The sequence below is a fragment of the Amycolatopsis sp. NPDC004625 genome, assembly GCF_040609695.1.
Taxonomy (GTDB): Bacteria; Actinomycetota; Actinomycetes; order Mycobacteriales; family Pseudonocardiaceae; genus Amycolatopsis.
The window spans coordinates 1-109,262 of record NZ_JBEXKX010000034.1; the positions used below are offsets into that span (position 1 = coordinate 1).

At 72.7% G+C, this 109,262-nt stretch carries 68 protein-coding genes and 2 pseudogenes; 30 read left to right on the plus strand and 40 right to left on the minus strand.

The genetic code is table 11. The annotated features are described in order from the left end of the window. Nucleotides 1-113: 113 nt before the first annotated feature. The 6 genes from ABZW17_RS31865 to ABZW17_RS31890 all read right to left on the minus strand — a co-directional run bounded on the left by ABZW17_RS31865 (nucleotide 114) and on the right by ABZW17_RS31890 (nucleotide 10,464). Nucleotides 114-1,157: a chitinase gene (locus tag ABZW17_RS31865; protein WP_354822511.1), complete on the minus strand. Its 1,044-nt coding sequence runs from the start codon at nucleotides 1,155-1,157 to the stop codon at nucleotides 114-116. 138 nt (nucleotides 1,158-1,295) lie between these two features. Then, nucleotides 1,296-2,900 carry a M28 family metallopeptidase gene (locus tag ABZW17_RS31870; protein ID WP_354822513.1) on the minus strand — a complete coding sequence of 535 codons (1,605 nt, stop codon included), beginning with the start codon at nucleotides 2,898-2,900 and terminating at the stop codon, nucleotides 1,296-1,298. An 85-nt stretch (nucleotides 2,901-2,985) separates the two neighbouring features. After that, nucleotides 2,986-5,250, minus strand: coding sequence for a M4 family metallopeptidase (locus ABZW17_RS31875; protein WP_354822515.1), 2,265 nt, complete (start codon nucleotides 5,248-5,250; stop codon nucleotides 2,986-2,988). Nucleotides 5,251-5,562: 312 nt separating this feature from the next. Continuing rightward, nucleotides 5,563-6,828: a helix-turn-helix transcriptional regulator gene (locus tag ABZW17_RS31880; RefSeq protein WP_354822517.1), complete on the minus strand. Its 1,266-nt coding sequence runs from the start codon at nucleotides 6,826-6,828 to the stop codon at nucleotides 5,563-5,565. 69 nt (nucleotides 6,829-6,897) lie between these two features. Then, nucleotides 6,898-8,928, minus strand: coding sequence for a M4 family metallopeptidase (locus tag ABZW17_RS31885; protein ID WP_354822519.1), 2,031 nt, complete (start codon nucleotides 8,926-8,928; stop codon nucleotides 6,898-6,900). 252 nt (nucleotides 8,929-9,180) lie between these two features. Further along, nucleotides 9,181-10,464, minus strand: coding sequence for a helix-turn-helix domain-containing protein (locus ABZW17_RS31890; protein ID WP_354822521.1), 1,284 nt, complete (start codon nucleotides 10,462-10,464; stop codon nucleotides 9,181-9,183). Between the two features lie 120 nt (nucleotides 10,465-10,584). Between ABZW17_RS31890 and ABZW17_RS31895 the strand changes: the two genes are divergently transcribed. The 5 genes from ABZW17_RS31895 to ABZW17_RS31915 all read left to right on the plus strand — a co-directional run bounded on the left by ABZW17_RS31895 (nucleotide 10,585) and on the right by ABZW17_RS31915 (nucleotide 15,470). Next, entirely contained in the window at nucleotides 10,585-12,417 is a 1,833-nt protein-coding gene (locus ABZW17_RS31895) for a glycoside hydrolase family 9 protein (protein WP_354822523.1), read from the plus strand. Between the two features lie 9 nt (nucleotides 12,418-12,426). Then, nucleotides 12,427-13,212, plus strand: a complete 786-nt coding sequence (locus ABZW17_RS31900) for a TIGR00730 family Rossman fold protein (protein WP_354822525.1) — start codon at nucleotides 12,427-12,429, stop codon at nucleotides 13,210-13,212. Beyond that, a complete protein-coding gene (locus ABZW17_RS31905; protein ID WP_354822527.1) occupies nucleotides 13,212-13,796 on the plus strand; it encodes a TIGR00730 family Rossman fold protein in 585 nt (194 codons plus the stop codon). Before ABZW17_RS31900 ends, ABZW17_RS31905 begins: the two co-directional genes overlap by 1 nt. A gap of 227 nt (nucleotides 13,797-14,023) precedes the next feature. After that, nucleotides 14,024-14,248 (plus strand): hypothetical protein, encoded by a 225-nt coding sequence (locus tag ABZW17_RS31910; protein ID WP_354822529.1) that lies wholly within the window; start codon nucleotides 14,024-14,026, stop codon nucleotides 14,246-14,248. 136 nt (nucleotides 14,249-14,384) lie between these two features. Further along, nucleotides 14,385-15,470, plus strand: coding sequence for a response regulator (locus ABZW17_RS31915; RefSeq protein WP_354822531.1), 1,086 nt, complete (start codon nucleotides 14,385-14,387; stop codon nucleotides 15,468-15,470). Here the strand turns inward: ABZW17_RS31915 and ABZW17_RS31920 are convergent. Beyond that, nucleotides 15,467-16,141: a lysophospholipid acyltransferase family protein gene (locus ABZW17_RS31920; protein ID WP_354822533.1), complete on the minus strand. Its 675-nt coding sequence runs from the start codon at nucleotides 16,139-16,141 to the stop codon at nucleotides 15,467-15,469. The genes ABZW17_RS31915 and ABZW17_RS31920 overlap by 4 nt on opposite strands. 51 nt (nucleotides 16,142-16,192) lie before the next feature. On the opposite strand from ABZW17_RS31920, the gene ABZW17_RS31925 reads away from it, so the two are divergent. Beyond that, nucleotides 16,193-17,095, plus strand: a complete 903-nt coding sequence (locus tag ABZW17_RS31925) for a glucosyl-3-phosphoglycerate synthase (RefSeq protein WP_354822535.1) — start codon at nucleotides 16,193-16,195, stop codon at nucleotides 17,093-17,095. Here the strand turns inward: ABZW17_RS31925 and cydC are convergent. The 4 genes from cydC to ABZW17_RS31945 all read right to left on the minus strand — a co-directional run bounded on the left by cydC (nucleotide 17,031) and on the right by ABZW17_RS31945 (nucleotide 22,480). Further along, nucleotides 17,031-18,659, minus strand: a complete 1,629-nt coding sequence (cydC, locus tag ABZW17_RS31930) for a thiol reductant ABC exporter subunit CydC (RefSeq protein ID WP_354822537.1) — start codon at nucleotides 18,657-18,659, stop codon at nucleotides 17,031-17,033. The genes ABZW17_RS31925 and cydC overlap by 65 nt on opposite strands. A gap of 122 nt (nucleotides 18,660-18,781) precedes the next feature. Beyond that, nucleotides 18,782-20,338: a thiol reductant ABC exporter subunit CydD gene (gene cydD / locus ABZW17_RS31935; RefSeq protein ID WP_354822539.1), complete on the minus strand. Its 1,557-nt coding sequence runs from the start codon at nucleotides 20,336-20,338 to the stop codon at nucleotides 18,782-18,784. Between the two features lie 9 nt (nucleotides 20,339-20,347). Continuing rightward, nucleotides 20,348-21,316, minus strand: coding sequence for a cytochrome d ubiquinol oxidase subunit II (locus ABZW17_RS31940; RefSeq protein ID WP_354822541.1), 969 nt, complete (start codon nucleotides 21,314-21,316; stop codon nucleotides 20,348-20,350). Between the two features lie 3 nt (nucleotides 21,317-21,319). Next, nucleotides 21,320-22,480 (minus strand): cytochrome ubiquinol oxidase subunit I, encoded by a 1,161-nt coding sequence (locus ABZW17_RS31945; protein ID WP_354822543.1) that lies wholly within the window; start codon nucleotides 22,478-22,480, stop codon nucleotides 21,320-21,322. A gap of 60 nt (nucleotides 22,481-22,540) precedes the next feature. Between ABZW17_RS31945 and ABZW17_RS31950 the strand changes: the two genes are divergently transcribed. From ABZW17_RS31950 to ABZW17_RS31970, 5 genes are read left to right on the plus strand one after another with little or no spacing between them, the layout of a single operon-like run. Then, nucleotides 22,541-22,858: a helix-turn-helix transcriptional regulator gene (locus tag ABZW17_RS31950; RefSeq protein WP_354822545.1), complete on the plus strand. Its 318-nt coding sequence runs from the start codon at nucleotides 22,541-22,543 to the stop codon at nucleotides 22,856-22,858. Beyond that, on the plus strand, nucleotides 22,855-23,523 hold the full coding sequence (locus ABZW17_RS31955) for a permease prefix domain 1-containing protein (protein WP_354822547.1): 669 nt from the start codon (nucleotides 22,855-22,857) through the stop codon (nucleotides 23,521-23,523). The genes ABZW17_RS31950 and ABZW17_RS31955 overlap by 4 nt, the downstream gene beginning before the upstream one ends. Further along, nucleotides 23,520-23,843 (plus strand): DivIVA domain-containing protein, encoded by a 324-nt coding sequence (locus ABZW17_RS31960; protein WP_354822549.1) that lies wholly within the window; start codon nucleotides 23,520-23,522, stop codon nucleotides 23,841-23,843. The genes ABZW17_RS31955 and ABZW17_RS31960 overlap by 4 nt, the downstream gene beginning before the upstream one ends. Next, a complete protein-coding gene (locus ABZW17_RS31965) occupies nucleotides 23,840-24,298 on the plus strand; it encodes an SRPBCC family protein (protein WP_354822551.1) in 459 nt (152 codons plus the stop codon). The genes ABZW17_RS31960 and ABZW17_RS31965 overlap by 4 nt, the downstream gene beginning before the upstream one ends. After that, on the plus strand, nucleotides 24,291-24,854 hold the full coding sequence (locus tag ABZW17_RS31970) for a DNA-3-methyladenine glycosylase I (protein ID WP_354822553.1): 564 nt from the start codon (nucleotides 24,291-24,293) through the stop codon (nucleotides 24,852-24,854). The genes ABZW17_RS31965 and ABZW17_RS31970 overlap by 8 nt, the downstream gene beginning before the upstream one ends. Before the next feature lie 56 nt (nucleotides 24,855-24,910). Here the strand turns inward: ABZW17_RS31970 and ABZW17_RS31975 are convergent, their stop codons facing one another. Further along, nucleotides 24,911-25,705, minus strand: a complete 795-nt coding sequence (locus ABZW17_RS31975) for an enoyl-CoA hydratase-related protein (RefSeq protein ID WP_354822555.1) — start codon at nucleotides 25,703-25,705, stop codon at nucleotides 24,911-24,913. Between the two features lie 199 nt (nucleotides 25,706-25,904). Here ABZW17_RS31975 and ABZW17_RS31980 point away from each other — a divergent pair, with 199 nt between their 5' ends. The 3 genes and pseudogenes from ABZW17_RS31980 to ABZW17_RS31990 all read left to right on the plus strand — a co-directional run bounded on the left by ABZW17_RS31980 (nucleotide 25,905) and on the right by ABZW17_RS31990 (nucleotide 29,127). After that, a complete protein-coding gene (locus ABZW17_RS31980; protein ID WP_013222969.1) occupies nucleotides 25,905-26,072 on the plus strand; it encodes a DUF3117 domain-containing protein in 168 nt (55 codons plus the stop codon). Between the two features lie 90 nt (nucleotides 26,073-26,162). Next, the gene (locus ABZW17_RS31985) at nucleotides 26,163-27,614 is read left to right on the plus strand and encodes a M17 family metallopeptidase (protein WP_354822557.1); all 1,452 of its coding nucleotides are present in this window, start codon (nucleotides 26,163-26,165) and stop codon (nucleotides 27,612-27,614) included. Between the two features lie 338 nt (nucleotides 27,615-27,952). Then, nucleotides 27,953-29,127: pseudogene (locus tag ABZW17_RS31990) on the plus strand (IS110 family transposase). A 155-nt stretch (nucleotides 29,128-29,282) separates the two neighbouring features. Here the strand turns inward: ABZW17_RS31990 and ABZW17_RS31995 are convergent. Beyond that, nucleotides 29,283-30,176 carry a LysR family transcriptional regulator gene (locus ABZW17_RS31995; RefSeq protein WP_354822559.1) on the minus strand — a complete coding sequence of 298 codons (894 nt, stop codon included), beginning with the start codon at nucleotides 30,174-30,176 and terminating at the stop codon, nucleotides 29,283-29,285. A gap of 62 nt (nucleotides 30,177-30,238) precedes the next feature. On the opposite strand from ABZW17_RS31995, the gene ABZW17_RS32000 reads away from it, so the two are divergent. Further along, nucleotides 30,239-31,417, plus strand: a complete 1,179-nt coding sequence (locus ABZW17_RS32000; protein ID WP_354822561.1) for an MFS transporter — start codon at nucleotides 30,239-30,241, stop codon at nucleotides 31,415-31,417. Between the two features lie 541 nt (nucleotides 31,418-31,958). On the opposite strand, the gene ABZW17_RS32005 is transcribed toward ABZW17_RS32000, so the two are convergent. Further along, entirely contained in the window at nucleotides 31,959-32,603 is a 645-nt protein-coding gene (locus ABZW17_RS32005) for an O-methyltransferase (RefSeq protein ID WP_354822563.1), read from the minus strand. Between the two features lie 190 nt (nucleotides 32,604-32,793). On the opposite strand from ABZW17_RS32005, the gene sigE reads away from it, so the two are divergent. Both sigE and ABZW17_RS32015 read left to right on the plus strand, forming a co-directional pair. Continuing rightward, nucleotides 32,794-33,399 (plus strand): RNA polymerase sigma factor SigE, encoded by a 606-nt coding sequence (gene sigE / locus ABZW17_RS32010; RefSeq protein WP_354822565.1) that lies wholly within the window; start codon nucleotides 32,794-32,796, stop codon nucleotides 33,397-33,399. Then, nucleotides 33,396-34,046 (plus strand): hypothetical protein, encoded by a 651-nt coding sequence (locus tag ABZW17_RS32015; RefSeq protein ID WP_354822567.1) that lies wholly within the window; start codon nucleotides 33,396-33,398, stop codon nucleotides 34,044-34,046. The genes sigE and ABZW17_RS32015 overlap by 4 nt, the downstream gene beginning before the upstream one ends. A gap of 18 nt (nucleotides 34,047-34,064) precedes the next feature. On the opposite strand, the pseudogene ABZW17_RS32020 reads toward ABZW17_RS32015, so the two are convergent. Next, nucleotides 34,065-34,294, minus strand: a pseudogene (locus tag ABZW17_RS32020) (integrase core domain-containing protein); the annotation flags it as partial. A 213-nt stretch (nucleotides 34,295-34,507) separates the two neighbouring features. Here ABZW17_RS32020 and ABZW17_RS32025 point away from each other — a divergent pair. Both ABZW17_RS32025 and tatB read left to right on the plus strand, forming a co-directional pair. After that, nucleotides 34,508-36,025, plus strand: a complete 1,518-nt coding sequence (locus ABZW17_RS32025) for a trypsin-like peptidase domain-containing protein (RefSeq protein WP_354822569.1) — start codon at nucleotides 34,508-34,510, stop codon at nucleotides 36,023-36,025. 77 nt (nucleotides 36,026-36,102) lie between these two features. Further along, nucleotides 36,103-36,534 carry a Sec-independent protein translocase protein TatB gene (tatB, locus tag ABZW17_RS32030; RefSeq protein WP_354822571.1) on the plus strand — a complete coding sequence of 144 codons (432 nt, stop codon included), beginning with the start codon at nucleotides 36,103-36,105 and terminating at the stop codon, nucleotides 36,532-36,534. Nucleotides 36,535-36,583: 49 nt separating this feature from the next. On the opposite strand, the gene ABZW17_RS32035 is transcribed toward tatB, so the two are convergent. The 4 genes from ABZW17_RS32035 to ABZW17_RS32050 are packed head-to-tail and all read right to left on the minus strand — an operon-like array spanning nucleotide 36,584 to nucleotide 40,432. Continuing rightward, on the minus strand, nucleotides 36,584-37,729 hold the full coding sequence (locus ABZW17_RS32035; RefSeq protein WP_354822573.1) for a P-loop NTPase: 1,146 nt from the start codon (nucleotides 37,727-37,729) through the stop codon (nucleotides 36,584-36,586). Between the two features lie 10 nt (nucleotides 37,730-37,739). Beyond that, nucleotides 37,740-38,240 (minus strand): DUF1003 domain-containing protein, encoded by a 501-nt coding sequence (locus ABZW17_RS32040; RefSeq protein WP_354822575.1) that lies wholly within the window; start codon nucleotides 38,238-38,240, stop codon nucleotides 37,740-37,742. Then, nucleotides 38,233-39,510, minus strand: coding sequence for a CBS domain-containing protein (locus ABZW17_RS32045; RefSeq protein ID WP_354822577.1), 1,278 nt, complete (start codon nucleotides 39,508-39,510; stop codon nucleotides 38,233-38,235). Before ABZW17_RS32045 ends, ABZW17_RS32040 begins: the two co-directional genes overlap by 8 nt. 10 nt (nucleotides 39,511-39,520) lie before the next feature. Next, entirely contained in the window at nucleotides 39,521-40,432 is a 912-nt protein-coding gene (locus tag ABZW17_RS32050) for an aminoglycoside phosphotransferase family protein (RefSeq protein ID WP_354822579.1), read from the minus strand. 95 nt (nucleotides 40,433-40,527) lie between these two features. On the opposite strand from ABZW17_RS32050, the gene ABZW17_RS32055 reads away from it, so the two are divergent. Beyond that, entirely contained in the window at nucleotides 40,528-41,388 is an 861-nt protein-coding gene (locus ABZW17_RS32055; RefSeq protein ID WP_354822581.1) for a slipin family protein, read from the plus strand. Here the strand turns inward: ABZW17_RS32055 and ABZW17_RS32060 are convergent. After that, on the minus strand, nucleotides 41,385-42,080 hold the full coding sequence (locus ABZW17_RS32060) for a DUF4190 domain-containing protein (protein ID WP_354822583.1): 696 nt from the start codon (nucleotides 42,078-42,080) through the stop codon (nucleotides 41,385-41,387). The two genes, ABZW17_RS32055 and ABZW17_RS32060, sit on opposite strands and share 4 nt — an antisense overlap. A 175-nt stretch (nucleotides 42,081-42,255) precedes the next feature. Between ABZW17_RS32060 and ABZW17_RS32065 the strand changes: the two genes are divergently transcribed. The 6 genes from ABZW17_RS32065 (at nucleotide 42,256) to ugpC (ending at nucleotide 48,644) form a co-directional block, all read left to right on the plus strand. After that, nucleotides 42,256-43,452, plus strand: coding sequence for an acyl-CoA dehydrogenase family protein (locus ABZW17_RS32065; protein WP_354822585.1), 1,197 nt, complete (start codon nucleotides 42,256-42,258; stop codon nucleotides 43,450-43,452). Between the two features lie 112 nt (nucleotides 43,453-43,564). Beyond that, nucleotides 43,565-44,092, plus strand: a complete 528-nt coding sequence (locus ABZW17_RS32070; RefSeq protein WP_354822643.1) for a general stress protein — start codon at nucleotides 43,565-43,567, stop codon at nucleotides 44,090-44,092. 244 nt (nucleotides 44,093-44,336) lie between these two features. Then, on the plus strand, nucleotides 44,337-45,659 hold the full coding sequence (locus ABZW17_RS32075; protein WP_354822587.1) for an ABC transporter substrate-binding protein: 1,323 nt from the start codon (nucleotides 44,337-44,339) through the stop codon (nucleotides 45,657-45,659). After that, a complete protein-coding gene (locus ABZW17_RS32080; protein ID WP_354822589.1) occupies nucleotides 45,656-46,627 on the plus strand; it encodes a sugar ABC transporter permease in 972 nt (323 codons plus the stop codon). The genes ABZW17_RS32075 and ABZW17_RS32080 overlap by 4 nt, the downstream gene beginning before the upstream one ends. After that, a complete protein-coding gene (locus ABZW17_RS32085; protein ID WP_354822591.1) occupies nucleotides 46,627-47,466 on the plus strand; it encodes a carbohydrate ABC transporter permease in 840 nt (279 codons plus the stop codon). Before ABZW17_RS32080 ends, ABZW17_RS32085 begins: the two co-directional genes overlap by 1 nt. Nucleotides 47,467-47,468: 2 nt before the next feature. Beyond that, nucleotides 47,469-48,644, plus strand: coding sequence for a sn-glycerol-3-phosphate ABC transporter ATP-binding protein UgpC (ugpC, locus tag ABZW17_RS32090; protein WP_354822593.1), 1,176 nt, complete (start codon nucleotides 47,469-47,471; stop codon nucleotides 48,642-48,644). A gap of 66 nt (nucleotides 48,645-48,710) precedes the next feature. On the opposite strand, the gene ABZW17_RS32095 is transcribed toward ugpC, so the two are convergent. Next, nucleotides 48,711-49,877 carry a cytochrome P450 gene (locus ABZW17_RS32095; RefSeq protein WP_354822595.1) on the minus strand — a complete coding sequence of 389 codons (1,167 nt, stop codon included), beginning with the start codon at nucleotides 49,875-49,877 and terminating at the stop codon, nucleotides 48,711-48,713. A gap of 222 nt (nucleotides 49,878-50,099) precedes the next feature. Here ABZW17_RS32095 and ABZW17_RS32100 point away from each other — a divergent pair, with 222 nt between their 5' ends. The 3 genes from ABZW17_RS32100 to ABZW17_RS32110 are packed head-to-tail and all read left to right on the plus strand — an operon-like array spanning nucleotide 50,100 to nucleotide 53,725. Continuing rightward, nucleotides 50,100-51,524 (plus strand): NDP-hexose 2,3-dehydratase family protein, encoded by a 1,425-nt coding sequence (locus ABZW17_RS32100; protein WP_354822597.1) that lies wholly within the window; start codon nucleotides 50,100-50,102, stop codon nucleotides 51,522-51,524. 43 nt (nucleotides 51,525-51,567) lie between these two features. Continuing rightward, nucleotides 51,568-52,719 carry a glycosyltransferase gene (locus ABZW17_RS32105; RefSeq protein WP_354822599.1) on the plus strand — a complete coding sequence of 384 codons (1,152 nt, stop codon included), beginning with the start codon at nucleotides 51,568-51,570 and terminating at the stop codon, nucleotides 52,717-52,719. A gap of 25 nt (nucleotides 52,720-52,744) precedes the next feature. Next, entirely contained in the window at nucleotides 52,745-53,725 is a 981-nt protein-coding gene (locus tag ABZW17_RS32110; RefSeq protein WP_354822601.1) for a 5'/3'-nucleotidase SurE, read from the plus strand. 63 nt (nucleotides 53,726-53,788) lie between these two features. Here ABZW17_RS32110 and ABZW17_RS32115 read toward each other — a convergent pair whose 3' ends face one another. Genes ABZW17_RS32115 through ABZW17_RS32130 form a run of 4 tightly spaced genes read right to left on the minus strand, consistent with a single transcriptional unit; the run spans nucleotide 53,789 to nucleotide 59,639 of the window. Beyond that, nucleotides 53,789-54,556 carry a class I SAM-dependent methyltransferase gene (locus ABZW17_RS32115; RefSeq protein WP_354822603.1) on the minus strand — a complete coding sequence of 256 codons (768 nt, stop codon included), beginning with the start codon at nucleotides 54,554-54,556 and terminating at the stop codon, nucleotides 53,789-53,791. 18 nt (nucleotides 54,557-54,574) lie between these two features. After that, nucleotides 54,575-55,636 (minus strand): aldo/keto reductase, encoded by a 1,062-nt coding sequence (locus ABZW17_RS32120; RefSeq protein WP_354822605.1) that lies wholly within the window; start codon nucleotides 55,634-55,636, stop codon nucleotides 54,575-54,577. A 29-nt stretch (nucleotides 55,637-55,665) separates the two neighbouring features. Then, nucleotides 55,666-56,427, minus strand: coding sequence for an NAD-dependent epimerase/dehydratase family protein (locus tag ABZW17_RS32125; RefSeq protein WP_354822607.1), 762 nt, complete (start codon nucleotides 56,425-56,427; stop codon nucleotides 55,666-55,668). Next, on the minus strand, nucleotides 56,427-59,639 hold the full coding sequence (locus ABZW17_RS32130; protein ID WP_354822609.1) for a PDZ domain-containing protein: 3,213 nt from the start codon (nucleotides 59,637-59,639) through the stop codon (nucleotides 56,427-56,429). Before ABZW17_RS32130 ends, ABZW17_RS32125 begins: the two co-directional genes overlap by 1 nt. A gap of 156 nt (nucleotides 59,640-59,795) precedes the next feature. On the opposite strand from ABZW17_RS32130, the gene ABZW17_RS32135 reads away from it, so the two are divergent. Further along, nucleotides 59,796-60,992: a cytochrome P450 gene (locus tag ABZW17_RS32135; protein WP_354822611.1), complete on the plus strand. Its 1,197-nt coding sequence runs from the start codon at nucleotides 59,796-59,798 to the stop codon at nucleotides 60,990-60,992. Here ABZW17_RS32135 and ABZW17_RS32140 read toward each other — a convergent pair. The 15 genes from ABZW17_RS32140 to ABZW17_RS32210 all read right to left on the minus strand — a co-directional run bounded on the left by ABZW17_RS32140 (nucleotide 60,982) and on the right by ABZW17_RS32210 (nucleotide 109,126). Beyond that, nucleotides 60,982-61,872, minus strand: coding sequence for an ROK family protein (locus tag ABZW17_RS32140; RefSeq protein ID WP_354822613.1), 891 nt, complete (start codon nucleotides 61,870-61,872; stop codon nucleotides 60,982-60,984). The two genes, ABZW17_RS32135 and ABZW17_RS32140, sit on opposite strands and share 11 nt — an antisense overlap. 5 nt (nucleotides 61,873-61,877) lie before the next feature. Next, complete coding sequence (locus tag ABZW17_RS32145) at nucleotides 61,878-62,576, minus strand: HAD-IA family hydrolase (RefSeq protein ID WP_354822615.1); 699 nt, start codon at nucleotides 62,574-62,576, stop codon at nucleotides 61,878-61,880. Between the two features lie 12 nt (nucleotides 62,577-62,588). Then, nucleotides 62,589-63,662 (minus strand): Gfo/Idh/MocA family oxidoreductase, encoded by a 1,074-nt coding sequence (locus ABZW17_RS32150; protein WP_354822617.1) that lies wholly within the window; start codon nucleotides 63,660-63,662, stop codon nucleotides 62,589-62,591. Beyond that, on the minus strand, nucleotides 63,659-64,819 hold the full coding sequence (gene rifK / locus ABZW17_RS32155) for a 3-amino-5-hydroxybenzoate synthase (protein WP_354822619.1): 1,161 nt from the start codon (nucleotides 64,817-64,819) through the stop codon (nucleotides 63,659-63,661). The genes ABZW17_RS32150 and rifK overlap by 4 nt, the downstream gene beginning before the upstream one ends. Nucleotides 64,820-64,850: 31 nt before the next feature. Continuing rightward, nucleotides 64,851-65,051 carry a hypothetical protein gene (locus tag ABZW17_RS32160; RefSeq protein WP_354822621.1) on the minus strand — a complete coding sequence of 67 codons (201 nt, stop codon included), beginning with the start codon at nucleotides 65,049-65,051 and terminating at the stop codon, nucleotides 64,851-64,853. Nucleotides 65,052-65,135: 84 nt separating this feature from the next. Beyond that, the gene (locus tag ABZW17_RS32165; RefSeq protein ID WP_354822623.1) at nucleotides 65,136-65,924 is read right to left on the minus strand and encodes a shikimate dehydrogenase; all 789 of its coding nucleotides are present in this window, start codon (nucleotides 65,922-65,924) and stop codon (nucleotides 65,136-65,138) included. Next, nucleotides 65,921-67,177: a 3-deoxy-7-phosphoheptulonate synthase class II gene (locus ABZW17_RS32170; protein ID WP_354822625.1), complete on the minus strand. Its 1,257-nt coding sequence runs from the start codon at nucleotides 67,175-67,177 to the stop codon at nucleotides 65,921-65,923. Before ABZW17_RS32170 ends, ABZW17_RS32165 begins: the two co-directional genes overlap by 4 nt. After that, on the minus strand, nucleotides 67,174-68,229 hold the full coding sequence (locus ABZW17_RS32175) for a 3-dehydroquinate synthase family protein (protein ID WP_354822627.1): 1,056 nt from the start codon (nucleotides 68,227-68,229) through the stop codon (nucleotides 67,174-67,176). The genes ABZW17_RS32170 and ABZW17_RS32175 overlap by 4 nt, the downstream gene beginning before the upstream one ends. Then, nucleotides 68,226-68,414 carry a hypothetical protein gene (locus ABZW17_RS32180; protein ID WP_354822629.1) on the minus strand — a complete coding sequence of 63 codons (189 nt, stop codon included), beginning with the start codon at nucleotides 68,412-68,414 and terminating at the stop codon, nucleotides 68,226-68,228. Before ABZW17_RS32180 ends, ABZW17_RS32175 begins: the two co-directional genes overlap by 4 nt. An 18-nt stretch (nucleotides 68,415-68,432) precedes the next feature. Next, a complete protein-coding gene (locus ABZW17_RS32185; RefSeq protein ID WP_354822631.1) occupies nucleotides 68,433-69,209 on the minus strand; it encodes an arylamine N-acetyltransferase in 777 nt (258 codons plus the stop codon). Nucleotides 69,210-69,222: 13 nt separating this feature from the next. After that, nucleotides 69,223-79,581, minus strand: coding sequence for a type I polyketide synthase (locus ABZW17_RS32190; protein ID WP_354822633.1), 10,359 nt, complete (start codon nucleotides 79,579-79,581; stop codon nucleotides 69,223-69,225). A gap of 52 nt (nucleotides 79,582-79,633) precedes the next feature. Beyond that, nucleotides 79,634-85,102: a type I polyketide synthase gene (locus ABZW17_RS32195; protein WP_354822635.1), complete on the minus strand. Its 5,469-nt coding sequence runs from the start codon at nucleotides 85,100-85,102 to the stop codon at nucleotides 79,634-79,636. A 27-nt stretch (nucleotides 85,103-85,129) separates the two neighbouring features. After that, nucleotides 85,130-90,538 (minus strand): type I polyketide synthase, encoded by a 5,409-nt coding sequence (locus ABZW17_RS32200; RefSeq protein ID WP_354822637.1) that lies wholly within the window; start codon nucleotides 90,536-90,538, stop codon nucleotides 85,130-85,132. A gap of 9 nt (nucleotides 90,539-90,547) precedes the next feature. Beyond that, on the minus strand, nucleotides 90,548-105,736 hold the full coding sequence (locus ABZW17_RS32205; protein ID WP_354822639.1) for a type I polyketide synthase: 15,189 nt from the start codon (nucleotides 105,734-105,736) through the stop codon (nucleotides 90,548-90,550). A 33-nt stretch (nucleotides 105,737-105,769) separates the two neighbouring features. Then, a complete protein-coding gene (locus ABZW17_RS32210) occupies nucleotides 105,770-109,126 on the minus strand; it encodes an acyltransferase domain-containing protein (protein WP_354822641.1) in 3,357 nt (1,118 codons plus the stop codon). Nucleotides 109,127-109,262: the final 136 nt, after the last annotated feature.

Consider the following 109,262-nt stretch of genomic DNA (forward strand, 5'->3'; position numbering starts at 1 on the left):
CGCGGGCGGCGCCTGGGGGGGGGGCCCCCTCGGGCCCCGCGCCGCCCCCGCGCCCCCCGGGGTTTCGTTTTTTATAAATTTTTAAAAACCCTTCTAACCCACCCACGACCGGGTCAGCGGCCCTGGAGGGACTTGACGTTGTTGCCGAACGTCCAGCCCTTCGAGCCGTCCCAGTTGATCGACCAGTCCATCAGGCCCTTGAGGCCCGGGACCGACCGCCACGCCTGGGAAACCAGGCTCGGCGACATGTACCCGCCGCCCGCGCCCGGCTGGGCCGGCAGGCCGGGGACCTGCTTGTCGTAGGGCACGCGGATCGTGGTGCCCTGCACGACCAGGCCGTTGTTCAGGCACTGCGTCTGCACGGTGAAGCCCTGCACGGTCCCGGCCTGGTAGGAATCGCCGGAGCAGCCGTACATCGAGCCGTTGTAGTACTGCATGTTCAGCCACCACAGCCGGCCGTTGTCCGCGTACTTCTTGATGATCGGCAGGTACGCGCCCCAGATCGAGCCGTAGGTGATGCTGCCGCCGGTCACGTACGCGGTCTCGGGCGCCATCGTGAGCCCGAAGTTCGACGGCATCTGCCCGAGCACGCCGTCGATGATCCGGATCAGGTTCGACTGCGACGCCGAGAGCGTCTTGATGTTCCCGCTGTTCGTCAGCCCGGTCTCGATGTCGATGTCGATCCCGTCGAAGTTGTACTGCTTGAGGATCGGCACGACGGTGGCGACGAACCGGTCGGCGACCGCGGACGACGACAGGTCGATCCCGGCGGCCGCGCCGCCGATGGACAGCAGGATCGTCGCGCCCGCGGCCTTCGCCGCGCACATCTCGGCGGGCGTGGACACCTTGACCCCGGCGTCCATCCCGTTCTCCCACAACACGGTGCCGTCGGAGCGGATCACCGGGAAGGCGGCGTTGACGACGTTGTAGCCGTGCTGCGCCATCCGGCTGTCGGTGATCGGGATCCAGCCCAGCCCCGGGTGGACGCCGTTGGCGGCGCCGTCCCAGTTTTCCCAGTAGCCCTGGAGGACCTTGCCCGCGGGCCGGGACTTCACCGCGCACGTGTCGGCCTGCACCGCCCCCTGCGCGGGGGCCGGGACGAACAGCGGGAGGGCCAGCACCGTGGCCAGCAGGGTTGTCAGCAAGCGACCGGACATACCGGCTCCCATCGTCGTTGAGGGGCGAACGCGGCGTGTCCGCCCAACATAAGCGCCGCGGGGAACCGGTGACTACCTACGAACGGGTGGTCTAGACAACTCGGGGGCGTCCCGCGCGGGACGCCCCCGAGCGGTGCGTCAGACGGTCAGCGTCCAGGAGGACAGGTAACCGGTGTCGGCGGGGCCGGTGTCCCGGATCCGCAGCTGCCACGCGCCGTTCGCGGCCTCCGAGGAGGCGTTCACGGTGTAGGTGGTGTCCAGGTTCGGCGTCGAGTCGCTGCTGGAGTTCTTCACGCGGTACGCCGTGCCGTCCGGCGCGACGAGGTCGATGACCAGGTCACCGCGGTAGGTGTGGGTGATGTGCACCTCGACCTTCGTGCTGCCGGAGGCGTTGCGCGCGCAGCCCGCCACGTTCGCGGGGCTGTTCACCGCGGCACCCGGGTAGTCCGGGATGTCGAGGCGCGTCGAGTTGGTCACCGGCGCGCACGACGACGACCCGACACCCAGCGAGAACGACGCCGTGTGGTCGACGCTCGCGCCGTCCGCGGTCACCGTGATCGGGAAGGTGCCGGTCGGGGTGCTCGAAGACGTCGTGATGGTCAGGGTCGAGCTGCCGCCGGACTGCACGGTGGCCGGGCTGAAGGACGCCGTCGCGCCCGCGGGCAGGCCGGCCGCCGACAGCGAGATCGACTGCGCGCTGCCGGACGTCGTCGCGGTGCTCACGGCCACCTGCAGCGACTGTCCCGGTTGGACGGTGCCGGCCGTCGGGTTCAGCGAGACGGAGAAGTCGTTGCCCTGCGTCGGGGCGACGGCCAGCTTCCACAGCGCGTAGCCGATGGCGTCGGAGTTCTTCTCCAGCGGCGCGTCCGGGATGTTCGCCGTCGTGTCGCAGGCGCGGTGGTAGCAGTTGTCGAACGGCGAACCCGCGGTGCCGCCCCACTTCTGCGCCTGCGCCGAGCTCTTGATGTCGCCGGCGCCGGTGGCCAGGCCGCCGACCGGGATGCCCGCGCTCTTGAAGGACGCGTGGTCGGACCGGCCGTCGCCTTCGCTGTCGCCCTCGGTCTGGATGCCGATGGAGGCGAAGTACTCGTCGAAGATCGCCTTGACCGAAGCGACGTCGTCGTAGACGAAGTAGCCCCAGTTCTTCGAGCCGATCATGTCGAAGTTGAGGTAGGTCTTGATCTTCGTGCGCTCGCTGCTCGGCAGGTTGTTGACGTAGTACTTGGAACCGACCAGGCCGGACTCCTCGTCGGCCCACCAGCCGAACCGGACGCGCTTGGCCATTGCGGGGTTGGTGCGGGCGAGCGTCAGCGCGACTTCGAGGATCGACGCGCTGCCGGAGCCGTTGTCGTTGATACCGGGGCCGGCGCTGACCGAGTCGAGGTGCGCGCCGAGCATGATGACCTGACTGGCGTCGCCCTGCGGCCACTCCGCGATCAGGTTCTGCGACTGCCCGAGGCAGCTGGTGCAGGTCTGCCGGGTGGTCGTGTAGCCGGCGTTCTTGAGCAGGTTCTCCACATAGGACACCGACGCCGCGTACCCGCCGCCGCGCGCCGAGCGCGTGCCGCCGTTGTTGTTGGCGATGGTCTGCAGCTGGTTGAGGTGGCCCTTGATGTTGGCCAGCGAGATGTCCGGCGCGGCGAGCGCCGCGGCGGGCGCGGCGGTGGCCGCGGGCGCGCTGACGACGCCCAGCACGGCGGCGAGGGCGGTGACCCCGGCGCCGAGTCGTGTCTTCCACTTCATGGCGGTGAATTCCTTCGGTGGGGGTTGGGGACAACGACCGTGAAGGCCGCACCTGGCTGGTGCGGCCTTCACGGGGTGGGGAGTGCTACACGGTCAACGTCCAGGAGGACAGGTAACCGGTGTCGGCGGGGCCGACGTCTCGGATGCGGAGCTGCCACGCGCCGTTCGCGGCCTCGGACGAGGCGTTCACGGTGTAGGTGGTGTCGATGTTCGGGGTCGAGTCGCTGCTGGAGTTCTTCAGCCGGTAGGCGGTGCCGTCCGGTGCGACCAGGTCGATGACCAGGTCACCGCGGTAGGTGTGGGTGATGTGCACCTCGACCTTCGTGGTGCCGGACGCGTTGCGCGCGCAGCCGCTGACGGTGCTGGTGCTGCTGACCGCGCTCGCCGGGTAGTCCGGGATGTTCAGGCGGGTCGAGTTGGCCACCGGCGCGCACGACCCGGTGGTGCCGACGGACAGCGTGTACGTCGCGGTGTGGTCGGTGCTGGCCCCGTCGGCGGTGATGGTGACCGGGAAGCTGCCGGTCGGGGTGGACGACGACGTCGCGATGGTCAGCGTCGAGCTGCCGCCGGAGGAGATCGTGGCCGGGCTGAACGACGCGGTCGCGCCGGCGGGCAGGCCCGAGGCGGACAGCGTGATCGACTGGGCCGCGCCGGAGGTGATCGCGGTGCTGATCGTGGTGGTCGCCGAGGCGCCCGGCTGCACGGAACCCGAAGCCGGGTTCAGCGCGACCGAGAAGTCCGCTCCGCCGCCGCTGCACGAGGTCGGCTCACCGGTGGCGGCGGTGACCGAGACGGCGTCCCACGCGGCCTTGGTGGTGTTGTACTCGGTGCAGCTGCCGGGGAAGAGCGCGATCGCGGCTTCGAGGGTCGCCTTGCGGGCGGCCTTGTGGTTCCACGACGAGGTCTTCTTCAGCAGGCCGTTGTAGAAGATCTTGCCGGCCTTCTGGATGCCGAGGCCGGTGACCGACGAGCTGTTGCAGGTCGGGCTGGCCGGCTTGCCGCCACCCGGGTTCGAGCCCTCGGCCAGCAGGTAGAACCAGTGGTTCTGCGGGCCGGCGGCCGCGTGCACCTCGGTGCTCGGGATCGACGACGAGTAGCAGTTCGGGTCGCCGACCTTCGACGGCTGGTACATGTAGCGGATCGGGCCCTGGCCGACCAGGTTGACGCCCTCGCCGACCTCGTAGTCCGGGGTGTCCTTCGGGTTGTTGGCGTACGCCTCGGTCAGGGCACCGAAGATGTCACCGGTCGACTCGTTCATGCCGCCGTTCTCGTTGCCGGAACCGGCACCGCCCGGGGTGAACTGGAAGACGCCGTGCCCGAACTCGTGGCCGACGACGTCCATCGAGGTGGCCTGGCGCTGGTTGTCCTGCGAGTGGCCGAAGTGCGTCGACGAGCCGTTCCAGTAGGCGTTGACGTCGGCCAGGCCGACGGACGCCGGGTAGCCGGTGCCGCTGCCGTTGATGCCGTTGCGGCCGAGCCAGTCGGCGAGCATCTTCCACTCGGTCTGCACGCTGTACAGGACGTCGACGCAGCCCGTTTCGAGATCCGTGCCGGTGCCGTTGCCCCAGTTGTTGTCCGGTCCACTGTAGACGGATCCGCCTTCGCGGCCGCAGCTGATGCCGGTGCGGCCCGGGTCGCGCATCGTGTACGTGCTGCCGGACTGCGTCGTGTCGATGGAGACGTTCCCGACGTAGTAGCTGTTGCCCGTGCCGGCGACGTTCACCGTGGCGGGCCGGGCCTGCGTGCGGGCGCCGGAGGCGAACGTCTTCACGTCGTCGCGCTTGTCGAGCACCGCGCCGGTCGCCGCGTCGACGAACACGTGCAGGTTGCTCGGCGCCGTGGCGGTGCGCCCGGCGACGACGACCTCGTAGGCCAGCTTCGGGCTCGCCCCGGCCAGCACCACCTTCTCCGGCGTGCTCACACTGTCCACAGTGGCCAGTTGAGCCCGCGCGGTGGCGGCGGCCTTCGCCGCGTCGACCAGCGCCTGCGTCCCGACGGTGATCGGGGCGGTGGCCGCGGCCTCGGTGCCGCGGACGCGCCCGGCGCCGTCGGCGACGACCACCGCGTCGCCGCCCACGACCCGCAGGCCCTGGTAGGTCCGCTGGTAGGCGCCGTAGAAGAGGCCACCGCCGCCGGCGGTCAGGCCGACGCGCTGGAACGATTCGGCCGGTCCGCGACGCAGGGCGTCGAGACCGCTGGCGGCCGCCTGGTCGGCGGCGCGCGCGGCGGCCGCTTCGGGGGCGGCGGGCTGGGCTTGGGGTGCTGCGCTCGCCGGGGTCACCGGTAACGCGAGCGTCATGGCGAGCCCGGCGGCAGCCGCCAAGCCCGTGCTGAACCCACGATGGGTCATCGAGGTCGTCCTTCCATGAAGGCAGAATCGAGGTCCGGTAAGGGAAACGGGAGACGTGTCCGGCGGGCTAACAGCAGGTATGCGTCCGGACGCATCCGAGTAAAGGATCAGCACATCCGGGCGTCAATGCGCCGAACGGACCAACGGTGCGTTCCGGATTATCGAATCAATTCGTACAAACCCCGTCGCAGCAGGGCATTCACCCCGCGTTCCGTCCCGGAACGACTTTCGTAGGGATTGTCCGGGACACCATCCGAACGCCGGACGATCTCGATCACCGGGATTCGTTAGTACCGCGAAGAAAACGGTTGCTCAGTCCGCTTCCGCGCCGAGCGCGATCAGCCCGTTCCGCAGCACGTCCGCCGCCTCCGTCTGCTTGCCCGTCTCGCCGAGCAGCTCGCTCAACGGCCGCAGCGCGCGCACCAGCACCCCGCGCGCGCCCAGCCCGGTGGCGAGCTCGACGGCCGCCCGCAGGTCATCGGCTGCGCGCCGGGCGTCGCCCCGCGCCCTGGCCAGCGACCCCAGCTGCAGCCGCAGTTCGGCGGCCAGGGGCGTGCCCGAGACGACCGACGGGCGGACCTGGTCGAGCAACGCGGCCGCGGTCTCCAGCCGGCCCGCCGCCAGGTACTCCCCGGCGAGCTCGACGGTGATCGCCGGGACGTCGTCCGGCCACGCCGTCTCCCGCGCCGCGCCGAGGTCGGCCAGCGCGCCCTCGACGTCACCCGAGCGGCCGCGGACCCGGGCCCTGGCCAGCAGGCAGTACGCCATCGCCGGGTGCAGCGCCCGCTCCTGCATCAGGTCGTAGGCCGCGGCGACCGAAGCGGCCGCGTCGGCGAACCGGTCGGCCGCCAGGTGGCTGCGGCACACCTCGACGTGGCTGCGGGTCAGTTCCGCGAGCACCGCCGGGCCACCCCGGGTGAGCCGCAACGCCGAGCCGGCGTACTCCGCCGCCCGCTCCAGGTCGCCCTGGCGCAGGTGCCGTTCGGCCAGGCAGGCTCGCAGCGTCAGCAGGATGGACGGCTGCGGGTAGCCGTCGCGCAGCAGCTCGGCGTGGCAGGTTTCCAGCAGGTGCACCGAATACTGCACCTCGCCCCAGGCGGACAGCACCGCCGCGCGCAGCGGCACGACCATCGCCCGCACCGGCGGCGGCTCGTCCGAGAGGGCCGTTTCGGCGTCCGCGACGTACTTGGTGCGGACGTCGCCGGTCGAGTACCCGGCCAGCCACAGCAGCGCGATCCCGGCCTGGCGCGGCCGGTCCAGGCGCTCGGCGCGGCGCCGGATCCGCTGCATCCGCGGGGTCGCGCGGCGGGCGTCGCCGGCCAGGAACCGGTCCGCCGTCTCGATCAGCTCGAGGTCCAGCTCGATCAGCTCGCGCGGCGACCGGCCGCCGAGCAGCTCGCCCGGGTCGATGCCCAGCTGCTGGGCGAAGAACCGCAGCGCGTCGCCCGACGGCGTCCGGGCGCCGGTCTCGACCGACGAGACGTACGCCGCCGAGTACTGCGGCCCGGCGAGTTCGCGCTGCGTGAGCCCGCGTTCGGTGCGCAGCTCACGCAGGCGTTCGCCGACGCTCTCGCTCACCAAGGCCGCCTTTCCACCGGTTCAGGGTAGGCCGCGCGGTGGTGGGGCCCACCACCGCGCGGCCGGGGACTAGCAGGCGCCGCTGTCGCTCCAGACGGCCCAGGAGCCGGGCGCGCCGGGTTCGGCACCGGTCGAGTACCACAGCGACGTCCACTTGTGGCCGTTGTGGCCCACGACGTCGTTGGGCACGTACGCCTTGGCGGAATCCCACTCGGCGAGCCCGTCGCAGCCGGTCGGCGGCGGGCCGCCGGTGCCGACGGTGAGCGAGAACTGCGCGGTGTGGTCGGCGTCGGTGCCGTCACCGCTGACCGTCACCTGGCTGGTGCCTTGCGGCGTGGTCGCCGAGGTGGTGATGGTCAGCGTGGCGGTGCCGCCGGACTGGATGCTCGCCGGGCTGATCGTGGCCTTCGCGCCCTCGGGCAGGCCGCTCGCGACGAGCTGGACGGTCTGGGCGTTGCCCGAGGTGACCCGGGTGGTCACCGTGGTGGTCGCGGTCTGTCCGGGTTGGACGGACGCCGACGTCGGTGACAGCGTCAGCGAGTAGTCGTTGCCGGCGGGCGGCTGGCCGCTGCAGGTGGGCTCGCCGCTGACGGCCGTGACGCTCACCGCGTCCCACGCCGCCTTGGTGGCGGTGAACTCCGTGCAGCTGCCGGGGAAGAGCGCGATCGCGGCTTCGAGGGTGGCCTTGCGGGCCGCCTTGTGGTTCCACGCCGACGTCTTCTTCAGCAGGCCGTTGTAGAAGATCTTGCCGGCCTTCTGGATGCCGATGCCGGTGACGGTCGAGCCGTTGCACGTCGGGCTGGCCGGCGAGGCGTTGCTGCCCTGGGAGAGCAGGTAGAACCAGTGGTTCTGCGGGCCCGCGGCGGCGTGCACCTCGGTGCTGGGGATCGACGACGAGTAGCAGTTCGGGTCGCCGACCTGGCTCGGGTTGTACATGTAGCGGATCGGGCCGTTGCCGACCAGGTTGACGCCCTCGCCGACGGTGAAGTCCGGCCGGTCGACCGGGTTGTCGGCGTAGAACTCGGTGAGCGCGCCGAAGATGTCGCCGGTGGACTCGTTGAGGCCGCCGTTCTCGTTGCCCGAGCCCGCGCCGCCCGGCGTGGTCTGGAAGACCGCGTGGCCGAACTCGTGGCCGACGACGTCCATCGGCGTCGCCTGGCGGCGGTTGTCCTGGGAGTGGCCGAAGTGCGTCGAGGAGCCGTCCCAGTAGGCGTTGACGTCGTTGAGGCCGACGCTCGCGCGGAAGCCGCCGCCTGCCCCGTCGATGCCGTTGCGGCCGAGCCAGTCGCCGAGCATCTTCCACTCGGTCTGGACGCTGTAGAGCGCGTCGACGCAGGCGGTTTCGAGGTCGGTGCCGGAGCCGTTGCCCCAGGTGTTGGAGCTCTTGGTGAAGATCGAGCCGCCCTCGCGGCCGCAGGCGAGGCCGCGGTGGACGGGGTCGGTCATCGAGTAGGAGCTGCCGGAGCCGGACGTGTCGATCGAGACGGTGCCGGCGTAGTAGGAGTTGCCGGTGCCGGCCTCGCGGACGTCGTCACGGGTGTCGAGGACCTTGCCCGTGCCGCTGTCGACGAAGACGTGCAGGTGGGTGGGTTTGCCGTGGGTGCGGCCGCCGACGACGACCTCGTAGGCGAGCTTCGGGGCGGCCCCGGCCAGCACGACCAGCTTCGGCGCCTCGATCTTGTCTACTGTGGACACCTGGCTCTTCGCGGTCTTCACCGCCTGGTCGGCGTTGACGGTGGCCTGGGTGCCGACGCTGATCGGAGCGGTGGGCGCGGCTTCGGTACCGCGGACGCGCCCGGTGCCGTCGGCGACGACGACCGCGTCCCCGCCGACGACCGGCAGGCCGTGGTAGGTGCGCTGGTAGGAGGCGTAGTAGAGCCCGCCGCCACCCGGGGTGACCCCGGTGCGGACGAAGGTCTCCCCGGCGCCCTTGGCGAGCCGGTCGGCGCCGTCGAGGGCGGCCTGGTCGGCGGCTCGCGCGGCGAGCGCCTCGGGTGGGGTGGCGGCGGGAGGTGCGGGAGCGGCGGCGGCCGGGATCGCCGGCACCGCGAAGGTCAGGGCCAGGCCGGCGATCGCCGCCAGCCCTCGTGGGGATCTCATGGGGGAACCTTTCCGGGGACCGTGAGCAGTGTGCCCGGAGGAATAACTGGTGTTATTGCGCCGGACGCGTCCGAGTAAAGGGTTCCGCCCGCGGACGGGTCAATGGGCCGAACGGAGCAGTGCACCGCTGCTTTGATCACCTGCGCTCAGGTGAATCCGCAGGTCGGTGCGATCTGAGTGACTGGTCTGAACCAATTCACAGACTTTAGTAGGAAAGTTGCTTTGGTCCGGACCACCGAGCCCGCTGGTCCGTTACTCGGCGCCCGCGGCCGAGTCCAGGCCACGGCGGTAGGCCTCGATGGCCTCGTCGGAATGACCACGTTGTCGGAGGACGTCGCCGAGCCGCAGGGCCGTCGAAACCGCCGCCCCGTGCAGGGACGCTCCGGTCTGGATTTCCGCTGCCTCGCGCAGGAGCCGGGTGGCCGTCTCCAGGTCGCCGCGGGCCTGGGCGATGTGGCCGCGCAGGGCCGTCGCCTCGCCGAGGGCCTCGACGTCCCGGGCCAGCAGCGGCCAGACCTCCGAAACCAGCGCCGCCGCGTCCTCGGCCGCCCCCTGCCGCACGCGCACCTGGGCCAGTTCCAGGGTCGCCCCGGCGACCCCCTCGTCCGCGCCGATCGCCGCCAGCTGGTCGCGGGCCGCCGTCAGCTCCGCCCGGGCCTCGGCCAGCCGGCCGAGCCGGCGCAGGAAGTACCCGCGAGCCCAGCGGCAGCGGGCCGCGTCGCGGTCGAAGCCCACCGACGCGAACAGGCGGACCGCCTCGGTCAGGTCCTCGTCCGCCCGGTCCGCGCGGCCGATCGCCTGCCACACCTGCGACGCCTGCCGGTGGAACCGCGCGACGAAGTCCGGCCGCGTCGCCGCGCGGGCCAGCCGCCGCCCGTCGTCGGCCGCGCGGCGGGCGCGGTGCAGGCCGCCCATCTCCATCAGCGGGTGGATCAACGCCGTGAGCAGGCACAACTCGGCGTCCGGGTCGGCCGGCCGGGTGGTCAGCTCGGCCTCGACGCGGGCGATCGCCGCACCCGCGTCGCCGCTGAGGTAGCGGCAGCCGGACCAGCGGTGCACGATCATCGCCCGCAGCCACGGCGGCGCCGCGGCCGCCAGCTCCTCGGCGTGCTCCAGCGCCCGCTGGGCCGCCGAGACGTCGAAGAGCTGCCACTTCACCTCGGCCTGGCAGAACCGCGCGTAGCACTCGACGTCGTCGAGGTGGTAGCCCGCGGCCTGCTTCGCGACGTCGGCGAACCGCGCCTCCGCGTCGGCGACGCGGCCCTGCTCCAGATCGCGGTAGCCCTCGTCCAGTGCCGCGCGCAGCTCGTCGGCGACGCCCGGCGGCCGGCCGAACCGCAGCTCGTCCACGGTGAGGCCGAGCCGCTGCGCCAGGTAGGCCAGCATCTCCTCCGACGGCGGCCGGCTGCCGGTCTCCACCTTCGCCAGGAAGCCCCGGTCGTAGCCCGGCTCGGCCAGCTCGCGCTGGGTCCAGCCGCGGCCGGTGCGCAGCCGCCGGATCCGCGCGCCGAGCGGCTCGGCGGGTGCGCTGGTCATCTCCCCACGGTAGGTCATCGGCGCGGCCATCGCGGAAACGGACATATTGACGCCTCCGGGAGCGCCGGGATAGCGTTCTCCGCTAAATAGGAAACTTTCCTAACAAAGCGGAGGCCGATCATGCGCCTGCTTCCCCTCGCGACGGCGGCCGCGCTCGCCGTGCCCCTCGCGGCGACCCCGGCCGAGGCCGCCACCCCGGCGGAGGTGCGCGTCGACCAGGTCGGCTACGCGCTGGGCGAGGCGAAGCACGCGTACCTGCTCGGCGGCGCGCCCGGGAAGTTCGCCGTCGTCGACGAGCGCGGCCGCACCGTCCGTGAGGGGCGCACCGGCCCGAGCCTCGGCGCCTGGAACGCGCGCTACCCGGCGGTGTCCGACCTCGATCTGTCCACTCTGGACCGTCCGGGCACCTACCGGATCCGGGCCGCGGGGGCGACGTCGCCGCCGTTCCGGATCGACACCGCGCGCCGCCTGTTCCGCCCGCTCGTGCGGGCCACCACCGAGTTCTTCCAGGCGCAGCGCGACGGTCACGACGTCGTCCCCGGCCGGCTCGACCGCAGGCCGTCCCACCTCGCCGACCGGACGGCGACCGTGTACGCGGAGCCGAAGTTCGAAGGCGAGGGCGGCGACGAGATCGTCGAACCCCTGAAACCGCAGGGCGGCCCGGTCGACGTCGAAGGCGGCTGGGTCGACGCCGGCGACTTCGTGAAGTTCACGTCCAACACCGCGTATTCGCTCGCCGAGCTGGGTTTCGTGCTGCGCGACGACCCGGACCCGGTGCTGGCGAAGGAGGTCCGGTTCGGCCTCGACTGGCTCGACAAGGTCTGGGACGGCCGGACGAAGACCCTCTACGCCCAGGTCGGCATCGGCACCGGCAGCGAGGAGTTCGGCTTCCTCGGCGACCACGACGTCTGGCGCAACCCGCAGGACGACGACGCGCTCGACGTCAAGCCCGGCGACCCCGCCTACTTCGTCAAGCACCGCCCGGTGTTCCCCGCGGCCCCGGCGGGCGCGCCGCTGTCCCCGAACCTGGCCGGCCGGGTCGCGGCCGCGTTCGCGCTCGGCGCGCAGGTGCAGGCCCACCGCGACCCGCGGCTCGCCCGGCACTACCTCGCCGAGGCGGCGGCCGTCTTCGCGCAGGCCAAGACGACCGGCGTCGGCGAGCTCGTCACCGCGTTCCCGCACGCCTACTACCCGGAGTCCAGCTGGGAGGACGACCTCGAACTGGGCGCGACCCAGCTCGCCCTGGCCGCGCGGGCGCTCCACGACCCGCGCGCCGACGGCTGGGCCCGCGACGCGGCGAAGTGGGCGAAGGCGTACATCGGCAGCGGCGACACCAGCACGTTGAACCTCTACGACACGAGCGCGCTCGCCCACGCCGACCTCGCCGGTCTGCTGCGCACCGGCGTCCCGGGCGCGGCGCTCGGCGTCCGGGACCTGGCCGCCGACCTGCGCCGCCAGCTCGACTCCGGCGTCGAGGCGGCGAAGCGGAGTCCATTCGGGACGGCGGTGGACGTCACGGACTTCGACGCCGCCAGCAAGAGCTTCGGCTTCGCCGCGACCGCACGGCTCTACCAGCGCGTCACCGGCGACACCCGGTACGCCGCCTTCGGCGCGCGGCAACGGAACTTCACCCTCGGGGCCAACGCCTGGGGCGTGTCGCTCGTGGTCGGCGTCGGCACGACGTTCCCGCAGTGCCCGCACCACCAGGCCGCGAACCTCGCCGAACCTTCGAAAGTGCTGTACGGCGCGGTCGTGAACGGCCCGAACGGCGCGGGGAACTTCGCCGACCTGCCGTTCCCGGCGGGCGCCAAGGAATGCACCCGTCCGTATGAATCCTTCGACGGCCAGGGAAGCCGCTACGCCGACGACCTGAGTTCATGGCCCAGTAACGAGCCCGCCATCGACTTCACCTCCACCGCGCTTCTCGCATTCTCGCTGGCGGGCAGGCCGTAGCATGGCGTAGTGAGCGAACAGTCTGAATGGCCGGACGGCCAGTACCCCGAACGCCCGGTGGAGCGGCACAAGGGCCCGGTCGTGCTGCGCCGCGACCGCCGCGACCAGGGCAGCACCACCGACCAGCGGCTCCTGGACTCGCGCGGCCCGAGCGACTGGGTGCACACCGACCCGTGGCGCGTGCTGCGGATCCAGGCCGAGTTCGTCGAGGGTTTCGGCGCGCTCGCCGAGGTCCCGCGCGCGGTCACCGTGTTCGGCTCGGCGCGCACCAAGCGCGACAACCCGGAGTACGAGCTCGGCCGCAAGATCGGCGGCGCGCTGGCCAACGCCGGGTTCGCGGTGATGACCGGCGGCGGCCCGGGCGCGATGGAGGCGGTCAACCGCGGCGCGGCCGAGGCCGGCGGCTTCTCCGTGGGGCTCGGCATCGAGCTGCCGTTCGAGCAGGGCCTGAACCCGTGGGTCGACCTGGGCGTCAACTTCCGCTACTTCTTCGCCCGGAAGACGATGTTCATCAAGTATTCGCAGGCCTTCATCTGCCTGCCCGGCGGCTTCGGCACGCTCGACGAGCTGTTCGAGGCGCTGACCCTGGTGCAGACCAAGAAGGTCACGAAGTTCCCGGTGGTGCTGTTCGGCAGCGACTACTGGGGCGGCCTGTACGAGTGGATCAAGAACTCGGTCATGGCCGAGGGCAAGATCAGCCCGCACGACCTCGACCTGCTGCACGTCACCGACGACATCGACGACGCCGTCCGCGTGGTCCAGGAGTCCTACCAGGCGTGGGAGGACACGCACTGATGCGGCGCGTCTGTGTCTTCTGCGGCTCGTCGATGGGCTTCTCGCCGAGGTACGCCGAGCAGGCGGCGGCGCTGGGCAAGCTGCTGGCCCAGCGCGGCATCGGCCTGGTGTACGGCGGCGCGAGCGTCGGCACGATGGGCGTGGTCGCCGACGCCGCCCTGGCCGCGGGCGGCGAGGTGATCGGCGTGATCCCGGAGGCCCTGTCCTCGGTCGAGATCGCCCACGCGGGCCTGTCCGAGCTGCACGTGGTGGCGGACATGCACGAGCGCAAGGCCAAGATGGCGGCCCTGTCCGACGGCTTCCTCGCCCTGCCGGGCGGCGCGGGCACCCTGGAGGAGCTGTTCGAGGTCTGGACGTGGGCCCAGCTCGGCCTGCACGGCAAGCCGATCGGCCTGGTCGACGTCGACGGGTACTACGCGCCCCTGATGACGTTCGCCGACCACATGGTGACGGAGGGCTTCGTCAAGGACGACTACCGGCAGCTGCTGCTCACCGACCCCGACCCGGCCGCGTTGCTGGACCGGTTCGAGACGTACGAACCGCCGGCGCCACCGAAGTGGGCGAAGGACGCGCCGGGGATCTAGGTGCAGCGCCACGGACGTTGCCGACGGTCGTCCCGGTACGCCCGGCCCCGCCGCTCGTAATGTTGTTCGCCTGATCTTGTGCGCCCTGCTTCCGGCGCGGCACGGTGGCTTCACCACCCGGTCCCGAAGGAACTACCCGACGATCTCCTCCCGCAGCTTCCGTTGCCGCGGGGCTCGTCGCGACAGCCCGCGATGGTCGCGTCCGCTGTCGAGAGGAGGTCGCCGAAGTGGTCGTTCCCGCGGACCGGACGGCCCGGTCGAAGCCTCGCCGGGTCGCGAAGTGGTGCCGTCGCCGGGCCCGCCCGGCCTGGCGGGCGGTGCGCGTGGTCCTCGTGCTCGTGGAGGTCGTCGTGGCGCCGCTGAGAAATGACGAGGCCCTCGCCGGCACGGCGAGGGCGCTCATCGTGGTGGGTGACGCGATCGTCGACGCCGGCAAGCACGGGCGATCGTGACACCGGTCCGGCCGTCGCGAGGCGGCCGGACCTTCCCCACCAGGGAACAACACCGGCGGCCGTGGGCCAAGCGCCGATATCCTGGGAGTGACACGAAAGTGGTTTCGTTGCGGCGGATCGGGGAGGGGACGGCCCGATGACGACCTCGTGCACCGTCTGCGGCGAGCCACTGCCGGAGGCCACCGAGACCGGCCGCCCCCGCAAGTTCTGCTCGGACAGGTGCCGGTCGAAGGCCCACCGCGCCCGGGAACGCGAAGCTGAGCGTGACCGGGCCCGGCTGGCCCGCCGGTGCGAGATCGAGGTGGCCGGGAGCCGGTGCGCGCGGGGCGCGGTGTTCGTGCTGGCCGTGGACGGGCGCGAGCTGAAGGTCTGCCCGGCCTGCCGCGAGCTGGCGCTGTCGTTCCTGGTCGGCCAGGGCGCGGCCGCGACGGCGGTCGAGACACGGCGCATCGCCGCCCCGCACCGTGAACCGGCTCCGCGGCCCACCGAACGCGGGAAAGTACTGCTCGTCGAAGACGACGAATCGGTGGCCGAGGCCCTCGGCACCGTGCTGCGGGGCAGGGGTTACCAGGTCCGGACGGTGCGCGACGGCGTCAGCGGGCTGAGCGAAGCGCTGTCCCTGCGCCCCGACCTGGTGCTGCTCGACCTGGGACTGCCCGACGTCGACGGCCTGATGGTGCTGCGCAAGCTCCGGGCCGTCAGCGACGTCCCGGTGATCATCACGACCGCCCGCGGGGAGGACGACGACAAGATCCGCGGGCTCGACTGCGGCGCCGACGACTACCTCGTCAAGCCCTTCCACATCGAGGAGCTGTTCGCCCGCATGCGCAGCGTCCTGCGCCACCGCGCCCCGCGGCTGGACGCGGTGTACGACGACGGAGTTCTCCGGGTGGACTTCGTCCTGCGGCAGATCCAGGTCACCGGTACCGGCCTTCCGTTGGCGCCGCGGGAGTACCGGTTGCTGGAGTTCCTGGTCCGGGAGGCGGGCGTGCCCCAGCCCGCCGAGGCGATCGGGGCGCACGTGCGGGGCGCAGCCGGGCCGCTGCCGAAGGGGTCCCTGCCGGTCCTGGTGAACGCGCTGCGCTCGAAACTGCGCGGGCGCGGGCTCGGCAACGACGTGATCGTCACCGCCCACGGCATCGGCTACTACTACCGGCCGCCGGGCCGGTCGTCCACCGGCCTGACGATCGGCTACAGCCACGCGTCGAGGCTCGTGGACTAAGCCACGCCCTCGCTCGGCCGCTTGTGGTAGGTGTCCACGTACTCCTGCCCCGAGATCTCCAGGATCGCGTACATCACCTCGTCGGTCACCGACCGCCGGATCGCCGGGGCGTAGTCCTGGCCCTCGTACCGCGAAAAGTCCAGCGGCTTGCCGAACGTGATGCCGATCTTCGCCAGGCGGGGGATGCGGGCGCCGGCCGGCTGGAGCTTCTCGGTGCCGGTCAGCGCGACCGGGACCACCTTCGCCCCGGTCGCCAGGGCCAAGGCCGCGACGCCGGTGTGGCCGCGGTGCAGGCGGCCGTCGAGGGAGCGGGTGCCCTCCGGGTAGATCGCGAACACGCCGCCCGCGTCGAGCACCTTCCGCGCCGCCTCCAGGGCGGCCAGGCCGGCCTGGGCGTTGCCGCGTTCGACCGGGACGTACCCGAGGCCGCCGAGGAACCCGGCCAGTGCCTTGCCCTTCAGGCCCTTGCCGGCGAAGTACTCCGCCTTGCCGAGGAACTTGACCTGCCGCGGCGTCGCGAAGGTGATGACGCCGGTGTCGAGCGCCGCCCGGTGGTTGGCCGCCAGGAGCACCGGGCCCGTCGCGGGCACGTTCTCCACGCCGTGCACTTCGGGCCGGTACACCGCCCTGGCCAGCGGGCCCAGCACGAACCGGACAAGCAGCGCGATCAAGTGGTCCTCCTCCTCGGTGACGGTGCCACCAGCATGGCACGATCGTTACTCGTGAGTTGGTTCGAGCGGCGTACGTGGCAGGAGCCCGGGTGGACACCCGACGACATCCTGGCCGCGAAGGGTGACCGGACGGTTTCCGTGGTGCTACCGGCCCTGGACGAAGAGCGGACCGTGGGTGACGTCGTCGCGTCGGTGCGTCCCCTCCTCGGGAGTGTCGTCGACGAGCTGGTCGTCGTGGATTCGGGTTCCACCGACGCCACGGTGCAAACCGCCGAAGCCGCGGGCGCGCGCGTGGTGCGCCGCGAGGACGTCCTGCCGGACCTGCCGCCGGTGCCCGGCAAGGGTGAGGTGCTGTGGCGTTCGCTGGCCGCGACCAGGGGCGACTTCGTCGTCTTCCTCGACTCGGACCTGGTCGACCCGGACCCGGCGTTCGTGCCGTCGCTGCTCGGGCCGCTGGTCACCGAACCCGGCGTCCACCTGGTCAAGGGCTTCTACCGCCGTCCGCTGCGGCTGGAGAGCAGCGGCGGCGGCCGCGTCACCGAGCTGCTCGCGCGGCCGGTGCTCTCGGCGTTGCGCCCGGCGCTCGGCGGGCTGGTCCAGCCCCTCGGCGGCGAGTACGCGGGCACGCGCGAGTTCCTCGAGTCGGTGCCGTTCGCGGCCGGCTACGGCGTCGAGATCGGGCTGCTGCTCGACGCCGAGGCGCGGTACGGCCTGGCCGGCCTCGCGCAGGTGAACCTCGGCGTCCGCAAGCACCGGAACCGGTCGCTGCGCCAGCTGGGCGTGATGTCCCGCCAGATCCTCGGCACGGCGTTGGACCGCTGCGGCGTCCCGGCGGCGGACGCGCCGTTCACGCAGTTCGTGCAGGTCGACGAGGAGTGGCTGCCGGACATCACGGACGTCCCGGTCGCCGACCGGCCGCCGATGCGGGAAGTGCTCGCCCGTCCTCGAGGGTGAGCACCTCGTCGAAGCCGTCGACGTGCTCGGGCCGGTGGGTGACGAGGACCACGCTGCCCTTCGCCGCCGCGAGGACCCGCTTCAGGACGGCGTCGCCGTGGGCCGGGTCGAGGCCTTCGACGGGCTCGTCGAGCACGAGCACCGGCGGCGCGGCCAGCACGGCCCGGGCGAGGACCAGCCGCTGACGTTGCCCACCGGACAGCGCGTCGCCGTCCGGGCCGGTGTCGCGGTCGAGGTCCAGGTCGAAGCCGGCGGCTTCGCAGGCTGCTCGCAGCTCTTCGTCGGTCGCGTCGGCTTTCGCGAGCAGCAGGTTCTCGCGGACGGTCGTGTGGAAGACGTGGGCGTCGGCTTCGGCGCCCGAGATGACCTTCGACAGGTCGGCGTACTCGGCGAGCGGGTGGCCGTCGAGCGTCACCCGGCCTTCGGTGGGGGTTTCGCGGCCGAGCAGGAGGCGCAGGAGGGTCGTCTTCCCGGCGCCGCTGGGGCCGAGGATGCCGACGCGCTTGCCGGGCGGAAGGTCGAGGTCGAGGTTCTGCAGTGCGGGAGGCCGTCCGGGGTGCCGGACACCGGCGTTTTCGAGCCGGAAGTGCCCGTTTTCCGCGGCGCGGGTCCCCCCGGGGACGGCGGGTGCGCCCAGCACGGCCCGCACCCGCCCGGCGGACGCGCGCATTTCGGGTACGCGCCGGGCGGCGCCGATCAGCGGGAGAACGACCTCGAACGCCGTCATGGCGGCCAGGGTGAGGGCCGCGGTCGCCGGCACCGAGGCGGGGCAGAGCAGCCCGACGGCGACGGCGGTGCCGAGCTGGACGAGCACCCCGGCGGCGGTGCACACGGCGGGGGTCCGTTCGCCCGCGGTGATTTCGTCGACGACGCGCGTGGCCCGCTCGCGGTGTTCCCCGAGCGCGCCGGCGGCGACGAGCTCCCGGTGCCCGGTGACGAGCTCGACGGCCCGTTCGGCGAGTTCGGCCTTCTTCGGGGCGGTCGCCCGCGAGGCTTCGGCGGTGCGGCGGACGACGAGCCACGGGAGGAGAACCCCGGCAACGAGCAGCCCGGCGCCGAGCACGACAGCGCATTCGGCAGACGCGGCGGCGGTGACGCCGACGGCGACGACCCCCACAACGGCACCCACCCCGGCAGGCAGCAGCCACCGCAGGACGGCGTCCTGCAGAGCGTCCACATCGGACACGAGCCGGGTGACGAGGTCACCGCCGGAGTACGTGGTCCCGGGCACGAGGGCCTGGTAGACGCGGGAGCGGAGGTCACCGAGCCACCGCAGGACGACTTCGTGCCCGGCAAGCCGTTCGCCGTACCGCAGGCCACCACGGAGAAGCGCAAGGGTCCGGACGGCAACGATGGCGAGGGTGAGCGAAGCGAGCGGAGGCCGTTCGGCGGCCCGGAGAAGCAGCCAGGCGGCGGTGGCCATGAGGGCAAGGGCGGCGAGTTCGGCGGCGGCGCCGAGGAGGGCGGCGCGGAGGAGGCGGATGAGGTCCTTTGTGGAGACACCCCAGACCCCGAGAGTGGTCCTTGTCGTCCGGGGCAGGTCGCGAGAGGAGGTGTTTTTCATGTGGAGTTCCTGGTGCGGAGAAGGGGTGCGGCCACGTGTTGCGGCGCAGGCCGACGGCCGGCAAACAAGGGCCGCTCGGCGATCTGTGGACAACTGCTCCCCTGTGGACAGCGAACTTGACTTCACGCCGCCGCTCCCGTAAGCACCCGGCCGCCGCGTAGCTCCACCACGCGGTCCGCCAACGCCAGCATCGCCGGCCGATGGGCCACCAGGACCGCCGTCCGCTCCGGTAGCAACCGGCGGGTGGCCGACAGCACCGCCGACTCCGTCCGGGAATCCAACCGGGCCGTCGGCTCGTCCAGCAACACCAGCCCCGCCGAGGTTCGCGCCAGCGCCCGGGCCAGGCCCACCCGTTGCCGCTGGCCCGCCGACAGCACCTCGCCCAGCTCGCCCACCGGGGTCGCGTACCCCGACGGCAACCCCGCCGCCACCGCGTCGAGCGCTGCCGCCCGGGCGGCCGTCGGCACGTCGGCCGACGGAGAGCCCAGGGCGATGTTCGAAGCCAGCGTCCCCCGGAACAACGTCGGCCGCTGGGGGACCCACGCCACGTCGGCCAGCCAGTCCGGCGACGACAGCGACCGCAGGTCCACCCCGTCCACCAGGACCCGCCCCGACGTGGGCGTCACGAAACCCAGCAGCACGGACAGCACCGTGCTCTTCCCCGACCCGCTCGGCCCCACCAGGGCGATCCGCGAACCCGCGGGCACGACCAGGTCCACATCGGACAATGCCGGGACCCCGTCGTAAGACACCGAGACCCGTTCGAACACCAGCGAAGGCGCACCCCGCCGCCGGCAAAGCGCCCTCGAAGAAACAGAAACCACCGGCACCGCGAGCGCCTCCCGCAACGCCGTCAACCCCTCCGCCGCCGCGTGGAACTTCGCGCCCGCCGCTCGCAGCGGCAGGTACGCCTCCGGGGTGAGCAGCAGGATCACCAACGCCGGGCGCGCCTCCAGGCCGCCCGAAAGCAGCCGGAACCCGATCGGCACCGCCACCAACGCCACCGACAACGTCGCCACCAGCTCCAGCACCAGCGCCGACAGGAACGCCACCCGCAGCGTCTTCATGGTCGCGTCGGCGTGGGCGACCGCCATCGACCGCACCACCGAAGCCTGCGCCGCCGCCCGGCCGAACACCTTCGACGTCCCGAGGCCCCGGACGGCGTCCAGGAAGTGCCCGCCCAGCCGGGTCAGCAGCTGCCACTGGACCGACGCCCTGGTGTGCTTCCCGACCAGGATCGCGAACACCGGGATCAGCGGCAGCGTGGCCACCACGACCGGGGCCGACGTCAGATCCGCCGCGAACAGCCGCGCGACCACCGCCACCGGCACCACCACCGAAACCACCAGCGACGGCAGGTACCCGGTCAGGTAGCTGTCCGTGGCGTCGACACCGCGCGTGATCTGCGTGGCGACGACGCCCGCCCGGTCCGAAGTGGACGAAAGCAGCCGGCGGCGCAACGACCCCCGCACCGATGCCGCGAACCGTTCGCCCACCACACTGTGGCCCCACGAAAGCGCCACTCGCGCGGCGATGGCCACGACCAGGAAAACCGAAATCCCGCCACCGGTGAGCAGGGTGGCGAGCCCTTCGGCCTGGAGGAGCACCGCCGCCGCGGTGAGCACCCCGAGCAGGCCGAGAACGCACAGATACCGCCGGAGTCCGGGCAAAGCAGGCACGGCGTCCCCCTAGAAGTGCAGCAGCGAGTGCTGGTCGACGGGACGGCGGTGCGCGCGCCAGGTCAGCCACTGCACCACCAGCAGCACCACCAGCGACGGCGGTGCGAACCAGGCCAGCACCGCGAACGTCTCCGGCGCCGTCGCCGCCTGCTCGAGCGTCAGCGTGTCCCGCGCCGACACCAGCACGGCCGGGAACCGCAGGGTGCCCGCGAGCAGCGCCGGACACGCCGAAAGCACCATCGACCCGACGAGCGCGACCCGGTACCGCCGCACCGCCAGCCCGGTCCGCGTGACGGCGAAAGCCGCGAAGGCCAGGACGACCGCGCCCGCGCCGAGCGCCGAAACGCCCTTGAGCGCGAAGTAGCCCCACACCGAAGCGATCACCAGGAACGCGAACACCGGCGCCGAGAAGGCGCGAGCCAGCCGCACCGCGCGGCCTGCCAGCTCGGCCGGTGCCCGCACCGCCAGGAAAGCCGCCCCCTGCAGGCAGAACAACGCGACGAACCCGAGCCCCCACAGCACCGCGTACGGGGTGAACAGGGCGAGCACGTCACCGACCGGCGGCAGCCCGGCGACCACGTTGCCGAGGAACAGGCCCCACGACAACGCCGTCACCAGCGCGCCGCCCACGATGCCCGCCGTCCAGGCGCCGCGCCGGGCGTCGGGGCGGCGGCTGCGCAGCTGCATCGACGCCGTGAACGTCACCAGGCCGAGCAGCAGCGTCACGACCAGGACGTACGCCCCGGCGAACACCTTGCCCTCGAGGTGTGGGAACGCGCCGAACAGCAGGCCCACCGCGGCCACCAGCCACACTTCGTTGGCCAGGAAGAACGGCCCGAGCGCGCCGAGCAGCCGCCGTCGCCGCCGTTCGTCGGCTTCGAAGCCGGGCAGCAGCATCCCGACGCCGTAGTCGTACCCCGCCAGCGCGAAGTACCCGCAGGTCAGCAGGCCCAGCAGGCACCACCAGAAGGTCACCATCGGTCAGACTCCGCTCAGGACGGGCAGCTCGGCGGGCTCGCCGGCCGGCTCCGGGCCGCGCTTGGCGACCCGCGCCATGAGCACCCAGTCGGCCACTGCGAGCGCGGCGAACAGCAGTGTGAAAGCGATGAAGGAGAACAGGATCTGGCCGGCCGGGACGCCCGCGACGGCGTCGGCGGTGCGCAGCTTCCCCCAGACCAGCCAGGGCTGACGGCCGAGCTCACGCACCAGCCAGCCGAGGATCGCGGCCGCGAACGGCAGCGGGATCGCCGCGACCATCAGGTAGTGCAGGAACCGCGCCTTCGTGAGCCAGTTCCGGACCAGCAGCAGGGTCCCCAGCAGCGCGCACAGCAGCATGACGAACCCGAGCATGATCATCAGGCCCAGCGGCAGCCCGACGCCGCCGGTCTTCAGCTTGTCCGGCTGGTACTTCGCCAGCTCGCCGAACTGCGCGAACCCCTGGTTCACCACGAAGACCGAGCCGACGAGCGCCGCGACGACGCCGGCGCGCATCGACCGGCGGAAGAACTCGACCTCGGTGGTGCGCTTGAGGAAGTGCCACGCGCTGACGCCGACGACGAAGAACCCGCCGGTGACCAGCGCGGCGCCGAGCACGTGCGGCAGCGACGCGGCCAGCGCCGGGTTGGCGAACAGCGCGCCGAAGTCGTCGAGGCGCAGCACGCCGTGCTCGAGGTGGCTGCCGACCGGGTTCTGCAGGAACGAGTTCGCCAGCATGATGAACAGCGCCGATGCGTACGCGGTCAGCGTGACCAGCCAGATCAGCGCCAGGTGCAGCCCCTTGGGCAACCGGCCGAAGCCGAAGATCCACAGGCCGAGGAAGGTTGACTCCAGGAAGAACGCGACCAGCGTCTCGATGGCCAGGGGCGCGCCGAAGACGTCGCCGGCGAAGGCCGAAAGGCCGGTCCAGGTCAGCCCGAACTGGAACTCCATCACGATGCCGGTGACGATCCCCAGCGCGTAGTTGATCACGTACAGGCGGCCCCAGAAGCGCGTCATCCGCAGGAGCTCGGGCTTGCCGCCGAACGTCCAGCGCGTCTGCAGCACGGCCACCAGCGTGACCAACCCCAGGGTGAGCAGCACGAACAGGAAGTGGAACGAAGTCGTCGTCGCGAACTGGAGTCTCGCGATCGGAAGGGCGTTCATGTAGCCAGGCTACGCATAGCCTGGCTACATGTAGCAAGACGACGTGTAGACTGCGTACTCATGAAGGCGGACACCCTGCGCGGGCACCTCGACGCGTTGCTGCTGGCCGTGCTCGACGGCCGGAAACTGCACGGCTACGCGATCATCGAGGCGCTCCAGCTGCGCAGCGACGGCGCGCTCGACCTGCCGACCGGCACCGTGTACCCGGCGCTGCGCCGGCTCGAGCGGGCCGGCTGGCTGGCCAGCGAATGGGACGTCGTGTCCGGCCGCAAACGGCGGACCTATCGCCTGACCCACTCCGGCGAGCAGGCCCTGGCCGCCGAACGCGCGGACTGGCGGGACTTCACCGCGGTCATCGGGGGAGTGCTGGAAGCATGATCGACGCGTACCTGGGGGACCTGGACCGCCGGCTGCACGGCTGCGGCCGGTTCAAGGCCGACCTGCTCGAAGAGGCCCGTGACGGCTTGCACGACGCCGCCGACGCCTACCGCGCCGGCGGCTGGACCGACGAGGAGGCCGAGCGCCGGGCGGTCGCCGACTTCGGCCCCGCGGCCGTCGTCGCCCGCGACTACCAGGCCGAGCTCGGCATGCTCAGCGGCGTCCGCACGCTGTGGAAGCTCGTGCTGGGCGTCCCGGCGATGCAGATCGCGTGGGACTACGCGCGGATCCTCACCTTCGGTGAGTGGACGAAACTTTCGACGCCGACGCCGGAGTGGTACCGCGTGATCGCGCACGCCACGCACGGCGCCGTGTTCGTCGTGCCGGTAATCGGCGTGATCGCCCTGGTCGGCATCCGGTGGCTGTCACGCCGGCTCGACGCCGTCCGGCTCGCGCGGTTCTGCGGCGCGCTGATCGCGCTGGCCGTCGGCATCAACCTGGCCTCGGTGGGGCTGGTCATCGGCTCGACCGGCCTCGTCGACGTCTCGCGGCTGTTCCTGAGCGTTCCCTGCGTCCTGCTGATGGTCGCCTGGGTGCTCCTTTCCGTCCGGCTCGTCGTGCTCGCGAGACGGTCGTGGGGTGGGTATGCCACGATCGTCGCGTGACGACCGCGCTGATCTACCTCGTAGTCATGCTGCTGGTGGCGGCCGTGGTGTTCCTGCTCGCCGCGGTGGTGTTCGGCCGGGGTGAGGAGCTCGCCCCGCTGCCGCCGGGCAGCTCGCCCACGCGGCTGCCCGCCGAGGACATCACCGGCGAGGACCTGACCGACGTCCGGTTCCAGCTGGTCTTCCGCGGCTACAAGATGTCCGAAGTGGACTGGGTGGTGCGGCGGCTCGGCGTCGAAATCGACGAGCTGCGGGCCCGGGTCGCCGAACTGGAGCAGCGCGAGCCGGAGCGGGAGAGCTCGCCCGAGGCCGCCCCGTGACGGACCTGGTGCTTTCGGTCGACGTCCGCGCCCCGGCCGGGACGACCTGGCTCGCTCTGACCGACTGGACCCGCCAGGGCGAGTGGATGCTCGGCACCGAGGTCGAGGTCGTCGAGGGCAACGGCCGCAGCGTCGGGTCGCGGCTTTCGGCGTTCACCGGGGTCGCCGGCATCGGCTTCACCGACACCATGGAGATCACCAGCTGGGAGCCGCCGGTGCGGTGCGCGGTCCGGCACCTCGGCAGCTTCGTGCAGGGCACGGGCACGTTCCAGGTCGTCGCCAAGGGCGCGACGCGCTCGACGTTCGTCTGGGCCGAGCACCTGCGGCTGCCGTTCGGGCCGTTGGGCCGGCTCGGCTGGCCGGTGGTGCGGCCGGCGTTCGCGCTGGGGGTGCGCCAGTCGCTGCGGCGGTTCGCGCGGTTCGCGGAGGACTATTCGGTGGGTGGGAATGAGTGAACTGGCCGGCGCCGACGGCGTCGCGCGGTGCAGCTGGGGCAATTCGGCGCCGGACTACGTCGAGTACCACGACACGGAGTGGGGCGTGCCGCTCCACGGGCAGGACGAGCTGTACGAGCGGCTCTGCCTCGAGTCGTTCCAGTCGGGGCTGTCGTGGATCACGATCCTGCGCAAGCGGGAGGGCTTCCGGAAGGCGTTCAAGCAGTTCAAGCCGGCGAAGGTGGCGAAGTTCGGCGACGCCGACGTCGAGCGGCTGATGCAGGACGCATCGATCGTGCGGAACCGGGCGAAGATCCTGGCCGCGATCAACAACGCTCGGGCGATCGCTTCCCTGGACACCCCACTGGACGAGCTGCTGTGGTCGTTCGCGCCCGCTTCGCACGTCCGTCCTCGCACGATGGCCGACGTCCCGGCCATCACGGACGAGTCCAAGGCGATGGCCAAGGAGCTCAAGAAGCGCGGCTTCGTCTTCCTCGGCCCGACGACCTGCTACGCGCTGATGCAGGCCACCGGCATGGTCGACGACCACGTCTCCGGCTGCTTCCGCGCCTCGTGAGTGTTTAGGCGGGTTAGAACCCGCCTAAACACTCACGACCAGCCGCGGCAGACTGCTTACTTGCCCTGGAAGGTGGGCTTGCGCTTGCCGACGAAGGCTTCGACGGCCTCGGTGTGGTCGGCGGTCGCGCCGAGCGCGGCCTGGGCGGCGTCCTCGGCGTCGAGGGCTTCCTCGAACGTCGACTGCGCGGCCAGGTTGAGCACGCTCTTGATCTTCGCGTAGGCCACGGTCGGGCCGGCCGCGAGCTTCGCCGCCACCTGCTGGGCGCGGGCCGCGAGTTCCGCGTCCGGCACGACCTCGCCGACCAGGCCGAGCCGCAGCGCCTCGGCCGCGTCGACGGTCCGGGCCAGCAGCATCAGCTCGGCGGCCCGCCCGAGGCCGACCAGCCGCTGCAGCGTCCAGGACGCGCCCGAGTCCGGGCCCAGCCCGACGTTGGCGAAGGCCATCAGGAACGACGACGACTCGGCGGCGATCCGCAGGTCGCTGGCGTAGGCGAAGGCGGCACCGGCGCCGGCGGCGGTGCCGTTGACCGCCGCGATCACCGGCTTCTCCATCGACACGATCGCCTTGACGATCGGGTTGTAGTGCTCCTTCACGGTCTGTAGCGGGGCGGGGTCACCCGCTTGCAGCAGTCCCACGTGCTCCTTGAGGTCCTGCCCGGCGCAGAACGCCTTGCCGGAACCGGTCAGCACGACCGCGCGGACGGCTTCGTCGCCGGACGCCTCGCGCAGCGCCGAGAGCAGTGCTTCCTTCAGCTCCACGGTCAGCGAGTTGTACGCCTGCGGCCGGTTGAGGGTGAGGGTGCGCACCCCGTCGGCGTCGGCGGTCAACAGGACGTCGGATGTGGTCACGTCTTCTCCTTGCGCGGAAAACTTCGGTCGCCCGAGAGTCTTCCACCTCGCGCGGGCCGCATACCAGCACCGATACGGCGGCAAAAGATCCCCTCCGCTGATGCGCCCGGCCGCTGATGAGGGACAATGGACACCAGACCCGGCTGGCTTTCACGCGAGCGCGACCCGGGCGCGCCGGTTGAGACGGAGGGAGCACGCTATGGCGGCCATGAAGCCCCGGACCGGAGATGGTCCCCTCGAAGTGACTAAGGAGGGGCGGGGCCTCGTGATGCGCGTACCGCTCGAGGGTGGTGGGCGACTCGTCGTCGAACTCTCCGCGGAAGAAGCGAAGGACCTCGGCGCCGCACTGGCGGAGGTCACCGGCTGAGCCGGCTCCCTCGATCCGTCCTTCCGTCGCACCCCGGTCTCCCTTCGGAGGCCGGGGTCGCGGTTCCTCTGCGCCCGAAGGTTGCTCACTGTGCGTAATCCGCTACCGCCCGTTCCGGCTACCCTGCTCGACATCGAGGTCGCGGACCAACTCCGCCGCGGCCTCCCGACGGCCCGGCTGGTGGCCGCGCCCGACAACGATGACGTCGAGCCCCTGGAGCTCGAGGGCGTCCGGATCAGCGGCAAGGCGGGTGACGTCCAGACGCTCCCCGGCGCCGGCCCGCGCTGGGTGGCGGGGCTGGGCGACGGCGAGCCGAAGCAGTACCGCAAGACCGGCGCGGCCCTGGTCCGTGCCGTGCACGCTTCGCTGGCTGAAGACGTCGAAAGCGGTGGCAAGGCGTTCCGCGCGGTGCAGCTGGAGCTGCCCGAGGAGGCGTCCGGCGAGCACGTGACCGAGCTGGTGCTGGGCCTGCTGCTCGGCGGCTACCGGTTCAAGGTGACCGCCGAGGAACCCAAGCCGGTGGTGCGGACCATTCGGCTCGTGTCGGCAGACCCGGCGCTGCCCGCGCTGGTCGAGCGGGCTTCGGCGCTCGCGGCGGCGACGGCGCTGACCCGCGACCTCGCGAACACGCCGTCCAACGTGAAGACGCCGGCCTGGCTGGCCGACACCGCGGCCCGCGTGGCCGGTCCGCGCGTCGAAGTGACGGTCCGGGACGAGAAGTGGCTGGCGGCGGAGGGTTTCGGCGGCGTCCTGGCCGTCGGCGGCGGTTCGGCGCGGCCGCCCCGGCTGGTCGAGATGACGTACAAGCCGGCGGGCGCGACCCGGCACCTGCTGCTGGTCGGCAAGGGCATCACGTTCGACACGGGCGGCTTGTCGATCAAGCCGGCCGACGGCATGCACCTGATGCGCACGGACATGGCGGGCGGCGCGGCGGTGATCGCGGCGACCCGCGCGATCGCGGCGCTGGGGCTGCCGGTCCGGGTGACGGCGCTGGTCCCGTGCGCGGAGAACCACGTCTCGGGTTCGTCGTACCGCCCGGGCGACATCGTCCGCCACTACGGCGGCAAGACGACCGAGGTGGGCAACACGGACGCGGAGGGCCGGATGGTCCTGGCCGACGCGCTGGCGTACGGAATCCGCAAGTTCACCCCGGACTACGTGGTCGACGCGGCAACGCTGACGGGCGCGATGAAGGTGTCGCTGGGCCTGCGAACGGGCGGGTTGTTCGCCTCGGATTCATCCCTGGCGGCGGCGGTGGTCGCGGCGGGCGCCCGGGTGGGCGAGGCGTGGTGGCGAATGCCCCTGGTGGAGGACTACGCGGAGAACGTCCGCGGCGACTTCGGCGACGTCCGCCAGACACCGGGCGGCCCGGGCGGCATCACGGCGGCGTTGTTCCTGCGGGAGTTCACGGCGGGGCTGCCGTGGGCGCACTTGGACATCGCCGGCCCGGCGCGCTCGGAGAAGAACTACGACGAGGTGGTCCCGGGGGCGACGGGCTTCGCGGCGCGGACGCTGGTGGAGCTGGCGGCTTCGCTGGGCTGAGGTTTGCCCACAGTTCGGCCGGGCTGTGGACAACTGGCTGCTCGGGGCGGTTTTGTCGGTGGTCGCCGATAGAATGGACCTGGGGACGCCCCGTTACCGTTTTTCGTGGTTCCTGATCAAGGAGCTGTGGTCACCAGGCCCGGCATGACTGACGCCCCCAGTCGCAGGCATGATCCGGGGGGTGGTGTCACCGGGTCTGGTGGCATCGACCGACCGCTGATAGGGACACGGCCACCGCAAGGTAGGTCACGTCGTAACGTGGGTGCCGGCGCTCGATGCCCGATCGGCGACCACATCGCGGCGAACGAACGGCATGGTGGATGAGCAGCACTTAAAGCGTGTTCCTCGGCCTGGACGTCGGCAAGGAAGCCCACCACGCGGTCGGTCTCGACCCCGACGGGAAGCGACTGCACGACGGGCCGCTGCCCAACACCGAACCGAAGCTGAAAGCCCTGTTCGACACGCTCGCCGCGCATGAAACCCTGCTGGTCGTGGTCGACCAGCCCGCCACCATCGGGGCGCTGCCGGTCGCGGTCGCCCGCGCGGCCGGGCATCAGGTCGCCTACCTGTCCGGCCTGGCGATGCGCCGCATCCCCGACCTCTACCCCGGCCCGCGCCAAAACCGACGCCCGGGACGCGTTCGTCATCGCCGCCGCCCGCTCGCTGCCCCACACGCTGCGCCCGGTCGACGTCGGTGATGAGGCGATCGCGGAGCTGGAGGTGCTGGTCGGGTTCGACGACGACCTGGCCGGCGAAGCCACCCGGATCAGCAACCACATCCGCGGGCTGCTCACCGGCATCCACCCCGCTCTCGAGCACGCGATCGGCCCGCGGATCAGCCACCCGGCGGTGCTGGAAATCCTCTCCCGCTGCGGCGGCCCGGCCGGGATCGCCAAGGCCGGCCTCCGCAAATTCACCGCGATCGCCAAGATCCATGCGCCCCGTCTGGGCGACAAGCTGGTTGAGTCGATCATGGCTGCGCTGGGCGAGCAGACGGTCACCGTCCCGGGCATCGCCGCCGCGGACACCGTGCTCCCGCGGCGGGCCGACAGCTTGAAACCGTGCTCCTGCAGCGCAAACAGGTCGCCGAGCAGGTCGAGGGAATACTTGATGCCCACCCTCTTGCCGGGGTCCTGACGCCGATGCCCGGCATCGGCGTCAGGACCGCAGCCCGCATCCTGCTCGAGGTCGGCGACGCCTCCTACTTCGCCTCTTCCGGGCACCTCGCCGCCTACGCCGGCATCGCCCTGGTCACCCGCAGCTCCGGCACCAGCATCAAAGGCGAGCATCCCGCCCGAACCCGCAACCGCCAGCTCAAACGCGCGTTCTTCCTCGCCGCCTTCGCAGCCCTGGCTGATCCGACCAGCCGGACTTACTACGACCGCAAACGAGCCGAGGGCAAAAAAAACACAACGCCGCGTTGATCTGCCTGGCCCGCCGCCGCTGCGACGTCCTCTACGCCATGCTCTGCAACGGCACCCACTACCGCCAACCCGCTCCCGCTGCGGCTTGACAACCACATAGGGCCCCCAGGGAGCGGCGGGGGATTCTCCGGTGGGGGTGACATCGATGGGCCGGACGCTGCGCGAAGCCGCCGCACCCCTGCTTTGAGCGGAGCATCGCGCACCTCCCGGACATCGACGCGGCCCGCGCGGCGTACGACAGCCGTCAGGCCTGCGCCAGGACGTGGTCGCGGAACCCGCCGACCGCCGGCGTCATCGGCTCCTCGGCCCGCCACACCAGCCCGATCGTCCGGTACGGCGGCGGCGAAAGCGGCACTTCCGCCACCCCCGCCGGCGTGCCCGGCCCGAACCGCGGCAGCAGCGCCACCCCCAGGCCCGCCGCCACCAGGCCGCGCACGGTGTCCGACTCCTGGCCCTCGAACGCGATCCGCGGCATGAAACCCGCCGCCGCGCAGAGCTCGTCCGTCAGCGTCCGGACGCCGTATCCCTGCTCCAGCAGCACGAACTCCTCGTCCGCCAGCTCCGCCACGCGCACCGACTCGCGCCCGGCCAGCCGGTGGCCCGCCGGGACCGACAGCAGGATCTCCTCGTCGACCAGGCCCGCGCAGGCCAGCGCCGGGACGGTGGGCAGCGGCGCCACCAGGGCCAGGTCCAGTTCGCCGCCCGCCAGGCGGTCGACCATGTCCTGCCGCGAGCCCTGCACCAGCGTGAACCGCACCCCCGGGTACCGCGCGCGGTACCCGCGCAGCAGCGACGGCACCAGCGACCGCCCGAGGAGGTGCAAGAACCCCAGCACGACGTGCCCCGACTCCGGCGACACCTCCTCGCGTGCCAGCCGGACGCCGGTGTCGACCGCCGCCAGGCCGCGCTCGGCTGCTTCGGCGAGCAGTTCCGCCGCGCGCGTCAGGCGGATGCCGCGGCCGTCCGGGACCGTCAGGGGTGCGCCGAGCGCGTCGGCCAGTGCGGCGAGGCGGCGGCTGACGGTGGGCTGGGGCACGCCCAGCAGTTCGGCCGCGCGTGTGACGTTCCTCGTCTCCCGCAGGGCGGCGAGCAACGGCAGGTGCGGCGCCACCTGGGCGGACAGCGAGTCATACGTCATTGCATCGATCCTGCCAGCGTCGTGCATTGGACGTATTGGTTAGGGCTGCTTACTTTCGGGTGGTGACCTCCACCCGTCGAGTCAAGACCGCCGTCGCCGCGGCCGGGATTTCTTCGTTCGCCCTGCTCTACGCGCCGCAGCCGGTGTTGCCGCAGCTCGCCGCGCAGTACCACCTCGATCCCGGTGGTGCGGCGCTCGCGGTCAGCGTGGCGACCGGTGCGCTCGCGATCGCCGTCCTGCCGATCGCGGCGTTGTCGGAGGTGGTCGGGCGGCGGCCGGTGATCCTGACGTCGGTCATTGCGTCGGTGGTGATCGGGTTGCTGCTGCCGCTGATGCCGACGTATCCGGCGTTGCTGGTTCTGCGTGCGCTGCAGGGCGTGGCCATCGCCGGGTTTCCCGGGGTGGCGGCGGCCTACCTGGCCGAACGCCTGGGCCGGGCGGGTGTCGCGGCGGCGGTGGGCGCGATGATCGCCGGCAACACGATCGGCGGGATGCTCGGGCGGCTGGCCAGTGGGTTCACCGCGGGGCCGCTCGGGTGGCGTGGGGCGCTGTTCGTCGTTGCTGCGGTGGGCGCGGTGTGCTCGGCGGTCACTGTTGTCGCTTTGCCGCCGGGGCGTCGTGCTGTGCGGGCCGGCGGCGTGGGGCGGGGGCTTCTGACGGCCTTGAGCAAGCCGGTTTTGTTGGCTCAGTACGCGGTCGCGCTGCTGGCGATGGGGTCGTTCGTCGCGTTGTACAACGCTGCCGGGTTCCGGTTGACGGGGGAACCTCTCGGGTTGTCGCCGGCGGTCGCGTCGCTGGTGTTCCTGGCGTATGCGACGGGTTCAGTGTCCTCGGCGGCTGCGGGACGGCTGGTGGCTTTGGTGGGCCGGCGTCGGGCGTTGGTGGGTGCGTTGTTGTTGACCGCGGTGGGGGCGGTGTTGACGCTGCCGGACTCGTTGCCGCTGGTCATCGCGGGGTTCTTGGTGCTGACGTGCGCGTTCTTCGCGGCTCATGCGGTGGCTAACGGGTGGGCGGCGGCGGATGCGCCGGAGGGGGCGCGGGGACAGGTCGGTGGGATGTACACGGCGACGTATTACCTGGGTAGCAGCGTTGGTGGGGCGGCTGGGGCTTGGGTTTACGGGCATGCGGGGTGGGGGTGGCTGGTTGGGGTTGTGGTGGTGTGGCTGGGGGTTGCGGTGGCCGTGGTGGGGGTGGGGACGCGGGTGCGCTCGGGGCGGTTGGAGCTGGTGGGTGCGGGGTGAGGTTGGGGTCTCGCCGGGTTGAAGGGCGCCGGTTGGGCTTCGCTGCGTTGAAGGGGCCGATTTGGCGTCGCTGCGTTGAAGGGGCGGCTGGGCTCGCCACCTCAGAAGCCGCCGGTTTGGGGTCGCTGCGTTGAAGGCGGCGATTGGATGGTCTCGGCACCCCGAAGCTCGATTGTGACTACGGCCGGCGGCACCGCGTCAAGGCGGGAAAGATGCCTTGACCCGGCGCCGCCGGCCGTGTTCTGGCTTCGGATCGGGGTTGCGGGGGGTCTGGGTGCCGTCGTGGTCAGCTTCGGGTCTCGACCTCTGGCCGCCGCTTCTGGCGGTCTCCCTTTTCGCGCTCCGGCGCGGCTCGCGCGGCGGGGTCGGGCGTCGGGGTCGGGCGTCTGAGGTTGGGGGTTTGGGGTTTGGGTGCCGTCGTGGGCACCTCCGGCGCCCGCCCTCCCTTGGGGGCTCCCCCTTGGTCCATTCTATCGGGCCCCACCCACGAAAACCCCCGCGAGCAGCTCCTTGTCCACAGCCCTGCCGACCTGTGGACAACTCAGGTAGCCGCTCCCACCAGCAGCCCGCCGCCCACCGGCAGCAGGGCCGGGACCAGGCGTTCGTCCTCGCGGAACGCCCTGGCCACCTCGCGCAGGGCCAGCGTCTCCGGGTCTCGGTGCGACGGGTCGATCACCCGGCCGCCCGCCAGTACGTTGTGGAACGCGATGATCCCGCCGCGTCGCAGCAGCGATACTCCCAGCTCGTAACAGCCCGGGTACTCGATGTGCGCCGAATCCACGAACACCAGGTCGTAGCCGCCCGGGGTGAGGCGCTGCAACACGTCCAACGCGCGGCCGATGATCAAGCGGGTGCGGCCCGGTGCGAAGCCCGCCTCGCGGAACGTCGTGCGGGCCGCTCGCTGGTACTCCGGCTCCACGTCGATCGAGGTCAGGACGCCGTCCGGGGCCATTCCGCGCAGGAGGCTCAGGCCGCTCACCCCCGCGCCCGTGCCCACCTCGACCACCGCCTTCGCGCACAGCGTCGCGGCCAGGAAACGCAACGTCGCGCCCGCACCCGCGCTCAGCGGGGTGCAGCCCAGGTCCTCGGCCCTGGCTCGGGCCGCGGACAGCACCTCGTCGTCGGGCAGGTACCCGTCGACGAACCCGGAATCGGCCGGTGCGGCCGCAGGGGTGGGCGTGTTCACGCACGGAGGTTAGCGTTGGTTGTCGATAAATCCGCGCAGGCTCCCTGGTAAGCACCCGGGAAGAAGTTCTCAGCCTGCTCTCAGTCCAGTCTCACTAGAACCATAAGGAACCCGGACAGACTGAAATCCGACCACACGGGAACACCGTGCCGACGACCCGCGTTGGGTGGAGCAGACAGGAGAAACGCAGATGGAGGTGCCTGCTCCCGCTATGCAGAACGCCGTTGCCGAGGCCGAGCCGGTGACCCTGGACGAGGCGGCCTGGACGCCGCCGTCCTGGGACGAGGTCGTGCGCGAACACGGTGACCGCGTCTACCGGCTCGCCTACCGCCTCACCGGTAACACCCACGACGCCGAGGACCTGACGCAGGAGACCTTCATCCGGGTGTTCCGCTCGCTGGCCTCCTACAAGCCCGGCACGTTCGAGGGCTGGCTGCACCGGATCACCACCAACCTCTTCCTGGACATGGCCCGCCGCCGGTCGCGCGTGCGGATGGAAGGCCTGCCCGAAGACACCGACCGCATCGTGGGCGACGACCCGAGCCCCGAACAGGTCTACTCGGACACTCACCTGGACCCGGACCTGCAGGCGGCGCTCGACGAGCTGCCCCCGGAGTTCCGCGCCGCCGTCGTGCTGTGTGACGTCGAGGGGCTGTCCTACGAGGAGATCGGCGCCACCCTGGGCGTCAAGCTCGGCACCGTCCGCAGCCGCATCCACCGCGGCCGTCAGGCGCTGCGCGCTTCGCTGGAGCGCCGTCGCGCTTACGCGCCGCAGTCTGCGAAGGTGACGGTATGACCGCACCGCGAGGCTGGGGACTCCCCGAGTCGCACCTGCTGCCGGACGTCGTGGTGGCGTTCGTCGACGGCGAACTGACCCACGGCGCCCGCGACCGCGCGGCGTCGCACATCACCCGCTGCCCGGCGTGCGCCGCCGAGGTGCGCGCGCAGCGGCAGACCGGCGAGACCATCCGCCGCGCCGGGGCGCCGTCGATGTCGGCCGGGTTCCTGGCGAGCCTGCAGTCCATTCCCGAGCACACCGAGCTGCCGAGCAGCCCGGACAACCTGGCGATCACCGCCGACGGCCAGCTGGTCGCGGTCCAGCGCCCCGACCGGGTCGCCGGCCTGCGCGACTCGGGCGTGCTGGGTGGTGTGGCGCCGTTGGGATCATCGGCACCCCTGGGCCAGTCGCCGAACGTCCTCGGCGGCGGCCGTTTCAAGCGCCGCGCGGCGCAGGGCGCGGGCGTGGTGGTCTCGGGCCTGGTGCTGAGCGCGCTGGCCCTGGTGGGCACGTCGGCGGACGGTGACGGAGCACCTGAGACGGGCGGCGGATCGCCGCAGCCGGCGAACCTGCTGCCGGCCCAGATGGCCGTGCCGCAGCACCCGGCCCCGGTTTCGACGGCACCGAGCACGACCCCGGTGGCGGTCCCGGCGGGCATTCGCTGAGCGCAGCCCCCGCCCTCCCTAGGCGTAGTGCCCGGTGAGGTTGGGGACTCGGGTGGTTTGCCGCCGAGTGCGGTGTAACAGCGGTGGTGGTTGTAGGTGTGCAACCATTCCGGACAGGCATCTCGTCGCTCACGTTCTGAGCGGTAGGGGCGTGCGTAGGCCCACTCTTCGAGCAGGGTGCGATTGGACCGCTCGACCTGCCCGTTGGTCTGTGGCCGGTAAGGACGCGTGCGTTTGTGGACGACGCCCGCCTCGCGCAGCGTGACCGCGACCTGGAATCGCTCGGCGCCCCGCCTCCTGGTAGCCGGGGTTGACGACTCCGCGCCGGCGTTCTGTCCACATCACGGCGGGGCTGTGGGCAACCCGCCCAAGAAACAGCCACTTCACCCGCCGACCGGCAGACTCGGAGCACTGGGCTTGGGTATCGTCACGCCCAGCCACCTGATCTTCTGCACCGGGGAATGATGACCGAGCCGAACGTGAATCCCGAGCAGCCCGGCGCGCGCGAAGCCGACCGGCTGGGCCCGCGGCCGCTCGCGCGGCCGGCCGTCGATCCGGCGCAGGCCGCCGTGTTCGGCCGGCCGCGCGGCGTCGACGGGGCGTTCGACAAGCTCTACACCCCCCAGAAGGCCAACGGCGTCAACCTCGCCCCGCCCGCGCCCGAATCGCTCGCCGAGGCGTTCCGGCGGCCGCCCGGGGCCGAAGGTGTGCTGCTCGAACGTCCGCGGGAAGCCACCGGTGACGCGCCGGACGTCGAACCGCCACTGTGGACGGGCACCCGTGACCCGTGGCGCGATCCCGGGGCCGCCGCGGTGCTCTCCGGGCCCGCCATGCCCGCCGAGGACGACGAAAAGCCGGTCAAACGGCCGCCCGGGGCGCTGCTGAGCCTGCCCGAGGTGCTCTTCGGGCGGCGCGTGCAGCCGAAGGCGCTCGTCCTGCTCGGTGTCGTCGCGCTGCTCGTCGGCGCGGCCGGTGGCTTCGTCGGCTGGTGGGTCGGCAACACCGGCAACGAGCTCACCGGTTCCGCCACCATCTCCGAAGCCGAAGCGGGCAAGGAACGGCCGGCCGGCTCGGTCGCCGAGATCGCCCGGCGCGTCGCGCCCGCCGTCGTCTCGCTCGAGGTGTTCAAGCCCGGCGCCGAATCCGGCGAGCAGGGCTCCGGCGTGATGATCGACCCGCAGGGCTACATCCTCACCAACGAACACGTCATCGCCTCCGCCGCCGCGGACCCGGGCGTCAAGGTCACCGCCGTCTTCATCGACGGCACCCGCACCGAGGCCAAGCTCGTCGGCGCCGACCAGAAGACCGACCTCGCCGTCGTGAAGGTGAACGTCACCAACCCGACCGTGCTGCAGGTCGGCAAGTCCGCGGACCTGCAGGTCGGCGACACCGTGATGGCGATCGGCTCGCCGCTGGCGCTGCAGAACTCGGTGACCGCCGGCATCGTCAGCGCGCTGAACCGGCCGATCACCGCCGGCGGCGACAACGGCGCCCCGCCGGTCACCTACGAGGCCATCCAGACCGACGCCGCGATCAACCACGGCAACTCGGGCGGCGCGCTCGTCGACTCCACCGGCGCGCTGGTCGGGATCAACTCGTCGATCCGCTCGGCGGGCGCGGACGGCGGCAGCATCGGCATCGGCTTCGCCATCCCGAGCGACTACGCGATCAAAATCGCGAAGGCGCTGATCAAGGACGGCAAGGTCCAGCACGCCGACATCGGCATCAACGCGTCCTCGACGGTCGCGGGCTCGTCGACGATGGGCGCCCAGGTCAAGAACGTCGCCCCCGGCGGCCCGGCGGCGAACGCGGGCATCAAGGAGGGCGACGTGATCACGAAGATCGGCAACCGGCTCGTGCGCGACTCGGCCGAACTGACGGTCGCGGTCCGCGCGCACGACGTCGGCGAAGTGGTCCCGGTGTCCCTCGCGCGCGACGGCGCGAGCTTCGTCGTGGACGTAACCCTGGCTTCCGACTGAGTTCCCGCGTTCGGCCTGCCGCCGCGCGGGCCGGGACGGGTACCCTGGGCGGGTAGGTTCCGAGCGGAGGTAGACGGGTGTTCGACAGTGTCGGATGGGGGGAAATCCTCGTCCTCATCATCGCCGGTCTCTTCATCCTCGGCCCGGAACGCCTGCCGGAGGCGGCGTCCTGGCTCGCGAAGAGCGTGCGCAAGGTCCGCGAGTTCGCCACGGGCGCGAAGGAGCAGCTCCGCGAGGAGATGGGCCCGGAGTTCGACCAGCTGCGCAAGCCGCTGGAGGACCTGCGTGGCCTGCGCAACTTCGACCCGAAGCGAGTGGTGACGCAGCACCTCTTCGACGGCGACGCGGACCCGCTGGGGCTGAAGGGCATCACGAACGGCAGCCCGAACCTGGGCGGAACCACGAACGGGACCAACGGGTCGAACGGGCACCCGGTCGCCCAGACGCAGGCGGCGCCGGAGCCGTTGAAGCCGGGGGAGCGCCCGCCGATCGACCCGGACGCGACTTAGGAACACCGAAGGCCACCTCCCGCGGGAGGTGGCCTTCGGTCGTTAGGCGTCAGCGGCCCGCCGGGGTCACGTTCAGCATCATGCCCGCCAGCCCGCGGGCCTTCACCGTCAGCTTCTTCGCCGCTTCCTTCAGCACCAGCGACGCCGGGGCCTCCGGCTCGGTCAGGACCAGGGGCTCGCCCGCGTCGCCCTGGGCGACCATGCGGGGGTCCATCGGGACCTGGCCCAGGAGCGGGACCTCCGAGCCGATCGACTTCGTCAGCGAGTCGGCCACCGTCTGGCCGCCGCCGGAGCCGAACAGCTCCAGGCGGGATCCGTCGGCCTGCTCCAGCCACGACATGTTCTCGATGACCCCGGCCACCCGCTGGCGCGTCTGCAGCGCGATCGCGCCGGCGCGCTCGGCCACCTCCGCCGCCGCCTGCTGGGGGGTGGTCACCACCAGGATCTCCGCGTTCGGGATCAGCTGGGCCACCGAGATCGCGATGTCACCCGTGCCCGGGGGCAGGTCCAGCAGCAGGATGTCCAGGTCGCCCCAGAACACGTCGGCCAGGAACTGCTGCAGCGCGCGGTGCAGCATCGGGCCGCGCCAGACCACCGGGGTGTTGCCCGGGGTGAACATGCCGATCGAGATCACCTTCACGCCGTGGGACTGCGGCGGCATGATCATCGTGTCGACCTTCGTCGGCTTCTCGCGCGCGCCCAGCATGCGGGGGATCGAGTGACCGTAGATGTCCGCGTCCACGACACCCACCGACAGCCCGCGCGCGGCCATCGCCGCCGCCAGGTTCACCGTCACCGACGACTTGCCCACGCCGCCCTTGCCCGAGGCCACGCAGTACACCCGGGTCATCGAGCCCGGCTGCGCGAACGGGATCACCGGCTCCGCCGCGTCGCCGCGCAGGGACTTGCGCAGCTCGGAGCGCTGCTCGTCGCTCATCACGTCCAGCTCGACGCGCACGTCCACCACGCCCGGCAGCTTCGAAACCGCTTCGCGGGTGTCGTTGGTCAGCGTCGCCTTCAGCGGGCAGCCGGCCACGGTCAGGTAGATCCCGACCGTCACGACGCCGTCGTCGGCGACGACCACGTCCTTGACCATCCCCAGGTCCGTGATGGGTTTCCGGATCTCGGGGTCTTGCACGCTCTTCAGCGCGCTGCGGACGTCGTCGACGCTGGGGAGCTGCTGCGTACTGGTCACCCCGTCCATGTTACGAGCCGGTAGGCGTGCGGGGTTTCTTGGGCTTTACGTCCAGGTCCTCCCGCAGCCGGTCCAGCTCGCTGCGCAGGTAGTCGCGCGTCGCCACTTCGCCGATCGCCAGCCGCAGCGCGGCCAGCTCCCGGGCCAGGTACTCCGTGTCCGCCTTCGTCTGGGCCGCCCGGTTCCGGTCCTCCTCCAGGGAGACGCGGTCCCGGTCGTCCTGCCGGTTCTGGGCCAGCAGGATCAACGGCGCCGCGTACGCCGCCTGCGTCGAAAAGGCCAGGTTGAGCAGGATGAACGGGTACGGGTCCCACTGCAGCGACACCGCCGTGATGTTCAGCACGATCCACACGACGACGATCAGCGTCTGCCAGAACAGGTACTTCCCGGTGCCCAGGAACCGCGCGATCCGCTCGGTGAACCGGCCGAACGTGTCGGGGTCGATGTTGAGCCGGAACCGCGCCTGGCCGCGGGGCTGGTCGAGCCGCCGTCCCGAAGTCAGCTCAGGCACGGTCTTCCTCCAAGGTGTCGTGCAGCCCGGTCTCCCGCCAGTCCTCCGGCAGCAGGTGGTCGAGGACGTCGTCGACGGTGACCGCGCCGATCAGGTGGTCCTCGGTGTCGACGACCGGCCCGCAGGTCAGGTTGTAGGCCGCGAAGTACCGCGTGACCTCGGCCAGCGGCGCGCCCGGTTTCAGCGGCGGCAGGCCGGTGTCGACGGCGCTGGCGACCAGCTCCGCCGGCGGCTCCCGCAGCAGCCGCTGGAAGTGCACGACGCCGACGTACCGCCCGGTCGGCGTCGCGGTCGGCGGGCGGCAGACGAACACCATGCTGGCCAGGGCCGGCGGCAGCTCGGCGTTGCGGATGTGCGCGAGCGCCTCCGCGATCGTCGTGTCCGGGGTCAGCACCACCGGCTCCGGCGTCATCAGGCCGCCCGCGGTGTCGGACGAGTACTCCAGCAGCCGCCGGACCGGCGCCGACTCCTCCGGCTCCATCAGCTCCAGCAGCCGGCTCTGGTCGGCCGGGGCCAGCTCGGCCAGCAGGTCGGCGGCGTCGTCGGGGTTCATCGCCTCCAGGACGTCGGCCGCGCGCTCCTCGGCCAGGTAGGCCAGCAGCTCCTTCTGGTCGTCGTCCGGCAGTTCCTCGATGACGTCGGCGAGGCGCTCGTCGTCCATCGCGTCGGCGACCTCGTGCCGGCGCTTCAGCGGCAGGTCGCGCACGGTGGCGGCGATGTCTGCCGGGCGCATGGTGTCGAACAGCATGAGCAGCTGGCCGGCGCCCTGGGGCTGCACGGCGAGGTCGCTCAGCCCGAGCCCGGCCACCTCCGACCACGGCAGCACCTGCATCGCCGACCGGCGGCGGCCCAGCCCGACCCGCCGCTCGCGGATGGCCAGCTTCGCCAGCACCCAGTCACGGGTGCGGGTCGGCTCCATCCCGGCGTCGACGACGGTGATCCGGGTGCCGGAGCCGGCCAGCGACGCGTGCGCGTCGAGCAGCTGGCCGAGCACCAGCACCTCGTTGGGCCGCTGGTTGAACTGGCGCATGTTGACCGAGCCGGTCGCGAGCGTCACGGCCGTCGGCTCGATCGAGGTGACCCGCAGCATCGGGACGAAGACGCGCCGCCGGGTGGTCAGTTCGACGACCAGGCCGAGGATCCGCGGCGGCTGGGCGTCCAGCCGCAGCCCGGCGACCAGGTCGCGTACGCGGCCGATGGATTCGCCGTCGGGGCCGAAAACCGGCAACCCGGACAGCTGAGCTGCGAAAACCCTGTTGACCCCGGCCATGGCGCTGACACTATCGGCTGGCTGCCCATGGAGCGATTTCCGCCACTGTGACGAACGCCGGGTCGTCGCTGTCTTCGCCGGACTCCAGGTGCTCTTCGACCATCCAGATCCAGTTCTGCACGGCCCGCACGAGCGTCCACGCCCGCGCCTGCTCGGCGTCCAGCTCGTGCGAAGCGACGATCAGCGCGAACCGTTCGTCCAGTGTGGACTCGGTGAAGCGGTTCCAGAACAGCGGGATGACGCCCCACCCGAGGTCCCCGGCGAGCGGTTTGGGGTCGATCACCAGCCACGGCTCGCGCGTGCCGGCCAGCACGTTCTGGAAGTGCAGGTCTTCGTTCACCAGCACGTCACCCGCCGACGGCCCGAGTTCGCGGCAGATCGCGACGGCGTCGTCGACCAGCCGCTTCTCGAACGGCTCGCCGATTTCCGCCCAGCGGCGGGGGAGTTCTTCGGTCAACGCCGCCGCTTCGGAACGCAGGTGCCGCCGCATCGACGCGGGCGCGGGGACGGCGAGGCGCCGCGCCAGCCCGCCGATGAGCGGGATCGCCGAGCGCAGCGGGAGGTCGTCGAGGGTGCGGCCGGCGTCGAGCCGTTCGAGCAGCAGGACGCCGTCGTCCGGCGCGGAGTCCAGCAGCAGCACCGCACCCCGACCGGCCCATGTGGACAGTGCGAGCGGCTCGTCGGCGGACTCGGCGTCGCGCCAGCCCAGCTTCAGCACCACCGGCGTGCCGTCGGCCAGGCGCGCGGGCTGGACCACGCCGACGTAGCCGTGCATCGCCTCGCCCTCGAACGTCAGGCCCCACTTGCGGGCGTATCCGGCCGCCAGGTCCGGCAGCGCCGCCAGCCACGGGACGGCGCCGTCGCCGAGCACGCGCGGTGCCCGGGCGGCGAACAGCGGGGGGATGCGGAGGAACTCGGTCACCACCCCAGCCTGGCAGCCGCGTCGAGCGCGTTTCGTCGGCTGCCCGGTGGGCGTACGCTGGGCTTTCAGGGGGAAACGCAACCCCGGGAGCAGCTATGGTGGTGGAGATTCTCAGCGCCGTCGTCATCGCGGGCGGGGCCGGGCTCGTGTCCAGCCTGCGGGTGGTGAAGCAGTACGAACGCGGGCTCGTCTACCGGTTCGGCCGGGTGCGGGCGAAGGTGCGGGAACCGGGTCTGGCGGTGCTCGTCCCGTTCGCCGACCGGCTCCAGAAGGTCAACATGCAGATCGTGACCATGCCGATCCCGGCCCAGGACGGCATCACCAGGGACAACGTCACGGTCCGGGTCGACGCGGTCGTCTACTTCAAGGTCATCGACCCGATCGTCGCGGCGGTCAACGTCCAGGACTACCGGTCGGCGGTCGGGCAGGTCGCGCAGACGTCGCTGCGCTCGATCATCGGCAAGAGCGACCTCGACGACCTGCTGTCCAACCGCGAGCGCCTCAACGAGGGCCTGGAGCTGATGATCGACAGCCCGGCGCTGGACTGGGGCATCCACATCGACCGCGTCGAGATCAAGGACGTCGCGCTGCCGGAGGCGATGAAGCGCTCGATGTCGCGGCAGGCCGAGGCGGAGCGGGAACGGCGCGCGCGCGTCATCTCCGCCGACGGTGAGCTGCAGGCGTCGCACAAGCTCGCGCAGGCCGCGGCGCGGATGGCCGACACCCCCTCGGCGCTGCAGCTGCGGCTGCTGGAGACCGTCGTGCAGGTGTCGTCGGAGAAGAACTCGACACTGGTGCTGCCGTTCCCGGTGGAGCTGCTGCGGTTCCTCGACGCGCAGACGCCGAAGCCCGCGCCGCCGCCCGAACCGCCGGCGGCCGAGCCGAACCCGGAGGTGAACGGCCACGCGACGCCGTCGCCGCGCAGCCCCGGCGACGCGGTGCTGCCGGCGGACTAACCGTCGAGGTAGCCGCTGCTGCCCAGGATGATCAGGGTGGTGAAGAACCCGACCCAGAGCGCGACGACGACGTAGCCGACGATCACGGCGGCCGTGGCCAGGCCGCGGCCGCCCGCTTCGCCGCGGTTCGTCTTGCTCAGCGCGATGTGGCCCATGACGAGCCCGGCCAGTGCGGTGACGCCGGAGCAGAAGCCGAGGATCGAGCACACCAGGGCACCGACCGCCAGCGCGTTGTCCTGGGTGCGCGGGGGCGTGGCGTAGGGCGGCCCGTACGGCACGGGCTGCGGGTACGGCGACGCGTACGGCTGGCCGTACGCCGGCGGGTACGGCTGCTGCGGGTACGGCTGGCCGGGGGGCGCGTACGGCGTGCCGGGGATGTAGGCGGCGGGAGTCTCGTAGGCGCCGGGCGGCAGGTGCCCGGGTACCTCGGCGGTGGTGCCGTAGGCGCCGGGCGGTTCCGCGGCGATCGTTTCGTACCCGCCGGCCGGCTGGTCCGCGGCGACGGCCGGGCCGTCGGGTGCCGGGGTGTCCGCGGCCCTGTCCGCCGGCGCGGCCTCGGCGATGGTGGCGTCGCCCGCCGGCGGGTCGTACTTCTCCGGCTCGTAGGACGCCGGCTCCGCGGCCGGTGCCGGGTCGTAGGCCGCGGTCGGGTCGGCGGCCGGGCGGTCCTTGTCCCCGGACGGGTCGGTCATGGCGGGTCCCCTCGTGCGTGTGGGGACCACGTTAGCCGGGGCCGGGCGGGGACGTCCCGGCCCGGCGCGGTTCCCCGGAGCGTGAGCGCCCTCATAGCAGCGCCGGGCGTTTCGGGTCATACTCACCGGTAACCCAGCGCCGGGAGCGGCGTCGTACTCCGGAAAGGGAGCCGTGATGGCCCGTCTCGCCCAGACCGCCGGCCTGACCGACGTGCAGTCGGAGATCCTCGCGACCGTCCGCCAGTTCGTGGACAAGGAGGTCATCCCGCACGCGCAGGAGCTCGAGCACGCCGACACCTACCCCGCCGACATCGTCGAGGGCATGAAGGAAATGGGCCTGTTCGGGATCACCATCCCGGAGGAGTACGGCGGGCTCGGCGAGTCGCTGCTGACCTACGCGCTGGTCGTCGAAGAGATCGCGCGGGGCTGGATGAGCGTGTCCGGCGTGATCAACACGCACTTCATCGTGGCGCACATGATCACCCGCCACGGCACGGAGGCGCAGAAGCAGCACTTCCTGCCGCGGATGGCCACCGGCGAGGTCCGCGGCTCGTTCTCGATGTCCGAGCCGGACCTCGGTTCGGACGTCGCCGCGATCAAGACCAAGGCGAAGAAGACCGGCGACGGCTACGTCATCGACGGCTCGAAGATGTGGCTGACCAACGGCGGCTCGTCCAACCTGATCGCGCTGCTCGTCAAGACCGACGAGGGCGCCGAGAAGCCGCACCAGAACCTGACCACGTTCCTCGTCGAGAAGCCGGAGGGCTTCGGCGAGGTGGCGCCCGGGCTCACCATCCCCGGCAAGATCGACAAGATGGGCTACAAGGGCGTCGACACGACCGAAGCGGTCTTCGACGGCTACGGGATCGGCGCCGACATGGTCCTCGGCGAAGCGCCGGGCAAGGGCTTCGCGTACATGATGGACGGTGTCGAGGTCGGCCGCGTCAACGTCGCCGCGCGCGCCTGCGGCATCGCGATCCGGGCGTTCGAGCTCGCGGTCGAGTACGCGCAGCAGCGCAAGACGTTCGGCAAGGCGATCGCCGAACACCAGGCCGTCGCGTTCAAGCTGGCCGAGATGGCGACCAAGGTCGAGGCGGCGCACCTGATGATGGTGAACGCGGCCCGGCTCAAGGACTCCGGCGCGCGCAACGACGTCGAGGCCGGGATGGCGAAGCTGATCGCGTCGGAATACTGCGCGGAGGTCACGCAGGACGCCTTCCGGATCCACGGCGGCTACGGGTACTCGAAGGAGTACGAGATCGAGCGGCTGATGCGCGAGGCGCCGTTCCTGCTCATCGGCGAGGGCACGAGCGAAATCCAGAAGACGATCATCAGCCGCGGCCTGCTGCGGGAGTACAAGTCGCGGTCGTGACGGCGATTGTCGCTCTGTCGACAAAGGCTGCCCGGCCTTTCGGGGTAAGCGGCTCGCACGGTCCGGGTGTTCTTGACAAGATGGACACCCGAGACCCACGAGTGCGCAGGTGATGATGGTGAGTAGTCCCTTTGGCGGGGGCCGGGCGCCCGGTGGCCTGCCGCGGCTGCCGACCCCGCCGACCGGCTGGCCGATCGGGTCGTACGCGACCTACGGCGAAGCGCAGCAGGCTGTCGACTTCCTCGCCGAGAGCGAGTTCGCCGTCGGCGACGTCACGATCGTCGGCGTCGACCTGATGCTGGTGGAGCGCGTGATCGGGCGGCTCACCTGGGGTCGCGTGCTCGCCACCGGCGCGGTGTCCGGGGCCTGGTTCGGCCTCTTCGCCGGGCTGCTGCTCGGGTTGTTCGTCAACCAGGGCTTCGCGCTGCAGGTGCTGACCGGCGTGGTGCTCGGCGTGCTGTCCGGGCTGATGTTCGCCGCGATCGGGTACAGCATGTCGCGGGGCCGCCGCCGGGACTTCTCCTCGGCGAGCCAGCTCGTCGCCGGCCGCTACGACGTCCTGTGCCAGCCGCGCTCGGCCGAACAGGGCCGGGAACTGCTGGCCAAACTGGCACTGAAGCCGCCGTCCGCCAACCCCTAGAAAACCCCTCTGTTACCAGGGAAAAATCACGATTCGGCGCGCGGTGGGCTGAATCGTTACCGATACTGCTTGCGGGGTGTGATCGCCCGGCATAAGTTGTCCGACACCAGTCGGGCGGCCTCGCCCAACCAGCGTGGCGGCCCGAGCACTAGCACGTCGGGGTGCTGGCGCGGTTTCGCCTCATCGCGTCGCGGTGCCCACCGGGTACCGCGGTAACCGGCGTGCACGCGGGTGAGGAGGCCTTATGGGGAAGAGGATCGGCGCGGGCAAACGGGGACGCTCGCCCGGCCGCACCGCAGTCCTGCTGGGGGCAGGGGCATTGGTGACCGGCATGCTGGCCGGGTGTGGGACGAGTTCCGGCCTGAAGATCAACATCTACATGTCGCCGGAGGACAACTTCCAGAAAGTCGTCGACACCTGCAACGCGAAGGCGGCCGGGAAGTACGAGATCGTCTACAACAAGCTGCCGCGCGGGGCGGACGACCAGCGGCTGCAGATGGCGCGGCGGCTGGCCGCGGGTGACACGGCCATGGACATCCTGGGCCTCGACGTCACGTGGGTCTCGGAGTTCGCCGAGGCCGGCTGGGCCGAGGAGTGGACCGGCCAGAACAAGACCGAGGCGTCGCAGGGCGTCCTGCAGGGCCCGCTGGACACCGCGACCCACAACGGGAAGCTGTACGCGGCCACGAAGAACACCAACGTCCAGCTGCTCTGGTACGACGACCGGGTCACGCCGAAGCCGCCGGCGACCTGGGACGAGATGATGCAGGAGGCCCAGCAGCTCAAGGGCCAGGGCAAGCCGTACGAAATCGTGTTCACCGGTGCGCAGTACGAAGGCCTCGTCGTCTTCTACAACACGCTGGTCGCGTCGATGGGCGGGCACATCCTGTCCGACGACGGCAAGTCCGTGGTGATGGACGACGGCGCCGTGAAGGCGTTGGAACTGCTGAAGAAGGTCTCGACGTCGGGGCTCACGGACCCGTCGCTGAGCAACATGAAGGAAGACGACATCCGGCAGGCGTTCCAGCGCGGCCAGGCCGCCTTCCAGCTCAACTGGCCGTACGTCTACGCCGCCTACGCCAAGGACAAGAAGGCGGACCTCCCGCACTTCAAGTGGGCGGTCTACCCGGCGGCGGAGGCCGGGATGCCGGCCAAGACCACGATCGGCGGGTTCGACCTGGCGGTGAGCACCTACTCGCAGCACAAGCCGGAGGCGTTCGAAGCGGCGCTGTGCCTGCGCAGCCCGGAAAGCCAGAAGATCTCGGCGATCAACGACGGCGTGCCGCCGAGCATCGAATCGGTGTACCACAACGACGTCCCGCTCGACCCGGGCAAGCCGGCGTCGGACGACAACCCGAACATGGCGATCAAGTACCCGATGCGCGACGCGATCCTCGCCGCGCTCAAGACCGCCGCGGTCCGTCCGCTGACCCCGGCCTACCAGAACGCCTCGACGGTCATGTCGAAGGTCCTTTCGCCGCCGTCGGACATCGACCCGCAGGCCACCGCGGCCAAGCTGCGCGAGCAGCTCGGTGACGCGCTCCAGTCGAAGGGAGTGATCCCGTGACCGTCCAGGACTCGACCCCGGCCGAAACCACCGGGGCCACCGCCGCCAAGGAGGCGACGTCCCACAAGAAGGGCAAACCCGCCCTCTCCGAAGGGAAGCGGGCCGAGCGGCGGCTCGGGCTGTGGCTGTGCGCGCCCGCGTTCGTCGTGATGATCGCGGTCACCGGCTACCCGATCCTCTACTCGATCTGGCTGTCGCTGCAGCGGTACGACCTGCGCTTCCCGGCGCAGCAGCAGTTCGTCGGCTTCGACAACTACGGCGCCGTGCTGTCCAGTTCGTACTGGTGGACGGCGTTCGGCACCACGATGTTCCTGACCGTGGTGTCGGTGGCCATCGAGTTCGTGCTCGGCATGGCGCTGGCGCTGATCATGCACCGGACGCTCGTCGGCCGCGGCCTGGTCCGCACCGTCGCGCTGATCCCGTACGGCATCGTCACGGTCGTCGCGGCGTTCTCGTGGTACTACGCGTGGACGCCGAAGACCGGCTACCTGGCGAACATGCTCGCCTCGGACGCGGCCCCGCTCACCGAGCAGTGGCCGTCGCTGTTCATCATCATCGGTGCCGAGGTGTGGAAGACCACGCCGTTCATGGCGCTGCTGCTGATGGCCGGCCTGGCGCTGGTGCCGGACGACCTGCTCAAGGCCGCGGCGATGGACGGCGCGAGCGCGTGGCAGCGGTTCACCAAGGTGATGCTGCCGGTGATGAAGCCGGCGATCCTGGTGGCGCTGCTGTTCCGCACGCTCGACGCGTTCCGCATCTTCGACAACATCTACGTGCTCACCAACGGCGCGCAGGACACCGGTTCGGTGTCGATGCAGACCTACGACAACCTCGTCAAGGGCCTCAACCTCGGCATCGGGTCGACGATGGCGGTGCTGATCTTCATCACGGTGGCGATCATCGCGTTCATCTTCATCAAGGTGTTCGGCACGGCCGCACCGGGTTCGGACAACGGGGGTAAGCGCTGATGACGATGGGAACCGTCACGACGGGCCGCAAGGTCAGGTGGGGCCTCGTCGACATCCTCGTGCTGGTGTTCGCGCTGGTGCCGGTGCTCTGGGTCGTCTCGCTGTCGTTCAAGACCAAGGACACGATCACCGACGGGTCGTTCGTCCCGCAGTCGTGGACCTGGCAGAACTACGCGGACATCTTCCAGACGTCGGAGTTCCTGCTGGCGCTGGTGAACTCGATCGGCATCGCGATCATCTCGACCGTGATCGCGGTGGTGCTGGGCACGATGGCCGCGTACGCGGTCGCCCGGCTCGACTTCCCCGGCAAGCAGGTCCTCGTCGGGCTGTCGCTGCTGATCGCGATGTTCCCGCAGGTGTCGCTGGTGACGCCGCTGTTCAACATCGAGCGGAACATCGGGCTGTTCGACACGTGGCCGGGGCTGATCCTGCCCTACATCACGTTCGCGCTGCCGCTGTCGATCTACACGCTGTCGGCGTTCTTCCGGGAAATCCCGTGGGAGCTGGAAAAGGCGGCGAAGATGGACGGCGCCACCCCGGCGCAGGCGTTCCGGAAGGTGATCGCGCCGCTGGCCGCGCCGGGCGTGTTCACCACGGCGATCCTGGTGTTCATCTTCTGCTGGAACGACTTCCTGTTCGCCATCTCGCTGACGTCGACCACGGCGTCGCGCACGGTGCCGGCGGCGCTGTCGTTCTTCACCGGGTCCTCGCAGTTCGAGGACCCGACCGGGCAGGTGAGCGCGGCCGCGGTCGTGATCACCATCCCGATCATTGTGTTCGTGTTGTTCTTCCAGCGTCGCATCGTGGCGGGGCTGACCTCCGGTGCGGTGAAGGGGTAGTCATGGCAGAAATCGTCCTCGACAAGGTGTCGAAGAAGTACCCCGACGGCGCGCTCGCCGTGTCCGAAGTGGACATCACCATCGCCGACGGCGAGTTCATCATCCTGGTCGGCCCGTCCGGCTGCGGGAAGTCGACGACGCTGAACATGGTGGCCGGCCTGGAGGACATCTCCGCCGGCGAGCTGCGGATCGACGGCCAGCGCGTCAACGAGAAGGCGCCGAAGGACCGGGACATCGCGATGGTGTTCCAGTCCTACGCGCTCTACCCGCACATGAGCGTCCGCGAGAACATGGCCTTCCCGCTGCGGCTGGCCAAAGTGGACGACAAGACAGTGCGGGCGAAGGTGGAGGAGGCAGCGACGATCCTCGACCTGACCGCGCACCTGGACCGCAAGCCGGCCAACCTCTCCGGTGGCCAGCGCCAGCGCGTCGCGATGGGCCGGGCGATCGTCCGCAGCCCCAAGGCGTTCCTGATGGACGAGCCGCTGTCCAACCTGGACGCCAAGCTGCGCGGCCAGATGCGGACGTCGGTGTCGAAGATCCAGAAGCAGCTCGGCACGACGACGCTGTACGTGACGCACGACCAGACCGAGGCCATGACGCTGGGCGACCGGGTCGTGGTGCTGCGGGCCGGGTACGTGCAGCAGATCGGCTCGCCGCAGTTCCTCTACGACAACCCGGCGAACCTGTTCGTGGCCGGGTTCATCGGCTCGCCGTCGATGAACTTCGTCCCGGCGACGCTGGAGAACAACGAGCTGCGCAGCGCGCTGGGCGCGACGCCGCTGACCGACCGCGTCCGGCAGCTGGTGGAGAAGGCCGGCGCACCGCGTGAGGTCATCGTCGGCATCCGGCCGGAGAACTTCGAGGACGCCGCCCTGGTGGCCGACAAGAGCGGCGGGGGGACGTTCACCGCGCACATCGACGTGCTGGAGTCGATGGGCTCGGAGAAGTTCGCCCACTTCACGGTGGAGGGCGAGACGGCGACGTCCGAGGAACTGGCGGAGCTGGCCGCGGACAGCGGTTCGTCCGACGTGCCGGGCGCGGAGTCCCAGATCGTGGCGCGGCTGTCGGCGGAGTCGTCGGCGAAGGAGAACGCCGACCTCGAGGTCTGGTACGACGCGGACAAGATCAAGCTGTTCGACCCGTCCAACGGCAAGAACCTCACCTACGAGGACTGACCCTCCTTCCGCCGCGGTCGTGAGTGAGAAACAGTGTTAGAACACTGTTTCTCACTCACGACCGGGCTAGCGAAGGATGACCGGCAGGGACTGCAGGCCGGTGAAATCGGGCGACGGCTGGGAAACCGGGGGCCGCTCCGGGTCGGTGCGCAGTTCCGGGTAGCGGTCGAACAGGATGTTCTGCGCGATCCGGCCCTCCAGCCGGCTCAGCGGCGTGCCCAGGCAGAAGTGCACGCCGTGGCCCCACGACAGGTGCAGCTTGTAGTCGCGGGTCGGGTCGAACGCGTGGGGGTCGGCGAAAATGCGTTCCTCGCGGTTGGCCGCGCCGATCCACACCGAAACCAGGCGGTCCTTCGGGATCTTCTCCCCGCTGAGTTCGGTGTCCACCATGGTCGCGCGGATGATGCGCTGGAACGGCGGGTACATCCGCAGCGACTCCTCGATCGCGCCCGGCACCAGCTCGCGGTCCTCGCGGATCCGCTTGGCCTGCACCGGGTTGATGTCCAGCGCCAGCACCGTGTTGGCGAGCATCGACGCGGTCGTGACGTGCCCGGCGATCAGCAGCAGGTTGGCGAAGTTGACCACCTGGGCGTCGGTGAGCCGGTCGCCGTCCACCTCGGCCTGGACCAGCGCCGTGAGCAGGTCCTCGCGCGGGGTGCGACGGCGTTCGGCGGTGTGCTCGGCCAGGTAGGCGCGCAGCTGCTGGATGTCGGCGACCCGCTGCTCCATCGCGGCCGCCACGTCCTCCAGCGCGTCCTTGTCGCTGTTCAGGTGCTTGGTCATCAGCTGCTTGAACCAGACCCGGTCCGACCCCGGCACGCCGAGCATCTCGGCGATCACGATCACCGGCAGCGGGTACGCGAGCGCCTCCACCAGGTCCATCCGGTCGCCGTCTTCGGCTTCGTCCAGCAGCTCGTGGGTCAGCGACTCGATGCGGCCGTCCAGGTTGTCGATCATCCGCGGGGTGAAGCCGCGGTTGACGATGCTGCGCAGCTGGGTGTGCTCCGGCGGGTCGAGGCGCACCATGTTGCCGTCGGTCAGTTCGGTCGCGAACTTGAACTTCGTCGGCATCAGGCGCTGGGAATTGCTGGAGAAGGTCTCCGGATCCATCATGACCGTCAACGCGTCGTCGTACCCGTACACGTGGTGGATCCGCGTTTCCTCGTCGTACCGGACCTTCGCGGGCGGCACTTCCCCGCGCATCCAGACGTGCTGCTCGTGTGTCTCGAACACCGGTCTCCCTAGGTTCGCGCGGTCGTTGCTCGGCCAGACAGTTACTACTCCGGCGGCGGGTGCGCGGGAAATCCCTCAGGCTGGTCGTTCGCTCTGCGCAACCGTGCGCTGCTATCAGAACGGGGGATGTCCGGCCGGAGACGGCCGCCCTAGCCTACGGACGACTCATGCGGGCCGACAGCGGCTTGATCCCACGGTCGAAGGAAAAGAGGGCGCGCGCCGATGTCCACTGCCGGGCTGCTGACCACGACCGACGACGACCTGCTGCGCCGGTTCACCGAATCGGCCAACACGCACGACCGCGTGGTGGTCCCGACCCCGGTGTTCCACGAATGGTTCGCCGAACGCCAGGCGGCCAACAGCTACCAGGTCACCCAGGTCCCGTTCGGCGAGCTGGCCGGCTGGCGCTTCCAACCCGACAGCGGCAACCTCGTCCACGACAGCGGCCGGTTCTTCGCCGTCGAAGGCCTCGCGGTGCACACCGACCACAGCGAGCACGCGCACTGGACGCAGCCGATCATCCGGCAGCCGGAGACCGGCATCCTCGGCATCCTCGTCAAGGAGTTCAACGGCGTCCTGCACTGCCTGATGCAGGCCAAGATGGAGCCGGGCAACGTCAACCTGACCCAGCTCTCCCCCACCCTGCAGGCCACCCGCAGCAACTACACCCGGGTGCACAAGGGAAAGCCGATCCCGTACCTGGAGTACTTCACCGCCCCGTGGCGCGGCCGGGTGCTGGTCGACGTGCTGCAGTCCGAGCAGGGCGCGTGGTTCCTGCACAAGCGCAACCGCAACATGGTCATCGAGGTCACCGACGACATCCCGGTGCTCGAGGACTTCTGCTGGCTGACCCTGGCGCAGCTGCACGAGCTGCTGCACGTGGACAACCTGGTCAACATGGACTCGCGCACGGTGCTCTCGGGCATCCCGTTCGCCGCGCCCGTCGACCGGCCGTCGATCCTCGACGAGGACTCGTTCCGCGGTGCGCTCCTGCGGTCGCTGGCCGAGCGCAAGGGCGCGCTGCACGAGCTGCCGTCGGTGCTCAGCTGGTTCACCGAGGCGAAGACCAAGCACTCCCTGGAGCAGCAGCGGATCCCGCTCAACCAGGTGGAGGGCTGGCACTCCGCGGACAAGTACATCAGCCACGACGAAGGCAAGTACTTCTCGGTGATCGGCGTCGACGTCCAGGCGAGCAACCGCGAGGTGGCGCACTGGACGCAGCCGATGCTGGCGCCGGTCGGCCGCGGGCTGCTCGCCTTCCTGGCCAAGCGGATCGGGGGCGTGCTGCACGTGCTCGTCCAGGCGCGCACCCAGGCGGGCACGTTCGACGTCATCGAGATGGCCCCGACCGTGCACTGCACGCCGGAGAACTACGAAGGCGCGGAGCCGCCGCGGTACCTGCGGCACGTCCTGGACGCGGCGCCCGGCGCGATCAAGCACGACGTCGTGCACTCCGAGGAGGGCGGCCGCTTCCACCACGCGGAGAACCGGTACGTGGTCGTCGAGGTGGGCGACGACTTCCCGGTCGAGGTGCCGCCGGACTTCATCTGGATGACCGCGCGGCAGGCCACGAACCTGGTGCGGTACAGCAACTACTTCAACGTCGAGGCGCGCAGCCTGCTGACGGGCCTGCACACGCTGTGGTGAACCGCAACCGTCCACTGCGGACGGATCGTAGCCAGGAGGACACTTGAAGGTCATCGTGCTCGCCGGGATCACCCCGTCGACGTTCTTCGCCCACGTTTCGCTCGCCACGGCCCTGCGCAACGCCGGGCACCAGGTGATGGTGACCGCGGCCGCCGACGACGTCGTCCCGGCCATCGCCGCGGCCGGGCTGCCCGCGGTGCCGGTCATGCAGCCGAACCTGACCCGGGAGCAGATCCGCGCCGAGAACGGGCTGGCGGAGGTGCCGGCCGACGCCGTCGAGCGGGAACACTGGGCGGGCCGGCTGTTCGCGGTGATCGAAACCCTGCCGATGGACAGCCTCGTGGCGTTCGCGGAGGGCTGGCGCCCCGACGTCGTCATCGGCGGCATGCTGGCCTACGCCGCGCCGCTGCTGGCCGCCCGGCTCGGCGTCCCGTACGTGCGGCAGGCGTGGGACATCCACGACCCGAAGCTGTTCGACGCCGGCGCGACGGCCCAGCTGCAGAAGGAGCTGGCGGACCTGGGACTGACCGAGCTGCCCGAGCCGGACCTGCTGATCGAGGTCATGCCGCCGAGCCTGCGGGAGCCGGGGTCGAAGCACGGGCAGATGATGCGGTGGTTCGCGGGCAACACGCAGTGCCGGCTGGAACCGTGGATGTACACCAAGGGCGCGGAGAAGCGGGTCGGCATCACCGTCGGGACCGGCGTGGCGGACTACCACCAGTACGACTTCGTCCAGGGCATCGTGAAGAACGTCGCCACCCTCGACGTGGAAGCGGCGGTGGCGGTGCCCGAGGAGGCCGTCCCCACCCTGCGGGAGCGGCTGGACGACAAGAACGTCGAGGTGGGCTGGATCCCGCTCGACATCCTCGCCCCCACCTGCGACGTCCTGGTGCACCAGAGCGGCGGCAGCACGATGATGACGGCGCTGAGCTTCGGCGTGCCGCAGGTGCTGCTGCCCGACGCCGGGCAGTTCCGCCAGATGGACATGGCCCGCCGGCTCGTCGAGGCGGGCGCGGCGGTGATGCTCACGCACGAGCAGGCCACCACCGAGGCGATTGCGGAAAAGTGCCAGGAGATCCTCTCCGATCCCCGTTACGCTGCGGCCGCGGCCGGGCTGGCCCGGGAGATCGCCGCGCTGCCCCTGCCGTCCGAAGTGGTCCGGCGCATCGAATGGCTCGTCCACGCACACAACTGATCGGAAGAACCGGAAGAGGAGGACGATGCTGTCCAAAGTTCTGCGGGTCGCGGTCGCCGCGGCGGTGGTCACGGCGGTGGCGGTGCCGGCCCAGGCCAGTGCGCGCGAAGACGGGGTTTCGCTGGCCGGCAAGAAGGTCGTGCTGGTCAACGACGACGGCGTGCAGGCCGCGAAGGCCAACGGATCCGACGGGCGCGGGATCTACGTGCTCCGCCAGGCCCTGTGCCGGGCCGGAGCCGACGTCGCCGTCGTCGGGCCGTGGGGGCAGCAGAGCGGGAAGAGCCGGGCGGTGTCGGGCGCGCCCTTCGTCGCCGTCGCCCCGCCGCTGGCCGTACCGGCCGAGTTCGCCGCCGACTGCGCGAACGCCCCCGGCCACGGGCTGGTGCTGGGTGTCTGCCAGGGCACGGCCCCGTGCGCGGCGGACAGCCCGTCGGTGACGCCGGCGGATTCGGTCGACATCGCCCTGACCGGCGTGCTCCCGCAGCGCCTCGGCTGGGCGAACGGACCGGACCTGGTCGTGTCGGGCATCAACTCGGGGCCCAACACGGACATCGCGGTCAACGGCTCGGGCACGATCGGCGCGGCCACGGTCGCGGTCGAACGCGGGGTGCCGGCGGTGGCGGTCAGCGCCGGGACGCAGGTCTCGCCCCCGCCGTCGAACGACACGTACAAGGCCGCGGCCGACGTCGTCGTCCGGCTGCTGGCGTCGCCGCGGACGTGGACGTTCGTGAAGGACATGGCGCTGGTGAACGTCAACCAGCCGGACGTCCAGCCGGGCGCGGGCCCGTCCCCGGTGCGCTGGACGTCGGTGGGCCGCGTGGTTCAGGGCCGGATCGCGTACACGTCGACGGGCGACGGGACGTACCAGATCGGGTACAACGCGGTGACGCCGCCGCCGGTCCTCGAGCCGGGGAGCGACACGAAGGCGCTGCTGGACGGGTATGTGAGTGTGTCGGCGGTGGACGTGAACCGGACGTTCACCGGTTCGCTGACCCGGCACCGCTGAGTTTCCGACGCCGAAAGGGCGCGCCGCGATCGTTCGCGGCGCGCCCTTTCGGCGTTTCGGTGGCTATTCGCCCCACTTGGCGTAGATCACCGGCTGCTCGCGGTGCGGCAGCTGCCGCAGCTTCAGGTTCTCCAGCCCCAGCGTCTCCCGCAGCGCCTTCGTGACGCCGGGCCAGCGCGGGTGGCCGAGCTCGTCGAAGGCCAGGATGCTGCCGCGGGTCAGGTGCGGGCGGATCGCCTCGAACACGTCGCGGGTCGGCTCGTACAGGTCGAGGTCGAAGAACGCCATCCCGATCACCGTCTCGGGGTTCTCCGCCAGGTACTGCGGGACCGTCTCGCGGACGTCACCCTGCACCACGAACGTGCGCTGGACGTGCGAAACCGGGTCGCCGGCCTCGTGCGCCGCGAGGACCTCGCGCAGGTGGTCCACCTCGTCCTCGGGGACCGCGAACCGGCCGACCGCCGCGCTCGGGCTGACCTCGTCGATCTCGTTCAGGTCCGGGAACCCGGTGAACGTGTCGAAGCCGATGATGCGGCGGAAGGAGTTGTACGGCTCGTGGATGCCGCGCAGGGCCGCCAGCGTGGCCAGGTGACGGCCGTGCAGGACGCCGAACTCCATGATCACGCCCGGGAGGTCGACCAGCTCGCGGTAGAGCGCGTCCATCGTCAGCAGGTCCGCCAGCTGGTGGCGCCGCAGGTACACCGGGAGGTTGTCGATCAGGTACACCGGCGGCATCGGCGTCTCGGTCAGCAGCTTCGTGAGCCGCTCCCGGACCTCCTTCTCCACCGGCGACTCGTGCGGCAGGATTCCCGGGTTCTTGTGTTGCGACATCAGCTTTCCTCTCAGGTGTCAGGACGACATCCAGGCTTGCGGCGCGGGCCCGCCCCGCCCGGCCGGCGGGAACAGGGCGTCGAGCCGGGCGGTTTCCGCCTCGGACAGGGGGGCGCCCAACGCGTCGATCGCGCCGTCGACGTGGTCTTCGGTGCGGGGGCCGATGACCACCCCGGTCACCCCGGGGCGGCCCAGCACCCACGCGAGCCCCACGTCGGCCGGCTCGCGGCCGATCTCGCGGCAGAAGCGTTCGTATTCGGCGATCGTGTCGCGCCACTCCTCCAGCGCGGGCACCGCGCGGCCCTGCGCGGACTTCACGGCGGTCCCCTCGGCCAGTTTCCGGAGGACGCCGCTGAGCAGGCCGCCGTGCAGCGGGGACCAGGCGAACACCGCGATGCCGTACGCCTGCGCCGCGGGCAGCACCTCCAGCTCCGGGAACCGGGTCACCAGGTTGTACCCGCACTGCTCTGACACCACGCCGAGGAAGTTCCGGTGCCGGGCCGTTTCCTGGGCCGCGGCGAGGTTCCAGCCGGCGAAGTTGGACGAGCCCACGTACCGGACCTTGCCCTGGCCGACGAGCTGTTCCATCGCCTGCCAGACCTCGTCCCAGCTGCTCGCGTGGTCGGCCAGGTGCATCTGGTACAGGTCGATCCAGTCGGTGCCCAGCCGCCGCAGCGACGCCTCGCACGCGGCGACGATGTGCCGCGCCGACAGCCCGCGTTCGTTGGGGCCGGGGCCCATCTCGTTGCCGACCTTGGTGGCCAGGACGACGTCGTCGCGCCGCGACGAGCTCGCCGCCAGCCACCGCCCGATGACCTCTTCGGTATATCCTTTGTAGACACGCCAGCCGTACATGTTCGCCGTGTCGACGAAGTTGATGCCCTGCGCCAGCGCGTGGTCCATCAGGCGGTGGGACTCCAGCTCCTCGACCCGGCCGCCGAAGTTCACGGTGCCCAGTGCGAGCCGGCTGACGCGCAGGCCGGTCCGGCCCAGCTGCGTGTAGAACCGGTCGGGCTCGCCCGGCGTGCCGAGCCGGTCCAGGAGGGTTTCACGAGGCTTGGCTTCGACGGCGAATGTCATGAAGAGATCCCTCGGTGTCGACGGTGCGGTCAGCCGGTCGCGGCCGGCGCACGGCCGGCGTACTCCCGGAAGTACTTGCCCAGCACGCGGCGGCAGTAGCCGTCGCCGCCGAGGCGGGCGGTCTCCGGGACGAGCCGGTGCAGCCGGGCGACGGACACCGGCTGGCTCGCCACCTCGCTGACGTACTCGCGCTCCGCCCGGATCCCGAGCCCGGCTTCGAGGTGGTCCACGATCCGTTCGATCGGGGTGGCCGTGCCGGTGGCGACGTTGACGACGGTCCGGCTCGCGCCGGTGGCGAGCAGCCGGTCCACGACGTCGACCAGGTCGTCGACGTCGATGAGGTCCCGACGGGCGCCGCGGTAGAGCCGGACCGCGCCCGACTCGATCTGCCGCACCAGGGCGGGCACCAGCATCCGCGGGTGCTGCGCCGGGCCGACGACGTGGGCCAGCCGGAGGGCCAGGTAGTCGGCGCGAGAAGCGGCGAGGACCGCTTCCAGCGCCAGGTTGTGCCGTCCGTAGGCGGTCGACGGGAAGACCGGCCCGTCCTCCCGGCCCGGTTCGCCGGGCACCGCGTACATGGCCGCCGAGGCGGTGGAGAAGAACACGAGCTTCTCCTGCCGCCGCTCGCAGCGGTCGATCAGCTCGTAGAGCCGCGTGGCCTCCCGGGCGAAATCCGCTTCGGGGATCCCGGAAGCGACCGACACGCCGAACGCGGCGAGCACGACTCCCGGGTGGGAGTCCGCGAGGGCCGCGAAGTTGCCGGCGAGGAAGCCGCTTCCGATGACCTCCATCAAAGCTCCTTCGACCGGCCGTGGGTGGGCGGGCCGAGCTCCGGCGGCACCGGGAAGCCGGTGCGGTCCAGAGATCCGAGGACGAGGTCGATCGCGGTGTCCAGCTGCGGATCGCGGTCGGCGACCCAGTCCTGCGGCGTGATCTCCACCTCGACGTCGGGCGTGACGCCGTGGCCGTCCAGCCAGCCGGGGCCGTCCCACCACTTCGACACCGTCGGCTGGGACACCCGCGAGCCGTCCAGGAGGGCCTGGTCGGCCGGGATCGAGCCGGTCATCGAGCCGTGCGTGCGGGTGCCGACGAGCGTCGCCGCGCCCAGCAGCTGCAGCGAAACGACGAGGTTTTCCGGGCCGCAGGTGGTGAACTCGTCGACGACCACCACGACCGGGCCGCGGACGGTGTCGTACGGCCAGGTGTAGGGCTGGGCGAACCGCGGCCGGTGCCAGCCGGTGACCCGCCGGGTCAGCAGGTCCAGCAGCGGGTGGAGGTCGCCGCCGTGGTTGCCGCGCAGGTCCAGGATCAGCCCGGTCCGCTCGAGCTCCTCGCCCAGGTCGCGGTTGAGGTCGGCCCACCCGGCCGCCACCATGTCGATGATCCGCAGGTAGCCGACGCGCCCGCCGGTCCGCTCGGCCACCCGGGCCCGGCGGCGCACGGTCAGGTCGTGGTGGCGCAGCCGGGATTCGTGCGGTGTCGGCACGACGGTGAGGCGGAACTCGGTGTCGTCGCGGCGCAGGGTCAGCTTGACCGGCCGGCCCGCCTTCCCGGCCAGCCGCGGCATCGGCCCGTACGCCGGGTCGACGGCCTCGCCGTCCACGGCGGTGATGACGTCGCCTGGGCGGGCCGTCACGCCGGGCCCGGTCAGCGGGGTGCGGTGCATGCTCGACGAGATGTCGCCGGTCAGCAGCCGTTCGATGCGCCAGCCGTCCCCGGCCGTCGGCGCCAGGTCCGCGCCGAGGTAGCCGGGCGGCGGCGCGGGCCGGCCCTGGCCGCCGATGAAGAACACGCCGACGTGCGAGACGCTCAGCTCGCCGTGCATCTCCATGATCACGTCGAACAGGTCGTGGCTGCAGCCGATCCGGTCCAGCACCTTCCGGTAGCGGGCGCCGATCGACGGCCAGTCGACGCCGTCGACGTCGGCGCGCCAGTAGCGGTCGCGCACCAGGCGCCAGGACTCGTCGAACATCTGGCCCCACTCGGCGACCGGGTCGGTCTCGACCTCGATCGCGCCGAGGTCGGCGACCAGCTCGGTCCCGTCGTCGCCGAGCGGCTTGACGTGCACGGACCCGCCGGCCCGGTAGGCCAGCCGGCCGCCGTTCGCGGCGACCGAGTAGGGGCCGACGGCCTTCTCCAGCAGCGTCGGCCGGCTCGCGTCCGCGAGCCGGTAGCCCACCAGCCGCGGCATCGGCGGCGGCCCGGGCGCGTGCCGGGTCGCTTCCCCGAGGACGCCGTGGGACGGCCGGTCCAGCCAGGCCACGCCGCCGTCGATCGCCACCAGGGACTCGTAGGTGCCCGCCTCGACCGGGAACGGCACCACGCGCTCGGGCAGGTTCTCGAGGTCCACGGCGCTCTCCGCAGGCGTGTCCTCCTCCAGCCAGCCGCCGTAGCTCGCGTCGAAGGGCGAGGGCGCGCGTCCGTCGAGCGGCACCAGGTGCGGCCGCACGCCCGGGACGAACCCGGCCTGCTGCAGCTGCCCGTTGAGGTTCGGGCCCGTCGGGTCGAGCGTGCTGCCCGACAGGAACGCGAGGTAGCGCCCGTCCGGGGTGAAGACCGGGGAGCCGTCCTGGAACCGGCCGCGGGTGACGTCGGCGACGTGGCCGTCGGCCAGCCGGGCGAGCCGGATCCGGCTGCGGCCACCGCCCTTGGACACCGTCGGCTGCGCCCAGGCGAGCAGGTCGGAGCCGGGCGAGAACGCGAGGCCGGCGCAGGGGCCGTGGTCCTGGTCGGTGCGGACCAGCTCGGTCAGCGCGCCGGAGGCCAGGTCCACGGTCAGCAGCCGGACGTCCGTGGCGACCGCGGCGGTCCGCCCGTCCGGCGCGACGACGAGTTCCCGGGCCCGGCCCAGCTCCCCGTGCGCCAGCCGGCGGGCCGGGGAACCGTCCTGGGCGAGGACGTCGATGCCCTCTTCGCCGCCCTGGTCGCTGACGCAGACGACGGTTGCGGCGTCCTCGGTGACGACGGGCAGCCGCGCCCGCGCGCCCGGGACGTCGAAGACCGGCCGGGGCTCGCCGCCCTCGGCCGGGAACAGGTGCAGCGTGCCGCGCACCTCGGCGACCAGGTGCCGGCCTGCCGGGTCGAGCGCGATGCTGCCGGTCGCCGTGGCCCCGGACCAGGTGCGCGGGAGCCGGCCGCGGCCCGCGTCCGCCAGCCGGATCCGCAGCTGCACGGGCTGTTCGCTGCCGGGCGCCAGCAGGAAGAGGCGGCCGGACTGTTCGTAGACGACGTGGTTGCCGTCCGAAGTCGCGTTGCGCGCGTAGAACTCGCCGAGGTCACCGTGGCGGCGCAGGCCCGAACCGTCGATCTCCGCCGAGTAGAGCGCGCCGACGCCCTCGTGGTCGGAGAGGAACGCCATCCGCGAACCGGCCCACACCGGGTTGGTCAGGTTCCCGCCGAGGGACCGCAGGACCGGCTCGAACGTCTTGCCGTCCGGCGAGTACCAGATCTTGCCGGCGCAGCCGCCGCGGTAGCGCTTCCAGTAGACGGGCTCGAACACCGTCATCGTGCCGACCAGCTGGGCGCCGTCGGCGCGCACCGCGAGCTCCGCGGCGGGCCCGCAGGGCACCTCGCGCGGCGGCCCCGCGACGGGGACGGCGAACATCCAGGCGCGGCGGTCGGCCGCGCGGCCGTAACCGGACCGGGCCAGCACCTCCGTGTCGGAGAGCCAGCCGCAGGTCGCGGTGTTGCGGTCGGCCCAGTGCGTCAACTGCTGCGGGCGGCCGCCGTCGAGCTCGGTGTACCAGACCTCGCGCGCGCCACCGCGCAACGCCACCGTGTTGCCACCCGTCACCGACGTCCACGCCAGCCGCGTCGCCGACGGGTTCAGCCGCGGCAGCGACACGCGCGCGCCGCCGGGACCGGCGTCCTCGACCACGCACCGCGCCGTCGCGGTCCCCGCGAGAGCCTCCGCGACCGACGTCAGCCACACCCGATCCTCAGCCACGAAGGTCAGCACGTCACCGGCGACGTGGGGGTGCCTCAGGTAAGTGTCAGCAGTCACCTTCGGGACGCTAGGGCAAGCAAGATCCGGCGGGCATCCCCCGACCTGATAGCGCCCACGCCTACCAGCTTGCAGGATGCTCGGCGGCCCGTCCCTTCCCTAACGTGGGCGCGAAACGACGTCGCAGCAGGCTTTTCCGCCCGGAAGGGACGGCTCATGACCGCCACCGAGGAACCCGTGACCGAGATCGCCGCCTTCCCCGAAGACCGGACCTGCCCGTACCAGCCGCCGTCCGGCTACCGGGCGGCCGCCGGGCGCGGCCCGATCTCGCAGCTGGAGCTGTACGACGGCCGGGTGGTCTGGGGCGTCACCGGCCACACCGAGGCGCGCCGGCTGCTGGCCGACCCCCGGCTGTCCACCGACCGCCGGAACCCGGCGTTCCCCGCGACGACCGAGGTGGTCGGGCGCATCCGCAACCGGCTCACCCCGCCGCTGGTCGGCGTGGACGACCCGGTGCACAAGGTGCAGCGCGGGCGGCTGATCCCGAGCTTCACGCACCGCCGGATCAACGCCCTGCGGCCGCGCATCCACGAGATCGCCGGGCGGGTGCTCGACACGATGGTCGAGAAGGGCCCGCCCGCGGACCTCGTCACCGACTTCGCGCAGCCGCTGCCGTCGATGGTGATGTGCCACCTGCTGGGCGTGCCGTACGAGGACCACGACCACTTCGAGCAGCGGACGACCCGGATGCTGTCCGGCGAGAACCCGGCGATCGCCATGGGCGAACTGCGGGAGTACCTGCTCGCCCTGGCCGGCGAGAACCGCCACAAGCTGAACGAGGGCCTGTTCGGCGACCTCGTCGAGGCGCCCGAGGGCGAGGTGTCCCGCGCCGACCTGGTCGACCTGACGGTGGTCATCCTCGGCGCCGGCTTCGAAACCACGGCCAGCATGCTGTCCCTCGGCATCTTCACGCTGCTGGACAACCCCGAGCGGCTCGCCGAGCTGCGCGCGGACCCGTCGCTGTGGGGCGCGGCCGGCGAGGAGCTGCTGCGCTACACGTCCATCACCGACGGCATCACGCGGGTGGCCACCGAGGACATCGAGATCGGCGGCGTCACCATCCGCAAGGACGACGGCATCATCTTCCTGACGTCGGCGCTGAACCGCCACGAGGACGTCCGCGAAGACCCGGACGTCCTGGACTGGCACCGCCCGACCCGCAACCACATCGCGTTCGGGTTCGGCGCCCACCAGTGCCTCGGCCAGAACCTGGCCCGGATCATCCAGGAGATCGCGCTGCAGCAGCTGTTCGAGCGGCTGCCGGACCTGCGCCTGGCGACCGCGGCCGCGGAGATCCCCTTCCGGCCGGGTGCCGCCGTGCAGGGCATGATCAAGCTGCCGGTCACCTGGTAGCGATCAGCCGGGCCAGGGACACCGCGCCGCGCAGGGAGGACAGGCCTCCCAGCGCGGCCGGTTCCGCCGGCAACGGCAGCTGACCGGGCCGGGCGAACTCGGCGAGGTGCTCGGAGACCCGGCCGACGAACCCGGGCAGGCCGGCCGCGAAACCGCCGCCGATCACCACGCGGTCCGGGTGCACCAGCTCCTGCACGCCGGTCACCGCGGCGGCCAGGGCGCGAGTGGTCCGGCGGACCGCGTCCACGGCCCACGGCCGCCCGGCATCGAGGGCGTGGCGGAGGTCGTCGAACGTCACCGGCGCTCCCCGAAGGTGCGCCGCCCGGTCCAAAGTGGCCGGTCCGGACGCGATGGCCTGCAGGCAGCCGCACCGGCCGCACACGCAGGGCGGCCCGTCCAGCTCGACGACGACGTGGCCGAGTTCGAACGAGCCGCGGGCCGTGCCGGGGCAGGGTTCGCCGTGCAGGACCAGGCCGCCGCCGATGCCGGTGCCCACGCCGACGTAGAGCAGGTTGTCGCAGGCCGCGGCCCGTGCCTCGGCGAGTGCGCCGAGGTCGCCGTCGTCCGCCCAGGCGACAGCCGCCTCGGGGAACAGCTCCTGCAGCGCCACATCCAGGGCCAAACCGGTCCACTCAGGACGGTTGGGCCACGCCGTGACCCGGCCGTCCGGTGTGACCGTGCCGGGCATGGCGACCCCGACCGCCCGCAGCGGCGAGCCGAGCCGCGTCCGCAGCCCGGCCACGTGCCCGGCGAGCTGGGCGAGGTCCGCCGCGGCGCTGTGCCGCGGCGCCCACGCGAACGCGGTCTCGTCGGCCGGGCCGTCGTCGGTCTCGACCCGGAAGGCGACCTTGGTGCCGCCGACGTCGATCCCGAGGTACACGGGTCTCAGCGAAGCGACAGGGCCGGGCAGATGGCGAGGAGGTCGGCCGGGCGTTCCAGCACCACGTCGGGACCGGCCGCCAGCAGCTCGCCGACGTCGTCCGGGGGCGCCCACAGCGCGGCGGCCGAAGCGACGCCCGCGTCCCGGGCGCTGGCCAGGTCGGTCGGCGCGTCGCCGACCATGATGGCCCGCTCGGCCGGGACGTCCAGCAGGTCGAGGGCCTTGAGCACCATGTCGGGGGCCGGCTTCGGCCGGGCGACCTCGTCCGAGCCGATGACGTGCGCGAAGAACGGGAGCAGGCCGAGCTTGTCGAGCAGCGAACGCGCCCGCGGACCGCTCTTGCCGGTCGCGATGGCCAGTTTCAGCCCGCGCGTGCGCAGGGTCAGCAGCAGTTCGACGACACCGTCGAAAACCGTCACCTGGTCGGCGAGGCGGTAGCTCTCGCGGACGAACGGTTCCTCCATCGCCAGCGGCAGGTCCATGATCCGCATGATGTCGGGGAAGTACCGGCCGAGGTGGCGCCGGTACTCCTCGAACGGCGCCGGGCCGTCGCCGACGACTTCGGCGTAAGCGATGGCGAAGGCCTCACTCATCACCGCGAAGCTGTCGACGACGACCCCGTCGAGGTCGAAGATGACCGCTTGCCGGGCGGACACCGAGGGATCGGCCTCGGTGCCGGGCCGGTCGACGATCGGGAAAGCCATGGAGCACCCTCTCTACTGGTACGCCGGCACCGGGCGCGGGTCGCGCGCCGAGCGGGCCGAGGCGTAGAAGTTTTCGATCATCCGGACGATCGGCCGGGCCTCGGCGACCGCGACGCCGCGGTTGCCGGGGTCGGCCAGCCTGGCGGCGAGCCCGTCCAGCTGGCGCCGGTACTCGGCGCCGATCGGCTCGGCGGGCAGGGTGACGGGGGTGGTGGTCCCCTCGCTGGTCAGCGTCAGCTCGGGCTCGGGCTGGCGGTTGGGGCTGAAACCGAAGGTGCACCGCAGTTCCGCGACGCCGGCGCTGCCTTCGACGCGGATCAGGGTGACGTCCCGGGCCTCGTGCGAGGCCCAGCTGGCCCGCAGCGACACGGAGACGCCGTCGTCGCGGACGAGGAACCCGCGGGCGGTGTCCTCGACGTCGGCGGCGTCGGCGGCGGACAGGTCCTTGCGCCAGGCCGCGCTCCACGCGCCGACGTTGACGAAGTCGTCCGAAGTCGACCCGGTCACCTGCGTGAAGCGGCCCGGGCCGAGCAGGTGCGCGAGCGTGTCGAGCAGGTGCCAGCCGAGGTCGAACAGCACCCCGCCGCCGGCCTTGTCGCGCTGGGTGAACCAGCCGGCCCGCGGGACACCGCGCGAGCGGACCCAGGCCAGGTCGACGTGCCGGATGTCGCCGAGGTCCGGCACGAGCTGCGCCAGCGTCCGGACGTCGGCGCGGTAGCGGGCGGCGCTGCCGGCCAGCAGCATCCCGCCGCTGCGTTCGGCCGCCGCCAGGACGTCGACCTCGGCCGAGGTCAGGCACACCGGTTTCTCCAGGAAGACCGGGATCCCGGTGGCCATCAGCGAGCCGGCCACCTCGGCGTGCAGGTGGTTCGGGACCGCGACGACCGCCAGGTCGATCGCCCGCGCGGACAGCGCTTCCACGCCCGCGTGCACCGGGATGCCCGCGGTCTTGGCGAAGGCCGCGCGCGACGCCGGATCGGCGTCGACGGCGGCGACCACCTCGAAGTCCGCGTGCTCCCGCAGCAGCGGCAGCCACAGTTCGCGGCCGGCCCACCCGAGGCCGACGACGGCGACCTTGACACTCATGCAGAAGCCACCGCGTCGGCGATGATCTCGGCGGTCGCGTGCATCTCGGCCTCCCCGGCCAGCAGGGTGCGGTGGTGCAGCCACACGCAGTCCGCGCTGATCGCTTCGGTGTTCGGGCAGCGCTTCGCGACCGCGTCGAGGCTTTCGTCCGGCGCGCCGATCTCCCAGAACGCGTCGGTGCGGTAGATCGCGCGGAACCCGGCGAACGCGGGCAGACCGGCCTCGACGAGCCGGCCGACCAGCGCGTTGCGCCGCTCCTCGGTGATCCCCGGGACGCGGAACATGGCCATGTAGTGCGAGTTCCGGTCGGCGCGCGGGTCGTCGCCCTGCGGGACGACGCCGTCGATCCCGGCGAGCAGGCGGGAGAGCAGGGCCCAGCGCTCGTCGCGGAGGGCGATCTGGGCGTCGAGGCGGCTCAGCTGCGCGCGCAGCACGGACGCCGAGAACTCGTTGAGCCGCATGTTGGAGCCGGCGATCAGGTGCAGGTACCGGGTGTCGTTCTTCGGCCGGCCGCAGCTGTGGCGCAGGAAGGCGCGCTCGTGCATCTCCTGCTCCGGGAAGAGCACGGCGCCGCCTTCGCCCGCGGTCATCAGCTTGCCGTTCTGGAAGCTGAACGTCGCGACCGTGCCGAGCTCGCCGACGCGCTTGCCCTGCCAGCGGGCGCCGTGCGCGTGCGCGGCGTCCTGCAGGATCTGCACGCCGGTGTCGGCGGACAGCTTCGCGAGCGCGTCCATGTCCGCCATCAGCCCGGCCATGTGCACCGGCATGATCACCTTGGTGCGCGGGGTGATGGCGTCCGCGGCGGCCGCGACGTCGATGCAGTAGGTCTCCGGGTCGACGTCGACCGGGACCGCGACCGCGCCGAGCCGCTGCGCCGCCTGGGAAGACGAGATGAAGGTGAAGGCCGGCACGATGACCTCGGTGCCCGGCCCGACGTCCATGCACTGCAGGGCGAGCTCGAGCGCGTGCGTGCCGTTGGTGACCGCGAGCGCGTGCTCGGCGCCGTGGTGCTCGGCGAACTCGCGCTCGAAGGAGTTGACCTCGTCGCCGCCCATCCGCCACCACAGGCCCTGCTCCAGCGCCCGGATCAGGCCTTCCCGCTCGGCCTCGTCGTAGTGCGGCCATTGGGGGAACACCGGTGCCTGTCGCGCGTTCATGTCTCTCCGATTCTCCATGGGTCGAACCTCTTCACCAAAGGCCGAACAAAGCGCGGTACGAGTCCATCAGGCATTGCAGAACGAGGTCCGCCGCATTCGTACCGGCCGCGGGCGTCCGTTCGGTGACGACGCTGTCGCCGAACTCGCTTTCCAGGTGTTTCACCAGTGCATTCCACGCGGCTTCGTCGTACTCGACCGGCTGCGGGAGTTCTGCAGGCTGTCGCGCATCCATATTTCTCCGAATCATCGCCCGGTTCCCAAAATATGGCGGCGCCCGGCCGGGCCGCATCCCCCGGCCTGGTAGTAGTCCGCGGGCTCAGTGCCACCCGAAAAAGGCCCGGTAGGAGTCCAGTTGCCCGTCGAGCATGTGCATTCCGCAATGGACGGGATGACCGAGTTCCGCCGCTTCGCGCAGCAGCCGGGTTTCGCGGGGCTTCATGATGATGTCGGCCACCACGCAGCCCGGTGGCAGCAGCCGCGGGCGGAACGGCAGCGGATCGCCCGGGTCCAGCCCGAGCGGGGTGGCGTTCACGACGAGGGCGGCCCCGTCGGTGTCCGGTTCGGCCCCGGTGGTCGTCCGGCCCGGCCAGTGCGCGTCCAGGCGGTCGCGGAGGGCGTGCAGCTTCGCGGTGTCCGGGTCGCACACCGCCAGCCGGTCCACGCCGGCGTCCAGGAGGGCGGCGGCGATCGCGCTGCCGGCCCCGCCCGCGCCGACGAGCGCCACCCGTTCACCCTTGGGGTCGTGGCCCGCGGTGACGAGACCGGTGACGAAGCCGAGGCCGTCGAAGTTCTCCGCGTACCAGGTGCCGTCCGCTTCCCGCCGCAGCGCGTTGGCGCTGCCGGTGATCTCCACCGTCGGGCTGCGACGGCCGGCGAGCCCGGCGGCGGCCGGCTTGTGCGGCACCGTGACGAAGATGCCGTCGAGGTTGCCGATGGCCTGCAGGCCGCCGACGACCTGGGCGAGGTCCGCGGGTTTCGCGTGCACCGGGACGAGCACCGCGTCGACGCCCAGCCGCGCGAACAGCGGGTTCAGCAACCCGGGCGAGCGGACCTGGGTGACGGGATCGCCCAGGACGACGTACAGCCGGGTGGTCCCGCTGATCACCGGACCTCCACCCGCTTGCCGCACAGCAGCTCCGCGACCAGGTGGGCCAGCTGCACCGACTGCGCCGCGTTGAGCCGCGGGTCGCACGCGGTCAGGTACCGGGCGGGCAGGTCGGCCTCGGCGACGCCGGGGGAACCGCCGAGGCATTCCGTCACGTCGTCGCCGGTCACCTCGACGTGGATGCCGCCGGGGTGGGTGCCGAGAGCGCGGTGCACCTCGAAGAACCCGGCGAGCTCGTCGAGCACGTGGTCGAAGTGGCGGGTCTTGAACCCGTTGCCCGACCGGCGGGTGTTGCCGTGCATCGGGTCGCACTGCCAGATCACCTCGTGCCCGGACGCGGCGACCTTCTCCACGATCGGCGGGAGCACGTCGCGGACCAGGTCGTGGCCCATCCGGCTGACCAGCGTCAGCCGGCCCGGCGTGCGGTGCGGGTCGAGGCGCTCGACGTACTCGACGGCCTGCTCGGGTGTGACGCTCGGCCCGAGCTTGAGGCCGATCGGGTTGGACAGCAGCTCGGCGAAGGCGAGGTGGGCGCCGTCGAGCTGACGGGTCCGCTCGCCGATCCACAGGAAGTGCGCCAGCCCGCTGGACAACCGCGGTTCCGGGCCGGTCGCGTCCGCCCACAGCACGGCTCGTTCGTAGTCGAGCAGCAGCATTTCGTGGCTGACGTGGACGTCGTCCGCGCAGAACTTGCGGACCAGGTCCATCGCCTCGAGCGCGTGGGCGTGGGCCCGCAGCATCCGGCGCGGGTCCGGGGTCCGGGCCTCGGCGGTGGGTTCGGGGGCGTTGACGATGTCACCGCGGTAGACCGGCAGCCCCCGTGCGTCGACGGTGTTGGACCGCGGCTTGGCGTACTGCCCGGCCATCCGGGCCAGCTTGACCACCGGCAGGCCGGCCGCCGCCGCGAGCACGTCCGCCATCTCCTCAAGCAGCCGCAGGTTGCCCAGCAGGTGGCTTTCGGTGTTGCCGGCGAACGTCTCCGCGCAGTCGCCGCCCTGCAGCAGGAACGCCTCGCCGCGGGCGACCGACGCGAGCCGCGCCGCCAGCCGGGCCGTCTCGGCCGGCGCGACGACCGGTTCGGCGTCGTGCAGCTGCCCGGCCACCCGGGCCGCCCGCGCGGGGTCCGGCCACTCCGGCTGTTGCGCGGCGGGCCGGGCCAGCGCCTCGTCCAGTTTGCGGCCCAGCGCCCGGTCCACCGCTCGTCGGTGGATCGGGCCGCCCGGCTCGGCGGGTCCGTGCAGGAGCCGTCTCATGCCGGCGCCGCATCGGTGGCCGCGACCAGGTCCCCCAGGCGTTCGCGGGGCATCTCGTCCAGGACGCGCGACACGAGCTCCGGCGGCACGTCGCCGACCAGCTCCGCGCCGCGGGGCCCGTCCAGGACGAAGGCGAGCCCGGTGATCGCCTTCTTGTCCCGGTGCATCTGCCGGATCAGGACCGCCGGATCGACGTCCTCGGGCAACGCCGCCGGCAGGCCGTAGTGGCGGACGACGTCGAGGTGTTCGTCCACTCGGGACTGATCGATGCGGCCCAGCGCGCCCGCCAGCCGACCGGCGAAGACCGTGCCGACGGCCACGGCCTCGCCGTGGCGCAGGGCGAAGTCCGTCGCGATCTCCAGCGCGTGCCCGAGGGTGTGCCCGTAGTTGAGCAGGTGCCGCAGCCCGGTGTCCCGCTCGTCCTGCGCCACGATCCCCGCCTTGAGGGTGACGCTGGCGGCGATCTGCTCCGGCAGCGTCCGCCCGCGCAGGTCCGGCGCGCCGATGAAGTGGCAGCGGGCGATCTCGCCGAGGCCGTTGAGGACCTCCCGCCGCGGCAGCGTCGTCAGGTAGTCGGTGTCGCACAGGACCGCGCTGGGCTGCCAGTACGCGCCGACCAGGTTCTTGCCCGCCGGCAGGTTCACCGCGGTCTTCCCGCCGACGCTGGCGTCCACCTGGGCCAGCAGCGTCGTGGGCAGGTGGACCACGGCGACCCCGCGGTGGTAGAGCGCGGCCGCGAGCCCGACGACGTCGGTGGTCGTGCCGCCGCCGCAGGAGACGACGACGTCGGACCGGGTCAGCCCGAACCGCGCGAACTCACCGCACAGTTCCTCCACTGTGGACAGTCGTTTGTCCTGCTCGCCGTCGCGGGCCGGCAGCAGGAGCGTCTCGACGCCGGTGTCCGGGACCCAGTCGGCCGGGCGGGCCGAGACGACCGCGGCCCGCCGGGCGCCGAGCCGCCGGACGACCCCGGGCAGCGAGTTCCGCACCCCGGGCCCGACCAGCACGTCGTAGGACCGCTCGTTGAGGCGGACCGGAATCGTGGTGCTCACGGTGCCTTCTCCCGCGGCTCCGGCAGCGTCCGGTACGGCAGGTCGGCGATCCGGGCCACCGGTTCGCTGCCGTGGTGGAGGAATTCGCCGCCGTAGAAGAAATTGAGGTACGGGATGTAGTGGTGCGCGTACGCGGACCTGCACAGGCCGGCGAACCGGGCCAGCAGGCCGTCGTTTTCCGTCATCGTCTTCCCTTCCCCGGTTCAGCCGAGCTCGCCGGACAGCACGCGGTCGACCAGCGCGCGGTGCTCGTCGTCGTCGGTGATCGTGCGCACCTGCTCGCGGCCGTCCCGGACCGTCAGGTACCGGCGCTGCCGCAGGAACACCTGGCCGGTTTCGAACGCCCGGCCGCACAGGACCTCCTGCAGGTCGGTGCGGGCGGTGTCGCCCACGAGGGCCCGGAAGTTGTCCTCCAGCTCCTTCCAGTCGCTCCACTGGCGGGGCTGCGTCGTGAAGGTGTAGACGACGCTCCAGCGGGTGACCGCGCCCCGGCGTTGCAGCGCGTACCCGGAGTCCCCTTCGACCAGCCGGAACTGGCTGCCGTACTGGGTCTGCACGCCCGGGCCGACCGGCAGCGGCTCGAGGTAGGTCGGGCCCGGGTAGCCGACGTCGACCAGCCGTTCGCGGCCGTCCAGGGTGACCAGGTTGAACATGTGCTCGACCTCGGTCCCGAAGGTCTCGCGCCCTTCGGTGGTGCTGCCGGCCAGCGGCGAGACGTCGTAGCCCAGTTCGGTCAGGAGCCGGTGGAACAGCCGGTTCAGGTGGTAGCAGGCGCCGCCCTTGCCCTCGACGATGCTGGTTTCGAAGACGGCGTCCTCGTCGAGGTCGACGACGTCGACCGCGTCGCGCAGGCCGTAGGCGACGCTGCTGTACGGGATCGCCATCAGGTGGCTCTTCTGCAGCCTCCGCAGCGTTTCCAGGTCCACGCCGGTGACCCCGGCGCAGCCGATCCGCCGGAGGTAGGTATCAACGTCGAACACGGTTCACCTTCTTTCAGACCAGTTCGTGCAGGTGCGCGGCGAGCAGTTTCGGCGTCGGGTGGTCGAAGACCACGCTGGGCGCGATCTTCCGTTCGGTCAGCGCCCGCAGCCGGTTGCGGAGCTCGATCGCGGTCAGGGAGTCGAAGCCGATCTCGAACAGCCCCTGGTCCTCGTCGATCTGGTCGCCGGAGCCGAAGCCCAGCACCCCGGCCACCTGGGTCCGCACCGCGTCGAGCAGGACCGCGAGCCGCCGGTCCGGGGTGAGCCCGGCCAGCCGGGTGGCCAGGCCCTCCTCCACGACGGCCGCGGTGCGGGCCTGCTGCCGGGCCGCCGGGACCAGGCCGCGCAGCAGGTGCGGCGCCGGCGTACCGGCCGCCCGCAGGCCGCGCAGGTCGAGCCGGGCGGGCACCAGCTGCGCCTGCCCGGAAGCGAGCGCGGCGTCGAAGAGGTCCATGCCCTCCTCGGGGGCCATCGCGACCAGGCCGCCGCGCCGGTTCATCCGGGCCCGGGCGGCCTCGTCGGAGCCGGCCGCCATGCCGCCGGAGGTCTGGTCCCACAGGCCCCACGCCAGCGACTGGCCCGGCAGGCCCGCCGCCCGCCGGGCGGCCATCAGGCCGTCCAGGTACGCGTTGGCCGCCGCATAACCACCGCTGCCGGCGCCCATGAACACCGCCGAAACCGAGGAGTAGACGACGAACGCCCGGAGGTTCGTACCGCGGGTGAGTTCGTCCAGGTGATCGGCGGCGGTGACCTTGGCCGCGAAGACCTCGGCCAGCTGGTCCGGTGTCACCGTCCCGATCACCCCGGCGGACGGCACGCCGGCCGTGTGCACCACGGCCGTCGGCCGGTGCGCTTCCAGCAGCGCCGCCACCTGAGCGCGGTCGGCGACGTCGCAGGCCACCACCGAGACGTCCGCGCCCAGCGCGGTGAGGTCGGTGACCAGGTCCTTCGCCCCCTCGGCGTCCAGCCCCCGGCGACTCACCAGCAGCAGCTGCCGCACGCCGTGCCGCTCGACGAGGTGCCGGGCGACCAGGCCGCCGAGCGACCCGGTGCCGCCGGTGACCAGCACGGTTCCGTCGGCCGGGAACTCCGCGGGCGCACTCGGCGGGGCGACGCGGGCCAGGCGCGGGATCGACAGCGTCGTCCCGCGCACGGCGACCTGCGGTTCCCCGCTGTCCAGCACCGCGCCCAAGGCCGGGGTCACGTCGGCGTCGGCGTCGGTGTCGACCAGGAGGATCCGGTCCGGGTTCTCCGCCTGGGCGGCCCGGACCAGGCCCCACACCGCGGACGCCGCCGGGTCGGTCACCCCGCCGTCGCCGGCGGGCACCGCGCCCCGGGTCACGATGGCCAGCTTCGAAGCCTCCAGGCCGCCGCCGGCCAGCCAGCACTGGACGACGTCCAGCACCCGGACGGTGAGCTCCAGCGCCGGGTCGCCCCCGGCCTCCATGACCGCCACCTCGGGGGCGGTGGTCACGCCGGACAGCACGTCGTCGGCCAGCGTCGCCACCTCTTCCGCGGTGGCCACCGGCACCCACGACGGCACCGGCCGCGCACTGTCCACTCGCGACAGTGGCGTCCAGCCGACCCGGAACAGCGAGCCGCTGCCCTCGGCCGTCGCCAGCTGGTCGTCGGTCACCGGGCGGCCGATCAGGGCGTCCAGGGTGACGACCAGGCCGCCGGTCTCGTCGACGGCTTCGAGGGAGAGGTCCTCCCCTTCGGCCTTGGCGACCCGCACCCGCAGCGCCGAGGCGCCGGCCGCGTGCAGCCGCAACCCGTTCCACGCGAACGGCAGCCGCACTTCGTCGCCGTAGGACCCGGCGTCGCCGGAGGCGGCGGCCACCATCGTCGAGTGCAGGGCCGCGTCGAGGAGCGCGGGGTGGATGCCGAACCGGCCGGCTTCCTCGCGGTGTTCGGCGGGCAGGGCGATCTCGGCGAAGGTCTCGTCACCGCGTCGCCACACCGCCCGCACGGCCCGGAACACCGGGCCGTACCCGTAACCGACGTCCGCGAGCACGTCGTAGGCCCCGCTGATGTCCACCGGCTGCGCGCCGGGCGGCGGCCAGGCCGTGAAGTCGAACGCGGCGGTCCGGCGGCCGGCCGGGACCAGCACGCCGGTCGCGTGCCGCGTCCAGGTGTCCGCGTCTTCGCGCAGGGAGTAGACGTCGACCGTGCGCGAGCCGTCCTCGCCCGGCCCGCTCAGCGCGACCTGGACGCGCACCCCGCCCCTGCGGGGCACCACGAGCGGGGCCTCGATGACCAGCTCGTCGAGCACCGGGCAGCCGGCTTCGTCGCCGGCCCGCACGGCCAGCTCGACCAGCCCGGTCCCGGGCACGATGACGACGTCCCGGACCAGGTGGTCGGCCAGCCAGGGGTGCGTGCGCAGGGAGAGCCGCGAGGTGCAGACGAGCCCGTCGGTCTGCGGGAGCGGCACGACCGCGCCGAGCAGCGGGTGGTCGGCCCCGGCGAGGCCCAGCGAAACGGCGTCGGACGCCGGTTCGGCCGGGCTGAGCCAGAAGTGCTGGTGGTCGAAGGCGTAGGCCGGGAGGTCGACCGGCTCGGCCGGGGCGGGCACGAGCGCGCTCCAGTCCACCGCGACCCCGCGGACGAACAGTTCGGCCATCGAGGTGAGCAGCCGCCGCGGCCCGCCGTCGGCCCGCCGCACCGAACCGGCCACGACCGCGCCGGTGTCGTCGATCAGCTCGGTGATCGGCTGGACCAGCACCGGGTGGGCGCTGACCTCGACGAACACGCCGTGGCCCGACCCGAGCAGCTCGGTCACGGCCGGGCCGAAGCCGACCTGGTGCCGCAGGTTCCGGTACCAGTAGCCGCCGTCCAGGACCCCGGCTTCGGTGATCCACTCGCCGGTCACCGTGGAGCGGAACGGCACCAGCGGCGCCTGCGCCTCGATCCCGGCCAGTGCCTCGGCGAGGGTGTCGCGGATGTCTTCGACGTGCCAGGTGTGCGAGGCGTAGTCGACGGCCACCCGCCGGACGCGGATCCCTTGGCGTGCCAGGCAGTCCAGGGCCTCGTCGAGGGCTTCGGCGTCCCCGGCGATCACCACCGACGAGGGGCCGTTGACGGCCGCCACCTCGACCCAGCCCGCCCACGGCACCAGCCGCATGACGGCTTCGTCCTCGCTCAACGCGACCGACGCCATGCCGCCGCGTCCGGAGAGCTTCGCGGCGATCGCCTGGCTGCGCAGGGCGACCACCTTGGCGGCGTCCACAAGGGACAGTGCGCCCGACACGCAGGCCGCGGCGATCTCGCCCTGGGAATGCCCGAGCACCGCGTCCGGCGTCACGCCGGCCGCCGACCACATCGCGGCCAGGCCGACCATCATCGCGAAGCTCGCGGGCTGGAGGACGTCGACCCGGTCCAGATCGCCCTCGCCCCGCAGGACGTCGAGCAGGGACCAGTCGACCCACGGCTCCAGCGCGGCCGCGCACTCGGCGATCCGCTCGGCGAACACCGGCGACGTCTCCAGCAGTTCGCGGCCCATGCCCGCCCACTGCGTCCCCTGGCCGGGGAACACCCAGACGACCTTGCCGGGCCGTCCGGTGGCGGGTACCCGGCCGGTCACCAGACCGGGCGCGTCCTCGCCGCGGGCCAGCGCCGCCAGGCTGTCGCGCGCTTCCTCGGCCGACTCCGCGACGACGACCGCGCGCTCGCCGAACACGGCCCGCCCGTTCGCGAGCGCCCCGGCCACGGTGGCCAGGGGCTCGTCGACGAACTCCACCAGCCGACCGGCCTGCGCCGCCAAGGAGACGGCGTTGCGCGCGGACAGCACCACCGGCACCACGGCCGGTCGTGAGTGGAAAAGCGGGTTAGAACCCTCCTTTTCACTCACGACAAGCCGCGGCAGACTCGGATCGGGGGCTTCTTCGATGATCAGGTGGGCGTTGGTCCCGCTGATCCCGAACGAGGACACCCCGGCCCGGCGCGGACGACCGTTCGACGGCCACTCCTGCGCCTCGGTCAGCAGCTCGACCGCACCCGCGGACCAGTCCACCTGCGTGGTGGGCCGGTCGACGTGCAGGGTGCGCGGCATCAGGCCGTGCCGCAGCGCCTGCACCATCTTGATCACGCTCGCGACCCCCGCGGCCGACTGCGTGTGCCCGAAGTTCGACTTCAACGACCCCAGCCACAAGGGCGTCTCGCGGTCCCTGCCGTAGGTGGCGATCAGGGCCTGCGCCTCGATCGGGTCACCCAAGGCGGTCCCGGTCCCGTGGCCCTCGACGACGTCCACATCGGACGGTGACAGCCCGGCCCCGGAGAGGGCCCGCCGGATCACCCGCTGCTGCGACGGCCCGTTCGGCGCGGTCAGGCCGTTCGAAGCACCGTCCTGGTTCACCGCGGAACCCCGCAGCACGGCCAGCACGCGATGCCCACGCTCGCGCGCCACCGACAGCCGTTCGAGGACCACGACGCCGACGCCCTCGGCCCAGCCGGTGCCGTCCGCGCCGTCGGCGTACGCCTTGCACCGGCCGTCGCCGGCGAGCCCGCGCTGCCGCGAGAACTCGACGAACGTGCCGGGCGTGCCCATCACGGTCACGCCGCCGGCCAGCGCCATCGAGCACTCGCCCTGCCGCAGCGACTGCCCGGCCAGGTGCATCGCGACCAGCGACGACGAGCACGCCGTGTCGATCGTGACCGCGGGACCTTCGAAGCCGAACACGTAGGACACCCGGCCCGACACGACGCTCGACGCGCCCGCCGTGCTCGCGTAACCCTCCATTTCGGACGCGTCCGCGCCCATTCCGTAGCCCTGGTTGGACACCCCGGCGAACACCCCGACGTCGGTGCCCTTCAGGACGTGCGGGTCGAGCCCCGCGCTTTCCAGCGCTTCCCACGACGTCTCCAGCAGCAGCCGCTGCTGCGGGTCCATGGCGACGGCCTCGCGCGGCGAAATCCCGAAGAAGGCCGCGTCGAACAGCCCGGCGCCTTCGAGGAACCCGCCCTGGCTGGTGTAGGTCGTGCCGGAGCTGTCCGGGTCCGCGTCGAACAGGTTCTCCAGGTCCCAGCCCCGGTCTTCGGGGAAGGGAGACAGCCCTTCGCGGCCGTCGACCAGCAGCTGCCACAGGTCTTCGGGGTCGGCGACCCCGCCGGGCAGGCGGCACGCCATGCCGACGATCGCGATCGGCTCGTTCGCCGCCGCGGCGACCACCGGCGCGACCCGGGCCGGCTCGCTCCCGGTGAGGGTGTCGCCCAGTTCGTCACGCAGGTGGCGGGCGAGCGCCACCGGGGTCGGGTAGTCGAACACCAGCGTGGCGGGGAGTTTCAGCCCGGTCGTCTCCCGCAGCCGGTTGCGCAGTTCCACCGCCGTCAGGGAGTCGAACCCGGCGTCCGAGAAGACGGTGTTTTCGAGGACGCTCTCCGGCCCGGTGTGCCCGAGCACCAGCGCAACCTGCGAGCGGACCAGGTCGAGCAGCAGCGCCTCCTGCTCGGCCGGGGCGCGCCCGGCCAGGTCCGCCACCAAGCCGCCGGTGCTCGCGGCGGCCGCGCGCGCCTGCTGCCGTCCCGCGCGGACCAGCCCGCGCAGCAGGTGCGGCACGTCCGCGCGGGCGCCCCGGGTGCTCTTGAGGTCCAGCTTGAGCGGCACCAGCAACGCCTGCCCGGAGCCGACGGCGGCGTCGAACAGGTCCATGCCTTCGGTCGCCGTGATGGCCAGGACGCCGCTGCGGCTCGCGCGGGCCTGGTCGGACTGGCCGAGGTGCGCGGTCATCCCGTCGTCCTGCTGCCACATGCCCCAGGCGAGCGACGTCCCGGTCAGCCCGGCGGCCTGCCGGTTCGCCACCACGGCGTCCAGGAAGGCGTTCGCGGCGGCGTAGTTGCCCTGGCCCGCGGAGCCGAAGACACCGGAGGCGGAGGAGAACACCGCGAAGGTACCGACCTGCCCGTCGCGGGTCAGCTCGTCCAGGTGCCGGACCGCGGCCACCTTGGGCGCGAACACCTTCGCCAGCCGCTCGGGCGTCAGCGCTTCGATCACGCCGTCGTCCAGCACGCCGGCGGTGTGCACGACCCCGGTGGGCCGGTGGGTTTCGAGCAGCGCCGCGACCTGGTCCCGGTCGGCGAGGTCGCACGCCACGACGGAGACCGCCGCGCCCGCGCCGGTGAGCTCGGCGACCAGGTCGGTCACGCCTTCGGCGTCCGGGCCGCGGCGGCTGGCGAGCACCAGCCGCCGGACGTCGTGCCGGGCCACCAGGTGCCGGGCGACCAGGGCCCCGAGGGAACCCGCGCCGGACACCAGGACCGTCGAATCCCGGTCGAACCGCGCCGAGACCGCGGTGGCCTCCGCCCGGGCCAGGCGAGGCGCGGTGAACGTGGTGCCGCGGACGGCGACCTGCGGCTCGCCGGTGGCCAGCACCGAACCGAGCACCGCCGTCACGTCAGCGTCGTGTTCGAGGTCCAGCAACAGGAACCGGTCCGGGTTCTCGGCCTGTGCGGAGCGGACCAGGCCCCAGACCGCGGCCGCGGCCGGGTCGAGCACCGCGCCGTCGCCGGCGGGCACCGCGCCCCGGGTCACGACCACGAGCCGCGGATCCCCGCCGGGCGTCGACGCCAGCCACTCCTGCACGACCTCCAGCACCCGCGACGTCACGTCGAGGGCGTCGGCGCCGCTGGGTACCTCGAAGACCTCGATGGCCGGAACTTCGGCGGCGACAGCCGGGGGAAGTTCGGTCCACACCACGCGGAACAACGCGTCGCGCGTCACCGAAGGGGCGTCGATCTCGACGGCCACCGGGCGGGACACCAGCGAGTCCGCCGTGACGACGAGGCCGCCGGTCGTGTCGGCCGCCTCCAGCGACACGGTGTTCGGGCCGCCGAAGGCGAGCCGCACCCGCAGCGCCGCCGCACCGGCGGCGTGCAGCACCAGGCCGTTCCACGCGAACGGCAGCGCGGGCGGGCCGAGTTCGTCCTCGGGGGTGGCCGCGACCTTGAGCATGCCCGCGTGCAGACCCGAGTCCAGCAGGCCGGGGTGGATGCCGAACCGGCCGGCTTCCTCGTGCCGGTCCTCGGGCAGGGAGACTTCGGCGAAGACCTCGTCACCGCGCTGCCAGACCGCCTGCAGGCCCTGGAACACCGGCCCGTACGCGTACCCGCGGTCGGCCAGGTCGGCGTAGAAGTCGCCGACCTCGATCCGCTGCGCGCCGGGCGGCGGCCACGCGGTGAAGTCGTAGCCCGGGCGCGGAGCCGGCGCACGGGGCGTCAGGGTGCCGGTGGCGTGCCGCGTCCAGGTCTCGTCACCGTCCTGGTCCTCGCGCAGGGAGTAGACGTCGACCGTGCGGACGCCGGTCTCCCCCGGCGCGCCGACCGCGACCTGCACCCGCACGCCGCCCTGTTCCGGGACCACCAGCGGCGCCTCGATCACGAGCTCCTCGAGCACCGGGCAGCCGGCCTCGTCGCCGGCCCGCACGGCCAGCTCCACCAGGCCGGTGCCCGCGACCAGCACGGCCCCGCCGATGGCGTGGTCGGCGAGCCAGGGGTGCGTCCGCAGCGACAGCCGCGAGGTGAACACCAGGCCGTCGAAGCGCGGCAGCCGCACCACCGCGCCGAGCATCGGGTGCTCGGCCGTGGCCTGCCCGAGCGACGCCGCGTCCGTCGCCGCGCCGGTGCCGGAAAGCCAGTAGTTCCGCCGGTCGAAGGCGTAGGTCGGCAGGTCCACCCAGCCGGCCGCGGCCGGCAGCACGGCGTCCCAGTCGACGGCCACCCCGCGCACGAACAGCCCGGCGACCGCGGCCAGCAGCGCCTGCTCCTCCGGGCGGTCGTCACGCAAAGCCGCGACGCAGGGGGCGTCGGCGGACTCCTCGACCAGGGAGCTCAGGGCCGCGCCGGGGCCGAGTTCCACGAACAGCGTGCCGCCGTGTTCCGCCGCGGCCGCGATCCCGTCGGCGAACCGGACCGGCCGCCGCACGTGCTCCGCCCAGTACTGCGGATCGGTCAGTTCGCCGGGAGCGGCCAGCCGTCCGGTGACGTTGGAGATGACCGGGATTTCCGGCTCCTGCCAGGTGATACCGGCGAGCTCGGCGGTGAAGGCGGCCAGCATCGGCTCCATCAGCGACGAGTGGAACGCGTGGGACACCGTGAGCTGCTTGGTCTTGTGCCCGCGCTCCCGCATCCGGTCGGCCGCGGTGAGGACGGCGTCGTGCTCGCCCGAGAGCACCACGGCGGCCGGGCCGTTGATCGCCGCGAGTTCGACGCCGTCGCCCAGCAGCTCGGCGACCTCGTCCTCGCTCGCCGCGACGGCGACCATCACGCCACCGGGCGGCAGCGCCTGCATCAGCCGGCCCCGGGCCGCGACCAGGCGCGCCGCGTCCCGCAGCGACAGCACGCCCGCGGCGTGCGCGGCGGCGACCTCGCCGATCGAGTGCCCGGCCACGACGTCCGGCCGCACGCCCCACGACTCGACCAGCCGGAACAGGGCCGTCTCGATCGCGAACAGCCCCGCCTGCGTGAACACCGTCAGGTCGAGCAGCTCGGCGCTGCCGGCCGCGGTGCCCAGCACCACTTCCCGGACCGGGTGGTCGACCCAGCCGGCCAGGTGCTCGTCCAGCTGCGCGCACGCCTCGTCGAGCGCCGCCGCGAACACCGGATACCGCTCGTACAGCTCCCGGCCCATCCCGCACCGGTGCGAACCCTGGCCGGGGAAGACCCACACGACCTTGCCCGGCGTACTCGCGTTGCCGGTCACCACACCGGGCGCGCTCGCGCCTCCGGCCAGCGCGGTCAACCCGGCGATCGCCTGCTCGTCCGAGCCGGCCACCACGACCGCGCGCTCGCCGAAGGTCGCGCGCTTCGAAACGAGCGCCCGGGCCATGCCCGCCGGCGACACATCGCCGTCGGAGAGCAGGGACGCCAGACGGCCGGCCTGCGCCGCAAGGGATCCGGGGTTCTTCGCCGACACCACCAGCGGTACCGCGCCGTCGGCGAGGCTGCCGCGGCTTGGTCGTGAGTGGTAAGGCGGGTTAGAACTCGCCTTACCACTCACGACCTCCTGCGGCGGCGCCTCTTCGATGATCACGTGCGCGTTCGTCCCGCTGATCCCGAACGCGGACACCCCGGCCCGGCGCGGACGGCCGTCCGAGGGCCACTCCCGCGCCGCGGTCAGCAGCTCGACCGCACCGGCCGACCAGTCGACCTCCGGCGTCGGCTCCTCGACGTGCAGGGTCGGCGGCATGACGCCGTGCTCCAGCGCCTTGACCATCTTGATCAGGCCGACCACGCCGGCGGCCGCCTGTGTGTGCCCGACGTTCGACTTCACCGAGCCCAGCCACAACGGCTTCCGGGGGTCCCGGTTCCTGCCGTAGGTGGCCAGCAGCGCCTGCGCCTCGATCGGGTCGCCCAGCGCGGTGCCGGTGCCGTGCGCCTCCACGATGTCCACATCGGACGGTGACAACCCGGCACCGGACAACGCCTTTCGGATCACCCGCTGCTGCGACGGCCCGTTCGGCGCGGTCAGGCCGTTCGAAGCACCGTCCTGGTTCACCGCGGAACCCCGCAGCACGGCCAGCACCCGGTGCCCGCGTTCCCGCGCCACCGACAGCCGTTCCAGCAGCACCACACCGACGCCCTCGGCCCAGCCGGTGCCGTCCGCGGTCGAGGAGAACGCCTTGCTGCGCCCGTCGACCGCCATCACCCGCTGCCGGGAGTACGCCACGAAGGTGCCGGGCGTCGGCATCACCGTCGCCCCGCCGGCCAGCGCCATCGAGCACTCGCCGAGCCGCAGCGCCTGCGCGGCGAGGTGGATCGCGACCAGCGACGACGAGCACGCCGTGTCGATCGTGACCGCGGGGCCTTCGAAGCCGAAGGTGTAGGAGACGCGCCCGGACGCCACGCTCGACGCGCTGCCCGTGCCCGCGTAACCCTCCAGTTCCGGCGGGATCGTCCCGGCGCCGGTCCCGTAGCCCTGGGTGAAGAGGCCGGAGAACACCCCGACGTCGGTGCCCTTCAACGTGCCCGGGTCGACGCCCGCGTCCTCGAACGCCTCCCACGACGCTTCCAGCAGCATCCGCTGCTGCGGGTCCATCATCAGCGCCTCGCGCGGCGAGATGCCGAAGAAGCCGGCGTCGAACTGCCCGGCGCCGTCGAGGAAGCCGCCCTGGCTGGCGTAGGACGTGCCCGGGTGGTCGGGGTCCGGGTCGAAGAAGCCCTCCAGGTTCCAGCCCCGGTCGTCGGGGAAGTCGGACAGGGCGTCGACCCCGTTGACCACGAGGCGCCAGAATTCCTCGGGCGAGGACACCCCACCCGGCAGCCGGCACGCCATTCCCACGATGGCGAGCGGCTCGTCAGCGTGCCGCGAGCCCTGCTTGCGCAGGTCGTGCAGTTCGGCCGTGACGCGCTTGAGGTATTTGAGGAGTTTCTCGTCCGTAGCCATTCTTCAATTCCTCACGAAGGGTTTGCCGGAACCGACGTCTCGAACCGGTGCGTCAGACGAGCCCGAGCTCGTCGTGGATGAATTCGAGGACCTCGTCGGCGGAGGCGGCTTCCAGGTGGTCCGCCGCGGTGGCGGTGCCGTCCTGGTCGAGCACCCCGTTGCACATCGCGACCAGGCCCTGCAGGCGCAGGGTGATGCTCGTCTTCGTGGAGTCGTCCAGGCTCAGGCCGCTGAGCAGCGACTCGACGTCCTCGATCTTCGCCTGCACCAGGGAAAGGGCGTCTTCGCTGACCCCGAGCTCGGCCCGCAGGTGCCGGGCCAGGACCAGCGGGGTGGGGTAGTCGAAGACCAGGGTGGCGGGCAGTTTCAGGCCGGTCCCTTCGCGCAACCTGTTGCGCAGCTCCACCGACGTCAGCGAGTCGAACCCGGCGTCCTTGAACGCCATCTCGGCCGGCACGCCCTCGGCGCCGCCGTGCCCGAGCACGGCCGCCGCCCGTTCGCGGACCAGCTCCACGAGCAGGGCCTCCTGGTCGGCGGCGGCCAGCCCGGCCAGCCGCTGGACCAGTTCGCCGTCGCCGGCCGACGCCGTCTTCGCCTGCTGGCGGCCGGCCCGGACCAGCCCGCGCAGCAGCGGCGGGATCGAGCCACCGTGCTTCGCGCCGGCCCGGACCTCGCGCAGGTCCAGCTTGACCGGCACCAGCTGCGGCTGCCCCGAGGCCAGGGCGGCGTCGAACAGGTCCATGCCTTCGGCCGCGGTGATCGGCAGGACACCGCCGCGGCTCATCCGCGCCTTGTCGACCCCGCCGAGGTGGGCGATCATCTCGGTCGCCAGCTCCCACAGGCCCCAGGCGAGCGAGACACCGGGGAGGCCCGCCGCCTGACGGCTCGCCATCAGGCCGTCCAGGAACGCGTTCGCCGCCGCGTAGTTGCCCTGCCCGGCCGCGCCGAGCACGCCCGAAGCGGACGAGTAGACGACGAACGCGCCGAGGTCCAGGTCCCGGGTCAGCTCGTCGAGGTGCCGGACCGCGTCGACCTTCGGAGCGAACACCCGGGCCAGCTTCTCCTCGGTCAGCGTCCCGATCACGCCGTCGTCGAGGACGCCCGCGGTGTGCACCACGCCGGTCAGCGGGTGCTCGGCCGGGACCGCGGCCAGCAGCGCCGCCACCTGGTCCCGGTCGGACACGTCGCAGGCCGCCATCGAGACGTCGGCGCCGAGGGTGGTGAGGTCGGCGACCAGGTCCTTCGCGCCTTCGGCGTCGAGACCCCGCCGGCTGGCCAGCACCAGGTGCCGGACGCCGTGCCGCTCGACCAGGTGCCGGGCCACCAGCCCGCCCAGCGCCCCGGCGCCGGAGACCAGCACCGTCCCGCCCGAGAGGGCCGGGAACGGGTCGTGGCCGGCCGGCCCGCCGGCCCGCGCCAGGCGCGGGACGGACAGGGTTCCCTCGCGCACCGCGATCTGCGGCTCCCCGGTCATCAGCACGCCACCCAGTACCGCCTCCAGTCCTTCGGCCGCCGCGGGATCGAGGTCCAGCAGCACGATCCGGTCCGGGTTCTCGGACTGGGCGGCCCGCACCAGGCCCCAGACCGCCGACGCCACCGGGTCGGTCACGGCACTGCCGGCGGCGACCGCGCCGCGGGTCACCACGACCAGCCGCGAGTCCGCGTCGGGCGCGGCCAGCCACGCCTGGACGACGGCCAGCGTCCGGCTCGTCAGCTCCAGCACGGAACCGGCGGCACCGGCCGCTTCGAGGACCGCCACCGCACCCGGCGGCACGTCCTCGGCGAACGCGGTCACCTGCTCCGCGTCGGCCACCGCCACCCACAGCGGGGCGGGCAGGCCGGCGGGCGCGGACAGCGGGGTCCAGGCCACCTCGAACAGCGAGCCCGCGCGAGCCGGGGCCGCCGGGAGGCGCTCGCCGGACACGGGCCGCAGCGCCACCTCGTCGACCGACAGCACCGGGGCACCGGTGCCGTCCGCCGCCTCCAGTGAAACGCCGTCCGAGCCGCCGGGCGCCAGCCGCACGCGCAGCGCCGAGGCGCCCGCGGCGTGCAGCACCAGCCCACGCCACCCGGTCGCCTGCCGCAGGGCCTGCTCGTCCAGGTCACCGCCGTCGGTCAGCATGGCCGCGTGCAGGGCCGCGTCCAGCAGGGCCGGGTGGACGCCGAACGCGGCGGCGTCCTCCCGCAGGTCCTCGGGCAGCGCGAGCTCGGCGAAGACCTCGTCCCCGTGTCGCCACACCGCACGCAGGCCCTGGAACGCCGGCCCGTAGCCGATTCCGCGCTCGGCCAGGTCGTCGTAGAAGAGACCGGCGTCCAGCTCGACCGGCTGGGCACCCTGCGGCGGCCACGCGGTGAAGTCGAAGTCCGCGGCCGCGACCGGCGTCGCGGCCAGGGTGCCGGTGGCGTGCCGGGTCCAGACGTCCGCGTCGTCGTCGCCGAGGGAGTACACCTCCACCGTGCGGGCGCCGCGCTCGTCCGGCGCGCCCAGCACGACCTGGACCCGGACGCCGCCGGTCTCGGGCACGCCCAGCGGCGTCTCGATCGTCAGGTCCTCGAGGACCGAGCAGCCGGCCTCGTCACCGGCGCGCACGGCCAGCTCGGCCAGGCCGCTGCCGGGCAGCACCGCGGCACCGCCGATCGCGTGGCCGGCCAGCCACGGGTGCGTCCGCAGCGACAGCCGCGAGGTGAACACGATCTCCTCGGACCGCGGCAGCGACACGACCGCGCCCAGCATCGGGTGCTCGGCCGCCGCCTGCCCCAGCGACACGGCGTCGGAGTCCGCGTCGGCGGCCTGCAGCCAGAAGTGCTCCTGGTCGAAGGCGTACGTCGGCAGGGTCACGCGGCCGGGCGGGACGGCCGGCAGCAGGCCGCGCCAGTCCACCGCGACCCCGCGGACGAACAGCTCGGCCGTCGACGTCAGCAGCCGCCGCAGGCCGCCGTCCTTGCGCCGCACCGAACCGCCGACCACGGCGTCCACACCGGCTTCGTCGACGATGCCGGTGATCGGCTGCACCATCACCGGGTGCGGGCTGATCTCGACGAAGAACCGGTGCCCGTCGTCCAGCAGCGCGTCGACGGCGCCGTGCAGGTCGACCATGTGGCGGCAGTTTTCGTACCAGTACGTCGCTTCCAGGCGTTCGCCGTCGAGGACGCCGGGTTTGACGGTCGAGTAGAACGGCACCGTGCCGGCCGCGGGCCGCACGTCCTTCAGCAGGTCCAGCAGCTCGTCCCGCAGCGGCTCCACCTGCGCGGTGTGCGAGCCGACGGTGCTGGGCACGATCCGCGCGCGCACGTCGGCGGCCTCGCACTCGGCCAGGAACCGTTGCAGGGACTCGTCGTCGCCCGCGACGGTGCACGCGCCCGGGCCGTTGCGCCCGGCGACGCTCAGCCCGGGGTGCCCGGCGATCCGGTCGCGGACGTCGTCGGCGGACAACGCCACCGACGCGATCGCGCCGTGGCCGACCAGCCGCCGCGCGAACAGGTCGCTGCGGAGCACGACCACGCGCACGGCGTCGGCCAGGCTCAGCACCCCGGCGATGTGCGCGGCCGCGACCTCGCCCTGCGAGTGGCCCACGACGGCGTCGGGCCGGACCCCGGCCGCTTCCCACACCGCGGCCAGCGACACCATCACCGCGAACAGCACCGGCTGCAGCACCTCGATGCGCTCCAGGCCCTCGTCGGCCCGCAGGACGTCGAGCACGGACCAGCCGGTCAGCGCCGCGATCTCCGTGTCGCACTCGGCCATCCGGGCCGCGAACACCGGCGACTCCGCGAGGAGCTCCCGGCCCATGCCGACCCACTGGGTGCCCTGTCCGGGGAACACGAAGACGATCCCGCCGTCCCGGGCGCCGTCACCCGAGACGCCTTGGCCCGCCGCGATTTCCCGCAGACCCGCGATCGCCTCTTCGCGGTCGGCCGCCACGACGACGCCACGCTTGTCCAGCACCGCCCGGCCCGCGGCCAGCGCCCCGGCCACGTCCTCGAGCGGCGCCTCGGCCTGCTCCAGGAACCCGGCCAGCCGCTCCGCCTGCCCGGCCAGAGACGCCGACGTACGCCCCGAAACCACCAGCGGCACCACGACCGGTCGTGAGTGAGAAGGCGGGTTAGAACCCTCCTTTTCACTCACGACGTCTTGGGGCGGGACTTCTTCGAGGATGAGGTGGGCGTTGGTGCCGCTGATGCCGAAGGACGAGATCGCGGCCCGGCGCGGGCGGCCGTCGACCGGCCACTCCCGGGCCTCGGTCAGCAGCTCGACCGCGCCCGCCGACCAGTCGACTTCCTTGGTCGGCTCGTCCGCGTGCAGCGTCGGGGGCAGGACGCCGTGCCGCAGGGCCTGCACCATCTTGATCACGCCGCCGACGCCGGCCGCGGCCTGCGTGTGGCCGATGTTCGACTTCAACGACCCCAGCCACAACGGCTTTTCCGGGTCGCGGTCCTTGCCGTAGGTGGCCAGCAGCGCGTTCGCCTCGATCGGGTCACCCAGGGCGGTGCCGGTCCCGTGGCCCTCGACGACGTCCACTTCGGACGGTGCCAGCCCGGCGTTCGCCAGCGCGCTGCGGATCACCCGCTGCTGCGCCGGGCCGCTCGGGGCGGTCAGGCCGTTGGACGCGCCGTCCTGGTTCACCGCGCTGCCGCGGATCACCGCCAGCACCCGGTGCCCGCGCTCCCGTGCCACCGACAGGCGTTCCAGGACGACGACGCCGACGCCTTCGGCCAGGCCGGTGCCGTCCGCGCCCTCGGCGTACGCCTTGCAGCGGCCGTCCGCGGCCAGCGCGCGCTGCCGGGAGAACGACCGGAACGAGCCCGGCGTCGCCATCACCATCGCGCCGCCGGCCAGGGCCATCGAACAGTCGCCCTGCCGAAGGGCCTGCACGGCGAGGTGCATCGCCACCAGCGACGACGAGCACCCGGTGTCGATCGTGACGGCCGGGCCCTCGAACCCGAAGGTGTACGAGACGCGGCCGGACGCGATGCAGGTCGCCGCGCCCGTGCCCGCGAAGCCCTCGGCCTCCGGCGGGACCACGCCGCCGCCGGCGCCGTAGCCCTGGGTGGACAGGCCGGAGAACACCCCGACGTCGCTGCCCTTCAACGAAAACGGATCGGCACCCGCGCGTTCGAGGGCCTCCCAGGACGTCTCCAGCAGCAGCCGCTGCTGCGGGTCCATGGTGACGGCCTCGCGCGGCGAGATGCCGAACAACCCCGCGTCGAACAGCCCGGCGCCCTGGAGGAACCCGCCCTGGCTGGTGTACGACGTCCCGGCGCGGTCGGGGTCCGAGTCGAACAGGCTGTCCAGGTCCCAGCCGCGGTCGGCCGGGAAGTCGGCGACGGCGTCGACGCCGTCGGCCACCAGCTCCCACAGCTGTTCGGGCGTCGACACGCCACCGGGGTACCGGCACGCCATGGAGACGATGGCGATCGGCTCGCGGGCGTCGTCCTCGACCTCGCGCAGCCGCTTGCGGGCGTCCCTGGCGTCCGCGATCGCCCGCTTGAGGTAATCGCGGAGTTGGGTTTCATCAGCCACTGAACTCAGCTCCCTGGAAGATTTCTGTCAGTTGAGCCCGTCGACGAGCGCGAACAGCTCCTCGTCGCTGGCGGTGTCGAGGTCGTCGTCGGACGTGCCCGAATCGGTGCCGGCCGTCTCCGCCGCGGTCAGCAGTTCCTTCAGGCGCACGGTGATCCGGTCCCGCGCCGCGGTGTCGGCCGCTCCGATGACCGCGTCCAGGCCGGCCAGCCCGGCCAGCACCGAGTCGGTGGCGGACACCTCGCCGACGGCGAGTTCGTCGCGCAGGTGCCGGGCGAGCGCCTGCGGGGTCGGGTGGTCGAAGACGAGCGTCGCGGGCAGCTTGAGGCCGGTCGCGTCGCGCAGCCGGTTGCGCAGCTCCACCGACGTCAGCGAGTCGAAGCCGGAGTCCTTGAACGCCGTGTCCGCGCGGACGGCACTCGCGCCGGAGTGCCCGAGCACGACCGCGACCTGGGTGCGCACCACGTCCAGCAGCAGCGCTTCCTGCTGGGCCGGGGCGAGCTTCGCCAGCCGCCCGGCGAGCCCGTCGTCCCCGCCGGCCGCCGCCTTGGCCTGCTGCCGGCCGACGCGGACCAGCCCGCGCAGCAGCGGCGGCACCGAAGTCCCCGTCGCCGCGTCGGCCCGGACCTCGCGCAGGTCCAGTTCGACCGGCACCAGCAGTGCCCGGCCCGAGCCGAGGGCGGCGTCGAACAGCTCCATGCCGTCCTCGGCGCCGAGGCCGCCGACCCCGCCGCGGCCTTCGCGACGGCTCATCCGGCTCAGGGTGAGGTCGTCGATGGTGTCGGCCATGCCGGTGAGCGCCTGCCACGGTCCCCAGGCCAGCGACTGGCCCGGCCGGCCCGCCGCGCGCCGCTGGGCCATCAGCCCGTCCAGGAACGCGTTCGCGGCCGCGTAGCCGCCGCTGCCCGCGCCCATGAAGATCGAGGAGGCGGACGAGTAGACGACGAAGGCGTCGAGGTCGACGTCCCGGGTCAGCTCGTCCAGGTTGGTGGCGGCGTCGACCTTCGGGGCGAACACCTTGGCCAGCTTCTCCGGGGTGAGGGCCCCGACGACCCCGGCGTCGAACACGCCCGCGGTGTGCACGATCGCGGTCGGCCGGTGCTCCTTGAGCAGGGAGGCCGTCTGTTCGCGGTCGGAGACGTCGCAGGCGGCCACGGTCACCTCGGCACCCAGCCCGGTCAGCTCGGTGACCAGCTCCACCACCCCGCCGGCGTCCCGGCCCCGGCGGCTGGCGAGCACCAGGCGGCGCACGCCGTGCCGGCCGACCAGGTGCCGGGCCGCCAGCGCACCGAGCGTCCCGGCGCCCGAGACCAGCACCGTCGAATCCGGGCCGAACCCGGCCGGCGGGTCCGACGCCGGAGCGGCCACGCGGGCGAGGCGGGGCACCGAGCACGTCGTCCCGCGGACCGCGAGCTGCGGCTCGCCGGTCGCCAGGACCGCACCCAGCACCGGTTGCGGGCCGTCGCCGGCCGCGGGGTCGAGGTCCAGCAGCACGATCCGGTCCGGGTTCTCGGTCTGCGCCGCCCGGACCAGGCCCCAGACCGCCGACGCGGCCGGGTCGGTCACCACGCCGTCGCCCGCGGGCATCGCGCCCCGCGTGACGACGACGAGCCGGGACTCGTCCAGCTCGGCCGCGAGCCACGCCTGCACGACCGCCAGAACCCGCGAAGTCAGCGTGAGCGCGTCGCCCTCGCCGGATGCCGCCAGGACCACGGCCGCGGGGACGTCGGTCAGGGCCGTCACGTCGTCGGCGGTGGCCACCGCCACCCACGACGGCGCCGGCCCGGCGGCGACCGGCGGCAGCTCGGTCCAGACCACCTCGTACAGCGAACCGGCCTGCGCCGCCGGCTGTTCGGTGGACACCTCCCGCAGCACCAGGGAATCCATCGACAGCACCGGGCCGCCGGTTTCGTCGGCGGCCTCCACGGTCATCGACTCCGGACCCGCGACGAGCCGGACCCGCAGCGCGGGCGCGCCCACGGCGTGCAGCGCGAGCCCGGTCCACGCGAACGGCATCACCGACCGCCCGGTTTCCCCGGCCGCGGCCGCGGCGATGGTTCCGGTCTGCAGGGCCGCGTCCAGCAGCGCCGGGTGAAGGCCGTAGCCGGCGGCGTCCTCGCGCAGTTCCTCCGGGAGGGCGACCTCGGCGAAGACCTCCTCGCCGCGCTGCCACACCGACCGGACGCCCTGGAACGCGGGCCCGTAGGCGTATCCGCGCTCGATCAGGCCGTCGTAGAAGTCCCCGATTTCGACCGGCTTCGCCTCCGCCGGCGGCCACGACGTGAAGTCGAAGCCCGCGGCCGCGGCCGGTGTCGCGGAGAGGACGCCGGTGGCGTGCCTCGTCCAGACCTCGCCGCCGTCCTCGCGCTGGGAGTAGATCTCGACCGTGCGGGAGCCGTTCTCGCCGGGCCCGCCCACCGCGACCTGGATCCGCACGCCGCCGTGTTCGGGGACGACGACCGGGGTCTGCGTCGCGAGTTCCTCCAGGACCGGGCAGCCGACCTCGTCCCCGGCCCGGACGGCCAGCTCGACCAGGCCGGTGCCCGGGAAGAGCACCACCCCGCCGATGGCGTGGTCGGCCAGCCACGGGTGCGTCCGCAGCGACAGCAGCGACGTGAAGACGAGCCCGTCCGACTGCGGCAGCCGGACCGCCGCGCTGAGCAGCGGGTGGTCCGCTTTCGCCTGCCCCAGCGCCGTCGCGTCGGACACCGATTCGGTGGAGGGCAGCCAGTAGTGCTGGTGGTCGAAGGCGTAGGTGGGCAGGTCGACCCGCGCGGGCGGCGCCATCGTGGCCCAGTCGACGGGAACCCCGCGGACGAACAGCCCGGCCATCGACGTGAGCAGCCGCCGCAGGCCGCCGTCGTCGCGCCGGAGGGTGCCGGTGACGACGGCGTCGGTGACGTCGCTGATCGGCTGGACCAGCACGGGGTGGGCGCTGACCTCGACGAACACGCCGTGGCCCTGCTCGATCAGGGCGGCGATGGCCGGGCCGAACCCGACCTGGTTGCGCAGGTTGCGGTACCAGTAACCGCCGTCCAGCACCCCGGCTTCGGTGATCCGCTCGCCGGTGACGGTCGAGTGGAACGGCACGACCGGGGCCTGCGCGTCGATCCCGGCGAGGGTCTCGGCGAGGGTGTCCTCGATGTCCTCGACGTGCCGGGTGTGCGAGGCGTAGTCCACCGCGACCTGGCGGACGCGGACGCCGTCGCCGGCCAGCACTTCGAGGCATTCGTTCAGGGCCTGGGCGTCCCCGGCGATCACGACCGAACCGGGTCCGTTGACCGCGGCCACCTCGACCCGGCCGTCCCACAGCGACAGCCGGGCGGTTGCCTCTTCTTCGCTCAACGCGACCGAGGCCATGCCGCCGCGGCCGGACAGCTGCGCCGCAATGGCCTGGCTGCGCAGGGCCACCACCTTGGCCGCGTCCTCAAGGGACAGTGCGCCGGACACGCAGGCCGCAGCGATCTCGCCCTGGGAGTGCCCGACCACGGCATTCGGCCGGACACCGGCGGCCTCCCAGACCGCGGCCAGCCCGACCATCACGGCGAAACACGCGGGCTGCAGCACATCCACCCGGTCGAGGTCGCCCTCGCCGCGCAGGACGTCCAGCAGCGACCAGTCGATCCACGGCTCCAGCGCCGCCGCGCACTCGGCGATCCGCTCGGCGAACACCGGCGACTCTTCCAGCAGCTCACGGCCCATCCCGGCCCACTGCGTCCCCTGCCCCGGGAACACCCACACGACCTTGCGCGGCGCGCCCGCGCGGCCGGTGACCACCGCGGCGGTGTCTTCCCCGCGGGCCAGCGCCTGCAAGCCGGTCACGGCTTCTTCTCGCGACTCCGCCACCACGACGGCCCGCTCGTCCAGGACAGCCCGGCCGGTCACCGCCGCCCCGGCCACCGCCTCGAGCACCTCCCCCGACTCCTCGAGGAACCCGGCGAGCCGAGCCGCCTGCCCCGCCAGCGACCCCGCACTGCGAGCCGAAACCACCAGCGGCACCACGGACCCTCGTGAGTGGTAAGACGTGTTAGAACCCTCCTTTTCACTCACGAGGTCTTCCGGGGCTTCTTCGAGGATGAGGTGGGCGTTGGTTCCGCTGACGCCGAACGACGACACGCCGGCCCGGCGCGGGCGGTCGGTCCGCGGCCAGTCGCGGGCGCTGGTCAGCAGTTCGACCGCGCCTTCGGACCAGTCCACCGCCGAGCTGGGTGCGTCGACGTGCAGGGTGGCGGGCAGGACGCCGTGCCGCAGCGCCTGCACCATCTTGATCACGCTCGCGACGCCCGCGGCCGCCTGCGCGTGGCCGATGTTCGACTTCAGCGACCCCAGCCACAGCGGCGTTTCCCGCTCCTGGCCGTAGGTCGCCAGCAGGGCCTGCGCCTCGATCGGGTCACCGAGCGCGGTACCCGTGCCGTGCCCCTCGACGACGTCCACATCGGACGGTGCCAGCCCGGCGTTGGCCAGGGCGCTGTGGATGACTCGCTGCTGCGAAGGACCGTTCGGCGCGGTCAGGCCGTTCGAAGCACCGTCCTGGTTCACCGCGGAACCGCGCAGGACGGCCAGCACGCGGTGGCCACGCTCGCGCGCCACCGACAGCCGTTCGAGGACGACCAGGCCGACGCCCTCGGACATGCCCATCCCGTCCGCGCTGTCCGCGAACGCCTTGCAGCGGCCGTCCGCCGCCAGGCCGCGCTGCCGCGAGAACACGACGAAGGAGTTGGTGCTCGACATGACCATCGCGCCGCCGGCGAGCGCCATCGAGCAGTCGCCCTGCCGCAGCGCCTGCGCGGCCAGGTGCATCGTCACCAGCGACGACGAGCACGCCGTGTCGATGGTGACCGCGGGTCCCTCGAAGCCGAAGACGTAGGACAGCCGGCCGGACGCGACGCTCGACGCCACCCCGGTGCCCGCGAAGCTCTGCATCTCCGGCCCGATCGGCCCGGAGCCGTAGCCCTGCGGGGCCGCGCCGACGAACACGCCGACGTCGGCGCCCTTCAGCGTCGTCGGGTCGACGGCGGCGTTCTCGAACGCCTCCCACGAGGTTTCCAGCAGCAGCCGCTGCTGTGGGTCCATCGCGAGCGCTTCGCGCGGCGAGATCCCGAAGAACCCCGCGTCGAACTGCCCGGCCTCGTGCACGAAGCCGCCTTGGCTGACGTACGAGGTGCCCGGGTGGTCCGGGTCCGGGTCGAACAGGGTGTCCAGGTCCCAGCCGCGGTCGGTGGGGAAACCCGAGACCGCGTCGCCGCCCTCGGACACCAGCCGCCACAGGTCCGCGGGGCCGCTGATGCCGCCGGGCAACCGGCAGGCCATGCCGACGATGGCGATCGGCTCGCGGGACGCGTCTTCGAGGCGGCGGTTCCGCTTCTTCAGCGTGCCGACCTCCTCGAGGGACTTCCGCAGCGCCTCGACGACCTTTTCATACGACGCACTCACCACTTGCCCCAATCACTCGTCGCCGAAAGCCAGTTGCACGAGGTCGTCGACACCCAGGTCGGCGATCGCCCGCTCCTCGCCCGCGTCCTCGGCCACGACCGGCACCAGCCGCCGCCGGTCGGGCCCGTTCCCGTTGTGCCCGTTGCTTTCCGGGACCAGCCGCGCACCCAGGTAGCGGGCCACCGCGAGGGGGTTCGGGTAGTCGAAGACGAGGGTGGCGGGCAGTTTCAGCCCGGTCGCCTCGCGCAGCCGGTTGCGCAGCTCCACCGACGTCAGCGAGTCGAAACCGGTGTCCTTGAACGCCGTGTCCGGGCGCACCGCCTCCGGCCCGTCGTAGCCCAGCACCACCGCGACCTGGCCGCGGACCAGGTCGACCAGGATTTCCTCCCGGTCGGCCGGGTCGAGCCCGGCCAGCCGCCCGGCCAGCCCCTTGTCCACAGCAGACCCCGAGCGCGCCTGCGTCCGGCCCGGCCGGACCAGGCCGCGGAACAGCACGCCGATCGGGCCCGTCCGCATGGCCGCCAGGTCGAGCTTGATCGGCACCAGCAGGGACTCGCCGGTCCGCAGGGCGAGGTCGAACAGCGCCAGGCCCTCGGCCCGGGTCAGTTCGAGGACGCCGTTGCGGCTGGCCCGGGCGTGGTCGATCTCGCTGAGGTGGGCGGCCATGCCGCTGCTGCGTTCCCAGAGGCCCCAGGCCAGCGACAGGCCCGGCAGGCCCGCGGCCCGGCGGTGCGCCATCGCCGCGTCCAGGAAGGCGTTCGCCGCCGCGTACGGGCCCTGGCCGCCGCCGCCCATCACCCCGGCGACGGACGAGAACACGGCGAACGCGCCGAGTTCGCGGTCACGGGTCAGCTCGTCGAGGTGGCGGACCGCGTCGACCTTCGCCGCGTACACGTTCGCCAGCTGCTCCGGGGTCAGCGCGTCGATCACGCCGTCCTCGAAGACGCCCGCGGTGTGCACCACCCCGGTCAGGTCGGGCACGTCCGCCAGCAGCGCGGCCACCTGGTCGCGGTCGGAGACGTCACAGGCCACCACGGACACGTCCGCGTCGGCGAGTTCGGCGACCAGCTCGGCGGCGCCCTCGGCGTCCGGGCCGCGGCGGCTGGCGAGCACCAGCTTCCGCACACCGTGCTGCGCCACCAGGTGCTTGGCCACCAGCGTGCCGAGCGAACCGGCGCCGGAGACCAGCACCGTCCCGTCCGGGCCGAAGGTGGCGGGCACGTCCGCGATCCGGGTGGCACGGGCCAGCCGGGGCACGAAGAACGCCGTGCCGCGGACCGCGAGCTGCGGTTCGCCGGAGGCCAGCACCGCATCCAGCGGTACATCGCCGTCGGTGTCGAGCAGGACGATCCGGTCCGGGTGTTCCGCCTGGGCGGACCGGACCAGGCCCCACACCGCCGCCGCGGCCGGGTCGGTCAGCGTGTGGTCGCCCCCGGCGGGGACCGCACCCCGGGTCGTCACGACCAGCCGGGAGTCCTCCAACGCGGCCGCGGCCAGCCACACCTGCACGATCTCGAGGGCCCGGGAGCTGAGGGCCAGCGCCGTGTCTCCGGCCGCTTCCCAGACCACCACCGGTGGGGCGTCCGCCTTCTCCGCCAGGGTCACGACGTCGTCGGCGGTGTCCACCTGCCGCCACGGCGGCAGCTCGGCGCGCGGCACCGAAGGCAGCTCGGTCCAGTCGACGCGGAACATCGCGTCGTGGCCCGCGTCGGCGGCCGCGCCCAGCCGGCCGGCCGAAACCGGCCGGGACACCAGCGATTCCATGGTCAGGACCAGCCCGCCGGTCTCGTCGGCGGCTTCGACGGACAGCGCGTCCGGGCCGCTCGGCGCGAGCCGGACCCGCAGGGCCGAGGCGCCCGCGGCGTGCAGGACCAGGCCGTTCCAGGCGAACGCGAGCACCGGCTCACCGGGCTCGTCCCCGCCGCCGACCGTCGCGGCCTGCAGGGCCGCGTCGAGCAGCGCCGGGTGGACGCCGAACCGGCCCGCTTCCTTGCCCAGGTCCTCCGGCAGCGCGGCCTCGGCGAAGATTTCGTCGTCCCGCCGCCACACCGCACGCAGGCCCTGGAACGCCGGGCCGTAGCCGTACCCGCGGTCCGCCAGGTCGGTGTAGAACGTCTCGACGTCGACGCGCTCGGCGCCCGCGGGCGGCCAGGCGTGGAAGTCGAACCCGCTCTCCGGCGCCGGTGCCGACGACAGCAGGCCGGTGGCGTGCCGCGTCCAGGACCCCGTGCCGCCGTCGCGCTGGGAGTAGACGTTCACCGTGCGCGAGCCGGTGTCGTCCGGGCCGCTCAGCGCGACCTGCACCCGGACGCCGCCCTGCGCGGGCACGACCAGCGGGGCCTCGATGACGAGCTCGTCGAGGGCGGTGCAGCCGGCCTCGTCACCGGCCCGCACGGCCAGTTCGGCCAGCCCGGAGCCGGGCAGGATGACCACGCCGCCGACCGCGTGGCCGGCCAGCCACGGGTACGTCCGCACCGAGAGGCGCGAGGTGAACACCAGGCCGTCGGACTGCGGCAGCTCGACGACCGCGCCCAGCAGCGGGTGGTCGGCCGCGGCCTGGCCCAGCGAGGCCGCGTCGGTCGCGGACTCGGCCGGCCGCAGCCAGTAGTGCCGGTGGTCGAAGGCGTACTTCGGCAGGTCGACCCGGTCCGCCGCCGGCAGGACCGCGGTCCAGTCGAGCGCGATCCCCCGCACGAACAGCTCGGCCATCGACGTGAGCAGGCGGCGCAGGCCGCCGTCCTCGCGCCGGAGCGACCCGGTCACCACGGCGTCGTCGCTGATCTCGCTGAGCGGCTGGACCAGCACCGGGTGCGCGCTGACCTCGACGAACACGCCGTGGCCCTGGCGGACGAGCTCCGCCACCGCCGGGCCGAAGCCGACCCGGTTGCGCAGGTTCCGGTACCAGTAGCCGCCGTCGACGACCCCGGCGCCGGTGATCCAGTCACCGTCCACTGTGGAGTAGAACGGCACCGCCGGTGCCTGCGCTTCGATCCCGGCCAGGGTCTCCGCGAGCAGGTCCTCGATGGCCTCGACCTGGTTGGTGTGGGAGCCGTAGTCCACGGCCACCCGCCGGACGCGGACGCCGTCGGCCGTCCACGCGTCGACCACCTCGTCGAGCGCCCGGGCCTCCCCGGCGATCACCACGGACGTCGGGCTGTTGACCGCGGCCACCTGGATCCGGTCGGCCCACGGCGCGAGCCGCTCGGTCGCGTCTTCTTCGCTCAGGGCCACGGAGGCCATGCCCCCGCGGCCGGCCAGCCGGGTGGCGATGGCCTGGCTGCGCAGGGCGACGACCTTCGCCGCGTCCGGCAGCGACAACGCCCCCGACACGCAGGCAGCGGCGATCTCGCCCTGCGAGTGCCCCACCACGGCGTCCGGCCGGACGCCCACCGACTGCCACACCGCGGCCAGGCCGACCATCACCGCGAAGCTCGCGGGCTGGACGACGTCGACCCGGTCCAACTCACCTTCGCCGCGCAGGACGTCGAGCAGCGACCAGTCGACCCACGGTTCCAGCGCGGCCGCGCATTCGGCGACCCGCTCGGCGAACACCGGCGAGGACTCCAGCAGTTCCCGGCCCATGCCGGCCCACTGCGAGCCCTGGCCGGGGAAGACCCACACGACCTTGCCCGGCGCCCCGGCCCGGCCGGTGACCACCGCGGCGGTGTCTTCCCCGCGGGCCAACGCTTCCAGGCCCGTCACGGCCTCCTCACGGGAGCCCGCGACGACCACCGCGCGCTCGGTCAGCGTGGCCCGGTTCGCCACCAGCGCCCGGGCCACGCCGGCCAGCGGCGCGTCACCCGCGACGACGTCAGCCAGCCGCCCAGCCTGCCCGGCCAGCGAAGTCGTGCTCCGCGCGGACACCACCACCGGCACCACGCTGCCGCGGCTCGGTCGTGAGTGGTAAGGCGGGTTAGAACCCGCCTTTTCACTCACGAGGTCTTCGGGGGCCTCCTCGAGGATGAGGTGCGCGTTCGTGCCGCTGACGCCGAACGCGGACACCCCGGCCCGGCGCGGACGGCCGTTGCGCGGCCACTCGCGAGCCTCCGTCAGGAGTTCGACGGCACCGGCGGACCAGTCCACCTCGGGGGTCGGCTGGTCGACGTGCAGTGTCGGCGGCAGGACTTCGTGCCGCAGGGCCTGGACCATCTTGATCACGCCCGCGACCCCCGCCGCGGCCTGCGCGTGGCCGATGTTCGACTTCAGCGAGCCCAGCCACAACGGCGTCTCGCGGTCCTTGCCGTAGGTGGCGATCAGGGCCTGCGCCTCGATCGGGTCACCCAGGGTGGTCCCGGTGCCGTGACCTTCCACGACGTCCACATCGGACGGTGCCAGCCCGGCGTTGGCCAGGGCCCGGCGGATCACCCGCTGCTGCGAGGGACCGTTCGGGGCGGTCAGGCCGTTGGACGCGCCGTCCTGGTTGACCGCGCTGCCGCTCAGCACGGCCAGGATCCGGTGTCCGCGTTCGCGGGCCACGGACAGCCGCTCCAGCACGACCACGCCGACACCTTCGGCCCAGCCGGTGCCGTCGGCCGCGGCGGCGAACGCCTTGCAGCGCCCGTCGACGGCGAGGCCCCGCTGCCGCGAGAACTCCACGAACGCGCCGGGGTTCGCCATCACGGTCGCGCCGCCGGCCAGCGCCATCGAGCATTCGCCCTGGCGCAGGGACTGGGCGGCGAGGTGCATCGCGACCAGCGAAGACGAGCACGCCGAGTCGATCGTCACCGCCGGGCCTTCGAAGCCGAACACGTACGACACGCGGCCGGAGGCCACGCTCGACGACCCGCCGGTGCCCGCGAAACCCTCCAGCTCCGGCGTGACCACACTGTCGCCGGGGGCGACGTAACCCTGGCCGAACATGCCGGTGAACACCCCGACGTCGTTGCCCTTCAACGCGAGCGCGTCGACCCCGGCGTCTTCCATCGCCTCCCAGGACGTCTCCAGCAGCAGCCGCTGCTGGGGGTCCATGGCGACGGCCTCGCGCGGCGAGATGCCGAAGAAGCCCGCGTCGAACAGGCCGGCCTCGTGCAGGAAGCCGCCGTGGCGGGTGTAGGTCTTGCCCGGGCGCGCCGGGTCCGGGTCGTAGATCTTCTCCAGGTCCCAGCCGCGGTCTTCGGGGAAGCCCGAGACGGCGTCCCGGCGTTCGGACACCAGCCGCCACAGGTCCTCGGGGCCGGTGACCCCGCCGGGCAGGCGGCACGCCATGCCGACGATGGCGATCGGCTCGTCGAGGTCGGCCTTCGCGACCGCCGTGACCACCGGCGTTTCCGCCGCGCCGCCGAGTTCGTCACGCAGGTGGCGAGCGAGGGCCTGGGGGTTCGGGTAGTCGAAGACGAGCGTCGCGGGCAGCTTGAGCCCGGTGGCGGTCCGCATCCGGTTGCGCAGCTCGACCGCGGTCAGCGAGTCGAACCCGGCGTCCTTGAACGCCGTGTCGACGCGGACCGCACTCGCGTCGGCGTGCCCGAGCACCGCCGCGACCTGGGCCCGGACGAGGTCCAGCAGCAGGGTGAGCTGGTCCGCCGGGGTCAGCCCGGCCAGCCGGCCCGCCAACCCGCTGTCCACAGTGGACGCCGTGCGCGCCTGCGCCCGGCCCGTCCGGACCAGGCCGCGCAGCATGTGCGGCACGGTCCCTTCGGCGCGGAGGTCCAGCTTCGCGGGCACCAGCAGGGACTCGCTCGAGCCGAGGGCGGCGTCGAACAGGTCCATGCCCTCGTCCTGCGTCATGATCTGCAGGCCGCCGCGGCGGCTCATCCGGGCGCGGGTGGCCTCGTCGGTGTTGGCGGCCATGCCGGTGCTCTGCTCCCACAGGCCCCACGCCAGCGACAGGCCCGGCAGCCCCGCCGCCCGGCGGTTCGCCATCAGGCCGTCCAGGAAGGCGTTCGCCGCGGCGTAACTGCCACTGCCCGCGCCCATGAACACCGCGGACACCGAGGAGTAGACGACGAAGGCGTCGAGATCCCGGTCGCGGGTGAGTTCGTCCAGGTGCCGGACCGCGTCGACCTTCGGCGCGAACACCCGGGCCAGCCGCTCGCGGTCGAGCGTCCCGATGACACCGGCGTCGAGGACACCGGCGGTGTGCACCACGGCGGTCGGCCGGTGCTCGTCGAGCAGCGCGGCCACCTGGGCACGGTCGGAGACGTCACACGCCACCACGGAAACGTCCGCGGCCAGCTCGGCGACCAGCTCCGCCACGCCATCGGCGTCCCGGCCGCGCCGCGAAGCCAGCACCAGCTTCCGCACGCCGTGGCGCTCCACCAGGCGCCGGGCCACCAGGCCACCGAGCGCACCGGCACCCGAGATCAGGACCGTCCCGTCCGGGCGGAAGACGGCGTCGCCGCCCTGCTCCGCGCGAGTGATGCGGGGCACGAAGAACTTCCCGCCCCGCACGGCGACCTCCGGCTCTTCGGTCGCCAGGACCAGGGCCTCGCCGTCGGTGTCGAGCAGGAAGATGCGGTCGGGGTTTTCCGCCTGCGCGGCCCGGACCAGGCCCCACACGGCGGCCCCGGCCGGGTCGGCCACGTCGCGCACGGCGCCGCGGGTCACCACGACCAGGCGGGCGTCGTCGGCCGCGTCCACGAGGAACCTCTGCACGGCTTCCAGCACCCGGGCGGTCAGGTCCAGGGGCTCTTCACCGAAGGCCTCGACGACCTCGACCTTGTCCGGCACCGGACCGTCCGCAAGGGACACTTCGGTCCAGTCGACGCGGTACAGCGATCCGGCGCGGGTCTTCCCGGCCGCGAGTTCCCGGCCCGTCACCGAATCCGCCGTGAGGACCAGGCCGCCGGTTTCGTCCGCCGCCTGGAGGGCACCGCCGGGCACCAGCCGCACCCGCAGCGCCGAGGCACCCGCGGCGTGCAGGACCAGGCCGTGCCACGCCGCCGGCTGCTCGCCGTCCGCGAGGACCGGCCGCACGGCCGCGTCCAACAGGAAGGGGTGGATGCCGAACGCGCCGGCGTCCAGTTCCTCGGACAGCGCAACCTCGGCGAAGATCTCCTCGCCGCGCCGCCAGCCGCCGTCGACCTCCTGCGCACCAGCGGGCGGCCAGGCGGTGAAGTCGAAGGACTCGTGCGCCGGAGCCGTGGCGGACAGGTGCCCGGTGGCGTTCCGGATCCAGTCCTCGTCGCCTTCGCGCTGCGAATACACCTCGACCGCGCGCTCCCCGGTGACCGTGACCTGTACCCGCAGGCCACCGCTCTCCGGCAGCACCAGGGGCGTCTCGACGGTCAGGTCGTCGAGGATCGGGCACCCGACCTCGTCACCGGCCCTGACCGCCAGCTCCACCAGGGCGGCCGCCGGGACGCCGTCGGCCAGCCACGGGTGCGTCCGCGCCGACAGCCGCGAGGTGAAGACCAGGCCGTCCGACTGCGGCAGCGGCACGACCGCCCCCAGCAGCGGGTGGCCGGCCCCGGCCAGCCCCAGCGCGGGGGCGTCGGCCGCGGCGGGCGGGCTGAGCCAGAAGTGCTGGTGGTCGAAGGCGTACGTCGGCAGTTCGACGCGCGCGGGCGGCGCCATCGTGGCCCAGTCGACCGGGACACCCCGGACGAACAGCTCGGCCATCGACGTCAGCAGCCGGCGCAGGCCGCCGTCCTGGCGCCGCAGCGTCCCGGTGACGACGGCGTCGACCTCGGTGCCGTCCACGACGTCGGTGACCGGCTGCACCAGCACCGGGTGCGCGCTGACCTCGACGAACACGCCGTGGCCCTGCTCGACCAGCGCGGCGACCGCCGGGCCGAACCCGACCTGGTTGCGCAGGTTCCGGTACCAGTACCCGCCGTCGACGACCCCGGCGTCGGTGATCCACTCGCCGGTGACGGTCGAGTAGAACGGCACCACCGGCGCCTGCGCGGTGATCCCGGCCAGGGTTTCGGCGAGGGTGTCCTGGATGTCTTCGACGTGCCGCGTGTGGGACGCGTAGTCCACCGCCACCCGCCGGGCGGACAGCGCCTCGACGGCCTCCGTCAGCGCTGAAGCATCGCCCGCGATGACGACCGAAGCCGGGCCGTTGACGGCGGCGATCTCGACGCGGCCCTCCCACGGCGCAAGCCGGGCGGCCACCTCGTCGTGGCCGAGCTGGACCGACGCCATGCCACCGCGGCCGGACAGCTGCGCCGCGATCGCCTGGCTGCGCAACGCCACCACCTTCGCGGCGTCCGCAAGGGACAGTGCACCGGCCACGCAGGCCGCGGCGATCTCCCCCTGGGAGTGGCCCAGCACCGCGTCGGGCACCACCCCGGCCGAGGCCCACACCGCGGCGAGCCCGACCATGACGGCAAAGGTCGCGGGCTGCAGCACGTCGACGCGCTCGATCAGCGCCAGATCGCCTTCGCCGCGCAGGACGTCCAGCAGCGACCAGTCGACCCACGGCTCCAGCGCGGCCGCGCACTCTCCGATCCGCTCGGCGAACACCGGCGAAGACTCCAGCAGCTCCCGGCCCATGCCGGCCCACTGCGTCCCCTGCCCGGGGAACACCCACACGGTCTTGCCCGGCATCCCGGCGGTCCCGGTCACCAGCCCGCTCGCGCTCTCGCCGCGGGCCAGCGCGGTCAGCCCCGCGCGGGCCTCCTCGGCCGAGCCCGCCACGACGACGGCCCGGTCGGTCAGGGTCGCCCGCGTCGACAGCAGGGCACCCGCCACGCGGGTCAGCGGGACGTCCCCGTCGAGGAACTCCGCCAGCCGCGCGGCCTGGCCCGCCAGGGATCCGGCGCTGCGCGCGGAGACCACCACGGGCACCACGCCGTCGGGCACGTCCGCTTCGGCGACGTCCTCGGCGGGGGCCTCTTCGAGGATGAGGTGCGCGTTGGTGCCGCTGATGCCGAACGACGAGACGCCGGCCCGGCGCGGGTGGCCGTTGCGCGCCCACTCGCGGCCCTCGGTGAGCAGCTCGACCGCGCCCGCGGACCAGTCGACCTGCTTGGTCGGTTCCTGCACGTGGAGGGTCGGGGGCAGGGCGTCGTGCCGCAGCGCCTGGACCATCTTGATGACGGCGGCGACGCCCGCGGCGGCCTGGGTGTGGCCGATGTTGGACTTCAGCGACCCGAGCCACAACGGCGTCTCGCGGTTCTTGCCGTAGGTGGCCAGCACGGCCTGGGCCTCGATCGGGTCGCCCAGCGCGGTGCCGGTGCCGTGCGCCTCGACGACGTCCACATCGGACGGTTGCAGTCCGGCGGTGGCGAGCGCGCTGCGGATCACCCGCTGCTGCGACGGCCCGTTGGGCGCGGTCAGGCCGTTGGACGCGCCGTCCTGGTTGACCGCGGAACCCCGCAGCACGGCGAGCACCTGGTGGCCGCGCTCGCGAGCCACGGAAAGCCGCTCCAGCACGACGATGCCGACGCCCTCGGACAGCACGGTGCCGTCCGCGCCGTCCGCGAACGCCTTGACCCGGCCGTCCTCGGCCATGCCGCGCTGCCGCGACATGCCGATCACGCCGATCGGCGAGCCCATCACGGCGACGCCACCGGCGAGGGCCATCGTGCACTCGCCCTGGCGAAGGGCCTGTGCCGCCAGGTGAATCGCCACCAGCGACGACGAGCACGCCGTGTCGACGGTGACCGCCGGGCCCTCGAACCCGAAGGTGTACGACACGCGGCCGGAGGCGACGCTGCCCGCGGTGGCCGTGGTGACGAACCCTTCGAGTTCCGCGGGCATGTTGCTCAGGGACTCGAGGTAGTCGTGGATGGAGACGCCGGAGAAGACGCCGACGGCGTCGCCGCGGGCCTTCGTCGGGTCGATGCCCGCACGCTCCAGAGCTTCCCAGGACGCTTCCAGCAGCAGCCGCTGCTGCGGGTCCATGGCCAGCGCCTCACGCGGCGAGATCCCGAAGAAGCCGGGGTCGAACTGCGCGGCCTCGTGCAGGAAGCCGCCCTGCCGGATGTAGGCCGTGCCCGGGCGTTCCGGGTCGGAGTCGAACAGGCCGTCCAGGTCCCAGCCGCGGTCTTCGGGGAAGGCCGACATGCCGTCGCGGCCCTCGGCGACCATCCGCCACAGGTCGTCGGGGCTCATGACCCCGCCCGGCAGGCGGCAGGCCATGCCGACGATGGCGATCGGCTCGCCCGCGTCCGCGGCGGTGGTCACCGGGGTGACCGGCGCACCCGACACCGTCTCGCCGAGTTCCTCGCGGAGGTGCCGGGCGAGGGCGACCGGCGTCGGGTAGTCGAAGACGAGCGTGGCGGGCAGCTTGACGCTCGTCGCCGCGCTGAGCCGGTTCCGCAGCTCGACCGCCGTCAGGGAGTCGAAGCCGAGGTCGCTGAACCCCTTGGTGCCCTGGGCCAGCTCGGGCGCGGCGAAGCCGAGCACCGCGGCCGCCTCGGCCTGGATGATGCCGAGCAGGACGGCTTCCTGCTCCTCGGCGGGCTTGCCGGCGAGCTTCTGGACCAGGCCGCCACCGCTCGCGGCGGCCGCCCGTGCGACGCGGCGGCTCGCGCGGACCAGGCCGCGCAGCAGGTGCGGGACCTCCCCGGCGCCGCGCAGGGTCTTCAGGTCGAGCTTGATCGGGACCAGCAGCGGCTGCTCGGCGGCCAGGCCGATGTCGAAGCTGCCGAGGGCCTCGGCGGGCGTCATGGCCAGCACGCCGCCGCGGCTCATCCGGGCCTGGTCGGTCGCGCTGAGGTGCGCGGTCAGGCCGTCGGCCTGCTCCCACAGGCCCCAGGCCAGCGACACGCCCGGCAGGCCCGCCGCCCGGCGGCCGGCCATCAGGCCGTCGAGGAAGGCGTTGGCCGCCGCGTAGTTGCCCTGCCCGGCCGAGCCCATCAGCGCGGCCGCGGACGAGAACACGACGAAGGCGTCGAGGTCACTGTCCCGGCTCAGCTCGTCGAGGTGCCGGACGGCGTCGACCTTGGGCGCGAACACCCCGGCCAGCCGCTCGCGGTTCAGAGCCGGGATCACGCCGTCGTCCAGCAGACCGGCCAGGTGCACGACGCCGGTCGGCCGGTGCTCGGCCAGGAGCGCGGCCACCTGGTCGCGGTCGGAGACGTCGCAGGCCACCACGGTCACGTCCGCGCCCTGCTCGGTCAGCTCCGCGAGGACGTCGTCCGCGGCCACCCCGCGACGGCTCGCGAGCACCAGGCGCCGGACGCCGTGCCGGGCCACCAGGTGCTTGGCCACCAGGGCACCCAGCGAGCCGGTACCGCCGGTGAGCAGGACCGTCCCTTCCGGACGGAACACCGCGTCCGGCGCTTCGCCGGTGGCGCGGGCCAGCCGCGGAACGGAGAAAGTGTTGTTATGCAAAGCGACCTGCGGCTCGCCGGTGGCCAGCACCGCGCCGAGCGGGACGTCACCGTCGGTGTCGGCCAGGATGATCCGGCCCGGGTTTTCCGCCTGCGCGGCCCGCACCAGACCCCACACCGCGGCACCGGCCGGGTCGGTCACCTCGCGGACGGCGCCGCGGGTCACCACGACCAGCCGGGCGCCGTCGGCCGCGCTTTCGAGCCACGCCTGCACGCCTTCCAGCACCCGGCTGGTCAGGTCCAGCGCGTCGCCGCCGACGGCTTCGAGCACCTCGACGTGGTCCGTGGCCACGCTTTCCGGCGCGGGCACGTCGACCCAGTCCACCTGGAACAGGGAGTCCCGCTCGTCGCCCGCCGCCGTCTCCAGCTGCTCGGTGGAGACCTCGCGCGACACCAGCGAATCCATGGTGACGACCAGGCCACCGGTCTCGTCGGCGGCCTGGAACGTCAGCGCGTCCGGCCCGCCCGGGGCGACCCGCACCCGCAGCGCCGACGCCCCGACGGCGTGCAGGACCAGGCCGTTCCACGCGAACGGCAGCACGCTGCGCTCGTCGCCGGGGTTGGCGAAGGCGTTGGTGTGCAGGGCCGCGTCCAGCAGCGCCGGGTGGAGGCCGAACTTGCCGGCGTCCTCACGGTGGTCCTCGGGCAGGGCGACCTCGGCGAACACCTCGGTGTGGTCGCCGGTACCACGCCGCCACACCGCCCGCATGCCCTGGAACGCGCCGCTGTAGGCGTACCCGCGCTCGGTCAGGTCGGCGTAGAAGTTCTCGACGTCGATCGGTTCGGCCCCGGCGGGCGGCCAGGCGGCGAAGTCGAAGCGGCTCGGTTCGCGGGACGTCGACGCGCCCAGCAGACCGGTCGCGTGCCGGGTCCAGTCGTCGCCGTCTTCCCGCATGGAAAAGACGTCCACCGCGCGCGAGCCGGTCTCGTTGGGCCCGCTCACCGCGACCTGCACGCGGACGCCGCCGCGCTCGGCCAGCACCAGCGGCGCCTCGATGACGAGCTCTTCCAGGACGCCGAAGCCGAGCTCGTCACCGGCGCGCAGCGCGAGGTCGACGTAGACCGTGCCCGGGATGAGCACCACCCCGCCGATCGCGTGCCCGGCCAGCCACGGGTGCGACTGAAGCGAAAGCCGCGAGGTGAAGACGAGCCCGTCGGACTGCGGCAGCGGCACGACCGCGCCGAGCAGCGGGTGGTCGGCGCCGACCAGGCCGAGCGACACGGCGTCCTTCGCCGATTCGCCCAGCCGCAGCCAGTAGTGCTGGTGGTCGAAGGCGTACGTCGGCAGGTCGGCGCGCTCGAACGGCGGCAGCACGCCGGTCCAGTCCACCGTCACGCCGCGCACGAACAGCTCGGCCGCCGAGGCCAGCAGGCGCCGGAGGCCGCCGTCCTCGCGCCGCAGCGTCCCGGTGACGACGGCTTCGGTGTCGTCGACGAGCTCGGTGATCGGCTGGACCAGCACGGGGTGCGCGCTGACCTCGACGAACACCCGGTGGCCCTGCTCGATCAGCGCGGCCACCGCCGGCCCGAACCGCACCTGGCGGCGGAGGTTCCGGTACCAGTAGCCGCCGTCGAGGACACCGGCGTCTTCCACCCACTCGCCGGTGACGGTCGAGTAGAACGGCACCTCCGGGGCCTGCGCGCGGATCCCGCCGAGCATCTCGGCCAGTGCGTCGCGGGCGGCTTCGACGTGCCGGGTGTGGGACGCGTAGTCCACCGCGACCCGCCGGATCCGGACGCCCTGGTCGTCGAGCGCGTCGAGGGCTTCGTCCAGGGCCTCGGCATCCCCGGCGATGACGACGGACGTCGGCCCGTTGACCGCGGCGACCTCCACCCGGCCCGCCCACGGCTCGATCCGCGCGGCCGCGTCTTCTTCGCTCAACGCCACCGACGCCATCCCGCCGCGCCCGGCCAGCGAGGCGGCGATCGCCTGGCTGCGCAGGGCGACGACCTTCGCCGCGTCCTCCAGGGTCAGCGCCCCGGACACGCACGCGGCCGCGATCTCACCCTGCGAGTGCCCCACGACGGCCTCGGGCTCCACGCCGAGCGAGGCCCACACCGCGGCGAGCCCGACCATGACGGCGAAGCTCGCCGGCTGCACGACGTCGACGCGGTCGAGGAGGTCGGCGTCGCCGCGCAGGACGTCGGTCAGCGACCAGTCGACCCACCGCCCGAGCGCGGCCTCGCACTCGGCGATCCGCGCGGCGAACACCTCCGAGGCGTCGAGCAGCTCGCGGCCCATCCCGGCCCACTGCGTCCCCTGCCCGGGGAACACCCACACAACCTTGCCCGGCGCCCCGGCGCCGCGACCGGTGAGCACACCAGGCGCGCTCTCGCCACGGGCGAGCGCCTGCAGCCCGCTCACGGCCTCTTCGCTCGACTCGGCCACGACGACCGCACGCTCGCTCAGCATCGCGCGCCCGGACACGAGCGTCCCGGCCATGTCCGCCAGCGAAACGTCACCGACCTCGGCGAGCCGCCCGGCCTGCGCCGCCAGCGAAGCCGCGGACCCGGCCGACAGAACCAGCGGCACCAAAGACTGTCGTGAGTGGTAAGGAGGGTTAGAACGCGCCTTACCACTCACGAGGTCGTCGGGGGCCTCCTCCAGGATCATGTGGGCGTTGGTGCCGCTGGCGCCGAAGGAGGAGATGCCGCCGCGGCGCGGGTGGCCGTTGCGCGGCCACTCGCGGGCCTCGGTGAGCAGCTCGATCGAGCCCGCCGTCCAGTCGACCTGCGGGGTGGGCGCGTCCACGTGCAGGGTGGCCGGGAGCTTCCCGTGCCGCAGGGACTGCACCATCTTGATCACGCCGGCCACGCCGGAGGCGCCCTGCGTGTGCCCGACGATCGACTTCACCGAGCCGAGCAGGAGCGGCTGCTGCGGGTCGCGGCCCTGCCCGTAGGTGGCCAGCAGGGCCTGGACCTCGATCGGGTCGCCGAGCACCGTGCCGGTGCCGTGCCCCTCCACGGTGTCCACATCGGACGTCGACAGCCCGGCGCTGGCCAGCGCCTTGCGGATGACCCGCTGCTGCGCCGGGCCGTTGGGGGCGGTCAGGCCGTTGGACGCGCCGTCCTGGTTGACCGCGCTGCCGCGGATGACGGCGAGGACCTGGTGCCCGCGCTCGCGCGCCACCGAGAGCCGTTCCAGCAGCACCACGCCGACGCCCTCGGCCCAGCCGGAGCCGTCGGCGGCCGCGGCGTAGGACTTGCAGCGCCCGTCGAAGGCCAGCGCCCGCTGCCGCGCGAAGCCGACGAACCCGCCCGGCGTGGCCATCACGGTCGAGCCGCCGGCCAGCGCCATCGAGCACTCACCACGTCGAAGCGCTTGCGAGGCAAGGTGAATCGCCACCAGCGACGAGGAACACATGGTGTCGACCGTGACGGCGGGGCCTTCGAGGCCGAGCGTGTAGGCGACCCGGCCGGAGGCGACCCCGCCCGCGGTGCCCAGGGCGCGCTCCAGGCTCATGAAGTCCTCGAACCCGCTGAGGTCCGGGGCGTAGTCCTGGTGGACGACCCCCGCGAACACGCCGATGTCGCTGCCCCGCACCGAATGCGGGTCGATGCCCGCGCGTTCGAGGGTCTCCCAGGACACCTCCAGGAGCTGCCGCTGCTGCGGGTCCATGGCCAGCGCCTCACGCGGCGAGATCCCGAAGAAACCCGCGTCGAACCGGGCCGCGTCGTGCAGGAAGGCGCCCTCCCGCACGTACGTCGTCCCCGGGTTGTCGGGGTCCGGGTGGTACAGGCCTTCGAGGTCCCAGCCGCGGTCGGTGGGGAAACCGGTGTAGACGTCGGCGCCTTCGGACACCACGCGCCAGAAGTCCTCCGGGCCGCGGATCCCGCCGGCGTAGCGGCAGGCCATGGAGACGATCGCGATGGGCTCCGCGGCGGCCGCGGCCAGCGCGGCGTTCTCCTGCTGGAGGCGGACGTTCTCCTTCAGCGAAGCGCGCAGTGCGTCAACGATCTGCTCGTTCGGCGCGGACATGTTCTTCCTCCACGATTCGTTCGCCATCGGCGGTCAGCTCGTCTGCCCGAGGGCCCGTTGCACGAGACCGGAGATGTCCAGTGCGTCGATCAGTTCTGCGTCGTCGGTGGCCGGTGCGGGGATCTCCGGCTCCGGGCCGGCTTCCGCGTCGGCCAGGCCGAGCAACGCCTCCAGGACGCCCGCTTCCTTGAACCGGGCGAACGGCACGGCGGCAAGGACCCGCCGGAGGTCGTCCTCCCGGCCCTCCAGGCCGTCGTCGGCTTCCCGGAGCAGCTCGACGCGCAGGTAGCCGACCAGCGCCTCCGGGGTGGGGTAGTCGAAGATCAGCGTCGCCGGCAGCTTCAGCCCGGTGGCCGCGTGCAGGCTGTTGCGGAGGTTGACCGCGGCCAGGGAGTCGAAGCCGACCTCCTGGAACGCCTGCCGCGGGCCGATCCCCTCGGCGCCGCTGTGGCCGAGGACGGTCGAGGCGTGCCCGCGGACCAGCTTCAGCAGGATGCGGTTCTGCTCGGCGTCCGGGACCGCCCGCAGCGAGTCCGCGAGCGACGACGCCGTGTCGCCGTCCGCGCCGTCGTCCTGCGTGGCCTGCAGGATCGCCTTCGCTTCGGGCAGGTCGGCGAACAGCGGGCTGGGCCGGACCGAGGTGAACGCGGGGACGAAGGCGGCCCAGTCCATGTCGGCCACCGCCACGGCCTTCTCGTGGCCGGCCACCGCCTGCACCATCGCGGTGACGGCCAGCGGCGGCGCCATCGGCAGCACACCGCGGCGGCGGAGCTGGGCGAGCGCGGCTTCGTCCATGCCGATGCCGATCTCGTCCAGCGCACCCCAGGCGATCGACGTCGCCTTGAGGCCGCGGGCCCGGCGCCACTCGACCAGGGCGTCGAGGACGGCGTTCGCCGCACCCGCCGGGCCCTGCCCGCCACCGCCCCAGATACCGGCGATGGAGGAGAACACGACGAAGGCGTCGAGCGGGGTGTCCTCGAACAGCTGGTCCAGCCACACCGCGGTGGTCACCTTGGCGGTGAACACCTCGTCGAGGTCGGCCCGCCCGGTGTCGTCGACGGAGCTGGTCTGCGCGATGTCCGCGGCGTGCACCACGGCGGTGACCTCCGCGTCCGCCACCAGCCGCGTGATCGCGTCCCGGTCGGTGTCGGCGCAGAACTCGATGGTGGTGCCGAACTCGGCCAGCTCGGCCCGCAGGTCTTCGGCGCCGTCGGTGCCGGTGACGATGAGCCGGTCGGCGCCGGACTGCGCGAGCCAGACCGAGGCGTGCCGGCCGAGCCCTTCGGCGCCGCCGGTGACCAGGACCGTGCCGCGCGGTTCCCACTTGCCCGTGGCGGACTCCGGCACGGGTTTGCGGACCAGGCGCCGGCCGTAGACGCCCGACCGCCGGACCGCGAGCTGGTCTTCCCCGCCGGCGCCGTTCAGCACGCCGAGCAGGGCCTGAGCCGTGCGCGCGTCGATCGCGGCCGGCAGGTCGACCAGGCCGCCCCACCGGTCGAGGCGTTCGAGCGCGACCGCGCGGCCGAGCCCCCACACGGCCGCCTGGGCCGGTGCGGTGACGGCGTCCTGGATGCCGATGTTCACCGCGCCGGAGGTGAGGCACCACAGCGGCGCGGAGGTCGTGGTGTCGCCGAGGGCCTGGACCAGCGCGAGCGTCGACGCGGTGATGTCGGTGGCGTCCGCGGGCCCGCCGTCGAGCGCGAGCAGCGACAGCACGCCGGTGAGGTCGTGCTCCGCCAGGACACCCCGCAACCGCTCGGCGAGCTGTTCCCTCGAAGGCTCCTCGATCTCCAGCCGGACGAGGTCGAGGCCCTGGCCGGTCAGTTCGTCCAGGAGCGCGTCGGTGGTGCCGGCCGGCACGACGGCCAGCCAGCGGCCGCCCGGCACGCCGGTCGCTTCGCGCTCCAGGGGCTGCCAGGTGACCTGGTAGCGCAGCTTTTCGGCGGTCGAGCGCTCGCGGCGCCGGTCCCGCCACCCGGCCAGCACGGGCACCACGGTGCTGAGCGCCCCGCGCTGTTCGGGCACCAGGTCGAGGAGCTCGGCCAGGCTGTCCACATCGGACTGTTCGACCGCGGTCCAGAACTCGCCGTCGGCGCCTTCGGCCGTTTCCGTGGTTTCGGCTTCGTGCAGCCAGAAGTGCCGGCGGTCGAAGGCGTACGTCGGCAGGTCGACCCGGGCGCCCGCGGGCACCGTCGCGGCCCAGTCCACGTGCACGCCCCGGACGTGCAGCTCGGCCGCCGACGCCAGCAGGCGTTTCAAACCGCCGTCGTCGCGCCGCAGCGACCCGGTCACCACGGCGTCGTCGCTGATCTCGCTCAGCGGCTGGACCAGCACCGGGTGGGCGCTGACCTCGACGAACACCGTGTGCCCGAGCCCGGCCAGAGCGGCCACCGACGGGCCGAACCGCACCTGCTGCCGCAGGTTCCGGTACCAGTAGCCGCCGTCGACGACGCCTTCTTCGAGCCAGGTGCCGAGGACGGTGGAGTAGAACGGGATGACCGGCGCCTGCGCGCTGATCCCGGCCAGGGTCCGGTCCAGGGTCTCGGCGATGGCCTCGACGTGCCGGGTGTGCGAGGCGTAGTCCACGGCGACCCGCCGCGCGCGGACGCCGTCGGCCTCCAGCGCGTTCAGCGCGTCGTCGAGGGCCTCGGCGTCACCCGCGATCACGACCGAGGACGGGCTGTTGACCGCCGCGACCTCGACCCGGTCCGCCCACGGCCCGATCCGCGCGGCCGCGTCTTCCTCGCTCAGGGCGACCGACGCCATCCCGCCGCGACCGGCCAGGTCCGCGGCGATCGCCTGGCTGCGCAGGGCAACCACCTTCGCCGCGTCGTCCAGGGACAACGCACCCGAAACGCAGGCGGCGGCGATCTCGCCCTGGGAGTGCCCCAGCACCGCGTCCGGCACCACCCCGAGGGACGACCACACCGCGGCGAGCCCGACCATCATCGCGAAGCTCGCGGGCTGCACCACGTCGACGCGGTCCAGCAGGTCGGCGTCGCCGCGCAGCACGTCGAGCAGCGACCAGTCCGTCCACTGCTCCAGCGCGGCCGCGCACTCCTTGATCCGCTCGGCGAACACTGGCGACTCTTCCAGCAGCTCACGGCCCATCCCGGCCCACTGCGAGCCCTGGCCCGGGAAGACCCACACGACCTTGCCGGGCTTGCCCGCGGTCCCGGTCACGACGCCGGGCGCGTTCTCCCCGCGAGCCAGCGCCTGCAGCCCGGCCTGCGCCTCACCCGCCGAACCCGCGACGACGACCGCCCGCTCGTTCAGCGTGGCCCGCCCCGACACCAGCGACCCGGCCACCCCGCCCAGCGGCTCGCGCTCCAGCACGGCGGCCAGCCGCCCGGCCAACCCGGCCAGCGACCCGCCACTGCGCGCGGACACCACCAGCGGCACCACACCCGGTCGTGGGGGGGGGGGGGGGGGGGTCAAGGACTACCGACAAAAAAGCCCCACGGAACGGAGGCGCGCGGGCAACTGCCGAAGGGCGTGAGCGCCATGGGGGGCCTCTCGGTCCCGC

Bases quoted from the DNA above. Each gene is read 5' to 3' on its own strand.
- ABZW17_RS31865 (WP_354822511.1), bottom strand. From the start codon at position 1,157: ATGTCCGGTCGCTTGCTGACAACCCTGCTGGCCACGGTGCTGGCCCTC.
- ABZW17_RS31870 (WP_354822513.1), bottom strand. From the start codon at position 2,900: ATGAAGTGGAAGACACGACTCGGCGCCGGGGTCACCGCCCTCGCCGCC.
- ABZW17_RS31875 (WP_354822515.1), bottom strand. From the start codon at position 5,250: ATGACCCATCGTGGGTTCAGCACGGGCTTGGCGGCTGCCGCCGGGCTC.
- ABZW17_RS31885 (WP_354822519.1), bottom strand. From the start codon at position 8,928: ATGAGATCCCCACGAGGGCTGGCGGCGATCGCCGGCCTGGCCCTGACC.
- ABZW17_RS31890 (WP_354822521.1), bottom strand. From the start codon at position 10,464: ATGACCAGCGCACCCGCCGAGCCGCTCGGCGCGCGGATCCGGCGGCTG.
- ABZW17_RS31895 (WP_354822523.1), top strand. From the start codon at position 10,585: ATGCGCCTGCTTCCCCTCGCGACGGCGGCCGCGCTCGCCGTGCCCCTC.
- ABZW17_RS31905 (WP_354822527.1), top strand. From the start codon at position 13,212: ATGCGGCGCGTCTGTGTCTTCTGCGGCTCGTCGATGGGCTTCTCGCCG.
- ABZW17_RS31915 (WP_354822531.1), top strand. From the start codon at position 14,385: ATGACGACCTCGTGCACCGTCTGCGGCGAGCCACTGCCGGAGGCCACC.
- cydC (WP_354822537.1), bottom strand. From the start codon at position 18,659: ATGAAAAACACCTCCTCTCGCGACCTGCCCCGGACGACAAGGACCACT.
- ABZW17_RS31940 (WP_354822541.1), bottom strand. From the start codon at position 21,316: ATGGTGACCTTCTGGTGGTGCCTGCTGGGCCTGCTGACCTGCGGGTAC.
- ABZW17_RS31945 (WP_354822543.1), bottom strand. From the start codon at position 22,480: ATGAACGCCCTTCCGATCGCGAGACTCCAGTTCGCGACGACGACTTCG.
- ABZW17_RS31950 (WP_354822545.1), top strand. From the start codon at position 22,541: ATGAAGGCGGACACCCTGCGCGGGCACCTCGACGCGTTGCTGCTGGCC.
- ABZW17_RS31955 (WP_354822547.1), top strand. From the start codon at position 22,855: ATGATCGACGCGTACCTGGGGGACCTGGACCGCCGGCTGCACGGCTGC.
- ABZW17_RS31970 (WP_354822553.1), top strand. From the start codon at position 24,291: ATGAGTGAACTGGCCGGCGCCGACGGCGTCGCGCGGTGCAGCTGGGGC.
- ABZW17_RS31980 (WP_013222969.1), top strand. From the start codon at position 25,905: ATGGCGGCCATGAAGCCCCGGACCGGAGATGGTCCCCTCGAAGTGACT.
- ABZW17_RS31995 (WP_354822559.1), bottom strand. From the start codon at position 30,176: ATGACGTATGACTCGCTGTCCGCCCAGGTGGCGCCGCACCTGCCGTTG.
- sigE (WP_354822565.1), top strand. From the start codon at position 32,794: ATGGAGGTGCCTGCTCCCGCTATGCAGAACGCCGTTGCCGAGGCCGAG.
- ABZW17_RS32015 (WP_354822567.1), top strand. From the start codon at position 33,396: ATGACCGCACCGCGAGGCTGGGGACTCCCCGAGTCGCACCTGCTGCCG.
- ABZW17_RS32025 (WP_354822569.1), top strand. From the start codon at position 34,508: ATGATGACCGAGCCGAACGTGAATCCCGAGCAGCCCGGCGCGCGCGAA.
- ABZW17_RS32045 (WP_354822577.1), bottom strand. From the start codon at position 39,510: ATGGCCGGGGTCAACAGGGTTTTCGCAGCTCAGCTGTCCGGGTTGCCG.
- ABZW17_RS32055 (WP_354822581.1), top strand. From the start codon at position 40,528: ATGGTGGTGGAGATTCTCAGCGCCGTCGTCATCGCGGGCGGGGCCGGG.
- ABZW17_RS32060 (WP_354822583.1), bottom strand. From the start codon at position 42,080: ATGACCGACCCGTCCGGGGACAAGGACCGCCCGGCCGCCGACCCGACC.
- ABZW17_RS32065 (WP_354822585.1), top strand. From the start codon at position 42,256: ATGGCCCGTCTCGCCCAGACCGCCGGCCTGACCGACGTGCAGTCGGAG.
- ABZW17_RS32070 (WP_354822643.1), top strand. From the start codon at position 43,565: ATGATGGTGAGTAGTCCCTTTGGCGGGGGCCGGGCGCCCGGTGGCCTG.
- ABZW17_RS32075 (WP_354822587.1), top strand. From the start codon at position 44,337: ATGGGGAAGAGGATCGGCGCGGGCAAACGGGGACGCTCGCCCGGCCGC.
- ABZW17_RS32085 (WP_354822591.1), top strand. From the start codon at position 46,627: ATGACGATGGGAACCGTCACGACGGGCCGCAAGGTCAGGTGGGGCCTC.
- ugpC (WP_354822593.1), top strand. From the start codon at position 47,469: ATGGCAGAAATCGTCCTCGACAAGGTGTCGAAGAAGTACCCCGACGGC.
- ABZW17_RS32100 (WP_354822597.1), top strand. From the start codon at position 50,100: ATGTCCACTGCCGGGCTGCTGACCACGACCGACGACGACCTGCTGCGC.
- ABZW17_RS32110 (WP_354822601.1), top strand. From the start codon at position 52,745: ATGCTGTCCAAAGTTCTGCGGGTCGCGGTCGCCGCGGCGGTGGTCACG.
- ABZW17_RS32115 (WP_354822603.1), bottom strand. From the start codon at position 54,556: ATGTCGCAACACAAGAACCCGGGAATCCTGCCGCACGAGTCGCCGGTG.
- ABZW17_RS32120 (WP_354822605.1), bottom strand. From the start codon at position 55,636: ATGACATTCGCCGTCGAAGCCAAGCCTCGTGAAACCCTCCTGGACCGG.
- ABZW17_RS32125 (WP_354822607.1), bottom strand. From the start codon at position 56,427: ATGGAGGTCATCGGAAGCGGCTTCCTCGCCGGCAACTTCGCGGCCCTC.
- ABZW17_RS32135 (WP_354822611.1), top strand. From the start codon at position 59,796: ATGACCGCCACCGAGGAACCCGTGACCGAGATCGCCGCCTTCCCCGAA.
- ABZW17_RS32145 (WP_354822615.1), bottom strand. From the start codon at position 62,576: ATGGCTTTCCCGATCGTCGACCGGCCCGGCACCGAGGCCGATCCCTCG.
- ABZW17_RS32150 (WP_354822617.1), bottom strand. From the start codon at position 63,662: ATGAGTGTCAAGGTCGCCGTCGTCGGCCTCGGGTGGGCCGGCCGCGAA.
- rifK (WP_354822619.1), bottom strand. From the start codon at position 64,819: ATGAACGCGCGACAGGCACCGGTGTTCCCCCAATGGCCGCACTACGAC.
- ABZW17_RS32160 (WP_354822621.1), bottom strand. From the start codon at position 65,051: ATGGATGCGCGACAGCCTGCAGAACTCCCGCAGCCGGTCGAGTACGAC.
- ABZW17_RS32170 (WP_354822625.1), bottom strand. From the start codon at position 67,177: ATGAGACGGCTCCTGCACGGACCCGCCGAGCCGGGCGGCCCGATCCAC.
- ABZW17_RS32180 (WP_354822629.1), bottom strand. From the start codon at position 68,414: ATGACGGAAAACGACGGCCTGCTGGCCCGGTTCGCCGGCCTGTGCAGG.
- ABZW17_RS32190 (WP_354822633.1), bottom strand. From the start codon at position 79,581: ATGGCTACGGACGAGAAACTCCTCAAATACCTCAAGCGCGTCACGGCC.
- ABZW17_RS32205 (WP_354822639.1), bottom strand. From the start codon at position 105,736: ATGTCCGCGCCGAACGAGCAGATCGTTGACGCACTGCGCGCTTCGCTG.